This window comes from Pseudovibrio sp. FO-BEG1, assembly GCF_000236645.1.
Lineage (GTDB): Bacteria > Pseudomonadota > Alphaproteobacteria > Rhizobiales > Stappiaceae > Pseudovibrio.
The window spans coordinates 5,166,173-5,281,515 of record NC_016642.1 but is presented as its reverse complement, the minus strand read 5'-3'; the positions used below and the strand labels follow the sequence as shown (position 1 = coordinate 5,281,515).

Sequence of the window (115,343 nt, the reverse complement as noted above, 5' to 3'; positions counted from 1 at the left end):
GAGTTTCATAAAGGACTTCAGGATACTCATGAAAATCACGGCGCCATGCTGTGATTTCATCGTGCATTTCCGCAAGACGATTGATGGTTGGCATTGGAGCGCTCCCTAAAAACTTCGGATTCTTATTGAGATTAGAAAATGAACCTCACTTTGGCCTAGTGCAGTGAAATATTGCAAGAGCAAATCACTCGCAAAAGGGTCAGTTGAGTAAAATTAAATGAACTGCGATTGAGGCTCCTTAACTAACCCGAAGACACCTTAATCACGCTAAGCTATAGCTGACGTCAGGTCACATATTGCACCAGTTTTAACAGCAGTCGTAGCGAGGCAGTATGGCGATCTATCGGAGTGTTTTTCGCAATGTCACAGAAGAGAAACAGCAATGGATGTTTCTCAATAAAGCCCACCGATATGTCAGCCTGTTGCCCGCTCGATCTGAGTTCGAAACGGTTCCCTATGATTTTCGTCGCAGCATTTCGATCAATCTCCTTGTGAATGAGGGGCTCTACGGAACGTCGCTGAGGTACAACTCGTTGCGGGACAGCTGGAGCTTGTGGCCGTTGACGAGTGACTTTTCGCTTCAGGTAGATAAGCGAACTGTGATTGTTGAATGTGCTTTGACGTCTCCTTACCAGACCGGTGCCAATGTCACGTCGCTGGCTCAGTTTTATGAGGAAGTGAGCCGGCCTAATCGGTAGGGCCTGGTGCTCTTACTGTTTCAGGCATGCGGGAGAGAGTGGCGGTAAGAGAGGAGATCAGCTCACTTTGTGACTTCATGTCGGCTTTGCTTGTTAGTCCCGCGATGTGGTTGCGGGCGGTGTTGTAGCTCATGTTGAGAGTGTTTGCGGTTTCCTTCAGAGAGAAGCCTCGGATCAGCATTTGCGCGATGTCTGCCTCGCGGTTGGTTGCACCCCAGATTTTCTGAATAAGCGCCTCCTTTGAAACTGGATGGTCGGTTGGATCGAGGATGACTGCGAGAACCGGGCTCCAGTTCTTCAGGAAGGGCTCTACGTCGTTGGTGTCTTGTTCCAGCACTGTCAGGGGAACGTAGGAGATCAGTGGTTGGGTTGGGGTTTCACATCCCAGAGGGAAGGGACCAACCGGGACTTTTTGAGTTCTGCATTGGAGGAGGAGGTTCTCCAGATTATTGGTGTACATCCGATGGTTGGTTGCGAGGTTGTTGCTTCTGTCGGCGTAAAGGAACCGGCTTTTCTGCAGTAGTGAACGGCCTTTCTGGTTGCTGAGGGCTATGTGGAAGCCATGATCCAGAATGAAGGCGGCGGAGGGGATTTGCTCCAGCCAGAATGTGTGTTGGTCTACGTTTCTCTTCTGGGCTTCCAGTTTAAGAAACAGAGAGAAGGCGTTTTGATAGTGCGGCTGAATTCGTTCCAGCAGATTGCAGAGTTCTTCGTCCTCTGTGCCCTGAAAGCGGGCGGGCATGGTGACTGCTGCGAGTGCAACGTCAGAGCCTTGTCTGTGCAGGTGGAACCCGCGTGAGCGGTTGAGGTTGTCCCGGCCTTTGAGGACGTTGTTGTAAAATTCGTTCTGCTCCAGCTGTTGTTGGGTCAGGAAGCGCTCTGAGTAGACTAGCTGATCAGAACTAACGGATTGAAGCAGTTTGGGAAAAGGATTGAACTGGATAAATTCAGCAATGAGCTCGTTGTAGGCACTGTCTACGTTGAGAGCCGAGAAGTGATAGTAGTTGTTTTGTGTGAGGCATTGGACCTGGAACGTGACGGGCAAATCCGGGTATTTCTCGGCGATTGGTGCCAGAATATCGTCTAGGCCCTTACCGGTGACAACGGTTGAGTACATCCGGTTGATGAGCAGTTGTTGCAGATCTTCCATGACAACACAGTGGCTATTATCGACAATGGAATGTTAATTCTACTTTTAATTAAATTCAATTATTCGGTGTATTAGATTTTGGGAGTATACCCCTGATCATACAAACGCGTAGACGGAGGTCTTCTTGGTCTCGTTATCTTCCAGCTCTCGTTGAACCGGAATTTCGTAGGTTTGAAGGTGTTTAAGCCGTGAGGTAGGAAAGTAAGAGCGTTGCGGGTCTCCAACCAGAACCGGGATTGGTTCTGCTCTCTGGTTTGCATCTAACCAACTTAGCACCTTTGATGTCATATCCGGGTCGTAGAAGACATCACCGCAGCAGATCAGGTCATACCCATCCAGCTTGCTTTCAAGCAGGTCTTCTGCTGTGACTTTAATTGTGACATGGTTTTGTGCTGCGTTGATAAGTGCAGCATCGAAAGCAAAGGCGTCGATGTCCGCTGCAACTGCAGAGGCTGCTCCGGCTTTCATCGCGGCAATGGCAACAAGGCCAGAGCCGCTGGCAAAGTCTAGGATGCGCTTGCCCTGGACCACTTCTGGGTTGTCGAGAATGTACCGTGCTAGCGCTTGTCCGCCTGCCCATGCGAAAGCCCAGAAAGGGGAGGGGACACCAAGTTCTTCAAGCTCTTCTTCTCCCATACGCCAAAGGTCGACGCTTTCGTCTGCGAGGTGAAGGGAGATGGACGGCGCATGGGGAACAGGGTGAATGCGTGTCTGTTCCAGAATGAACTTGCGCCGATCCGTGATTGTCATTGTGAGATCAGACCTCGGACGGGTCCATGCCTGCCATTTCCAGAACCACAGCCCACTCTTCCGGCTTTACCGGCTGAACGGAGAGGCGCATGGAGGTTACGAGAGCCATGTCGGACAGACGCTCTTCGGCTTTTACCTGCGCGAGTGTGACGGTCTGTGGGAGGTCTTTGACGGCTTTGATATCCACGCATTCCCAGCGTGGGTCATCGGTTGTGGAATCCGGGTGAGCCAGTGCGCACACCTCAACGATGCCGACAACTTCTTTGCCGATGTTGGAGTGATAGAAGAAGCCGCGGTCGCCGATCTTCATATCGCGCATGAAGTTGCGGGCCTGATAGTTGCGTACGCCGTCCCACTCTTCGCCTTCTTCGCCCTTGGCTTTCTGTTGATCCCAGGACCACTTGTTAGGTTCGGATTTGAACAGCCAGTATTGCAACGCTTCCTCCATATAAACAGATTGTATGTTCTGATCAGAATGATCGGTCATACATTAAATGGAGCACCCGCCGTGATTTGAAAGGCCGATGCTCCAGTTTAGATATGTTGTAAAACGCAGCTTACAGCAAATTTACATATCTGGGTTTTTTAATACCCAGTTCCATGGGCGGATCTCAACAGATTCAAACAGACCTGCGAGTGAGTATGGATCTTCGTTTGCGACAGCCAGAGCTTCGTCGCGGTTTGCTGCTTCGATGATTACGAGCGAACCGGTTGGGGATACCAGATCATCACACATGAACGGGCCAGCACCTTTCAGGCGATCGCCGAGACCACTGAGGAAGTCGAGGTGCGCTTCGCGGGTCTTCTGACGAAGGTCTTCAGAATGTGCCTTGTCTGTGCAGATGAGAGCGTACAGCATATTGGATACTCCAGTAGCGGGATTTCAACCCAACCTTTTAATTCCTGATTTTCAACCAGGCAAATCCTACTTTAAAGGGATTCTACTAGGGGTGGGTCTCTCGTTTGAGTGGACGCGTCATTAAGTCGCTTAATGCTTGTGCGACGTCAATTTTACCCGCAACGATTTGTGAAACCGTCTTGGCAATAGGCATATCAACGCCGTGTTCTGCTGCCAAAGCAACTGCGATATTGGCTGAGTGAGCACCTTCTGCCAGTTTCTGGCCCGGTGCGACAAGCTCTTCAGGTGTTCTGCCTTGTCCAATCTTCAAACCGAAGGCGAAGTTACGGGATTGGGTGGAGGAACAGGTGAGCACCAGATCGCCCAGACCAGACAGGCCGGTGAGGGTTTCGCTCTTCGCATTCAATGCCATGCCGAGGCGGGTTAGTTCAGCAAAGCCGCGGGCTGTCAGGGCTGCCTGAGCGCTGGCGCCAAGGCCGTAGCCCACTGCAGCGCCACATGCGATGGCGAGAACGTTCTTCAATGCGCCACCGATTTGCACGCCGATAAGATCATCGGTTGCGTATGGGCGGAAGCTGTTTGAGGCAAGTGCTGCGGAAAGCTGATCGGCAACAGCGCCGTCTTCAGCTGCAATCGTGACGGCTGTTGGCAAGCCCTTTGCCACGTCATGCGCAAAGCTTGGGCCGGACAGGGCTGCCGGGATTGCGTCTGGCGCCACAGATTTGATAACTTCGGAAAGTAGTTGGCCTGTCGATTGCTCGATGCCTTTTGCGCAGAGCACGATTGGGGTTGCTGGTTTCAGAAACGGCTTGATTGCTTCTGTCATTGCCCGGGTTGTCTGTGCTGGGGTGACGAGCAGAAGGGCATCGGCATCGCTGACTGCGTGTTTCAGGATGCCGGTTGCCGTGATTTGCTCAGTCCATTCAATGCCAGGCAGATACTTCGGGTTTTGCTTGTTGGCGTTGATGGCGGCGATGGTTTCTGCATCGCGGGCCCATAAGGTGACTTCACGACCGGCTCTTGCCGCTGCCAAAGCAAGCGCGGTTCCCCAAGATCCTCCGCCAATTACAGCGATCTTGTTTAGAGCAGTGGTCATGTTGTTTTCCTTATTGGGTGATGTTCAGTCGTTCACACAGTTGGCCAAGAGGGATATCGAACCCTCCATGCATTGTTAGCTTGGACTTAGTTTCGTTGTCTGCCAAATCAACCCAGAAGAAGCGAAAGAGGATAGGATCTCCACCGTCATTTGGGCTCATTTCGTAATGATCCCAAGTCTGCTTTGCTTTTTCCTGAACTTTGAGATGGAAAAATTTGCGGCGGTGAAGTTCCGGGCCCGTGGTCAGGGCATCATCATAAAGGAAGTCATGACCGTCGAACTGCTCAAGAGCGCCAGAGATGTCGAGGCCGGTTTCTTCCTCAAACTCGCGTTTGGCCGCGTGCAGGTAGCTCTCGCCCGGGTCCAGCGTACCGCCGGGCACCTGAAGTGTTCCAGCGATGTTGGTTTCCGGCTCATCAAAAACGAGAAGGTGGGTGCCGCATGTCATGTAGACGTAAGCTTTGTGCCGAGGCTGCAATGTCGTCTCCGTCAAGAATCAAGCAAATCGATGCTATTGAAGTTGGGCGGATGTTATTTGCAGGAGTTTGTCTCAGGCAAGGCATGAGACGAGTTTGCACATAATAAGCACGAATAGCACCGCTCGGACTTTTCCGGCAGTGTTGAAGCTGGAGTTCCCGATAATCGGGATGAGCAAGGCGGCAGGCAATACCTGCGCTGTTTGTTAGATATGTTTCTTCGGCATTGGCTACTCGCCTTGCCCGGGCGTTTTTGTAGGAGGCTAAGGCCAAGCTCCAAAAGACGCTTGGAAGACCTGAGGCTGTTGGAAAGCCTCAGTTCTCAGTGTTGGCGCCCAAAGGTTTGACCGGACATCCGCTATCCCTCAACACTGTTGGTGAAAGGGGAACCTCCACGAACCTGCTGCGAAATACGTTACCTTCCGCAGTAGCTCCGACCAGCCCACACCAGACTGAGGGACGTTCCCCCAACTGCCCGTATGCATGAGCTTGATGTTGAGTATGCAGGTGTTTGAGGCGAGGGGGATAAGTTTTGTGATGCAGTCTGCTGCCCACTCCGGTGTCATCCCGGCCATCGAGCCGGGATCCATAGCCCCTTGACTTGCTGATTAACTCAGGCCTTAGCCAATCTCTGATACTGGGGTTATGGGTCCCGGGTCTACGCTTCGCTTCGCCCGGGATGACGGCGTGCGTGCGCTTTACGCAATCGCACACGCAGCACTAAACGCGACAGGAAGAAAGCAGTGCAGAGGTTAAACCTTTGCACCCTTGCGGCCGAAGCCGACGACACTTTCGGAGAGTTTGTCGAGTGGCCAGCGTGGGCGAGGGGCTTCGTTCATGTCGTCGCCCTTGCCGTTTTGCTCCAGAATGGACGGGTCTTCGGCGACTAGTTTTCTCAGGCGCTCTGCTCCAGCCCATGCAATCATAGCTGCGTTGTCCGTGCACAGTTTGTGCGGTGGGGCGATCAATTCTGCACTATGTTCTGCAGCAACCTCGTTCAGACGAATCCTAATTGCTTCGTTTGCCGCAACGCCGCCCGCGATAACCATCTTAGGTGGTGTGTCCGGATAGCGCTCTTTGAACATTTCGAAGGCTCTGGCACTGCGTTTCCCGACAACATCGGCGACTGCTTCCTGAAAGGAGGCGCACAGGTTGTTGACGGTTTGCTCGCTGACTGGCTCTTCTTTGAGTGCTGCGGTGCGGACGGCTGTTTTCAGGCCGGCGAATGACATGTCGAGGCCGGGACGGTCCAAAAGTGGGCGCGGCAGCTTGTAGACAGTAGGATCACCAAGTTTTGCAGCTTTTTCTACAGCCGGGCCACCCGGATACGGCAGGCCGAGAAGTTTGGCTGTTTTGTCGAATGCTTCGCCGATTGCATCATCGATGGTTGTGCCCAACCGCTCGTATTCCCCAAGTGCTTTTACTAGGAGGTACTGCGTGTGGCCACCGGAGACGAGGAGCAGGAGGAATGGAAACTCCACCTGATCCGTCATGCGGGCGGTGAGGGCGTGACCTTCCAAATGGTTCACTGCAATCAATGGCTTATCGATTGCCATGGCAATGGATTTTGCTGTCATCAGGCCTACGATGACACCGCCAATAAGGCCGGGGCCAGCGGTTGCGGCAACTGCGGAGAGATCAGAGTACTTCACATTTGCTGTTTTCATCGCCTGATCTACGATACCATCCAGCAACTGAATGTGGGCGCGCGCCGCAATCTCTGGTACAACACCGCCGAACGGTGTGTGCTCATCGATTTGGGAATGCACCACGTTGGACAAAATTACGCATTTGCCATCTTGATCAATCTCAAGGACAGCAGCGGCAGTTTCGTCACAACTCGTCTCTATGCCGAGGATGGTCAGCACGTTTGGTCTCCTTTGGCCGCTTGGTTTTTGTCGTTCTCTCATGCGATAAGCATGGTTGATTTCGCGGGCCGATGATTTTATGTCGCTCATCTAACATGAGCCCCTAGCATTGGGAATGTGATCCTTGCAAACAAAACCTATAAGAATTGGTACACGTGGAAGCGCTCTGGCACTGGCCCAGGCGCATGAAACACGCGCTCGTCTCGCGAAGGCACACGGGTTTACCGATGATGACTTCGAGATTGTTGTTATAAAAACAACGGGAGACCAAATTCAAGATAGGCCTCTTTCCGAAGCAGGCGGTAAAGGCTTGTTCACCAAGGAAATCGAGGAAGCTTTGCTGGATAAGTCGATTGATCTGGCAGTTCATTCTTCCAAAGATATGCCGACGGTTCTGCCGGATGGTCTGGGCATGACCGCTTATCTTCCACGTGAAGATGTGCGCGATGCTTTCATTTCTCCGAAGGTTGAGAAACTGACAGATCTTCCACAGGGTGCTGTGGTTGGGTCTTCCAGTTTGCGCCGTCAGGCACAGATCAAGCGGCTGCGTCCTGATCTGGATGTTGTGATGTACCGCGGTAACCTGCAGACCCGTTTGCGCAAGCTGGACGAGGGTGTGGTTGACGCAACCTTCCTCGCTTACGCTGGTCTGCGTCGTCTGGGACAGGGCGATCTGGTGACCTCTCTGATGGATCTGGAGCACTTCCTTCCAGCTGTTGGTCAGGGTGCGATTGGCATTGAGGCGCGTCTTGGTGATGAAGAGACTGCGCGCGTTCTGGCGCCTATCCATCATGCTGAGACCGAGAGCCGTCTGTTGCTGGAGCGTGCTTATCTGGCTGAAATGGATGGTTCCTGCCGGACACCGATTGCTGGTCTCTCCCATGTGGAAGGTGATCGCATAAAGTTCCGCGGTGAGGTGATCAAGCCGGATGGCAGCCAGACACATACTGTGGAAGGCGAAGGCCCGGTAAGCGATGCGGAAGAAATCGGCCGCGAGCTTGGCAAAGAGCTGAAAGCGAAATCTGGTCCGAACTTTCTGGAGCTCTAATGAAGATACTCGTGACCCGACCTCAGCCACAGGCAGATAAAACTGCGCAGAAGCTGGTTGCTATGGGACACGAGGTGATTGTTGAGCCAATGCTGAGTTTCCAGCCGCTGACCGTTAATGGGGATGTGGCTGGGGACGCCAAAGCGATTGCTGTGACCAGTGCGAAAGCGGTTGAAGCTCTTGTCTTCAACGATCTGGTCGACAAACTACAGCACCTTCCTCTTTATTCTGTGGGTGAGGCGACCGCCAAAGCTGCAGAAGCCTCAGGTTTCCAAAAGATCGTATGTGCGGACGGGGATGTTGATTCCCTTGGCAGGCTGATTGCTGAGCGCAATCAAGACGGCCCCGTGTTTTATCCAGCGGCAGTTGACCGCAGTGGAGACCTTGCCGGGCAACTGGAGCAACAGGGCATTGCCTGCCGTATGGTGGAGGTCTACCAAATGGCTGCTGCGACTGGCTTTTCTGGAAAAACCCGTGAGTTGATGGAGGCTGGGAAACTGGATTGTGCGTTGTTTTATTCTCCGCGAACAATTCAAATTTTTCTCAGTATTTCAAATCTTGAAAAAACCACAGTGTTTCTTAACTCTATGAAAGCATTATGTGTTTCTAAGCGGGTTGCAGAGCAGGCAAGCTCGTTTGGCGAGGTTTTTACGGCTAAAACGCCAAGTGAGGATGGTTTGTTTGAACTTCTCTCAGGTTCAATAAGTTGAGAGGATGTGATTTGCACTTCTCTGGGCCCTATGGAGAAGTCGTAGTTTGTTGAGCAAGGTGCTAATTCTCCCTGATAGCAGTTTGCTAAAGGGATGCTTATGTTAAGGAAGAGGCGTCTGCGGATGCCTTATCGAGATTGCGTGCGTAATTAAATTGGCGCGGCTGGAAACTGCTTGAAACGCGCCATTCTAGGAGGTTTTGATGGCTGCTGATGACAAAAAGGGTGGGGCGTCCACCGGGGCAGGCTCTGGTGGTGGAACATCATCACGGAAATCTCCGCTCTCCAGTGGATCCCGGAAGCCTGTAACGATCGATCTGCCTGCAAAAGACGTTTCCAAGACTGACAAGCCTGCCGCGAGCGCTGGCGCAACTGCCAAGGCTGCTGCGAGTAAGGCAACTTCTTCTAAGCCGGGCGCTGTGCCGCCAACCGGCAAACAACAATCACAAACTGCTGCGAAGACTGAAAAAACTGAAGTGACTAAAGCTGCGGAAGCAAAGCCTGCAACAGGCGCAAAACCAGCTGCTGGCGCTAAGTCTTCTACCTCAACAGCCAAGCCGACCGCTGCTGCAAGCGCGAAAACTGCGGCTGACGAGAAGAAAACAGCAGCTGATGAAAAGAAAGCTGCTGATACTGCCAGCACTGCGAAGACGCCAGCTGGCAAGACAACAGCTGCGAGCAAAGCGACAACTGCCAGCAAGACCTCAACCTCTGCTGCTGCAAAAGAGCCTGCTAAAGCAAAAGACGACAAGGCGGGTTCTGGCGGAAAAGACACGCCTCCGCCGCCACCTCCATCTGGCAAAGGCCCAGGTGGCCCTGCTGACAAGCCTCCGCATCCGCCAAAACAGGGTGCCGGGTTTGGCGCAATGCTGGCCGCTGGTGTGATCGGTGCGCTTATTGTGGCGGGTGCCGGTTTCGGTCTGCATCAGGCTGGCATGTTGCAAATGGTCGGCGCAGGTTCCAGCCAGAATGCAACTGAAGTTCAGGCCATGCTGGAGAGTTCCAAGAACCGCTACTCCCAGCTGAAGGAAGAGATCGCAGCTCTGCGTGACCATGCGACCGGCAGCTACGCGGCGAAAGACACCATTGAGAAGCTGACTGCTCAGCTGGATGCGATCCAGAAAGAGACCAGCGCAAAGCTGAATGATGCCACAACCGGTGTAACACAGCGTGTGCAGGAACAAATCTCCACGCTGGGTGCTGAGATCAAAGAACTCAACGAGTTCATCTCCAACGGTGCTGCTGGTGATGGTGCTGCTGTTGCAAGCCTGAAGAAGACACAGGATCAGCTGGCGAAGCAGGTTGCTGATCTGACAACTGCCTCGCAAAAGAATGCTGAGCAGGTGCTGAAAGGCGTGCAGGGCAGCCTGACCGACCTACAAAAGCAGTTTCAGGCTTTGAAAGAAGCACCGACACAGCTGAAGGATCTGGGTTCACAGTTGGCTGTGACTGGCTCCAAGGTGGATGAAGCTCTGGCGCAGATTGGCAAGCTGACGGCGGAACAGAAGGTTCTGGAAGGCAAGATTGAAGCGCTGACACAGTCCACTGCTGAAACAACCAAGCAGATGACCGCTCGTGTTGATCGTCTGGAGAAGGCGCTCGGCACTGCGAGTGCGCAGGAACGTGCTGCGCGGGCTATTGCGATTGCTTCTCTGAGGAACGCGGTTGATTCTGGTGGCAGCTATGAGGCTGAGTTAGCTGCAGTAGAAGCTGTGCTGCCAAATGATGCTGCTGAGTTGGCGTCGTTGAAGGCAAGTGCTGCAACGGGCATTCCTTCTTCCGCTGCTTTGATTGCCGGTTTCGGGCAGGTTGCTCGTGATATGAGTGCTGTGTCGCTGACTAGCGAGAATGATGATGTGGTTGATCGCCTGTTCTCCAGCGCCAAGTCACTTGTTTCCGTTCGTACGCCAAATGACAGCGAGGGCACAAGCTCCAGCGCAGTGCTTGGCACAATGGAAGCTCGCGTGACGGCTGGTGATCTGGCTGGTGCGATCAAGGCTTATGATGCGTTGCCAGAGCCGATGCAAAAGGTTGGTGCCGCGTGGGCTGAGCAGGTGAAAGCCCGATTGACCGCAGATGAATTGGTGAAGAAAATCACCGCTCAAGTTTTGAAGTCGCTTGTTTCTGAAAACAAGTAGTATCGGAAAGGAGCGAAGGACATGGTCCGCGTTCTCATCTTTTTCGCGTTTGTATTTCTGCTGGCCCTTGGTGGCGCCTGGATGGCTGATCGTCCGGGTGTGGTTACACTTGAGTGGCAAGGCTACGTTGTTCAGGCAAGTTTGCTGACAACCGTTGTTGCCTTTGGTGCCTCGATTGTTGCTTCGATTGTGGTCTGGGGTTTCTTCCGTTTGATCTGGAAGTCACCAACGCTGGTTTCTCACTTCATGCAGCGTCGCCGTAAGGACAAGGGTTATGATGCTTTGTCTCAAGGCCTGATGGCGCTTGGTTCCGGCGATACCCTTCATGCCCGCAAGTTTGGCCTGAAGGCGGATAAGCTGCTGGATGGTGATGAACCTGCAGCCCGCTTGCTCCTTGCGCAGGCGTCTCAACTGGATGGTGATCATGCAGAAAGCCGTCGCCGGTTTGAGGCGATGCTGGAAGATGATCGCTCGATGGCTGTTGGTCTGCATGGCCTTTACATTGAAGCTGAGCGTGAAAGCGAACCGGCTGCTGCCCGTCACTTTGCTGAGGAAGCCTTTAATCTGGTTCCGGGTCTGCGTTGGGCAGGCAATGCTGTGCTTGGGTATCAGGCCGTTTCCGGCGATTGGGAAGAAGCCATTGCAACGCTTGAGCGCAACTATGCTGCTCGCATGCTGGATAAGAAAACCCTTCGTCGCCAGAAAGCTGTGCTGCTGACCGCGCGTGCGCTGGAGCTGGAGAATGAAAACCCGGATCGCGCCCGTACACTGGCTGTTGAAGCGCATGGTCTTGCGCCATCCCTGGTACCGGCTGCGATTGTTGCTGCGCGTCTTCGGACCCGTGCCGGCGAAATCCGCAAAGCAAGTAAGATCCTTGAAGCGACCTGGAAACTCAGCCCGCATCCGGACCTTGCTGAAGCTTATGCCCACGTTCGCCCAGGTGATTCCGTTACGGATCGATTGAGCCGTGTGAGAACATTGGCAAGCATGCGTGCTTACTCCTCTGAAGGGGCAATTGCGATTGCAGTTGCTGCGATTGAGGCGAAGAAGTTTGACGAAGCGCGTGAGCAGCTCAAACGCGTTCTGCGCTCAGAGCCAACACAGCGTGCCTTCCTGCTGATGGCAGATCTTGAAGAGCGTGAGCATGGTGATCAGGGCCGCATTCGCGAGTGGCTGTCCCGTGCGGTGCGTGCGCCTCACGACAAGGTCTGGATTGCGGATGGTGTTGTTTCTGCAAACTGGGCACCGGTTTCTCCAAAGACTGGCCGTGTGGATGCCTATGAATGGGCGACACCGGAAAACACGATGGATCAGGACCAGACAATCGAAGTCATCGATGACAAGTTGTTTGAGCCACCAGAGCTGGCCGCTCCCGTGCAAGTGCTGGATGAGCCGGTAAAAGCTGACATTGTTGTGCCGAAGCCTCAGGAAGCTGAGACACCAGCTGCGCCGAAGGAAGAGCCAGTGTCTGCTCCTGCTCCAGTAGAAAAAGCAAAGGCAGAGGCGACTACAGCACCGGTTGTGACGGAAACGGCCAAGGAAGAAACGCCTGTTGCAGCAGAAGCACCTGCGGAGACAAAACCGGAGGAAACCGCGCAGGCTGAAGAGCCTCGGGCAACTGTTGTGCCTGTCGAATCTTCCAGCTGGGCGCCGACGAAAGCTAATGAAAAGGCTGAGGCAAAGGCTGATGAACCTGCCAAGACTGAGCAGGAGGCTGATGCCAAAACGGATGAGAAGGCTGAAAAGAAAGACGAGAAGCTGGTTGAGTTTCCGCTTTCACACCTGCCGGATGATCCGGGGCCTGAGCCTGATGATGAAGATCCGAAAGCGCCGAAAGATCAAAGTTTTAGGTTCTTCCGCTAGCACTATTGCTTTCGCAGAAGTGAGTGTTTGAGGCAGTTGCTCCTGCGAATGCAGATAGATGGTGGATGCCTGTTCCGCCATTGCAAATCAAACTTGCATCTGATCGGGAGCTTGGGTATCAAGCTTCCACTTTCCGGCACACTCCTCGTGCCACCTGGAATGCCGCTGTAGCTCAGTTGGTAGAGCACGTCATTCGTAATGATGGGGTCGTAGGTTCGAGTCCTATCAGCGGCACCACTCATTCTCTGATACTTCATAATCCCCCAAAAACTTGCTAGTTTGGCTTTGTCATGTGGCCTACTCGTCGTAGGTTCTGATTTGTGTTTTTTGGTCCTTTAGTCGAACCTTTAAGCGCATTGATTTCATTTGCACATATGGAGGCCATCGGGGTTTCGTGGGAGCGGGCTGCTGGTGGTGTGGAGTACCGGAAGTGATTGTCGATCACCTGAATAAGTTGCGCGCGTGGTTGTTTGAAGATGCGTTACCGCTTTGGCTGAAAGCTGGCGAAGATGCTGTGAATGGCGGATTTGCGGAAACCATCACGTTGGATTGCCAGGGCAGCGCAGATAACAGACGTGGTCGCGTCAACCCGCGCATGGTGTTCGTGTATTGCGAAGCTGGTCGTCTGGGCTGGAATGGCCCGTGGATGGATGTGGCGCTGCGCACGCAAGCTTATGTGGAGCGGGTCTACGGGACTTCTGAAGGGTACATTGGTGCGCTGGCTACGCCGGATGGTGAGCTGCTGGACACGTCCTTTGATCTTTACAATCAAGCCTTTGCGCTGCTTGCACTTTCCAGCATTGCTGATGTGAACGCTGAAAAGCGTGAGGAAGCCTGTGCCAAGGCAGATGCCCTGCTGAAGGTTTTGAAAGGACGCTTTAAGCATCCGGTGGCAGGTTTTCAGGAGGCGGAGCCTGCGCGTGCGCCGCTGGGTGCCAACCCGCATATGCATCTGTTTGAAATGTGCCTTGAGTGGGAGCGCTCCGAGAATCTGAGCGTCGAGCAAAAGGCTGTGTGGTCAGCTCTGGCAGATGAGTTGGGTGAGCTGTGCCTCAAGTTCTTCGTTTGTGAGAAGACGGGTGGCTTGCGCGAGTTCTTTGCGCTGGATTGGTCACCGATGCCAGGAGATGAGGGCAGGGCACTTGAGCCGGGCCACCACTTTGAATGGGCATGGCTGCTGAGCCGCTGGAACAAGCTGCGCGGTGATGACCGTGCCAAGGCTGCTGCTGCGCGCCTCTTTGAGATTGCAGAGGTTCATGGAGTTGATCGTGAACGCGGTGTTGCGCTGATGGGCATCAATGATGACTTCTCCGTGCGTGACCCGTTGGCACGTCTGTGGTCTCAGGCCGAATGGCTCAAGGGATCTATCGCCATGCTGGAAAGCACGCCGGAGAGCGAGTGGCCTCGGTATCGCCAATCCATGTTGGATGCTTTGGCGGCGCTGGAGCTGTTCTTTGAAGATGTTCCGACAGGTCTCTGGAAAGACAAGTTTTTGCCGGATGGTACCTTTGTGAAAGAAGCGGCCCCGGCAAGCTCACTGTACCACATCATCTCGGCCATTTCAGAGCTGGACCGGTTCTGTAAAACCGAGGTTGGACAGAAAGTGGTTGCGCTTGAGAGCGTTAAGTAGCGGTTCCTGCAGGATACACTGGGAGAATTATGATGGTTAAATGGGGTGTTCTATCAACTGCACGGATTGGCCGCGAAAAGGTTATTCCAGCCCTGCAGAAAGCCAAGGGTGTTGAAGTTGCGGCGATTGCCTCGCGCAATGAAGAGAACGCGAAGAAGGTCGCTGCTGAACTGGGCATTGAGAAGGCCTATGGCTCCTATGAAGCGCTGCTGGCTGATCCAGACATCGATGTGATCTACAATCCGTTGCCGAACCACATGCATGTGCCGATGACCATTGAGGCTGTGAAGGCTGGTAAGCATGTGCTTTGTGAGAAGCCGATTGCTCTGGATGCTGATGAAGCGCGGCTTCTGCTTGAGATGCCTGATGATCGCTTTGTTATGGAAGCGTTTATGGTGCGTGCGCATCCGCAGTGGCAGCGTGCGCTGGAGATTGTGGAGTCGGGTGAGCTTGGCAAGCTGCAGAGCATTCAGGCGTTCTTTGGCTACAGCAATCAGGACCCACAAAACATCCGAAACAAGGCAGAGCTTGGTGGTGGTGGCCTGATGGACATCGGATGCTATCCGATTGTGGCATCTCGTTACTTCTTCAATGCCGAGCCTGAGCGGGTTGTGAGCCTGATTGATCGTGACCGGAATTTTGGCACGGACCGTTTGACCTCAGTGATGATGGACTTTGGTGAAGGGCGTCAGGCGCAGTTTACGGTGTCCACGCAGTCTGCTCCGTATCAGCGTATCAATCTGGTGGGCACTGCTAAGCGTCTGGAAATTCTCATTCCGTTTAACGCGCCAGCGGGTGAAGAGACCATTCTGCGTCTCGATTCCGGCAGTGTGCTGGGCGATGGTGCGATTGAGGTGGAGCGTGTTCCTGCCTGTGATCAGTACACTTTGCAGGGTGAGTTGTTCTCTCGCGTGGTTCGAGGCGAGGAAGAGCTGCCTTATGGCGTTGGTGATGCGATCCAGAACATGGAAATCATTGATGCGATTGTGCGTTCTGAGCGCAATGACAGCTGGGAGACCGTTGGGTCTCCCAGCTGAGTGTCTTGTGGGCGTTAAACTTTAACGCCGTTGATGGAATACAGGTTGTCGCGATTGAGTGTGTTGAGATCGCGACGGCCACACAGGGCCATGGTGGTATCCAGCTCTTTCTGGAGAATTTCCAGTGACTGTGTCACGCCCTGCTTTCCGCCTGCACCGAGGCCGTAGAGGAACGGTCTGCCGATGTAAGTGCCTTTTGCACCCAGGCAGATGGCCTTGAGCACATCCTGACCGGAGCGAATGCCGCCATCGATGTGGATTTCCACCTTATCGCCAACCTCGTCCACGATTTCCGGCAGGATCTCGATGGAAGATGGTGCCCCGTCGAGCTGACGTCCGCCGTGGTTGGAGACGATGATCGCGTCACAGCCGGAGTCGACTGCGTGACGGGCATCTTCCTTGTCCAGAATGCCTTTCAGGATCAGCGGGCCGCCCCACTGTTTCTTGATCCACTCAATGTCATCCCAGCTCAAACGCGGATCAAACTGCTCTGCTGTCCATGAGGACAGGGAGGAAAGATCGCCAACGCCCTTCGCGTGGCCGACAATGTTACCAAAGGTGCGGTTCTGGGTAGTGAGCATTTTCATGCACCACATCGGGCGGGTTGCCATCTGCCAGACGTGCTTTGGCGTGAACTTTGGCGGGGCAGACAGACCGTTGCGCAGGTCTTTGTGACGCTGGCCGAGGATCTGCAGATCAAAGGTGAGGACCAGTGCGGAACAGCCTGCGTTCTTTGCGCGGTCGATCAGCGAGTTGATGAAGTCCCGATCTTTCATCACATAGAGCTGGAACCAGAACGGCTTGGTGGTTTTGGCTGCGACCGCTTCAATCGAGCAGATGCTCATGGTTGAAAGGGTGAACGGTACGCCGAACTCTTCTGCTGCCTGAGCTGCGAGGATCTCGCCATCGGCATGCTGCATTCCGGTGAGGCCGGTTGGTGCAAGCGCGACCGGCATAGAGACATCCTGCCCGATCATTTTGGTGGCGAGCGTGCGGTTGGTCATGTCGACCGCGATGCGCTGGCGCAGCTTGATCTTGGCGAAGTCGCTTTCGTTCGCCTGATAGGTGCTCTCGGTCCACGAACCGGAGTCTGCATAGTCGAAGAACATCTTCGGAACGCGTCTACGTGCACGTTCTTTGAGGTCGCTGATTTCAAGAATTGGTGCCATGTACGGGCCTCCCCCCGAAACATTAGTTTTTATGTATAGAGGGATTGCACGTATCGGTGATATGTCAATATTACATGTATACGACTTAGGTCTACCAGTATTGGAAAATGCATTATTCGCATTCATCTATGAATGCCCCAAGTACTCTGAAATATCTTTGAAGTGCCCAAGATGACTAAAGCGTAATGGGTAAATAACTATCTGAATTTGCTTGTTTTGTTTGTCCGGACAAACGTTATGCGCGTGTCCGGACACGATTTCGTCTTGCCCTGACAGCAATTGTGTTGTGAAACCGAAATATATCTCCAAAAGCTGTAATTGCACCCGCTTTTGGTGCTAGGAGAACGGTTATGGCTAAGAAAACTGAGACGATTGAAGTCCGAATGTCACCGGATCTGAAGCTGGAACTTTCCGAGCTGAGCAAGCAACGAGAGCAGCCGATGAGCCAGGTCATTCGTCAGTTGATTGAGCAAGAACTCTCCAGTGCCGAGGCACAGGTTAATCCAACTGGAGATACGATCATGCCCGTAAAATTGAAGTCGCAACTGGTGAAGTGGGGCGGTAGTGGCGCTGCAGTGCTGGCGCTTGCCTTGATGTGGAACGTGGGGGTTCAAAGCACCGCTTCAGCAGATGCAGGTATTCGCGTTACATTTGCTGCGATGGACCAGAATGAAGATGGTGTCATCTCCCGCAAGGAGTTTGAACGCTTCACGTCTCTGGATGCTTTGGAGCTTGTCGATCAGGAGCTTTCAGAGGAAGAGATGAAGCTTCTTACCTCTGAAGAGATGGATCCGCTTCCTGAGGCTTGCAAAGCTGATTTTGAGCAGTTTGAGGCTGACGAAGCAAAGGCATTGTTGGATGAGTTTGCCGAAATGGATCAGGACAAGAATGGTTCCGTCGATTTTGGTGAGCTTCGACATCTTGTGAAGTTGCAACAGCGTGAGTTGTTTCTTGAGCTGGACCGGAACGTGGATGGTTATCTGACGAAGCCTGAGCTGGTGGATTTTCAGGGCACTGTTGATCCGGCAATCAGTGCCGATTGCGCAAAAGCATTGCTGGAGCAAGAGGAAGCACAGGCTGACAAGCAAGAGCTGCGCTATGTGATGGCTCATTTTGATGAGAACAATGACAAGAAGATCAGTCTGGATGAGTTTTTGAACAATCAGAATGACAGCTTCTTCTGATTGGGCGCAGTCGCCTTGGTGGGAAGCGGATTGCCTGCTTCCCATATGGCCTGCTTATGGTGCCGGATCCTACCGGTCCTCGTTCAACTTACTTCTTTTGCCGACTGATCCAGGCCATCCAATTGTAAAACCAGTTGCGAAGGTTATCTCCGCACCGTTTGAGCACATTGGATATATAATTCATGGCTTACCCTCCATGTGCAGTTATTTCTGCTCTGATGGTGGGCTCAATTCGCTAAATGCGGATGAAGGAACTGCTTCAAGATTTAAGTTTGGATGGTGACCCCGAGTGGATTCGAACCACTGACCTGCCGCTTAGGAGGCGGCTGCTCTATCCAGCTGAGCTACGGGGCCACTGAGTGTCATCTTGAGATGAGGCAGCGAGTTTTCAAATATCATGAAAACCAAAGCTATGCGAGACAGATTGCTTCTCTGTGAACAGGCTAAAGCAGGCTGCGTTTAAGCTGAACCGCTTGATCTGCTTTAGCTTTTGTTTTGCGTACCTCTGAAAACCGGGATCCACTTTTCAGAGATACGCTTTAGGCCCCAGTTCTGACTGGAGAATTCTCTAAGCGCATACCTCACTAACTTCTTTCCTGCGGGTTCTGAGGGGCGTTTGGGCAGGGTTGGCCTGATATTATTACCACATGCGTTATGGGGGTGCTGTGTGGTGAGATGGTTTCTGTCAGTTTTATACGGGGTTCTAATTGGCATTGGATCAAGTGCAGCGGGGCCATGTGATGAAGCTGAGGTGTCAGAGCAGGGCTTGCCGACGGTTTTGGTGGATGACGCGCTTGCGAGCCCTTTGAAGTTTGCTGCAAGTGATGGCGCGTTTTATTATCTCTCTGATTTGACTTTTCCTGAGGCCCCTCATGCTCCCGGGCAGGAGCTTTCAGGTGGTCGACAAGTTTTTGTAAAAGCATTGGTTGCGCAGAAAGATCGGTGGGGGCGTTTGCCTGCGATTCTGCTTGATCGTGAATTGAGTGATTTGTCAGGCAAGCTGGTTGAAGGCGGATTGGCCATTGTTAAGCCACAATTAAGAGCTTTCAATTGCTTGAAATTCCTTATTAATTTGGAGAGTGAAGCTCGCCGGAAAAATGTTGGATTATGGGTCGTTAAAAATGTAATTAATGACTATAAGTCAATAAGCTACGAGCATATTGGTCTTTATGGACTTGTGGAAGCCAGCGTGATTTCTGTCGGGCAAACGCGATCCAAAACATACTTGAATTTTGGTGAGCGCTGGACAGAGGATTTAACCGGGATTATTCAAAGGGGAAAGCTGGCGGATTTTTCCGAGTTCGGGCATGATCTTTCAGTGATGAAAGGCAAGAGAGTTCGCCTCAGGGGCGTCTTGCAACTGAACCAAGGACCACAGATAGAGCTTAAGCACCCAGCGCAGTTGGAGCTTCTGGACTAGGGCAAAAGCCGGAAACGCGAATGACTTTGAGTAGTGCATTGTCTGGAATACGGACAAGCCTGAGAATTTTAACGGTATCTGCAGTGACCGCAGCACTTGTTGCGTGTCAGCTGACCGGCTCTGCCAATCAAAGCGCTCAAAAACCCGGTAGCTTGCGTAGTGGTCCTGGGAGCGATGTTGGTGCACGTGAGCATCCGCGTGTCGTGGCGACCTATGGCGGTGTTTACAAAGACGGCAAGGCGGAAACTGCGATTGCCCGCGTTGTTGGTGGTCTTGTTGCCGCTTCGGAAGATCCTGAAGCGCATTACCGTGTTACCCTTCTCAACAGTCCTGCTGTGAATGCTTTTGCGCTTCCGGGCGGGTATCTCTATGTCACGCGTGGTCTGCTTGCGCTTGCCAATGACACATCGGAGCTGGCTGCTGTTCTGGCGCATGAGATGGCGCACGTAACAGCTCGGCATGCGATCAAGCGTCAGCGTCAGGCTGAGGAAGCTGAGTTTGTCACTAAGGTGATGACGAATATCGGCAAGGATCAACGGACGATTGATGCAGCCGTGAAAGAGAAGCAGGTGCAGTTCGCCCGCTTTTCTCAGGAACAAGAGCTTGAAGCGGATGATGTGGGTGTGAGAACGCTTGCTGGCGCTGGGTATGATCCTTATGCAGCCGCGCGTTTCCTTAACACCATGGGGCAGTTTGCTCGCTATCAGCAGCTTGGTGGTGAAACCAGTTCGGCTCCAGACTTTCTTTCATCTCACCCGAATACGCCTGATCGCATTCAGCGTGCTGTGCGCAGTGCGCGGCAGATTGGGGCACCAGGGATTGGTTTGAATGGCCGCGAGGCGTATCTGACCAGTCTGGATGGCATGCTGTTTGGTGACGATCCGCTGGAAGGCTATGTGAGAGGGCGTCAGTTCCTTCACAAGGGTCTTGGCATCTCCTTTAGCGTGCCGAAGGGTTTTGTACTTGAGAACTCCGCAGAGGCGGTTCTGGCGAGCAATAACTCCGGCACTGCAATGCGTTTTGATGGTGCTGATCTGACAGGCTACGCCAGCTTAACTGACTATATGTTATCTGGCTGGATCAATGGTCTGATCGACAACAGCGTTCGTCCGACCACGATTAATGGTCTGCCAGCTGTGATTGGTTCTGCAATTACAGATGGTTGGTCGTTCCGCATTGGTGTGGTTCGTATTGGCTTAACTGGATATCGGTTCATCTTTGCTAATCGTTCGCCGACCGCTGTATTTACTAGGGATTTTGAGAAGTCTCTCGGTAGTTTCCGTCAGCTAAGCCCTACAGAGCAAGCGCGCCTTAACCCGCTTCGAGTTAAGATTATTCAGGCTAAGGGTGGTGAGACGGCTCGTAAGCTTGCTGTTGGCATGAGCGGCGTGGAGCCATCCCGCCGGTTGGAGTTGTTCACGATCCTCAATCAGGTGAAAGCGAACCAGCGCTTCAAGCCGGGTGAGCTGATGAAGGTTATCACCGATTAAGGCTGATTGGCTTCGTGTCCCTGAGACGGAGCCATCGCATCTTTCAGTTTCTGCATGGCACGTGACTCGATCTGACGGACGCGTTCTTTTGAGACACCCAGTTTCTTGCCAAGTGCTTCCAGCGTCACGCCATCTTCTCTGAGCTTGCGATCTCTTATTACGCGTTGCTCGCGTGGGGGCAGTGTTTTGATGGCGTCGAAGAGGCGACGTTCGGCGCGTTCACTGTCCAGATGCACTTCTACGATCTCATCGGGTAGAGGCTCATCTGCTGCGAGCGTGTCCTGGAGCTGAAGGTTTGTTTCGCTGCCTTTGAGCGTTGCATTCAAAGATGTATCCGAACGGCCTAATCTGGAAGACATCATCTTGATATCTCGCATGTTCGCGCCGGTTTGGTTTGAGATCTGCTGATGAAGCTGGTCTTCGCTGAGCTCAGGATGTTTGCTTGCTAGCTCTGCGCGCATGCGCTTAAAGCCAAAGAACAGCATTTTCTGGCGCGAGGATGTACCGCCGCGGACGATGGATTGATTGCGGAGGACGTAATCCTGAATGAAGGACTTGATCCACCAGCTTGCGTAAGTGGAGAAGCGCACATCCTTGGATAGCTTGAATCTGTTGGCTGCTTCCATCAGTCCGATGTGGCCTTCTTGGATGAGATCAGAAAGTGGGACGCCATAGGATTTGAAGCGCAAGGCTTGGGCTATCACCAGACGGGAGTGGGACAAGGATAGTTTGTCCAGCGCGCGGTGATCGCGTTTTGTGATCCAGCCTTCAAGAAGCTTGTATTCTTCTTCTTTTGACAGATATGGGGCTTTTCTTGCCAGGCGAGCAAGGGGCCCGAGACTTTGGTCTCTTTCATATTGAGCCATGTACGCCTCCTCAGTTTGCTCTGAGATACGGCGCGAAAACTCTTTTGGATCTATGCAGATAAAAAGAAAGCCCCGCTACCAGCAGGGCTTCTTTAATCAAGTAAGTTGGGAAAGGCTGATTACGCAGCCTCTTCCTGACCTCCGTCTTCACCAGCAGCAGGTGCAGCTTTTGCAGCACGACCTGGGGCGGTGGAAAGAACACCTTCGATCTGACGAATTGCTTCAGTGTCAGTCTGCTTCTGCACCGCAGCGATTTCGCGAGCCATACGATCGAGCGCAGCTTCATAGAGCTGGCGTTCGGAGTAGGACTGCTCTGGTTGTGCGTCAGAACGATAGAGATCGCGAACAACTTCAGCGGTTGAAACAAGATCGCCGGAATTGATCTTCGCTTCGTATTCCTGTGCGCGGCGGCTCCACATGGTGCGCTTCACACGAGGTTTGCCTGCAATGGTTTCAAGAGATTTTTTAACGGTGGATGCATCAGAAAGCTTACGCATTCCAACAGAAGCAATTTTTGCTACTGGAACGCGGAGTGTCATCTTATCCTGTTCGAATTCAATTACGAGAAGTTCAAGAGAGTATCCAGCTACGGTCTGCTCTTCAATCGCAGTAATCAATCCAACACCGTGAGATGGATAAATGATGTGCTCGCCTGTTTTAAACCCCTGACGCTGCGCGGTCTTTTTTGCGGGTGTGGCCATACGCTATACTTCTCCTGCGCAGTGGTGGCTTGCTGTCCGGGAGACGCAAACAACCTAGATGCAGCGAGATCGCTACATCTTTCTCTGTAGAAAAACGTGAAAAGTCCAATGTATGCGGAAAGCTACCTCTCGCACTAATTGGTTTCGCGTTCAAATGTGATCAGTCGAATTCTCTGTTTTGGCTACTTCGGCGAATGCTGGCATAAATTATTGTGCGCACTTCAATGGAACTGCGACCATAAAAAAACCTCCGAGTGGGGAGGGTGCAACCAGACTGCCAAATGACTGTAAAAAACTGTATAGCACATTATCCACGGATTTCCAACCTCTCTCAAGCAAGAGAGGATTTAAGACATCCGCGGATAATGTTTGGCAATTAATAAATGTTTGGAAGCTCTAGGCTTTTACGAGCTTAATCGCCCGTACCTGGCTTCTCGGAGAAGTATTTTTCCAGTTTTTCTTTTACGCCGTCAAATTCAGCTGCTTCTGGGAGCTGATCTTTCTTAACGGTCAGATTCGGCCACTTCTCTGCGTACTCAGCATTGAGCTCGACCCACTTTTCCAATCCAGGCTCCGTGTCTGGGAGAATTGCGTCGGCAGGACATTCCGGTTCACATACACCGCAGTCGATACATTCGTCCGGATGAATGACGAGCATGTTCTCGCCTTCGTAAAAGCAATCGACCGGGCAAACTTCAACACAGTCGGTGTATTTGCATTTGATGCAATTGTCTGTGACGACGTATGTCATCGCAATCCTCTTAGTCTCTGGCGCTGCATATTTGTCTGAAGACAAATGGCACGGGCTCTCGCGGCCCTGACGATTTTTTCGTCCATTAAACTTTGTGCTCTTTGCTACCGGTTTTCATTGGGTAGTGCAAGCGCTGTCATAGGCGAAGAGATTGCAATATTGGGGCAAAATTTACCAAAAGTGGCCACTAAAAAGGATCGATTTCGTTGAAGCCCCGAATCCGGGCGATTTGGCGGCGATCTTTTTTCGTTGGACGTCCCGCACCGGCTTCGCGTTGTGCGACTGGAGCCTGTGTTTCTTTGGGAGGTGGCGGCGGTGACATGTCCTCATAAAGCGTCTGCGCTTCAGGGGCTGGACCGCGGCGGGTGCCAAGTTTCAAAACCTTAAGGATCAAAAGGCGCCGCGGCATTGTGATGGTCAGTACATCGCCGGGCTTTACAGCTGCTTTGGCTGCTGAAACTTTCTCTTTGTTCAGTCTTACGTGTCCGGACACTGCCAGTTTTTGAGCCAGCGTCCGGGACTTTGTTATGCGGGCGTACCAGAGCCACTTGTCAATGCGGATTGAGCCTTGTGGTTCTGGTGTTGCCATCTGCGGTATCCCGAAGGTGCGACTATTTGTCGCCCTTTTCCAAGTTCTGTTTCAGGGACATCAGCGCTGCGAATGGAGAATCCGGATCCATTGGCTTGTCTTTGCGTGGAGCAGACTTTGCCTGATGGCCACGGTTCTGATCCTTGTTAAAGCCACGGCCTTTGCCGCCCGGCTTACCAGGATTGCGACGCTGCTGATTGTTGCCGCCACCACGACGCTCGCCACCGCCACGACGTTCATTGCCACCGCGTGCATTGCGCTGCTGACGATCGTTGTTGCTGCGACGACCACCGAAACGACCTGGGCGCCAGATTTCAACGGTAACCGTTTCCATCTCTTGCTCGCCTGTCGCTTCTTCAGAAGCTTCTGCCGGAGCAGCTTCTTCTGCTGGTGCTTCAGTTACTTCCGCAGCTGCTGGAGCTTCGGCTTCTTCAGCAGGTGCTTCTGGTTTCTTGGTAACAGGGCGCTGTTCTTCGCGAGTTTCCAGACGGTAGCCGAGAGACTTCAGGATGTTGGAGAAGTCTTCGCCTGCACAGCCGAGCAGGGAGGTCATGGAAACGGTAACGGTGAATGCGCCACCTTCTACCAATGCGCCTTCTGGTGGCTCAACGCCTTCTTCCAGAGGCTTCCAGGCAACCAGCGGACGGATGATGTCTGCCAGACGCTCCAGAATGTCGACGCGAACAGCGCGTGGACCACAAACGCGGAAGCCAACGACACGGTACAGTGCCTGCTCGATTTCCGGATCTACTGGAACGGAGGTGCGGCCAGATGCAGAGAGCTGTGGCAGCTCTGTCAGGCCTTTGATTTCGCCTTTGCCTTCTTTCAGCGCCCAGAGCTGAGCAAGCAGCTGGCTTGGTGCTGGCTTAAGAAGTGCAGGGACGTAAATGTGATATGCACCGAAGCGAACGCCGAGTTTGCGGAGCGAACCACGCATCTGCTGATCAAGCTGACGAATGTCATCAGCGATCTCCTGACGCTCAAGAATGCCGAGGCCTTCGGTCAGGCGGAATGCTACGCCGCGAGCGATGCCTTCAACTTCTTCAGCCTGTTCCAGGTCGAAGAGAGGCTTCAGGAGAGTTTCGATGTGGGTCTTGATCCATAGATCAAGGCGCTCCTGCACCATGTCGCGTGCAGGTCCTGTCAATTGCTCATCAGCAAGAATGATCAGGGATGGGCGCAGGGTCTGTTCACCAGCCGTCAGGCGGGCGATAGATTCACCCTGCCATCTTAATGTGCCGTCTGCGGAGAGGATGAACTCTTCGTTAGGCGCGCGAGACAACCGTTCTGCACGGTTTTCAATCTCACTAGCTAGTGCTTTTTGGGCCGCAGCACGGACAGCTTTTTCTTCCTGTCCTTCTGCCGTTGCATCCGGAGCAAACCGGAAGCCATGAAGCTGGCCAATGTGCTGTCCTTCTACAAGGACATCTCCGGTTGCGGTGATCTCCGCTTCGAGCATTTTGTTCTCTCTCAGACGTCGCATCAATACGCTGGTTCGCCGATCCACAAACCGCTGTGTAAGCCGTTCGTGAAGGGCATCTGATAATCGATCTTCTATGCCGCGCGTCACGCCCTGCCAGTGAGCAGGATCATTCAGCCAATCGGCACGGTTTGCCACAAAGGTCCACGTACGGATATGAGCTATCCGGTTCGCCAGTGTGTCGATATCCCCATCCGTCCTGTCCGCCAGTTTGATCTGACTATTGAACCAATCATCCGGAATGGCTCCGTCCTGGATCAGATGGGTATATATCCCTGTTACGAGATCTGCATGGTTTGCCGGAGCTATCTTGCGATAGTCTGGAACCTGACAGGTATCCCACAGTAATGAAACTCTCTCCTGCGTGGTCGCAAGGGAAAGAATGTCCCTGTCACGATTAGCAAGTTCGAGAACACCGATATCCTCCGCCGGAGGGGCTTTGGTCAAGCCCTCTTCTCGCGGAGAATGCTCCAAACTGCGCAAAAGTGCGCGAATCGAGGAAAAATCGAGGTTTGGGTTGCGCCATTGCAGCACTTTTAATGGCTCGAACTCGTGAGATTCGAGTTGATGGACCAGTTCCTCATCAAAACCAGGGACTCGCCCAGTTACACCAAAAGTACCATCTCTGAGGTGTCGGCCTGCGCGTCCGGCGATCTGTCCGGTCTCAGCTGGGGTGAGCTGACGGTACTGATAGCCATCAAATTTGCGATGTCCGGCGAACGCGATGTGGTCCACGTCAAGGTTCAGACCCATGCCTACAGCGTCGGTGGCGATGAGCCAATCAACGTCGCCGTTCTGGAACAGGTCGACCTGTGCGTTGCGCGTTCTTGGAGAAAGAGAGCCGAGCACGACAGCAGCACCACCGCGTTGACGGCGAATGAGTTCTGCGATGGCGTACACTTCATCAGAGGAGAATGCGACAATCGCAGAGCGGCGTGGGAGGCGTGTGATCTTCTTGGAGCCAGCGTAAGTCAGAATGGACATACGTGGACGGGTGATCACATTAATACCCGGCATCAGCTTTTCGAGCAGCGGGCGAATGGTGGAAGAACCGAGCAGGAGCGTTTCTTCTCTGCCGCGCAGGTTCAGGATGCGATCTGTAAAGACGTGGCCGCGCTCAAGGTCGCCTGCCAGCTGCACTTCATCAATAGCGACGAAGTCTACATCCAGATCCTTTGGCATGGCTTCTACAGTAGAGACCCAGAAGCGTGGGGTCTTTGGGATGATCTTTTCTTCGCCAGTAATAAGGGCGACGAGATCAGGTCCCTTCTTCTCTACAAGGCGGCCGTAGACTTCTCTTGCCAGCAAACGAAGGGGCAGGCCGATCAGGCCGGATGAGTATGCGCTCATCCGTTCGATCGCCAAATGGGTCTTACCCGTGTTCGTTGGCCCCAAAATCGCAGTGACAGACCGTGATCTTGTTGTTCGGTGCAACGTGTTCTTGTTCATCTAGAAGTGCAATTCCGTAGTCTATGGCCAAACGTATCTCGGCACTCAATTCTTTGGCTGGGATACTGAAAATGCCCGTGCGGTGCCTCACCCAATGAAGTGGCATTTATATGGCAGAGAAAAGCGCTGTAAAGCTCTGGAATGAATAAAGACGAAAAATGCTGATGATGAGCACTGGAATGAAGTTTCAGTTTCATACCGGTATAAAAGGGCTTTTTGTGTATACGTTATCGACACTCTGCGGTTTTCGCTGAATAAGATGCATGACTATAACGTGCACTATATGCCGTTTTGGGGAGGTTACATCGTGTTAAATGGTTACAAGAAGCCAGCTGTTACGCGGATTATGTGTAACACATTCGCAGTTGTTACTAGCTAAATTTCTGAGTAACTCTCTTGTTTTAGCTGAAAATTTGCCATTTGGTAATGCCCCCGGACATGCTGCGGATGAGTGCTGCAGGGGGGATGTTGCCACTTCTGTTTTAACCAATGGGTTTCTCCGGGGTGGAGTTATCCCCGCTTTCCCCTCAGGCATATCGTTAAGTTTTTTGCATCTATGCAGAATGAAAAGAAACGGAGAATCCAACTGAGAAAAGTCTCAAAAGGTTGGAATATTTTTCCTATATTACATACGCATCCGTATTGATGTTCGGACAATCTAAGGTTAACGAATTGTTAACCTGCTCCTAACAATAGCTTTTTCCTAAGAAATAAGAATTCTCGTTTTAAGTCTAAAGTTTTCCCGTCGGCACTTTTCGAAAAAGACATAGTGCAATTTAACAATGTCAATATATATGGCCGTATTTCTATTGGGAGAGAAGTTAAATTGAATAGATTTCTTTCCCAATATGAAAACAATGAGCCTCGAATAGAAGATGGGTGATAGATACACCTTCTATATTGAGTGGATATTGCGTAGAGTAAGGTTGTTGGAGGCATAATATGTAGGGGTGTATAAAATGAATCCGTTGACTGCTGCACTTGAATTTGTTGAATCTATTAATAATGAAGAGACACCTGATGGTGTTTCTAAGCGTATTGCTGAACTTGGCCAATCTTTCGGCTTTACAAGTTTTTGTCTCGCTGCGATCCCCGAAGCCGGCGCATCTTTTGATGGGTCAATTATGTTGAGTGGTTGGCGCCCTGAGTGGCAACAACGTTATCTCGACCGTGATTATGTACAAAATGATCCGATTGTCGCGAAAGCGCGCACTGCTAGTCGTCCATTCCTATGGTCCAGTGTTGCACGTGATCGCAATTTGACAGCAGCTGCACAGCAAGTCCTTTCCGAAGCACGTGATTACGGAATGTATGATGGTGTTTGTGTGCCGGTGCATGGCCTTCAGGGCTATCAGGGCATGCTTATCTTTGGTGGACCTGAGGTGCGTTTGAATGAACGCGAAATCAGTGTTCTTCATCTGGTTGGTATTTATGCAAGTAATAAGGTGCGTGAGCTTGTTGGTGCGAACACCAACCGTCCTCGCCATCGCCTTACTCCTCGCGAGCTTGAGTGTCTGAAGTGGTCCGCTGCAGGCAAGACAAGTTGGGAGATCAGCCAGATTCTGAATATCTCACAGCATACTGCAGATTGGTACCTGGCTTCGGCTGCCAGAAAGCTGCATGCTGCGAACAGAACACACGCGGTGGCTGAAGGTTTCCGCCTGGGTCTTATTCGTTAAGCTATAACGACACCTACACATGCACTCGGCAGGGTTCGCTATGCGAAGCCTGCTGTTTGCACTTGTGCGGATGAGTATAATTTGCCTCCTTTAGTCGTAAAAGTAGAAAAATTTGCATGAGATATATTAGTGAAGTCAAAATTTAGGGTATTTGTGTATATATTTTTACGTGTTTAGTTTTTCTCAATTGTACGATAAACTCCTTAGAATTTCCCCGTTTTCTTAATGTTTTATGACCCGTTAAATATAGTAATGGCTCAAGTGACTATAAATTAATCTTTCCATAGAGGGATTTGCTCGACTATAAAGCCCCAAAATACATAGAGACTGGGGGACCTACTTTGGCTATTCAACGAATATTGGTTGCTAACCGCTCAGAAATTGCAATTCGAGTTTTTCGAGCTGCAAACGAACTTGGTCTCCAAACGGTTGCTGTATTTGCTGAAGAAGACAAGTTGGCTTTACATCGCTTTAAGGCAGATGAAGCTTATCAGGTAGGTAAAGGCCTGGGCCCGATTGAGGCTTACTTGTCTATCGACGAAATTATCCGCGTTGCAAAAGAACAGCGCGTTGATGCAATTCACCCTGGTTATGGTTTCCTTTCTGAGAGCCCGGAGTTTGCTGAGGCTTGTGCAGAGAACGGCATTATCTTTATTGGCCCTTCTCCTGAAACCATGCGCCGCTTGGGTAACAAAGTTTCTGCACGCGAGCTGGCGATTAAAGCTGGCGTACCGGTGATGCCTGCAACTGATCCACTTCCAGATGACATGGAAGAAGTGAAGCGCCTTGCGCTGGAAATCGGTTATCCGGTGATGCTCAAAGCATCTTGGGGCGGTGGCGGTCGCGGTATGCGCGTGATCAAAGACGAGGAAACGCTGGAACGCGAAGTTGTTGAAGCTAAGCGTGAAGCACGTGCTGCCTTTGGTAAGGACGAAGTGTACCTCGAAAAACTGGTTGAGCGTGCCCGTCACGTTGAAGTGCAGATCCTTGGTGATCAGCATGGCAACCTTGTGCATCTGTTTGAACGTGATTGTTCCATTCAGCGCCGCCACCAGAAAGTGGTTGAGCGCGCTCCGGCTCCTTATCTTGATGAAGAGAAGCGCCGTGAGCTTTGCGAGTATGGTCTGAAGATCGGCCGTGAAGTTGGCTATTGTGGTGCCGGTACTGTTGAGTTCCTGATGGATGCTGATACCGGCAAGGTTTACTTCATTGAAGTGAACCCGCGTATTCAGGTGGAACACACGGTTACTGAAGAAGTGACCGGCATCGACATCGTTCGTGCGCAGATCCGTATTGCTGAAGGTGGTCGCATTGGTGATGAGAACGTCACCGGTGTTCCTGAGCAGGCTGGTATTGAGCTGAATGGTCATGCGCTCCAGTGTCGTATCACCACCGAAGATCCAGAGCATAACTTTATTCCGGATTACGGACGTATCAGCGCTTATCGTGGTGCGACCGGCTTTGGTGTTCGCTTGGATGGTGGCACTGCGTATGCAGGCGCTGTGATCACCCGCTTCTACGATCCGCTGCTTGAAAAAGTCACTGCGTGGGCGCCGACACCTGAAGAAGTTTGTGCGCGTATGGATCGTGCTCTGCGCGAATTCCGTATTCGTGGTGTTGCGACAAACCTGATCTTCCTTGAGCGGATCATTGGTCATCCGTCATTCAAGGATAACTCTTATACGACCCGCTTCATTGATAATACGCCCGAGCTATTTGAGAACATCAAGACAGCTGACCGCGCAACGAAGCTGTTGAACTACATCGCTGATGTGACTGTGAACGGGCACCCGGAAACCAAGGGCCGTCCAACGCCACCAGCAGATGCACCGTCCCCTGTCGCGCCGAAGTTCAAACTGCCAGTTATGGATGGCACGCGTCAGAAGCTGGAAGAGCTTGGCCCGAAAGACTTTGCCAAGTGGGTAAAAGCACAGCCGCAAGTGTTGGTGACTGACACCACTATGCGTGATGCGCACCAGTCTTTGCTTGCTACACGCATGCGTACATATGATCTGGTGCAGGTTGCTGACAGCTATGCGCAGGGTCTGCCTGAGCTGTTCTCTCTGGAGTGCTGGGGTGGCGCGACCTTTGATGTGTCCATGCGCTTCCTGACTGAAGATCCATGGGAGCGTCTGCGCCTTGTTCGTGAGAAAGCGCCAAACCTGCTGATGCAGATGTTGCTGCGTGGCTCCAACGGCGTGGGGTATGCGAACTATCCGGATAACGTGGTGCAGCACTTTGTTCGCCAAGCTGCTGAAGCTGGTGTGGATGTGTTCCGCGTGTTTGACTGTCTCAACTGGGTTGAGAACATGCGCGTGTCTCTGGATGCGGTTCAGGAGCAGGGCAAGCTGTGTGAAGCAGCGCTTTGTTACACTGGCGACATTCTGAACAGTACGCGTCCGAAGTATGATCTGAAGTACTACGTCAATCTGGCGAAAGAACTTGAAGCGGCTGGTGCGCATATTCTTGGTATTAAGGATATGGGCGGCGTGCTGAAGCCTCAGGCCGCTAAGGTACTGATCAAAGCGCTGAAAGATGAGATCGAAATTCCGATCCACTTCCACACGCATGACACTTCCGGTATCGCAGCCTCAACTGTTCTGGCAGCTGTAGAAAGCGGTGCTGACATTGTCGATCTGGCGATGGATTCCCTGTCCGGCCTGACTTCTCAGCCATGCATGGGCTCTGTTGTTGAAGCGCTGAAGGGTACTTCTCGCGACAGCGGTCTGGATACTGACCGTATTCAGCAGATCTCCTTCTACTGGGAAGCTGTTCGTACTCAGTACCGTGCATTCGAGAGTGATCTGCGCTTTGGTGCTTCTGAAGTTTACCTGCACGAGATGCCAGGTGGTCAGTTCACCAACCTGAAAGAACAGGCTCGTTCGCTTGGTCTTGAAATGCGCTGGCACGAAGTTGCGAAGGCTTATGCTGACGTGAACATGATGTTTGGTGACATTGTGAAGGTTACGCCAAGTTCCAAGGTTGTTGGTGACATGGCGGTGATGATGGTGTCTCAGGGCATCACACCTGAAGATGTGATTGATCCGAACAAAGAAGTTTCCTTCCCAGAATCTGTCGTCAACATGATGCATGGTGATCTTGGCATTCCTCCTGGAGGTTGGCCTGCTGACTTGCAGAAGAAGGTTCTGAAAGGTCAGGAACCGATCACAGTTCGTCCGGGTTCTCTGCTGGAAGCTGAGGACATGGATGCTAAGCGTGAAGAGCTCTCCGGCATTCTGGGCCGCAAAGGTTCTGAGCAAGAACTCTCTTCCATGCTCATGTACCCGAAGGTTTATACCGAGTTCACCAAAGCGCAGGACAAGTACGGTCCAACCAGCGTGCTGCCAACTCCAACCTACTTCTACGGTCTGGATGTTGGTGATGAGATCATGGCTGAGCTGGAGCCGGGCAAGACGATGGTTATCTCCTGTCTTGCCATCGGTGAAACTGATGAGCACGGCGAAAAGCGTGTGTTCTTTGAACTGAACGGTCAGCCACGCAACATCCGTATCATCGACCGTACGCATAGTGCAGCTAACACACCTGCACGCCGTAAGGCAGATGATGACAATGAGCTTCAGATTGGTTCACCTGTGCCGGGCGTTATCTCAACGCTGGCTGTGAAGGCGGGGCAGACCGTGAAGGCAGGTGATCTGTTGGTCTCCATTGAAGCGATGAAGATGGAAACATCTGTGCATGCGGAACGTGACGGTGAGATCAGTGAAGTTTGTGTAGCACCTGGCGATCAGCTTGATGCGAAGGACCTGATTGTTACCTTTAAGAGATAGTGCCTGAACAGCACTGATTGATTGAGATTAACCAGCAATGCGTTTGGTGCATGAGCACTATGCATTGCTGGCTTTTTCATTTCTAGGTTTTAATTATCTAATTATATCAGTCGTTTAATTGATTTTTGAAGCTACGTTTTACGTTAGGTATTGCTACGTTCCGTAGTAGTGCGGTTGTTCCGGTTTCGGCCCTTCTGTATTCAGCGCTCCAACTAATTCGAGAGTGTGTTTCCCAATTTCTGTTCTGCAGGAGCTGTCTTCCTAATGGGTCAGAGTTGGGTTTTTTATTGAGGGTGCGACCGTGCAAACTAAAACAGGAAACCCAGCAGTTATCGGCCTTGCTGGATTTGGTATGACGACCTTTGTTTTGCAGATGGTGAACATTGGCCTGCTGGACAACATGGGTCCGGTTCTTTGGCTAGGCGTTTTTGTTGGTGGCCTTGCGCAGTTGGTTGCAGGTTTCCAGACAGGTAAAACCGGCAACAACTTCGGCTATAGTGCTTTCACCATTTACGGTGCATTCTGGCTGGCGTTTGCTGGTATTCTTGTTGGCAACAAGCTGGGCTTCTACACCTCATCCCACACTGATATTGGCTTCTTCCTGCTGCCATTCACCATCTACACCGGCATCATGTTCTATGCCGCGCTGCATGTTCATACTGCAGAAGCTTCCATCTTCGGTAGCCTGCTGCTTGGCTTCATTCTGCTGGTTCTGGGGCACTTTGGTCCTGCATTCTTCAACGTGATTGCTGGTTATGTGCTGATCCTGTGCTCCTTCTGTGCATGGTACGTGATGGCGCACATCATCTACAAAGATGTTTGTGGTCGCGATGTTCTGCCAGTTGGTTCTCCAGTGTTGCAGCCGGGTGAGAAAGTTTCTGCAGCTGAGGCTGTTGCTGCTGAGTAAGCTGCGTCCAAACCAATGAAAAAAGGCCCGGCAATGACCGGGCCTTTTTGTTATTTGCCTGTGTGGGATGACCAACTGCTGGCTGGTTCGGATGCGTACCCGATCCAGTTATCCATGAAGGCTTCCAACCAGTGCAGAACCGCTGGGTCATACACGAAGCGCTCGCGGAAATGTTCGCCGCGTTTTTTTGCTCCCGGAAGTACCAGACGGTGAGCAGCGCGTGTGGTCCAGCGGTTCATCATGGCGTAGGTCAGTTCCGGATGAAACTGAATGCCGAATGCATTCTCGCCAACGCGAATGGCCTGATTTTCGTAGGTCGGGCTGGAGGCTAACAGTTCTGCGCCTGTAGGAAGAGAGAAGCCTTCGCGGTGCCATTGGTAGACCTGTTTGGGCCATTCCATGAGGTCGGCGCCAGACTCGGTAGCTTCCAGCGGATAATAGCCAATCTCAACCAGACCATCGTCATGACCGGTGACCTTGCCACCAAGGTTTTTGGAGAGCATTTGCGCTCCAAGGCAGATGCCGAGGAATGGCTTGTTTTCCTTAAGCGGAACGCTGATCCAGTCGATTTCCTGTTTCACGAAGTCATCGCCGTCATTGGCGCTCATCGGGCCGCCGAAGATGATGGAGCCTGCGTGATCTGCCAGAGTTTCGGGCATAGGATCACCGAACCGTGGGCGGCGGATGTCCAGCTCAAATCCACGTTTGATCAACTGCTGCCCGACACGACCGGGGTTGGATGTTTCCTGATGCAGTACGACCAGAACTTTGGCCGGGTGCTGTTTATTCCGCTCTAACATTTCAAACTAAAACCTTCAGGTAGAGGAGGGGCTACTACCACTCTGTCGCTGAGCTACTTTCTGCTTAAGCTGCATGCGGTCTCTGGAGGAGACGCCAAGGAGCTCTGCAACGCGCCAAATTGTGTTGTCTTCAAATTCATGGACGGACCCATCTGCGAAGACCATCTCCCAGAGAGCTTCGATTACTTTCAGGCGTTGTTCCGGTTCCAGCTTGCGCTTGAGAACGGAGGTAAAGCCGTAAAGATCGACCGCTTCTTCGTCGCGCACTTTGGCGAGCTCCATGAGCTCTTTCGTGTCTTCCTCGTTCAACTCATATTGTTGCTGCAAGACGCGTTTCAACTGGTCCAGTTCCTGCTGCTCAATCTCGCCATCAACGGCGATGATGTGGAACATGAGTGCTGCGACCGCCAGCCGTTCATCATCTTCAGAAAAGCGTCCAGCTTCCTCCTGCTCGTTTGACAGGTCTTTGAAGAATTTTTTCAGGGCGTCCAGCATTCATGTGCTCCGTGCAACTATTGGTTTTCTTGCACTTTTAAATAGTGCTTTTCTGAGGTGCTTAAAGATGATTCAGGTCCGAATGAAATACTATTGATACGCAAAAACAATTACAAATGCCAAAGAAAAGGACCGAAATACGCCAATTTGAAGCCACGTGATACTGCGACAATTGGGAGCAAATATGATAGGACTCTCTGGTTCAGAATACGTAGTTCTTTTGTTCTGGCCCTTGAAAGGCTTTAACTAATCATAATTTAGACGTTTTCTACGGGCTTTTTGCCCTGTATTTGTTGAGTACAAGCTGCTTACATGAGAGTCCTTTTCCGGGCCTCACGAAATCGTCCACTAGGATACTGAGACTAAATGAAACGCTCTCTTCTTATCTTTGGAGCTCTTGCCGCTCTTGTGGTTTGTGGTCTGGTGCTTGCACCGCTGCTCGTTCCACAAAAACAGCTGAAAGCCCAAATTGCAGAAACGTTCGAGACAGCGACCGGGTGGAAGCTGCGTCTTGATGGGCGGACGAGTGTGGATCTGCTGCCGACGCTGGCCATCGAGATTGAGAATGTTGGTGTTGCCGGTGTTGCACGAGCTGACGGGATTGAGTTCGCGCGGGTTGAGAAAGCCCGTTTTGAGCTGAACTCTCTGCGTTTGCTGACCGGCGGCAACATCATCCGCAACATTGAACTTGTTGAGCCGACCTGGACTTTGGAGTTTGATCAGAAGGGTGGCGCTTCCTGGCAGCCGCAGCTGGCAAACGGCAAGGAAGGGGAAGCCTCGTTGGTTGCTGCCAACATTGCGGGCCGCGTGGCCTCCTTCATGCAGCAACTGGATCTGGATACTGTCGGTATTCAACGTGGTGTCGTTTCCTACAGTGAGCCTGATCAGGCGGCTCCGCTGGTGTTTTCTGATATTGACCTGACACTGAACTTTGAGAGCGGCGGTGATGCACTGACGGCAGAAGGTGCGTTTGTTCAAGGTGATGAACAGTATGCTGTTGGTGGTCGTGTTGGCTCTGTTACTGCGCTGAGTGAAGCGCGGGCGACCTCTGTTGAGGTGCATCTTGTCGGACCAGCGCAAGAGAAGATTGGCTTTAATGGTCAGCTTGCGTTTGGTGCGCGGCCTGTCGGAACGCTTCAGGTTTCTGTTGAACTGCCGGATCTTGCTGCTGTTGTGGCCCAGCATGAGGCGAAACTTCCCGAAGCTGTCGGGAGTGCTGCGCTTACGACTGAGCTTCAGTTCCGTCAGCGTGGTGTCCGCACTAAAGATCTTTCAATAACTGCTGGCTCGGTTGGTTTTGGCGGTGATGTTGCGCTGAACTATCTGGAAGACGGCTATGAGCTGAAAGGGCAGGTTGGCGGTCAGTCTTTGAACTTTGAGCAACTGCTGCGTTTGGCTGGAATCGATGTTCCTGCTTCCGGTTTTGCCAATGTGGATGCCTCCTTCTATGGCGTTGGCCAATCTTATGATGAGCTGGTTGCTGCACTGGAAGTTGATGGCGGTGCTATTCTGCGCAAAGGGCGTGTTTCAGAAATTCAACTGCCGAAGCTGCTGGCAGTTGATGGGCGTGATGAAGCTCTGGACGATATGGATCTGACCTTTGTGTTTTCTGGTCTGTCCAAGCCGCTTGAGCTGAAAGGCACTGCGCGTTGGAATGGTGAGCCGATTGTTTTGCAGGGCGGATTGCGCTCTGATGCGAACGTTGATCTGGCCTTTTCCAGTGAGATGTTTTCTGGCAGCCTGACTGGTCCATACTCTCTGCGTGATGGATTTGGCGGTATCTTTGCATTCCAAACTGATGACTTTAACAATTTTGCGCGTTGGTATGGGCGCCCGTTGCCACGGTATCTGCGCGGACAGAAGCTTGTGCTCTCTGGCCAGTTTGATGCGGATGCAAATGGTGTTGCGTTCCAGAATGCGCAGTTCCAGTTGGATGACACAAGCCTTCAAGGTAATGGACGGTTGGATACTGGTGAAGTTCCAAAGCTGAGCGGCCAACTGGAAGTGGCGCATGCCTCCTTCGACAAGATGTTCTCTCGTCATGATGCCAAGAATGCAAAGGGAGAAGGGGATTATGACTTCTCTGTTTTGCGCAGCTTTGATCTGGACCTTGGGCTAACCATTCAAGACCTGAAGCTGGGTGCTTTGCGTGGACAGAATGCTGAATTGAGAGCCGCGCTTTCAGAAGGTCGGTTGGCTTTGGATGTGAAGCGAGTTGGTCTTTACAAAGGTGAAGGGGCTGGCAAGCTACTGCTGAATGGTGCGACTGTGAAGCCAGGTATTTCTGCTGAGTTCTCGCTAAAAGGTATCAACGCAGCTCCGTTCCTTGCTTCTCTCGGAGATATGCCTCGTGTGGATGGCAATCTTTATGCTGAGATGGACGTAAACACCTCTGGTAAGACGCCGACCGATCTTTGGGTCAATATGGGCGGTGCGCTGAGCTTCCAGCTTGGTAACGGCATGCTGCATGAGCTGGATGTTGATCGCTTGGTTGCCTCTGTTGGCAACAAAGGCATCACCGGCTGGCCGTTTGCTGAGGCGGATCAGACTGAGTTCTCCAGCTGGGGTGCTGATGTTATCTTTGAACAAGGCACTGCAGAGTTTCAGGCTTTGACCTTGCAGAGTAAAACGGCTCTGGTGGAAGGTCGTGGCGCGATCAACATCAAAGATGGTGAGGTTCTCTGGTACTTGCAGCCAAGTATGCTGGACCAGTCCAAACTGGATGGCGAGGGGACTGCAACCACTCAGACTGCTGATATGGCGCCATTGAAGATCCGCGGCTCTATCAGTCTGCCGAGCTTTGAAACTGTCGATATTCAGGAGTATGCGAGTGCGTCCTTCGGGGATGTGAAGCAGACCCAGAAGCTCTCTGAGAAGCTGGCGCAGGATCTGGAGACAGCCAAGACGGTTGAGGAAGCTCAGCGTTTGCGAGCAGCTGCTGCTAAGGATGCGCTGACAGCATCTTCTGAAAGTGCTGAAGCCACACCTGAGCCGACTGTGCTTGCAAAGCCTGCTGCTGAAGAAGGCACTGTGAATACGGCTTCTATTGGTGATGGGGATTTGCCTCCGCTTGCTGAAGGGGCTGTTGCCAACACTGACACTTCCAAAATCCTCATGCCTGTCGCGAAGCCGGGTGAAGCACCCGTATCAACACCAGCTGCTGTCGCAGAGGCACCGAAGAAGTCACGCGTTATCGCTGCTCCAAAGCGCGATCTGAAGCGACGTGATGTGGTGCCTCGTGGGCCGGGCAATGTGAACGTGGAAGCGGTTGCTGAAGGAACGGCGGATACGGATGCAACGCTGACTTCATTAGAGGAAGCGTTTGGTATGCCTGCTGGTTTCCTGTCTGACTGATTAAGGTTCAATCAGAATTAAAAAAGCCCGGAGCGGTGAATGCTCCGGGCTTTTCTGTTGTTAGATGAAGTCGATCTCGTTGCTGAGTGGCATTTGCCTGATGCGTTTGCCGGTTGCTGCAAAAATCGCATTTGCCAGAGCTGGTGTCGAAGGTGGTGTTCCCGGTTCACCTGCTCCCCCCATACGTGGAGAGTTCTCCAGCAGCTCGATGGTGATCTTCGGTGCTTGATACATGCGCATGGCGTCATAGGTGTCGAAGTTGGCTTGCTCCACCTGTCCGTCTGCCCATGTGATTTCCTGACCCAGCGCCTGACTGAGGCCGAAGTTGATGCCGGACATGATTTGGTCTTTGAACATGCCGGGATCAAGAACGATGCCCGGATCTGCAGCTGCCCAAACTTCCTCGATGGTGACGGTGTTATCTGTGACGTCGACCTGAACCACTTGTGCTGTCCATGTGCCAAAGGAGAGAACATGGGCAATGCCACGTCCTTTGCCAGCTGACAGCGGAGTGCCCCATCCAGACATCTCTGCAACGCGTTTCAGCACTTCACGGGCTGGCAGGAACTCGTCGCTGGTCAGATGGGCAAGGCGGAACTCAAGCGGGTCTTTGCCTGCTTTGTGGGCTGCCTCGTCCATGAAGCTTTCATGGAAGAAGCCGTTGATGGAGTTGCCGACTGAACGCCAGAATCCAAGTGGAACCTGAAGGTCGGCCACATGGGCCTGACACCGGATGTTTTCGACATCCAGAGGCTGATTGAATGCACCATCAAGCACTGTGTTATCCGGGCCAGCTGGACTGATGCCCGGGAAGATCCTAGGCATCACGCTTTGGATGATGGATGGGGAGGCCACATGCATATCCATGGTCTTCAAGGTGCCATCTGGTGTGACCTGACCTTTGAACTCACCAATTGCCATTGGGCGATACGTGTCATGCTGCGTGTCTTCTTCTCGTGTCCAGGTGACTTTGACTGGATGCGGAGCAGTAGCTTCTGCGATCACTGCGGCATAGAGAGCGAAGTCGACTTCCAGACGGCGTCCAAAACCACCGCCGAGACGTGTTGTGGTGACGTCTATATCTGCGCTGTCCATATCGAAGTGACTGGAGACCACAGACTGGATCAGGCCGGGAGCCTGCGTACCGGTCCAGACACGGATTGTGCTTCCGTCATGCTGAGCGGTTGCATTCATTGGCTCCATGGTGGCGTGGGCGAGGAATGGGACACGGTATTGAACTGATACGGCTTCACTTTCCGGGATGGAGGTGAAGACTTCTGCGTCAGATCCTGTGCCGCCGAGCTCAAATGTAGCTTCCTGTGTCAGAGCGTTTTCAAGGACGGACCACATTTGATCCGTGTTCTGAAGAGAAAGCGGATCGTCCCACTCGACTTCGAGTGCCTCTGCGCCTTTGAAGGCTGCCCATGTGTTGGCCGCAATAATGCCGAGACCTTCGCCTGCGATGGTTTTGATCTCGACCACGTCTTTTACGCCAGGAATGGCGAGGGCTTCAGTTTTATCATAGCTCTTGATGCTGACGCCCTTGCGTGGGGCCATTTTGACGGTGCCGTAGAGCATATCCGGCAGTTGGACGTCGATGCCGAAGATACGGCCACCGGTGACTTTTTCTTTCAGCTCGACACGTTTCTGCGATTTGCCGAGGATCTTCCAGTCTTTGGCTTTCGACAGCTTCATCTCACTTGGTGGCGAGATAACTGCTGCTTTGCGGGCCAGTTCGCCATATGTGACGGATTTGCCGGAGGCTTTATCCGTGATGGTTCCGTCTGCGAGTGTCAGGTTCTCTTCAGAGGTGCCAAAGTGTTCAGCTGCGGCTTTGAGTAAGACGTACTTTGCTGCGTATCCGGCTTCGCGCATCTTTACGAAAGCATCGGTCATGGAAGAGGAGCCGCCGGTCATGTTCAGACCAAGGAACTTGGCGACGATCTTCATGGAGCCGCGGGCCATCTCTGCCAGCACGCTTTCATCATAGAACGGGAATGGTGCGGACTCTTCCAGCATAGAGGAGTTGTAGTAGGCCGGGCTGGATGGACCGTGTTCTACAACGACCTGTTCCAGTGGAACTTCCAGCTCTTCTGCGACCAAAGCTGCGAGGGTTGTGTGGACGCCCTGACCCATTTCAGCGCGAGGGGCGATGATGGTGATGGTGTTGTCTGCATCTACCATCACATAGGGATTGAAGGGTGTCTCACCTTCGGCCTTCTTTGCGTCCAGCGGGTTAGCGTAGGGCTTCTGGTAGAAGTAGTAGCCCACTGCAAGGCCACCGGCGGCTGCAACGCCAAGGCCGAGAAAGGCGCGGCGGGTGTATTTTCCCAATCGGCTCATCTTCAAGCTCCCAGCGTTTGAGCTGCGTCTTTGATCGCGGCTTTGATTTTTGGATAGGTGCCACAGCGACACAGGTTGGTCATGGCATCACTGATGTCTTCATCAGATGGGTCTGGGTTCTCTTCCAGCAGAGCAACCGCAGCCATGATCTGGCCGGACTGGCAATAGCCGCATTGTGGCACGGAGTGTTTCATCCAGGCCTGCTGAACGGCGTGGAGCTCATCTCCCTGAGAGATGCCTTCAATGGTGGTGATTTCACCTTCCACTTCGCCTACTGGCTGGGAACAGGAACGAACAGCTTCTCCGTTAATGAGAACTGTGCAAGCCCCACAGGCGGCGACACCACATCCGAACTTGGGACCTTTGATGTCCATGATGTCCCGAAGCGCCCACAGGAGTGGCATTTCCGGATCGGCTTCAATCTCTTGTTTTTGACCATTCACGGTCAGAGGAATTTTCGGGTACATTTGTTTGGCGATCCCGTATATTTAAAGTTAGGAGACTTTCGTTCTCTTAACTTATGATCTAACGGAAGTTTGTCAATGCACATTGCCAAGATTAATTGACATGCATTGGAAGGGGACATATCACCACTTTATGACCAACCAGAGTTTTCAGCGCGCCAGATCCGCCGAAGCAAAGGCGCAGCGCCATAATGATCTTATTCGTGCCGCGACCTGTGTTCTTGAGCAGGACGGTGTAGATGGACTGACCCTGCAGGCGATTGCCAGCCGCGCGGGCATTGTGAAGTCCAACATCTATCGGTACTTCGAAACGCGGGAAGCCATTCTGGTGGAATTGCTGCTGCGCGATTTCGTGGAGCTGATCGAAGATATGGAAACGAAGGTTTCTGGTGAGATGGCGCCTGCAGATATGGCGCAGCTTCTTTCTGAGATGTTTGCATCCCGTCAGCGTCTGTGTGAGCTGATGAGCGAAATTGCGCCGACAATGGAAAAGAACATCTCCATTGATTGCATTCGCAACTTCAAGCGGGCTTTGCTGGCTGAAGCCAGTCGGGCAACTTCTGTTTTGCAGAAAGGTTTGCCATGGCTGAATGCTGAGGAAGCAATGGCCGTGTTCTTCAGCATTCATGTGTTTGTTGCCGGGCTATGGCCTGTGACCAATCCTCCGCCAGCTCTGGTTACACTCTACGAAGAGCCGGAGTTTGCGCCGCTCAAGTATGAGTTTGCACCGGCGTTGTTTGGTATGATCACCGCTCACCTTCTTGGTCTGGAAGCATCCAAAAAGCTCAGCGCATAAATGCTGCGATTGCTTGTTCCAACTGGTCGATGCCGACCTGAGGATCGTTGGTGTTCTGAATTTCCACCAGATGCGGCAGCTCGGGCAGGGACAAGTCTGCACGTCTTAAGCGTTGCTCGATGTCTTCTGCGGTTTCGCGGCCTCTCATTGATAACCGCTGGGCCAGCACGTGGATCGGTGCCGTGATGTGCACGACCAGCAGTTTCTCGTATTTCTCGACTGCTTCCGCCAGTGCTTTGCGGGATCCGTTGGCGATGGCTATACCGCCTTTGGTGATGTGGTTATCGACGCATTCAGGTAGCGCGTAGGTTAATCCATGGGCGGGCCAGGATAAGGCGACGCGGCCCTGATCAATGAGCTGAGACATCTCCTCATTGCAGATGGCTTCATGTGGCTCTGATCCTGCATCTGCCGGGCGGGTGATCAAGCGGCGAGCAAACATGATGTTTGCGTCTCCTTCACATCGATCTCTATAGCCGTAGATGAGCGTGTCTTTGCCTGCGCCACTTGGGCCGACGACTATCACCAGGGCGCCGGGACCAAGTTTGTCTGCTTGCTTGCTGGTTTTGTCCAGAACTGTCACGACAGATCCATCTCCTGATTGCCTGCGTTAAGCGACGCGGTAGCCTTCGCGCCAGACACCGCGCACGATTGGCACGTCACCGACCATACGCACCTGAACCAGATCAGCTCGGCGGCCAACTTCCAGTGCCCCGCGATCACTAAGGCCAACGGCTTCTGCCGGGATCTTCGTGACTTTCTGGAGAGCGTCTGGCAGTGAGATGCTTTCGATTTGCTGGGCAAGCAGGAAAGAGGCCTGCAGGAGGGAGACTGGGACGTAGTCTGAAGACAGAACATCCAAATAACCAGCTTCAGCCAGCTCGCGAGCTGAGATGTTGCCGGAGTGGGATTTGCCACGCACGACGTTTGGTGCGCCCATGAGCACGGCCATGCCAGCTTCGTGAGAAGCTTTGGCTGCTTCCAATGTGGTTGGGAACTCAGCCACGTTGATGCCGAACTGAACAGCTTCTTCCACGTGGGCGAGGGTAGCATCGTCATGGCTTGCCAGCATTATGCCTGCTGCTTTGGCCCGTTCCGCGATGGCGCTGCGGTTTTTGTCGGAGTTGCGTTCAGCACGTGCTTTCATTTGCTGCATGAACTCCTGCAGCCGCTCCTCTGAGAAACCTTTTTTGGTTTTGTAGTAGAGCTCGAATTGTTCCAGTGAGGTGAACTGGCGTTGTCCTGGTGTGTGATCCATCAAGGAAGCGAGGCGCACGCGTGGGTCGTCGTTGAACAGGTCGAAGCCTTCCACGCAGTTGTCTGCGGAGACTTCGCAGCGCAGGTGGATGTAGTGATCTGCGCGCAGACGACCTTCCTGCTGGCCGATCTCGATGGCATCCGCCATGGCGCGCATGTCTTTTGCGGTCAAGTCTGCATCATCTTCCATGCCAACGCGCAGAGCATCGAACACGGTTGTGATGCCAGAGCAGGCGATCTGAGCGTCGTGGGCTTGTACTGCTGACACCGCATTCCAGGTGACGCCTGGGCGTGGTTTGTAGTGGTTTTCGAGGTGGTCAGTATGCAGCTCAACAAGGCCGGGTATGAGGTAATCGCCTTCACAATCCAACGCATGGGAAACGTTGCCGCTGCTTAAATCGCTGATTTTGCCTTTGTCGACCGCCAACGTGCCTTCCACCACCTGATCTGGCAGGATCAGCTTTGCGTTGGTGAAGGTCATTGGTGTGTGTGGCTCGACCATTGTTGATGTCTGGTGTGGCGCTTCGCCGACTAATACATCGCTCATGCTGATTGTCCTTCCAATGGTCTGATTTCAATGACTTGAAATGGCGCTCCGGCCTCTGGTTCAACACAGAGGGCGAGGTGCGAAATGGAGATTGGCTGATGAATGACAGGCTTGAAGTGGTCTTCTGCGGCAGCTTTGAGAGCTTTGCGCTCCGTCTCGTCTTCAAGCCGTTTTGACAGGGTCATGTGAAAATGGAAATGCTCGAAAATATAGGGGTAGCCCCATTCCAGCATATAGGCATCCTGCTGTGGTGTCAGGTTGGCCTTACGGCGGCGTTCGATGTCCTTGTCGCTTAATGGTGCGCGTAGGTGATCGAACTCTTTGATGCATTGTGCTGCCAGCCCATTGAGTTGCTCTGATGGCTGGGTTGGTGTCAGTGCCAGAAACTGGCCTAGGATATTGGGTGCTAATCCTTCAATGGTGAAGGCCGGTGTTTGGCTGGCAAAAGCGGAAAACGCTGCTTTTATATCCTCCAAGGACTTTCCAGTTGCCAGATGAAAGGGTGGTTTCATGGTGGCATGAAAGCCGTAGCGACGTGCGCCCTCAGTGATTGAATACAGGCGTTCTTCATTCAGCGCATCGAGCTGTGGTTGCTCAAGAGTGTCGTTTGAGAAGGCTGATCGCCCGAGCCACTGACTGCCCAGTTCTGTAAGTTTGGCTGACTGCGGGTGGGTGAAGTAGATTGAGTAACGCATATCCAGAATATCCTTGGGCTTCGAGTTACCGGGCAAACAGTGTCAGTCCTATGACACGTCAGGCCGGTTCGAAGTGATCCAGAAACCTTTCCACAGTCATTGATTGAAACAGCGGGAGACGCTCGAAAATATCGTCTTCGTGCCAGTTCCACCATTTGAGTTTGATGAGGCGGTCTGCTGCTTCTTGAGAGAACCGCCTTTTGATTGGTTTGGCAGGGACACCGCCCACGATTGTGTAGGGTTCAACATCCTTTGCCACCACAGCACCAGCTGCGAGGATTGCTCCGTCCCCGACGGTTACTCCGGGCAGGACTGTTACGCCGTGCCCGATCCAGACATCATTGCCGATGGTGACGCGTGCTGCTCTCCGAGCAGCAAAGAACGTGTGGTCCCGTTCTTTGTCTTCCCGGTAGTACTCCGGTGTGTAGGTGAAGCGATGTTGGGAAACCCGCTCCATGGGGTGATTGGGAGGACCAAGACGAACATTGGATGCAATGGCCGTGAACTTGCCGATTGTGGTGTCCGCAACCGTCGAGTTCGGGCCAATGTAGGAGTAGTCGCCGATCTCACAATATTCCAGATAAGTTGGGCCAAGCACTTCGCATTGCTTGCCAACCTGAGCCTCTCTTTGGGTGACGGTTGACTCGATGACCGTCTCCGCAATTTTGGGGGGCTTTACCATGGAGCGGGTTTCCCTTTTCTGCATACCTGTTGCAGGCATGCGTTAAGCAGCTGTGGCGAACGAGGTGACGTCGATGATCCGGTCAGCAATGGCATCGCGCACATCATGGTCATGCAGGATGCCTACCATTGCCACACCTTGTTGCTTCTTCTCTTCCACCAGTTCCACCACCACAGCTCTGTTGGCTGCATCGAGGGAAGCTGTTGGTTCGTCGAGAAGCAGGATTGGGTAGTGCGCGATGAACCCGCGGGCGATGTTGACGCGTTGCTGCTCGCCGCCTGAGAATGTGGCTGGAGGCAGCTGCCACAGGCGTTCTGGTACGTTGAGGCGGGAGAGCAGTTTGCCCGCCCGCTCAAATGCTTCGTCTTCCGCAACACCTTGCGCCATCAAAGGCTCAGCAACCAGTGTGAGGGCAGGTACACGTGGGATGGCTCGCAGAAACTGAGAGACATATCCGATTGTGGTTTCGCGCAGACGGATGATGCGGCGCGGAGTTGCATCTGCCACGTTTACGATCTCATCGCCGTCCGTGATCAGGATCTGGCCTTTCTGGCAGCGGTAGTTGGCGTAGATCATCTTAAGGATCGAGCTTTTGCCTGATCCGGATGGTCCGCCCAGCACAACGCATTCTCCAGCAGACACTGAGAAGTTGACGCCGGAGACAACCGGGATTTCCAAGCCGCCTTGCAGATGCATTTTGAAGGACTTGGCAAGGTCTGAAACGAGTACTTTCGTTTTGGGTGTGTTTGACATCGTCTTGTCCTTAAGGCTGCAGAATGGAGGAGACGAGGAGCTGGGTGTAGCTCTCTTGCGGGTCGTCCAGCACCTGATCTGTCAGGCCGCTTTCGATCACGTGGCCGTGGCGCATCACCAGAATACGGTGTGAGAGCAGACGGGCTACTGCCAGATCGTGGGTTACGATGATCACGGAGAGGCCGAGGTCTGCCACAAGACCGCGCAGAAGATCCAGCAAGCGGGCCTGTACGGAAACATCGAGACCGCCTGTTGGTTCATCCATGAACACAAGGCGCGGGCCAGTCACAAGGTTACGCGCGATCTGCAGACGCTGGCGCATGCCGCCAGAGAAGGCGCGTGGATCATCGTCGATGCGGTCTTCTGCGATCTCTACACGGCCAAGCCAATCAGTTGCGGTGTCACGAATGTTTCCGTAGTGACGCGCGCCGACTGCCATAAGGCGTTCACCGACGTTTGCCCCTGCTGAGACTGTCATGCGCAGGCCATCTGCCGGGTGTTGGTGGACGAAGCCCCAGTCAGTGCGCATGAGCATACGGCGCTCTGCTTCGCTCATCTCATAGAGATTACGCATCTGGCCCATGCGGTTGCGGTAGTTTACCGAGCCGGAGGTTGGGGTGAGGCGCGTTGCAAGGCAATTGAGCAGCGTTGTTTTGCCCGAGCCACTCTCACCCACGATGGCAAGCACCTCACCCGGATAGAGGTCGAAGCTGACATCCTTGCAGCCAATGCGACCGCCATAGAGTTTTGTCGTGTTGCTGACCTGAAGCAGCGGAAGGTCTTCAGTGCTTTGAATAGGCAGAGACATTAGTCGTTTCCTTCTGCTTCCAGCGGGTTGGTTCCCAGGTGACCACCATGGCCTGCTTCACGGCGGTCCTCACAGAAGTCACTGTCGGAGCACACGAACATGCGGTTTCCGTCATCATCCAGAATGACCTCATCCAGATAGACGCCTTCTGCTCCACAAATGGCGCAGGGTTGTTCGAACTTGGTGACTTCAAAGGGATGATCTTCAAAGTCGAGGCTCACCACCTTGGTGTGTGGCGGGATGGCGTAGATGCGCTTTTCGCGGCCAGCTCCAAACAACTGGAGCGCTTCCATCTGGTCCATCTTCGGGTTGTCGAACTTCGGCGTCGGGGACGGGTCCATCACATAGCGATCCTGCACCATGACCGGATAGGCGTAGGCCGTTGCGATGTGACCGAACTTGGCGATGTCTTCGTAAAGCTTCACATGCATGAGGCCGTACTCTTCCAACGCATGCATTTTGCGGGTTTCGGTTTCGCGAGGCTCCAGAAAGCGGAGGGGTTCTGGGATTGGGACCTGATAGACCAGCACCTGATCCTTGGTCAGCGTGTCTTCTGGGATACGGTGACGCGTCTGGATGATGCTGGCGTTTTTGGTCTTGGTGGTCGTCTCCACGCCTGTGGTCTCAACGAAGAAGTTGCGCAGGGCGACAGCGTTGGTGGTGTCATCGGAACCCTGATCGATCATCTTCAGGCAATCGTCTTTGCCGATGACTGCCGCAGTGACCTGCACGCCGCCGGTGCCCCAGCCGTATGGCATTGGCATTTCGCGGGCGGCGAAGGGGACCTGATAACCAGGGATCGCAATGCCTTTGAGGATTGCGCGGCGGATCATGCGTTTGGTTTGCTCATCCAGATAAGCGAAGTTGTAGTGCTCGCCGGATATGCCTTGTGTCTCAACGTGCTCGGTCATTGTGCTGCCTCCGCAACGAGTTCCTGTTCAGCTGCTTCGCGCTTTTCCTGCCATTCCTTGCGAACCTTGCGGATCAACTCCAGCTCTGACTGGAAGTCCACGTAGTGCGGTAGCTTGAGGTGCTCGACAAAGCCGGTGGCCTGAACGTTGTCTGAGTGAGAGAGAACGAACTCCTGATCCTGTGTTGGGGAGTCGATCTCTTCGCCTAGTTCCTCAGCGCGTAGCGCGCGGTCCACCAGAGCCATGGCCATGACTTTGCGTTCGCCCTGACCCGGCACCAGACCATACCCACGGGTGAACTGCGGAGGTGCGGAAGCTGAGCCTTTGAACTGGTTGATCATCTGACATTCGGTGACTGTCATGGTGCCTAGCGGTACTTCGAAACCGAGTTCTTCCATGAAGAAGTCAACCTCGACTTCTCCCAGGCGGATTTCGCCTGCGAATGGGTGAGTTCTGCCAAAACCGCGCTGGGTGGAGTAGCCTAGAGCCAGCAAGAAGCCTTCGTCTCCGCGGGCGAGGTTCTGCAAGCGCAGTTCACGATCAGCCGGGAAAGTGAGTGGTTCGCGAGTGATGTCGCCAACCGGTGCATCTGGTGCGCGTGGCTCGTCTTCTTCAATCAGACCTTCGTCATTGAGAAGATCGGTGACACGAGGAACGACCTCTTCCTTCTTGAACTCCTGAGTTTCTGGTTCTGGTGCTTCACCATCTGCGGCTAGTTTGAAATCGAGCAGGCGCTGGGTGTAGTCGAAGGTTGGGCCAAGCAGCTGTCCACCCGGCAGATCCTTGTAAGTCGCGGAAATGCGACGGCGGATCAGCATCTTTGCCGTGTCGATCGGTTTGGAGTAGCCGAAGCGTGGCAGGGTAGTTCTGTAGGCGCGCATCAGGAAGGCGGCTTCGATAAGATCGCCGCGGGATTGCTTGATGCCCAGGGCTGCTAGTTCAGCGTCGTACAGTGAGCCTTCTGCCATCACACGGGAGACGGAGAGGTAGAGCTGCTCGGAGATTTGCTTGAGGCTCAGGGACGGGATGCTGGTATCGCCACGACGATCCCGGGCCATGAGCTTGTGGGCGTTTCGGATAGCTTTTTCGCCACCTTTCACAGCAACATACATAGGTTAAGCCTCCAAGCCGGTGATTTTTGTAGAGCGTGGCAGGCCTGCGACCTGATTGGCTCCGGCGAAGATGACGTCGATGCCGAGCGGATAAAGCGTGCTGTTGTCTTGCATCTGCTGCCAGAAGGTTGCTGGTGTAGGCGTGATACTGAACTGCTTCTCGGTTTTGATGCCCGGGCCTTTGAGGGTGACGCCGGTATCTTCGGTCAGTTCGTCGACCATCAGGATGATTGTTGTTGAGCGGTCCGGATACTCAGCGGTTCCTGCGGAGAAGCTTGCGATGGCTGGTAAGAGCTTAGTGTTTGAAACCAATGCGAATGCTGCATCTGCAGGGCTTTCAACAAAGGGAGCAGCTGTGTGGAAGCGGATGTAGTTTTTGACGCCTTCATCCGCTGCAAGCGCAGGGTCCAGCCATAAAGGTGTATCGTAATCGCAGAGCGTCAGCACCAGTGCAGTTGCTGCGACGGACAATGGTGCTGGAGGCGTGAGTGTCAGATCATCCAGTTGCTGCACTGTGCCTGGCTGTGCCAATGCGTTCATGGTGGAACGGAAGATGGACTGGGCGTTGTGGACTGGATCTGCAAAGCCGGGAGCGGGTGCTTTTGCGAAAATTGAAGTTGCGGTTTGCGTGCTCATGTCATTCTCCCCGTACCATGGTGAAGAAGTCCACTTTGGTGGCGGCGACTTCAGCGCGTGTTTCGTTTTCAGCTTGCTCTTGAGCATCTGCCAATGGCTGAAGAACTTTCGCTTCAATCAACTCGCGGTTTTCGGGCTGTTGCCAGAGGGCATCGACCAGTGCGGCTTGCAGAACCTTTTGCTTGTCCCGGCCAAGGGCCTGACCAAAACCGGTGGTGCCGTCTTCAAGGGCTATGACACAGCGGGTGACGGTTGCTTCGCACATATTGAAGGGAGCTCCGGTGCCACCAGCGCGGCCACGGACCATCACCAATCCGATTTCTGCTGGACGGATAACGGTGTAGCTCGGCTCCAGACCGAGCCTGTTCCAGACTTCAGCAAGATCTTGCGCTGAGGCCTTGGCCAGAATGCCCATAGCATTCTGCCTAGCTGCAATTTCGGGTGAATGCTCTTTGAGCGAACTTGCCGTCATTTCAGCCCCTTTGACTTTCAGGAACACGCTGGTTCTCTGACATTGTGTGGTGACGCTTTGATCAGGAGGTTGGTCTGCGCGTCTGAATTTGGTTGCTAAGCTAGAACGAGTGTTGTCTAGTTGTATAGACAAATATTTTGCTCGCCAACTGAGTAGTGTTGTTTCATGACGAAGACATGACGAATCCGATGAAATTTGATTTTTCTCCGATTGAGCGACGTGCCGGCGTTGCAATGTGGAAGCAGATTGCAGAAGTGCTGCGCACTGAGCTTTCGCGTGCTGAGGTTTCTGAAGGCGAGAAAATTCCTACAGAACAAGAGCTTGCCCAAAGTTTTGAGGTGAACCGACATACGGTTCGGCGGGCAATTTCCACGCTGATTGAAGAAGGTTTTCTGCGTTCAGATCAGGGGCGGGGCACCTTTGTCGCCCGGGCTCCGCTGGTTTATCCCATTGGTCCGCGCACGCGTTTTTCGGAGAATTTGTCGGGTCAGGCGCAAGAGGTTTATGGGGATATCTTCCGCACAACAGAGGTGGTGGCAGATGCTTACACCGCTGAATTGCTGGAGGTAGACCTCGGCACGGCGCTGTTTAAATGCGAGTCTGTGAGTTATGCGGATGGAACGCCAATCATCGCAGGAACACGCTGGTTTGAGGTGTCTTGCTTCCCAAACCTACCTGCAGATTTGCGGGAGACCAACTCAATCACGAAGATCATGGAGAAGTATGGTTTCGGCGATTACCGGCGCAAAGAAACGCGGATTACTGCGGCTCTTTGTAGTGCGCACAATGCGGAGCTGCTGAAGATTTCTGAAGGATCGCCTGTGCTTGTGATGGAATCCATCAATGTGAATGCGAGCGGTGCACCTATACAAATCGGTCGGGCTTATGTGGCAGCTGACAGGATGCATCTGACTGTCAGAAACGATTGAGCTTGGATCAGAGCCAGTATTTTGGAGCTTCTACTGCTGCATTCCAGCGTTCCTGTGCTTCCAGCCAAGCGTTGTCGGCGCGGGCCTGATGCCAGCCAGCGACGAAACCGATGACCGTTGAGACTTCGTTGTTTTGTAAGGATTGCGGAAGCTTCATCGCGACGAGACGGTCTGCCATGGCTACATCATTCAGGTAGCCGAAGGTATTTTGTAGCCGCTTCAGGCACTTAAGGAATATGCGCAAATCTTCTGGCTCGTAGAGTGAGCGAAAGAACTCAACAGTATAACGCATTTTTTTGAGTGCTTTACGCAGATCATGACGTTGCTCAATCGTAAGGTCCTGCAGGTTCTCAGCCCGCTTTTCGCAGGCCCGCCAGCGTTTGGAGAGGGCGTTTTGTGCAAATGTCTGGATTGGTAGATCGAGTTTTCTGGTGTCTGTCAGGCCCAGATTTTCTTTCCATGCCGGGCTGTGAGAGAGTTCCCCCAGCTGTAGCAGGAAGCTGTTCAGCTGCGGATTTATCAGGTCTTGCCTCAGTTCAACCTGTGCTTCCACATGGGCCAGTTTGATGGCTTCGAAGAGCGGTTCGACGGAGTGGGTGTCTGGTAATAAAGGAATGACGGGTGTGATGATGTCTTCCACCAGCACATCGATATCCCTTTGATTTCCTGCCGTTGTTGCCAATTGCTTTGCGGAGGCATCGAGGTCAGCGATGATTTCGTTGTTTGGTAAGGCTGCCTTGTAGATGTTGAAGGCGCTTCTTAAACGGCGAAGACCAACGCGCAGTTGGTGCGGGCCTTCGGAGATGTCTTGCTGCAGAACGCAGGAGCGGTTGGCGACGATCTGATTAAGACATTCGCCAAGGATTTTCTGGAGGGCGGATCCTGCGCTTTCCTCTGGTTCTAGCTCGATGTAATTGGAATGCTGTGCTTCTGAGGGGAGCTCAGGTGGTTGACCACTTGCCAGCCGGTAGCCAATTCCTGCTTTGTTGCTGTTGGAAAACAGAATTGGTCGATCTTTCATAAGAGCCCCAGCCAGTTTGTACAGGCTTTCGACCGGACCTTCCATGAGCTCCAGTTCCACTTCGTGGATGGGATGCTCATCTGTCTTCGTTCTGGCAATGCCGCTGTCGAAAGCGACTTCGATCTTCGCACCAGCTTTGTCGGTATAGTATGTCAGCGTGCGCGAAATGGCGGTTTCAAAAAGGATGCCCCAGTCCTTATCTTCCAGCAAAGACAAGAGCTTCTGGCGAACTTCCTCATCTGTGATCGCACCAAAGTCTGGCTCAATCCCGCCAATGGGTAGCTCAAGCTCAATCCGTTTGGAGAGCCCGGACTGCATGCCGCCGCCTTGCTTGATGGTTTGCAGCCAGTTGGTGCCGTTGTGGCGGGTTCTGAGGGAAATGCGGGCTTTTTTGAGCGTGTGGTCTGGCGTGTCGTAATAGACTGAACGGAGCTTTTTAGTCGACTGTTCGCTGACAGCAAAGCCTTTGGGTGGCTTGGCTTTGATCAGCTGCGCCAGTGTTGCTTCATCGACGGAAAGTTTGAGCTCAATCTCGTGCATGATCGCAGGACCACCTTAAGCACAGCGTGCGATGTGGAAGCGTGTTCCATCCCACTCTTGTTGATTTTACGTAGTAAACATCTCGCGAACGCAACCCGGTGTAAAGGGTGCAAAACGTCTATGGGAATTTATCAAAGATATAATCCCCATTTGGCAACGGTATTATGAAATGTGCTCTATGAATGCCCGTTGGTGCGTTACGCGGGTGTCAGCGGATCCTGCTGGAACAGATAGGCATCAAAGGCCGGATCGTCCACGTCTGATAGTTCCATGAGGCGCTTCTTGACGTTCTCAAGGTGTTGCCACATCGCTTGTTTTGCGGCCTGCGGATCGCGGCGTTGAAGGGCGTCCAGAATGTCCTGATGGTCGTTCAGCCATTCTTCGCGATAGGTGTTGTCGAAGATGCGTTCGTGCAGTTTGTCCCACATTTTGGAGCGGGTGCGCTGCTGCCAGAGGTTTCTGACCATATCGACCAAAACGGAGTTCTGAGTAGCTTCTGCGATCAGAAGGTGGAATTCTTCGTCTGCTTCGTAGCCACCGGAGCCTTTGGCAAGGTCTTCGCGTTCCCGTTCCAGAGCATCGCGCATGCGCAGGATGTCGGCTTTGGTAACCATGGATGCGGCGAAGGCCGCGATGTTGCTTTCCATCAGCTGGCGCGCCTGTAGCAGTTCGAACGGGCCGATGTCTTCCAGATTGGATGTGGGAGTAACCTGATCTGTATCCGGTAGGCGAACGACATAAGTGCCTGAACCTTTGCGCACATCGATCAAGCCTTCAATCTCGAGCATGATCATAGCTTCGCGCAGGAGCGAGCGACTGACGTTCATTTCTTCAGCAATCTGGCGTTCGGGACGCAGGCGATCACCGACCTTGAACGTTCCGTTGCTCAGTTCTTTGCGCAAGACTTCAGCTACTTCCTGATAGCGGCGGCGCTGACCATCCATTTCGCTTGTTCTCCCATGCCTGCGCGGTTGGCGTATTTTTAATGATTGCTGTACGCTTAAGATACTAAATAAAGCAGATTTGCAAGCGAGACAAAAGGCCAGAGATCTGCGTTGTTACTCTGGCCTTTCGCATTCTTGTAGAGGGCTTACTGGGTCAACGCTTTGATGCGTGTGATCAGGGAGCCAACTCTTTCAGATTTTTCTGCCGCTTCTGCATGCATTGGCAAAACGGCTTCAATGAATGGCGCTTTATCCACCTCAACGAACTTCACGCCCAGCTCAGATTTTGCCTGCTCAATGTGCTTCTTGGTCATATCATTCCACTGGGCACGGTGGAAGTGCATGGATGACTTGGCGGCGTCACGAATAGCCGTTTGTTCGTCCGCGCTTAGCGTGTTCCAGATGGTTGTTGAGATCACCACGATAGATGGGATCATGGTGTGGCCGTCATCGGAATAGACCTTGGAGACTTCGCCGTGACGTGCAGTTGTCAGCGCGAGTGGATTATTCTCTGCACCATCAACCACGCCCTGTTGGAGCGCGCTGTACAGTTCGCCCCAGGCAATTGGGGTTGGGCTGCCGCCGAGCAGCTCCACCATGCGGATTGCGGATGGGGATGGCTGAACGCGGATCTTCATGCCTTTGAGATCGGCTGGTGAGTTGATGGCCTTGTTGGCATAGAAGGAGCGGGCGCCCTCCACGTAAAAAGTCAGGCCGATGAAGCCTTTGTCTTTGGAAGCGGCTAGGATGTCGTCGCCGATTGGGCCGCTGAGCACGTCGAAATAGTGGTTCTCGTCAACGAAGATGTAAGGCAGGTTCAGTGCGGAATAAGACTCTTCAAAGGCTTCCAATTCGCTGGCGTTGGTTTTGGCCATGGCGAGGGTGCCTTCCTGCACTAACTCCATGGATTCCCTTTGAGTTCCCAAAGCGCCGTTGCCGTAGATGCGGATTTTGAGTGAGCCGTTGGTGGCTTCCGCAACTTTGTCTGCCATGTGCTGCATGGAAATGTGCAGAGGATGCTCTGGCCCCTGATTGTGGCTGAGTTTCAATGTCTTCGCGTAGGCGAATGAAGTTGTTGCAAGTAGAGCAGCGCACAGAACTGTCGCTTTGGCAATCTTTCTCGTAAACATATGCTTCCCCCCTGATTATCGCAGCGAATGTATTCGTGAGATGAAACTAAGGAATGCTGAGGCTGCGATATGTAATGGAAAGAATTGGACGGATTCGGGGAGTTGTCAAACCATTTTATATATTGGTTGACCTTATGTGAGTGCGTTTAGTTTTCCGTCTAAGGTGAATTTATATATTTAATCAGGCCAGTAGTGAGAGGAAAATATTTGGCTATGTAATCGAGTTGTTTTGATTGGTCTGAATTCTTCTAGGGAATGCGTAGATTGGTCAACCGGAGCAGGCTCTATAGAAAAACAGCCCCAGAAGTTGTCTTCATGGGGCTGTGATTGCTGATATCAGTTCATGTTCTTTGGCTTCCATCGCCGCAGCAGCATGGCGTTAGTGACGACAGATACTGAACTCATGGCCATGGCTGCGCCTGCGATGACCGGGGAGAGTAACCCGAGTGCTGCCAGCGGAATGCCGATGATGTTGTAGATGAAGGCCCAGAACAGGTTCTGTCTGATTTTTCTGAGGGTTGCTTTGGAGATGTCGAGCGCTGCCGGGATCATCTTCGGCTCAGAGCGCATGAGAGTAACTCCTGCGGTCTCCAACGCAACATCGGCACCAGAACCCATGGCTATGCCTAGATCAGCAGCAGCCAGAGCAGGGGCATCGTTGATGCCATCGCCAACCATAGCTACATGATAGCCTTGTTCTTTCAGATCGTTGACGACTTCGTTCTTGCCTTCTGGCTGAACGCGGGCCTGGAACTCGTCTACGCCGACTTGATCAGCGATGTTTTTGGCGGCGAGTTCGGTGTCGCCGGTGATCATGACTGTGCGAATGCCTTGATTTTTAAGGGATTCTACAGCTTCCCGAGCGGAGTCTCTAGCCTGATCTACGAAGGCGAGGACGCCAATGGCGCGGTCGCCGAGGGCGACTGTGACGGCGGTCTTGCCGGCGGATTCATAAGTCTTTACAAGGCCATCGCCCATCATTGAGGGGGCTACGTTGAGGTCTTTCATCAAGGCTGCGTTGCCGATGGAGACTTGCTGGCCGGTGAGCTCTGCGATCAGGCCTTTGCCAGGGATAGCTTTGATGGACCGTGGGCGGGTGAGCTTGAGGTTGCGCTCTTCTGCAGCGCGGATAAGTGCGCTGGCGAGTGGGTGTTCACTGCCCAGCTGGATGCTGGCGGCGATGGTCAGCAGGCGATCGTCGTTGCGGTCAAAGGCCTGTGCATCCGTCAGAACTGGCTTGCCAACTGTGAGTGTGCCGGTTTTGTCGAAGAGGATGGTGTCGACTTTGTGTGCCCGTTCCAGCGCTTCGATATCGCGGATAAGTATGCCTGCTTTCGCTGCTGCGCCAGTGCCCGCAACCAGAGCTGTCGGGGTAGCAAGTCCCAGTGCACAAGGGCAGGCGATGACGAGGACAGCAACGGAGGCGCCGACGGCTGTTGTGACATCGCCGGAGTAGACCATCCAACCAGCGAAGGTTGCCAGTGCGATCAGGACGATAACGGGGACAAAAATAGCGGCGACTTTGTCGACTAACTTCTGCAGAGGTGCCTTGGAGGCCTGTGCGCCTTCAACAAGGCGGATAATCTGGGCTAAGCGGGTTGATTCACCAAGGGCTGTGGTGCGCACAAAGATTGCACCGGAACCGTTGATTGTTCCACCGGTTACCTGATCGCCTGTGTTTTTGTGCACGGGCAGGCTCTCGCCGGTGAGCATAGATTCATCCAGCTCGCTTTCGCCGTCTTCAATCAGGCCATCGGTTGGAACACGCTCACCCGGTTTGACAACAATGTAATCACCCAGGCGCAGATCAGAGATGCTGACGGGGATAATCTTGTCGCCAACGATTTTGTTGGCGGTTGTCGGGCGCAGGGCAATCAGAGAACGGACAGCAGCGGATGTTGAGCGTTTTGCTCTGATTTCCAGATACTTACCCATCAGGATCAGGGTGAGGATGACAGCGGAGGCCTCGAAATAAAGGTCGGCAGCCTCAGCCTGAGATGCGAAGAAGACGTTGTATACGCTGTAAAGATACGCGGCGGATGTGCCCAGAGAAACGAGGACATCCATGTTTGCGCCGCCATGGCGCAGGGCTGCGAATGCACCCTTATAGAATCGCGCACCGACGAAAATTTGGATTGGCGTTGCTAATGCAAACTGCAGTACGCCAGAGAGCTCAAACTGCACCCCAAATGCCATCAAAACCATTGGAATCACTAGAGGAATTGCCAGAAGCGTTGATAGCGCGAAAAGTTGAAAGGTTTTGCGTTCTTCTGCGTCGCTATGTGCTTCGCGCTCTTCAAAAGCCTTTTGTGCTGCCTCGGCTTCATCCCGGCGCTCTTTGGCCTCAAAACCAGCTGTGGTGACCACATCAACCAGATCGTTTGCAGCGATCTGTGGCAGGTGGTCGACCTCTGCCATTTCCAGCGCGAAGTTGACGGTGGCGTTGACCACACCTTCAGTCGCTTTCAATGTCTTTTCCAAGCGGGAGGCGCAACCTGCGCACGTCATTCCGGTGATGTCGAGTTTGACGGTTTGGGCTGCGGAGGCTGAGGGTGTGTTCATCAGAGCTATCTTCGGTTGCCGAGTTCAGACCATCAGGACTTATTACCATTGGTGATGGTGGGTCAAGAGGTTGTAGAGCGGGTGAATACGCAAGCTCCCCTATGTGATGTAGAGCTGCTGTGATCGTGATCAAAGCTGCGATCACGCTTTGATCAAATTTGCAGAGAACACATAGGGTTTGAGGCTCTTTGCGGTGTTTTGGCCGTGTTGTGTTGAAACGTGGTGCTGTGGATAGTCACGTTATGGGAAGTGGTTGAAACTACGCGGTGAGCAGGGAGGTGATCTGGTTGATCTCTTCCGGTGGGTTTGGCAGGCTGGCGCATTCCAGGATGAGGGACTTTCCGGTTGGGTGCCACCCGGTGAAGGGGGCTTTGAGATCACCCTTTTGCAAAGACGGTTCGATGAGGGCTTTGTGACCCATCAGAACGCCAGCACCGTTTTTGGCTTCTTCCAATGCGATGGCATAGAGGGAGTAACTCGGGCCTTGGTTTAAGCCTTTGAGTTTTGGTGCGTTTGCATTTGCCCAGAGTTGCCAGTCTTCGGCCCAGATTGCGTCATGCAGGAGTGTGGTTTGCTCCAGATCTTCCGATGTTTGCAGCAAGCTTGCTGTTGAGGGGGCACAGACCGGAGTGATGAAGTCTTCTGCGATGATCCGTTCCTGAGCTGTACCTTTGGGTTTGCCGATGAAGATGGAGAGGTCGTAGATCTCACGGTCCAGATTGGGCGGTGTTTCCAGTGCGATGACGGAGATGTTGGTGTCTGGTAGGGCGGCGCGGATCTTCGGCAGGCGTGGAGAGAGCCAGAGTTGAGCGACACTTGGCAGGGCGGCTATGTGAATAGTTTTGCGGCTGGTTTTGGCTCTCAGCTGTCTGACGGCATTGCCCAACTCATCAAAAGCCTTTGAGAAATGTGGGGCGATCTCCTGTCCCAGCTCCGTCAGGTGAACGCCTTGGGAGCGACGCTCGAACAGGTCTGCGCCGACCCATTCTTCCAGTGCCTTGATGTGCTGAGAGACGGCGCCGGGTGTGACGCTCAGCTCTTCTGCTGCGTTGGCAAAGCCGCCAAGACGGGCCGCTGCTTCGAAAGCGCGGAGGGCGTTGAGGGGCGGGCCTTTGGGCCGGGTTGGAGAAACTGACATCACTTAGCCTTAGTTTTTCTAGGCCAATAATTACATATTCTGGTTTGCGCTCTCAAGCATCCTGTCCGCACACTGCTCTTAGCAATTGGGAGGTTGTGATGGTTTTAGCGAAACGAAATTGGGTTCCGGCTGACTGTGAAGCACTGGTGCAGGAGGTTGCGCAGCGTACGCAAACGCAGAGTTCTGTGGCTTTGCTGGACAGACTGGATACGCTGACTGCTCAGAACAGGGAGATCCATGAGGAGCAGTGCTTCAACCTGAACCCGGCGACCAATGTGATGAACCCACGCGCGGAATCGTTTCTGGCTTCTGGCATTGGCTCTCGCCCTTCGCTCGGTTACCCCGGTGACAAGTACGAGATGGGGCTGGAAGCCATCGAAGAGATTGAGGTGATTGCCGCTGAGCTGAGTGCGGAAGTGTTTGATGCACAGTATGCTGAGATCCGCGTTCCTTCTGGGGCCATCGCCAATCTTTATGGGTTCATGGCCACTTGCCAGCCGGGAGATACGATCATCGCACCACCAGCTTCCATCGGTGGGCATGTGACCCATCACATTGCAGGCTGTGCGGGCCTTTATGGGTTGCTCACTGTGCCAGCTCCGGTGAATGCGGATGGCTACACCATTGATGTGGATGGGCTTCGTGAACTTGTCAAAGCGGAAAAGCCTAAGCTGATCACAGTTGGGTCCAGCCTCAACCTCTTCGAGCATCCTGTACGCGCTGTTCGTGAGATTGCCGATGAGGTGGGCGCGAAGGTGATGTTTGATGCGGCCCATCAGTGCGGGATTATTGCAGGTAAGGCCTGGGCGAACCCACTGGAAGAGGGGGCGCACTTCATGACCATGAGCACCTACAAAAGCCTTGGCGGGCCTGCAGGTGGTCTGATTGTTTCCAACGATGCTGAGCTGATTGAGCGGATGGATGCCATTGCGTTTCCCGGTATGACGGCCAACTTTGATGCAGCGAAGTCTGCTGCTTTGGCTGTGACCATGCTGGATTGGAAAGAGTATGGGCAGGCTTATGCTGCCGAGATGATCGCTGTCTCTAAGGCTCTGGCTCAGGCATTAGATGCGGAAGGTATTCCGGTCTTTGCCAAGGCCCAGGGCTTTACGCAGTCGCACCAGTTTGCGGTTGAAGCTGCTGAGTTTGGTGGCGGGCAGGCTGCTTCCAAAAAGCTTCGCAAGGCTGGCTTCCTTGCTTGTGGCATCGGATTGCCGATTGCTGAGGTGGACGGCGATATGAACGGGCTGCGCATTGGCACCCCTGAACTGGTGCGCTGGGGTGTTGGTGTGGAACATGCTGCTGAGATGGCCTGCCTGATTGCGGCAGCGCTGCGTTCTGACCAGCCAGAACAGTATCTTGCAGAGGTTTCTGCTTGGCGTCAGCGGTTTGACAAGCTGTGTTACGTGATGGCTGGAGAACCTGTTTCAGCATAACCACTGCTTTGCAGAGAGCGTGTCCGCCAGCAGGTCGAAGACCAGGCGGATGCGCTTTGAGGTGTGTAGCTCGCGGTGTGTTGCCAGCCAGAAGGGCACATTGAACGGCTCGAAGCTTGGCAGCACCTGTTCCATCTCTGGAAACTTATCTGCGATCTCTCGGATCATGACGATAATGCCGAGATCGTTTCTCGCCAGTTCCCACCCCACCAGACCGCTGGCGGTGGTTTGCTTGAAGTTGTGCTCGCTTAGCGGCAGGTCTGTTTCGCTGAAATGCTTGAGGAACAGATCTGGCCGATCAAAGGCGATGAACTCGTGGGTTGCCATGTCGCTGGTGGACTGAGGGCGGCCTTTGCGGTCCAGATAGTTTTTGCTGGCGTAAAAGTGCGCCGTTGTTTCCCTAACGAGCCGTGCGGTGAGGTCTGGCTGTTCCGGCCTAACATGGCGAATGGCAATGTCGGCTTCGCGCAGCTGAAGGTCGCTGACAGCGTTGGTGGCGACGATCTCAATATGGATGCCGGGTGCGATCTCTCTCAGTTTCTTCAGGATTGGTGGGAGGATATAGGCCGAAGCCGTGTCACTGGCACTGATGCAGACGGTACCATCGATTTCCTGCGATTGGCCTGAAGCCGTCAAGGAGATGCGGTTGGCAGCCTCGCCCATGGACTTCACGTGTTCCAGCAGTTCCATGCCTGCCTGCGTAAGGGAGAGCGAGCGGCCAGCGCGTTCAAACAGGGTTACGCCAAGGGCTTCCTCCAGCGCTGTGACCTGCCTGCCCAATGTGGGCTGGGTGAGGCCCAAAGCCCTTGCTGCAGCCGAGAGGGAGCCTTCCTCCGCAGTGACGAGAAAAGCGCGGGCCTGGTTCCAATCAAAAGAGACGCTCTGCCAATTCATGCATATTTGTATACCTCAGCTGCGAATTTTGGCAATTTTTTTTGAGAATATGCATGGATACACTGCAGGAAATGGAGGGTTTTCTATGCAGGATTCCGCAGGATTTTGGGACAAACAGGCGCCGGGGTATGTGGCGCGTCCTATGAAAGACGTTGCTTCCTATGAGAAGGCAATGGACCGTGTTCGCTCTTATCTCACCCCTGAGCAAGAGGTGCTGGAGCTGGGGTGTGGCAGTGGTTCAACCGCGATGCTTTTGGCCAAGCATGTCAAGCACATGACTGCCAGCGATATTTCCGGAAAGATGATCGAGTTTGGGCAGGAAAAGGCCTGGAACGATGGCATTGAGAATATCAGCTTTGTGCATACTCCCGCTGGCAGCAGTGTGTTTGAGGGCAAGAGCTATGATGTGGTGATGGCCTTTAATGTGGTCCATCTGATCAAAGGGCCTGCCAGTGTTCTCAAGCAGGTGCACCGGATGTTGAAGCCGGATGGGTTGTTTATCACCAAAACGCCGTGCGTGGGTGACTGTCCGTTTTACTGGCGGTGGTTGATCAACGTGATGCGTCTTGTTGGTTACGCGCCCTATGTGAACTACCTGAAGCAGGTGCAGCTGGAGCGGATGATTGAGCAGTCGGGTTTCAAGATAGTTGAAACCGGAAACTATCCATCTTCGCCTATGGGCCGCTTTATTGTGGCGCGGAAGGTTCAGGCTGCTTAGAGGTCGACCTGCGCATAGAGGCCGTGGTGGTCTGAGCCGTAGTAAGGGCGGAGAAATGTTTGGCCGCCCTTTGGTGCGAGCACATGGTCAATACGCATGGCGTAGGTGCCTTTGAACAGGAAGCTGGCTTTGAACGGGCCAGCCATCTGTGTGTTCGTTACCTCAGTGTACTGGCCCATAATATGGGACCACGGCACCATATTGAAATCACCCGCCACGAGTTTGAGGCCCTTTAGCTCAGACAGGATTGGGATGATCTGTCCTGCCTGATTTTCCTGATAAAATGGCCAAGGCCAGTGCTGGTGGATGGAAACGACCCAGAGCGGACCTTCCTTGCTTTGGATATGCAGGGCAGCGATACCCAGGCCGATCTCACAGCGGAAGGAATCTGTAGCGAGAGGTAGGCGGGAGAGCACGGCCACAGCGCCGACGGCCGTGAACGGGCAGACGATGTGGTAGGGGTAGTTTTCCTTCAGCGCATTGATCAGCGGCAGGTGTCTTTTATGGACCTCCTGCATGGTGATGACGTCTGGTTTCAGCATCAGGATATCTTCCAGCACATCAACGCGGTCGCCGGGGCGGAAGCTCAGGTTCTTCTGGTAGACGGTGAGGTCATAGCTGTTTGGAACGCTTTCTCCCTGATACGCCCATAAAACCGTTGCGCTGCTGAAGATGGCGATGATGACGCCGGTGATCATCATGGTGGGCTGACGATAGCAAAACAGGGTGAGGACCGCGAGCAGGACCGCCAATGGCAGCCGGAACACTGACAAGCTATCGCCTAGCGGATGGATCATGCCCAAAAAGGACATGAGGAGTAAGGTGATTACTCCGATTATGGAAAGGCGCATAAACATGACAGGTTTTCGTCTGTGAAAGAAACAAGATGCGAACCTGCTATGTGTAAGCCTAACTTTGGCGAATATGTGACAGCGCAATCATTTGGTGGAAACGTTGGGTTTTTGGGAGATTTCTGGTTTTGAGAGATGGAGTGTCGTGAGCAAGTAGATGAGGTCGTTCAGGGCTTCCGTATCTGGGATGTTTGAGGGCATAAGGCGAATGCAATTGCTGAGCTGGGGGATGGGAGCGTAACTTATGCAAGGGATTCCAGCGTTCTGAAGATGAGCTGTATAGGCATCAGCTTGGCCCTCAGGTGTTTCGATAATCAGGAAATCCGTTTCGCTGGGTAGACAGGTAAACGAAGTGTGCTGCTCTATGCTACTTCTCATATGATTTCGCCACTGACAGCGGGAGCTGATGTGCTTTGCAAGGATTTCGTGGTTCTCAATTAGTGCTTTTCCTGCAGCAATGCTGAGTGGTGAGATGGTGGTTCCGCCTTTTAGTATCTTGAGGCAGTCTATGACTTCGCTGTTGCCCATAGCATAGCCAAAGCTGGTTGCAGCGAACGCATTTTTGGCCATGCTTCGTAGGATGACTAGATTTTCGTGGGTGTTGAGTAGACGGCAAATCCCGTGAGGATCATTGGCGTGCAGATGGTAAACTTCATCAATGACTAAAAGGCCGTTTGTGTTGCTGGCTAACGCATCGATGAACTCCAGCGGGGTGGCTCTGGAGATGGGATTGTTTGGCGTACTTAGCAGGGTGATAGCGGGTTCATGCTCCCGCTGCATTCGCAATGCATCTTCTAAATCCCAGTGTCCGCCTTGGGTGATGCCGAATTTATGGGACTTGATGCGCAGCTTCTCGAACGTGATGTCGTAGAGAAAATAATCAAACTGCGGAGTAAGAACTGATGTGTCCTTCGCAAATGCCAGTAACAGCTCTTCAACGAAAGAAATGACACTGCTACCCAGCAAAACACCACAGTTTTCGGGAAGGTGGTTTAGTCGGCTGATGGCCGCTTCCAATTCTGTGGCTGCCTTGATGTTGTAATTGGCAAGATTCAACGCTTTGATTTCTTGCTCAATACAAGCATCGATCTGCTGGAGCTCTTCAGGGCGAGCTTCCACACTCTCAAGCTGAGGGCTTCGGTGAGCAATGAACTTGTCCAGATGGAAAAGTGTTCTTTGATGTTGCGCTGCCTGGCAGAAATTAGAGAGTGAGAAGGGCACAATATGGGTGTCCTGTGATGGAAATGAATTGAGGGGCTGGGGTGATTATTCAAAGACTGGTGGCGGAACCTGTGGCCGATGGTGGAGGTAATGCCCAAAAATCTCGTCGCAATCTTTGAAGTACTTTTCAGTAAAGAGGATGTGTGTGTGCCAAACGATGTCTACAGCTTTGGACGGCCAAGCGCGGGCGTCGTTTGCACGGCCCTCTTTGGTTTCAATGTTCAACTCTAGTGTATCGATAAGGAAGTCCCGATATTGGTCGATTGCTATGCGAGCTTCTTTTGATGGCCATTCGTAACCACCAGTTTCAACTGAGCCCACGAGCTGATTGAAGACACACTCAAGGTCCAAGGCGGCAATTTTCTGACGGCCTACGGTGTTGGAAGTACGTTCGGCTGGATACCAATCCATCTTTGTTACTCTTTTTTGGAGATGGAGTTAAGGTTTGAGCGGTAAGAGCGCGTCGCGAGTAAAGTGCGGCGCGCTCAGTTTTTCTAGTCTTTGTCGTCTTCTTTGACGTCAGGTTTGTTTTCAGCTTTGCTGAATGGCAAGCCTCCGAAAAAGAAACAAGCTGCTTTTTGGTTTGGTGTAACGGATTTATGGGTGAAAGGGTTTTGAGCTGCTGCATGCAGTTTGTTAAGGTCTTTCATGAACGTCTCCAGTTTTAGCCTACTAGGATTTATCTGTGGCATCGTGAATGGTGATATGTCCGCGACAGGTCCCATCAGAGAACACGCCAACAACTGGGCTTTCGCCGCTCAAACCTGATGCGAACATTGTTACTTCGACGGGAGCTTTGTCTTCGCTATCTGGAAAAACGATTTCATAGCTGTTGGTGACTGTGAAGATGCCTTCTCCAACAGTTCCGTCAGTTTCAGTAATGAGAATGTCATGACCTTTTTCTGATTCAACCTGCTGATGGCCATCATCATTTTTGCCCTTATGGACAGCAGAGTATCCGTCGGAGTAACGGGTTTTACAGGTGCCATCATCAGGCTGACCGTTCACCAGTGACAGTTCAGAAAACTCAACGGTGGTTTTCCCTGTTGCATCATGATTGTCAGCAAAGACTGGATAGATCGCGAGGGCTAGGATGCCTAAGCCTGCGATGGAAGCAGTTGTTTTTTTCATATTTGAGCCTGCTCTGATCGAAGTGGGTTCGCATTTGTAGCTTTTGTATCCTTGCGGATGAGCAGAGCTTAGGGATGGCAGTCTTAATGAAAATGCTAGATGTTGGGAGGAAGTGTATCCTAGGGTAATGCAAGCTGAAGTGGCTGCCTGAGACTTTAAACGCTATTGAGTTAGAGGCAGCTGGATTGCGTTAACTTGTCTGGCATGCAGGCAAAAGAAAAGGGCCCGTGAGGGCCCTTTTCTGATGATTGGAAGTTGGTTGGCGTCAGGCCAGTTCTTCTTCTAGGTTCTGGCGGGACAGGCCTTCCATGCTTGGCATCAGGGAGAGGAGCTCCTTGGTGTAAGCGTGTTGCGGGTTGTCGAAGAGGTCTTCGGTGTCCGCGACTTCCAGAAGCTGGCCATGGCGCATAACGCCGGTGCGGTTACACATCTGCCGGATGACGGCGAGGTCGTGGCTGATGAACAGCATGGTGAGGCCCAGCTCGTCCTGAAGATCCTTCAGCAGGTTGAGGATCTGTGCCTGAATGGACACGTCCAGCGCAGAGGTCGGCTCGTCACACACCAGGAAGCGTGGGCGGGTCGCCAGTGCGCGGGCAATGGAGATACGCTGACGCTGACCGCCGGAGAACTCGTGCGGGAACTTGGCTGCCGCTGCAACACCAAGGCCGACGTGTTCCAGAAGGTCATCAACGATCTGGTTTACTTCGCTGTTGGTGCTGGCCAGTTTGTGGAACTTGATTGGTTCCGCAACAATGTCACGTACACGCATACGGGAGTTCAGGGACGAGAACGGATCCTGGAAGATCATCTGCATCTGACGACGCATTGTCAGAACCTGCTTCTTGTCCTTCAGGCTGGTCAGTTCCTGCCCGGCGAAGTGGGCGGTGCCACCTGCTGGATGGTACAAGCCAGTGATGACGCGGGCCATGGTCGATTTACCGGAACCACTTTCGCCCACGAGGCCAAAGGTTTCACCTGCGTGGATGTCAAAGCTGACTTTATCCAGAGCGGTGAAATACTGCCTGTTCTTAGAAATCCATGCGTCCTTGGTCAGAAACTTCATGGTGATGTCTTTTACATCCAGCAGTGGACCATCGACAGACTTGTAGTCACGTGCCTTGCCCAGCCAATGGGTGGCAATGTCGATCTGCTTGAATGGCTTTGCAGAGCCTTCAATGTAATCCACCTGCGGGAAGCGATGCACTTTCACGTCCGGACGCGGCACAGCAGCGATCAGGCTCTGGGTGTATGGATGCTTTGGAGCGCCCAATACCTGCTTGGACTCGCCATACTCAACCAGATCACCACGATACATAACCGCAACGTGGTCGGTAAGGTCTGCGATCACGCCCATGTCGTGGGTGATGACGACCATCGCCACGTTTTTCTCTTCGCAGAGACGTTTCATCAGCTTCAGGATCTGCGCCTGAATGGATACGTCCAGAGCGGTTGTCGGTTCATCAGCGATGACAACTTCCGGGTCTGCGCAGAGAGCAAGTGCGATCACAACGCGCTGACGCATACCACCAGAGAACTGGTGCGGGTACTGCGAGATACGCTCTTGCGGGTTTGGAATGCCGACCTGATCCAGCAGATCCACCGCGCGGGCACGTGCTTCTTCTTTGGAAAGGGGCAGGTGCAGGCGGATGGTTTCGACCAGCTGGAACTCGATGGTCTGAAGTGGATCCAGCGAGGTCAACGGATCCTGGAAGATCATGCCGATGCGCTTACCGCGCAGCTTACGCATGCTTTCCGGATCAAGATTGTCGATGCGCTGACCATCGAGGTGGATTTCACCTTCTGCAATGCGGCCCGGATGTTCCAGCAAGCCAATGGTGGCGTTACCCACGGTGGACTTACCAGCGCCACTCTCGCCCACAACGCCGAGGATTTTACCGGCGTCTACGGAGAGATTGACATTGCGGGACGCCGTGAAGACGTCTTTGCGGCTCGGAAACTGAACTGTGAGGCCGCGAATATCTAAGATGCTCATGGACTCTCTCCCTAGCGCAGTTTCGGGTTCAGTGCGTCGCGGAGCCAATCGCCCAGCAGGTTCACTGCCAGAACAAGGATCGCGAGCGCCAGACCTGGGAAGATCGCAATCCACCACTCGCCTGAGAACAGGAAGTCGTTACCGATGCGGATCAACGTGCCCAGAGATGGCTGTGTTGATGGAACACCAACGCCGAGGAAGGAGAGAGTTGCTTCTGTGATGATTGCCAGAGCCAGGTTGATGGTTGCAATAACCAGAACCGGGCCAAGCACGTTTGGCAGCACATGACGGATCATGATGATCCATGCTGGAATGCCGATCACGCGGGCGGCCTGAACGTATTCCTTGTTCTTTTCAACCAGCGTGGAGCCGCGCACTGTACGTGCGTACTGCACCCAGAAGGACAGACCGATGGAGAAGGTGAGAATCCAGATTGCCCAGGTTTCACGGTCGATGTTGCCGAAGATACCGTTTGCGATACCGTCAATGAGCAGCGCCAGCAGGATTGCCGGGAAGGTGAGCTGAACTTCTGCGATACGCATGATGATCGCATCTGTGCGGCCACCAACATAGCCGGAAATCAGGCCCAGAGAAATGCCGAGCACAGCTGCGAACGCAACGGACAGGAAGCCCACTGCCAGAGAAATGCGCATGCCGTACAGGATGCCGGAGAGCAGGTCGCGGCCCTGATCGTCTGTGCCGAGCAGGTAGCGCGGGTCGGACCATTCCATGCCGATTGGCGGGATGCGCGCGTCCAGAATGCTGATCTGCGCCAGATCGAACGGGTTGAACGGTGCCACGATTGGTGCAAACAGAGCGGCCAGCATCAGACCCAGCGTTGTGATTGCCGCCAGAACGGTCACCTTGGAGCTGAGGAAGCTGTGCAGCAAGTCGCTGTCCAGAAAACGAGCTAATGCGGAGCGGGAGGCTTCTGAAGCCTCGCTGCCGGAAACGGTTGGTGTGTTATCTGTCATGATTGTTGTCCTTACCGTTTCTTATGCGCGGCCGCGTTCGGTGCGCAGGCGTGGGTCAATCACAACGTAGAGAATGTCTACGATGAGGTTGATGACCACGAAGATGAAAGCGGTGAGCAGCAGGTAAGCTGCCATGATCGGAATATCCACGTTCTGCACGGCTTGCAGGAACAGGATGCCCATACCAGGCCACTGGAACACGGTCTCGGTGATAATCGCGAAGGCGATGATGGAGCCGAGCTGCAGGCCGGTGATGGTGATAACAGGCACCATCGTGTTTTTGAGTGCGTGGATGTAATAGACGGACCGGTTCGGCAGGCCGCGTGCGCGGGCGAACTTGATGTGGTCGGTGCGCAGAACTTCCAGCATCTCAGCGCGGATCAGGCGCATGATGAGGGTCATCTGATAAAGACCAAGTGTGATAGCAGGCAGGATGATTGCCTTGATACCACTGATGGTCAGGAAGCCTGTATCCCAGAACGAGCCGAGCTCGGTGACTTCGCCACGACCGAAGCTTGGCAGCCACTGCAAGGTGACTGAGAACAGGAAGATAAACAGAATGCCGATAAAGAATGTTGGCAGGGAGATACCTACGAGAGACACCGACAGGAACATCTTCGAGAGCCATGAATCGCGGTTCAGACCGGTGTAAACGCCCATTGGAATGCCGAGTGCCAGTGCGAAAACTGCAGAAGCAAAGGACAGTTCCAGAGTTGCAGGCAGACGGCGACCGATCAGGTCTGCCACAGGCTGCTTGAACTGGTAGGAGTTACCGAAGTCGAACTGGATCGCACCCATGACATAGCGGAAAAACTGAACGAGAACAGGGTCATTCAGGCCGAGGCTTTGGCGCAGGGCTTCACGTTGCTCTGGGGTGGTCTCAATGCCCACCATCTGGTTTACAGGATCTCCAACGAAGCGGAAAAGCAGGAAGGAGATTAAGGCTACGACAAACATGACCACGAGAGCCATGGCGATACGCCGGGAGATAAAGCCAAACATGGTGTTTTATAGTTGTTCCTGAGAATAGAGGTGCCCGGCGCCGAGGGCGCCGGGCTATTATCTTTTTTTGGCTAAGCGTTAAACTTAGTTCTTCACTACATATTTGAAGTGGAACTCGTTATCCGCGCGCTGCTTCAGAGTAACCTTGTCGGAAACACCCCAAGCCAGACCCTGCTGGTGCAGAGGAATGTGAGATACTTCGTCGTTCAGGATTGTGTAAGCTTCTGAAATCAGAGCGTTACGCTTCTCTTCGTCGTTTTCGGAGAGAACCTTCTTGGTCAGCTCGTCAATTTTCGGGTTACAGTAACCACCCAGGTTGAATGGGCCGCCAGCGCCTTTGTCGTCACGACAGTTGTTCAGGTTCAACAGAATGTTGTAGCTGTCGAAGGAACCTGGGGTCCAGCCGAGCATGTAGAAGGAGGTGTCGTAACCGCCGGACGCGAGAACCTTCGCGAAGTACTTCGCTTTAGGCTGTGCGTTCAGGTTCACTTTGATGCCGACGCGTGCGAGGAATGCTGCAGTTGCCTGACAGATTGCTTCGTCGTTCACGTAACGATCGTTCGGGCAGTCCATGGAAACTTCAAAGCCGTCACCGTAGCCAGCTTCTTCAAGAAGCTTCTTGGATGCTGCTGGATCGTATGGGTAACGAGAGAAGTCGCCGGAGTTTGCGAACAGGAATGGTGAGATCATCAGAGCTGCTGGCTCGGACAGACCACGCATGATTTTCGCTTTGATCGCATCAACGTCAATTGCCTGATAGAACGCCTTACGAACGCGAACGTCCTTGAATGGGTTCTTGCCTTTGATGTTGGAGTGGAGCAGCTCGTCACGCTTCTGGTCGAAACCGAGGAAGATGGTGCGCAGCTCAGGACCGGTCAGAGCAGTGGTGCCTGCATTGCCGTCTACACGCTTGATGTCCTGTACCGGGATCGGGAACGCCATGTCCAGCTCGCCAGAGAGAAGAGCTGCAACGCGGGTTGCGTCAGATCCGATTGGAGTGAACTCAACGCCAGTCAGATTGTGTACTTTGTTGTCCCACCAACCGTCGTTTACGGTGAAAGTGGTTTTAACGCCTGGCTCGTGCGTTGCGATCTTGAACGGGCCGGTGCCGTTTGTGTTCAAAGATGCGTAGTTTGGATTGGTGTCAGAAGCAGAAGTTACCTTTACAGCGTTGTTTGCTTCAGTCCATTCCTTATCCATGATGTACCAAGTGGACCACTCGGAGTGCAGGATTGGGTTTACGCCTGGCAGTATGAAGTCAACGGTGTAGTCATCGACCTTAACAACCTTCACGTCTTTCGCGATGCGGGTTGTCATGTCGGAGCCTTCAGCGCGTACACGGTCTGCAGAGAAGACCACGTCGTCAGCTGTGAAGTCGTTACCGTTGTGGAACTTTACGCCTTTGCGCAGGTGGAAGCGCCAGCGGGTTGGCTCAAGAACTTCCCAGCTTTCAGCAAGAGCTGGTTCAATCTTAAGGTCTGCGGAACGGCGCACGAGGCCTTCATATACGTTGCCGTGCATGCCGAGTGTAAAGGTTTCGTTCAGGCTGTATGGGTCCAGCTGGTTGTATGTTCCCTGAAACGCGAACTTAAACGTTTCTGCATTTGCCTGAGTTCCGGCAGCAAGCGTCATAGCCAATGCAGCGGATGCAATCTTTAAACGCATTCTATTTTTACTCCCCTTGTCCCCCTCATGCAGATAATTAAGTGTTCTGCAGGGGCCCCTCTGGTTTCGCCGTCCACTTATTAGGCGGATTCTGGCGTCTTAGTGATATTACCCATATGAATGAATGCGTCTAGGGGGCATTGCGTAGTTGAAACGAGGAAATAATGTGGGAGCAGCGCAATTTCATAGCGTATTCAGGCGCTAAGGGATGTATTTCTTGCGGTTTAATGCGTATCAGTTGAGAGACACTCCAACGTTAAGATGAGTATATTTCATCTAATGATGAGGAAATGAAGGGTTCTGATCTTGTTGATTATGTATGGTATTCGCAATTGCGACAGTGTTCGCAAGGCTCGTAAACTTCTGGATGAATCAAAAGTCGACTACACTTTTCACGATTACAAAAAAGATGGTGCAGATGAAAATGCACTGAACGAGGCCTGCGAGAGATTCGGGTGGGAGTCCGTTCTTAACAAACGCGGTACCACATGGCGCAAACTGGATGATGAAACCAAGGCGGGCGTGAGTGATCAGGCTTCTGCTATCGCGTTGATGATGCAAGAAACTTCATTAATTAAAAGGCCACTTATTACTGGCGGAAAGCAGCTTATGCTTGGTTTTGATGCGGCTTTGTGGGGTGAAATTATGGAAAAAGGAGAGCTGTAAAAGCTCTCCTTTTTTGGACGGAAAAGTTCCAGGGTTGGGATCCTTTGGGCTTTGCCATCCTTCCAATGGTATGAGGCGCTGGCAATCACGAAATCTGAAGCGTGGTTGCCAACCCGAAATCTTTTATCTGACGAAGTTTTCTCGAAGCTGACCGCGACACTGAGTAAAAATGCTGCGAGAATTCTTCCGCCCCTGCCTCAAGCTCTTCACAGCTCATGTTTTTTGGTTGGTAGACGGCGTGGGCGCCATCGTATTCCCCCCAGTTGTCAGAGAGTAATCTGTCTTCCTGTTCCAGCTGTTTGTAGAAGCGTGAACCAGGGAACGGAATGGCAATGGCTGGGGCTGTAATATCGACCCCTATCTCATGGTAGAACTTGGCGGTTTCGATGAAAATTTCTGGTGTATGTTCGTCAAAGCCAAAAATTGCTGTGGTGTCGACAATAATACCATGTGCATGAATGTTAGAAATTTGAGATTTTAAGTTTTCAGGTTTCACAAAACCCTTTCCGGCACGCTTAAGAGCTGCTTTGGATGGAGTTTCTATTCCAATCAGCAAGTACTTCGCACCAGAGCGGGCAGCTGCTTCGAGAAGTTCTGGGTCATCTGCTATGCGAATAGTGGTCTCACCAGCCCATCTAATCTTGAGCGGTTCTAACGCTTTGAACAGCTCCAGAGCGTAGTCGCGATCCTCGGTTAGGTGGTCGGCGTGAAGCTCCACCCAATCCGTTTCCATTTCAGAAATCTCATTAATAATGTCTGGAATAGGCCGGTAGCGGGTTTTTCCAAGCATGCCGGGGATGAGGCAGAAGCTGCAATTGTGTTTGCAACCACGGCTCACCAGTACGGACCACTCCCAATTGTACTGTTCTGCCGTGATGAGGTGGCGTGGGTACGGGTTGAGTTTGGACATGTCGGCATAGGTGCCGGTGTACCTTGGTTTGAGGTCGCGGTTCTGGGCGTCCTGTAGCAGCTCATCCCAGACGTTTTCGCATTCACCTGTCATCACTGCATCTGCGTATTCGCTGGCTTCATCCGGCATGAAGGTGGCGTGGAGGCCGCCGATCACAACCTGACTGCCTTTTTCCGAGAAAGCTGAGGCGAGCTCGTAGCCTCGGTTGGCATCAGGGGTTGCGAAGAAAAGCACCACGAGGTCGGCGGTCACCTTGCGGGGGTCGACCATCCTGATGGTTTCGTCATGCATCTCCAGCTGAAAATGGCGGGGGGTTGCTGCCGCAGCTGAGAAGATGGACTGAGGCGGGCCTCCACGCGCTTTCTTGTAATCTTTAAAGTAGCTCGGTGCAGATGCTTTGATGAGACAGATCTTCATTGCCAACCTCATGTGTTTGTTTTGAGTAAGCTGTCATAAATGACAATTTATGGCAAGAGGAATTTTTACGAGGTATTACCGCGTTGAAATTGCGTGATTAATTCAGGCTCTGGTTAGTTCTTACCGAAAGATGAAACATCAAATCTTTGCACATCGCGCAGGAGTTTGATGAACTCCTGCGAGGCGTGTGTGAGGGAGGCATGACCTTTCTCCGCTGTGGCGAGGGCCGCGTTGCCGAGGGCACCGGTCTTATTCAGATCCTCGCTCATCCAGCCATATTGATGGCGACCATGGGCTCGTAGGTAAGCATCGTTGTTGATGTGGTCGGTTTGTGTGGAGGTGAAGTCTGTTGCCCGATCCATGCGCACCAGATCTGGGCGCAGAGCCAGCATGATGGATGTTTCGATGTCGCCGCCATGAATGCCGTAGGTGAACTCTTCCTCGGAGAAGAGACCTTCCGGTTGGCCGAAGCGGAGCCAGCTGGATTCCACGGCGAGCATGTTGTGTTTGAGGCGCAGGTCGCGGGTGATGATGTCCATCAGCGGTGAGTTGCCGCCGTGGGAGTTGGCTATCACCAGTTTACGGATGCCTGCTCTGGCAACACATTCCCCAATCTCAATCCATGCTTTGACAGCAGTTTCCCATGTGAGGCTGAGTGTGCCCGGGAATGAGTGATGCTCGTCTGACTTGCCGACGGCCTGAACGGGCAGGAATGTGACCGGCAGATCATCTGGCAGCAGCTCAACCGTGCGAGCGACTTGCCCTTCCGCGATGCAGGTGTCCGTGTAGACCGGCAGGTGAGGGCCATGCTGCTCAATCGCTGCAATCGGCAATACCGCGATCCACTCGCTGGTGTCACTCTCAGAGAAGTCAGTCGTTGTCATCTCATACCAAAAACGGCGGGGCAGGGCGCTCATACTCTTATCCGGTGCTTGTTGTCTTGCGCGCAGAGTAACGCGTCGGAGCGCGGACGTCATGGGCGAAGGCATGGGATGCTCTGGTTTTTCAGAGGTAGTGGGTAGGGAGGCGTTTACTCTGGTGATCGGCTGTTGGGGCGAATGGCTCACGCGGGGAGCCGGGCTCCGTCCTTCTTGGTGGCTAACAATAAGAAGGAGAAGCCGAATATGTTTTCCAGAAAGACACGAAAAGGACTGCTCGGCGGCGTTGCACTGGCGCTGGCTGGGCTGATGGCTGGTGAGGCTGGGGCTGCGGGCGGTATACTTATGACGCAAGCATATTGTAATAGTTTTACCAATCCGCGTGATGTGATTTGGGCGCAATTACAGTCTGATCAAAACAATAATCAGGAGTATGAGAATGTCTTTTACATGCGGAGAGATGGAACGATAGTTCGGGTGAAAGGACAGGATGACTTTCAAAACCTGGATACGCTTTTTATTACGTCTCATGGCAGCTGTGGTGCGGTTGGGGGCATCGGCAACACAGCATTTGCCCAGAATATAAGAAAGGAGCAGAATGATCAAAGCGAGCTCAAAAATGTTCTGACAGTTTCTTGTCAAGCAGGTAGCAGAACGAATAATGGCAATGGGCCGAGTCTTCTTTCAGAATTGCAGAAGCACTTGAAACTTGACGATACCGCAGTAATTTCGGGTTGGGCCGGAAACGTTGCTTTAGTTGGTGGCGGTGGAGTTTTAAAAGATACACGGTACACGGATAAACGGAGGCTGCTGGATCAAAACCTTGCTGCTGCCTCCGGGTTTACATTGAGTGCTATTAATGCTCGTTGGGCACACCAAAGTGTCAATTTGGAATTATTGGCAGGAAAACAATTCGCAAACATATTTAAGACCCATTGCGAAAATGTTTTGAGTGTTCTTGAGCTGACAGGGATGCAAATGCTAGATGCTCAGGAGAGAGAGGCGATGTTTACGAAATTTAATGATAAGTTGCGTGAAACATTTCTGCCCGTGAACGCAAATGACAATCCGATAAGATCTTTTGCATATCGACCGAGCTTATTCGAAAGTGGAGGAGATTATAAGATCTTGTGTGGTCCTGGAACACTAGATAGGAAACAATGCCCGTAATCTTACGTTTAACAAGATAAGCAAGTGCTAAAGATGCCTCTCCCCCTCCTATCCCTAAACAACATCACCAAGACCTTTGATAACGGCACCACTGCTATCGATAGGTTTGATCTGGATGTGAAGGCGGGGGAGTTTTTGAGTATTCTGGGGCCGTCAGGGTGTGGGAAGTCTACTATTCTGCGGCTCATTTCCGGGCTAGAGGAGCCAAGCTCAGGTGAGATTGTTCGGTCTGGACAGGGTGAGGTTGGGTTTGTGTTTCAGGAACCGACCTTACTGCCGTGGGCGAATACCTTTGAGAATGTCTATTGGCCGCTGAAGGTGAAGGGTGTTTCCAAGCGTGATGCGAAGGATCGCGTGGAAGAAGCGCTGGAGATGGTTGGGCTTTCCAGTTTTGCGACGCATATGCCCTCTGAGCTTTCTGGCGGCATGAAGATGCGGGTTTCCATTGCGCGGGCTCTTGTGACCAAGCCGAAGCTGTTGCTGATGGATGAACCGTTTGCGGCACTGGATGAGATTACCCGTAACAAGCTGAATGACGATCTGCTTGAGCTGAAATCCACCCATGACTGGACCATTTTGTTTGTGACGCACTCTGTTTATGAGAGCGTGTTTCTGTCTTCCCGCATTGTGGTGATGGCCGCTGGGCCGGGGCGGATTACTCATGATATGACGCTGGATGCATCTTATCCACGCTCGCTGAACTACCGCATGGAATCACAGTACGCGGCGTATTGCCGTGAAGCGGTGGATGCTTTGGAACAGGCCATGGGGCACCGGATAAAAGTATCCGCGTAACCTCAAAAATCCCACTGAGTAGAACTTAAAGAGCTTATTCGCCTAAGAAATCTCATTAGGTCACTAAATAATTATCGAACTGTCATCTGAGTTATATATTCGGCGGCTATCACTGCTGTACGGCGCCTTTTTTCGGGCGTTTTACGTTGATCGGGACAGCAGCGAGATTAGCCAGACCATGGGTTTCAATTTCAAAAAGAGCACGACTTTTCGTCTTGCTCAGGCCGCGAAAGCGCAGCGTGCGCGTTCTGGGGCACACTTATCGCGCATTGGATTGCATCCGGGGCAGGAAGCGGTTCTGAAGGTTTTGAGCGAGACAGATGGCAAGACCATGAGCCAGCTGGCTCTGGCGCTTGGTGTACAGCCACCGACTGTTACGAAGATGGTGACACGTCTGACGGCGCAGGGGCTTGTGTTTCGTCGGATCTCTGAGACTGATGGCCGGCTTGCGCGGGTGTTTTTGAGTGAAGAAGGCCGTGAGCGGATTTTGCAGGTCGACCGTGCATGGAAGCGTCTTGAGAAAGAAGCGCTGGCTGGCATGGATGACAAGGACCGCAAGAAGCTGCGTCGTTTGTTGCGTCAGGTTGAGAAGAACCTTTCTGCCAGCTTTGAAGATGATCCGGATCTGGAAGATGAGCTGGAGAATGAAGACAAAACTGCTGAAGCGCAGGCAGAAAAGAAAGTAGAGCTGGAAGCGGCTGATTGAGCTGACGGCTTCAGGCCTGCGCATTGAACACAGGCCTTTATATTTTATAGATTTAGAGCATGCCTGCGTTCATTTGCATTCACGCCCCATACTCCAACTTCTTTATTTTGAGCGAATTCTTGTCGTTTGATTGAACTCAATCAAACAGAACGCGCTCTAAGCGTCCTGGCAGAGAAACAGCAGGTCTGTATCTGGTGTTTCCAATCCGAACTGGGTGAGCAGAGTTGTTATCTGCCCCCGGTGGTGGGTTTGGTGGTTGAAGAAATGCAGCACCAGATCGCCGAAGTTCTTCGTCGCTGGTATGCCCTTCATGTTGGCATATGAAAGAGCCTCATCTGCCTCAGATGGGGTGATGTCCCCTGCAAATTCTTCAATGATTTTATCCAGGCTCTGACGTGCTGCTTTCAGCTCTTCCCAGTTTTCAAAAGGGATGGAGGTGAGCGCTGTTGGGACTGGAAATGACTCTAGTTTCTGCAGGCTTTTGTAGCTTGGGGAATGCTGGGCGAAGCGGCGTAACCACGTCAGGTCTCCCACCACGATATGGTTGAAGGTTGCAAAGATGGATTGGAAAAATGCGCCGCGATCTTCCTTCAGCTGCTCCTCGCTGAGTTGCTCCGCACATGTGTAGAGCCGGGTGTTCATCCAGGTGTTGTATTGGGCGAGCAATTTGAAGTCGGAATACATATTCTGAAACCTGCCAATGCGATTATGAGTTATCGGCAAATATATCAGGATGTCTGATGGGTTTAACAAGTGACCGAAACTTGAGAATTCATAATGAATTCTCTTTGTTGGCAGTCTGGAGTATTGCTATTTGCTAATGTTGCTGTGCATAAGTGCTTAAGAATACAAAACGGATCCGGCTGGATATGCGAGGACATCAGCATTGAGCGGCACTGGTAAACCATTGAGATTAGGCGATCTTGCTGAGAAACTGGGTGTTTCGACGGCTACAGTTTCCTTGGCTCTGAGAGATTCTCCTTTAATCGCCAAAGCCACTAAAGCGCGGGTGAAAGCCTATGCTGAGGAAGTGGGTTATATCTATAACCGCTCGGCAGCATCTTTGCGGACATCTCAATCCAACATGATTGGGGTGGCGGTTCACGATATTCTCAATCCTTACTTTGCTGAGGTGTTTCGTGGGCTGGAAGAAACGCTGGCGCAGCACAACAAGACCATCCTGATCTGTAATCACCGCGATATTGTGGAGCGCCAGAAGCACTTCACGGACACGCTGCTGCAGCATCGCGTAGATGGGCTTATTCTTTGCGCTTCTGTTGGCACCACGGAGAAGGACATCAACTCAATCGTACGACAGGGTGTGCCGGTGACGTTGGTGTGCCGGGATGTGGCTGGTGCGGATGCACCTTGTGTTCGCGGGGATGACTTTCTTGGGTCTTATCGCATTACGAAGCATCTGATTGAGCAGGGACATACGCAGATCGCTATGGTTGGCGGTCGGCGTGGTAGTTCTGCTGGCCGGGACAGAAACCGTGGTTGGCGCTCTGCTTTGGAAGATGCGGGCATCAATGCGGATGACCAGATGGATATTCCGGAGCTGATGACGCAGGATGATGGCCGGTCTGTTGCCAGGCAGATTGTTGAGGCAGACCCGAAGCCAACGGCTGTGGTGTGTTTCAATGACCTTGTGGCGCTGGGCGTGATGAGTGCTGTGCGGCGACTCGGTGTGGAACCGGGGCCGGAGCTGGCGATTGTTGGCTATGATGACACTGACGGCACCGAAAATCGTACACCCGCTTTGACCACTGTGGACAATGGCGCGAGCACCATTGGCGTAAAGGCTGCAGAGCTCATGCTTTCGCAGATGAAAGGCGAAAAGCTCAACAGCGAGTTGATGTTAATCGAGCCAAAGCTGCGCATTCGCGAGAGTGCTCCACCTCCGGGTGAGCGCCTTGTTTCCGTGGATGGGTTGTGAGCGAATCCTGAGTAACTGACCTTTGAAATGGTGTGGTGGCTGCGTGATCGTGAAACTGCCGCATTGAAACTCTATGTTTACTATGCCGCGCTTATCTAAGCGGCATCTTGTATTGCGTTTCGGAGTTTCACCATGATCAGTTTCCGCGGTAGTGTTGAAGATCATAAAGACCTGAAGATGTTCGGCTTTTTTACGCTGGCCATGACTTGTATGGTGCTGCTCGTCGGCTAATCAATCAAACGACTCATCTGTTTTGATTAAGGAACGCTCTGGAATGAGCGCTCCCTTTGTTGGCTTAGTGTTTAGCCGATATTTCTGATGTTCAAGTTGCCGCCCTGAATGCGGATGATGTGCTTGCCGTCGCCTGTATCATTGCTGACAGGAGGCTGGTTGTTATTGCGTTGCCTGATCAGGTCGCGCAGGCGGTTGTAGCCATTTGTAAGCGCTCCGCCGGTATTTCTCCATTCATCCGTTGCCCCGAATAAAATGGCTTCGTCGAAGTTGGCAGAGTTTTCTTGCAGGCGCAGGCTGTCGATGTAAGCGAAGACTGTGTCTGCATCTGCAGCGTTGAAGATCTGCAGATTGGCTGGCGCAACATATGGGATTTGCTGGCCGTACATGACGAGATGAGCAGACATGAAGCGATTGCCAACGCGGACGGCGACGCCGATGCAAGAGTTCAATGTCGTTGTGATTGCATAATCGAGCAGGCCGGTTGGGGTGGCAAACTCCTGCTCAGCCAATGCCTGGGGGTTACAGGCCTGGTTCATAACGTACGCCATTTCGTCTTCCTTGTTTGTTGTTGCTTTGAATGCGGGAAGGGCCGCTGACCTTAGAAGACGAAGAGGCGGGCGATTTGTGAAGCAAATCACCTAAAGCGGATGTGCTTTGCACTTCATGTAAATAATAACTAGTATATAATTTGATTTATTTTAGATTGTATCTGTACTTCACAAGTAATGCGTGTATTTGTTTTTGTGTTAAATCCATGAATAATTTATGTTTTTAGAGCTGTTATCTCTCGCTTAATTTCTTGTTAACCTTGAGTTAACTGATTGCGCCCAGAATCTGAACATAAACAGATCCTGGAGGCTGTTCGCATGCATGGGATTTTGAGAAAAACAGTAGTAATGGCTGGCGCAACCCTGGCGTTTGCTGGCTTAGGCGTCCTTTCCAGTCAGGCCAGCGTGATTTCCGGCCACTGGTCTATTTCTGATGCGTTGTCATCCAAAACCTGTTCTGCGCAACTGGAGACTGAGCCAGCTGCGAGCGGGTATGGCAATGCATTCAAGACAACCAATTGTCAGGGGCTTTATGCGCCAATCTCCAAAGCCACGGCGTGGCAGTGGAGCTATGAAGAAGGTTTGTCTCTTCTGGATGCCGAAGGGCAGGTGGTGCTCCAGTTCGATATTGACGAACTGGATGGTTTGACCTCCGTTGGTCCGTCCTCGCTGTTCCTCATCATGCAGCCAGTGCATCATGACAGCAAAGCTTCCGACCTTTCCGAGCTGATCGAAAAAGCCATCGTAGTAACAGCACAGCGCTAAAGTCTAGCTCTTGCGGGTGCTTAGAAAGTCGGCCACGCGGTCTAATGCGCGGCTGTTGTTTTCCTCTGAGTTGGCGTAGGAGAAGCGTAGATAGCCTTCTCCCAAGACGCCGAAATCCGGTCCGCCGATGAGAGCAACGCCTGCCTTCTCCAACAGAGCTGATGCCAGAGGTTTGGCTTGCCAGCCAGTTTCCTTGATGTTTGGGAAAGCGTAGAAGGCGCCTTTGGGTGTTTTGCAGGAGATGCCGGGGAGGGCGTTGAGGCCTTCCACCACCAGTTTGCGCCTGCTGTCGAAGGCTTGCATCATCTGATCAACCGCATCCTGTGGCCCTTCAATTGCGGCGATGCCAGCGTATTGGCTGGGTGTGTTGACGCAGGACCAGCAGTTCACCGCTAGTTTGCGGGCTTTGTCGATAAGTGATGATGGCCAGACGGAATAGCCCATGCGCCAACCGGTCATCGCCCATGTTTTGGACCAGCCGTTGAGTAGGATGAGCTGGTCTTTCAGCTGCTCAAACTCCAGCAAGGATGTGTGTTTGAGCCCGTCATAGGTCATGCGGGAATAGACCTCATCTGAAAGCACCGGCAGATTTGAGTGGTTCTCCAGGCCTTTGACCAGTTTCTCAATCTCTGAACGTGGTGTAACGCCGCCTGTTGGGTTGGCTGGTGAGTTGAGGATGAGAAGGGCCGTGCGTTTATTGATGAGGTTCAGCGTTTCCTCGGCTGAGAAGGCGAAGTCGTTTTCCTCTCGGATTGGCACCGGGATGGGTGTGGCGCCCGTGAACTCGATCATGGAACGATAGATCGGGAAGCCGGGATCCGGGTAGAGGATCTCTTTGCCGGGTTCACCAAACATTAGGATGGCCATGAACATGGTGACCTTGCCGCCGGGGACGACCATGATGTTGTCAGGAGAGACGCTTGTGCCTGTTTCCGCATGAAGGCTTGAGGCGATGGTTTCGCGTAGCGGGAGAATACCTGTGGCGCCGGTGTAGCCGTGGTGTCCGTCGCGCAGGGCTTTGACGGCTGCTTCCACGATGTGTTCCGGAGTTTGGAAATCAGGCTGACCGATGCCGAGATTGATGATGTCGCGGCCTTGCTGGGTAAGCTCAGTTGCGCGTGCCAAAACGGCGAATGCGTTTTCATCTCCGATGCGGTCAAACGCTTCTACGGTTTTCAGCATGATGGTCGGCCTCCCAGTCCCCCAAAACAATCGGCTGGATGGTAGGGGATGGAAGCGATTGAATGCAAACAGAAAATAGTAGAGTGGGGTGAGCCACTTGCGATTGCTTGTGCCCGCTTCGGTCATTGATGTTGGCTTCTTGCTTCTGTCAAATAACGGGCCTAGGATCTCCATGTATTTTGATTGGAGATTTTTATGAGTAGCCTTCGTGTGCCTGAGGCAATCAGGTCTATGGGTGTTTTCCAGTTTGTGACAAGAAGCCCGGCGCGCACATTTGTGACAATGGCGATCCTGATTTCGATTTATCTGCTTTTCTTCTCACCCCTGCTGAACAGCAGCATGCCGATTGCGATCAGCGTTGTGGTGTTTTTCATCGTCTTCTGCATTGTTTTCCTGCTTGTTCTGGAGCTTCGATACAAGCTGGGGCTGTGATCTCCATCGAGAGGTATTAGCCAATTCCTGGGGGACAGGAACCCGGATATTAAACAATCAGCAGCTAGGGTCTTTTGCTGGCAGATCAACTGTCTATATTGAGGGCACGAAATTATCGTGCCAGCTGATTGCGAGCGCACGCCCATCCAAGGAGACGTAAATGTCCGAGGCTGCTGATAGCCGTATTCCTGTTACCGTGCTGACCGGGTATCTGGGCGCAGGTAAAACCACCTTGCTGAACCGTATTCTGAGCGAAAACCACGGCACGCGCTATGCTGTGATCGTCAATGAGTTTGGTGAAATCGGTATCGACAATGACCTTCTCGTTGAGTCCGACGAGGAAGTCTATGAAATGAACAACGGCTGCATCTGCTGTACCGTTCGTGGCGATCTGATCCGTACCGTTGAAAACCTGATGAAGCGCAAAGGTGCGTTCGACGCGATTATCGTTGAGACCACTGGCGTGGCTGACCCAGCCCCTGTGGCGCAGACGTTCTTCATGGATGATGATGTGCGTGAAGCGGCGAAGCTGGATGCAGTGGTTGCTGTTGTTGATGCCCGCCACGTTCAGCAGCGCCTGAAAGACACCAAGGAAGCTGAAGACCAGATCGCGTTTTCTGACGTGATTTTGCTGAACAAGACCGACCTTGTTTCTGCTGAGGAACTTGTTGGTGTTGAAGCGGCGATCCGCAAGATCAATCCATATGCGAAGATCCATCACACAGAGCGTTGCCAGATTGAGATCGGTGATGTTCTGGATCGTGGCGCTTTCGAGCTGGACCGTATTCTGGATCTGGACCCTGAGTTCCTGAAGAAAGCCGAGCACGCGCATGATCATGAGTGTGGTCCGGATTGTGATCACGATCATCACCATCACGGGCATGACCACGGCCACGCGCATGATCACGACCACGCACATGATCACGATCATCCTGACCATGAATGTGGTCCGGACTGCGATCATGATCATGAAGACACGCACTCCGTAAAGTCCTTCTCCTTCACTGCAGGTGATCTGGAGCCGAAGGTGTTCTTCGACTGGATCAATCAGGTGACCCAGATTCAAGGTCCGAACATCCTGCGTATGAAGGGTATTCTGGCCTTTAAAGATGACCCGCAGCGTTATGTGGTGCAGGGCATTCATATGATCGTGGAAGGCAACCATCAGCGTGACTGGAAAGACGATGAGAAGCGTGAGAGCCGGATCGTGTTTATCGGTCGTGAGCTGGATGGTGCAGCGCTGAAGACTGCGTTTGAAGCTTGTGTTGCGGAGTAAGTTCTGGTGCCTGTAACTGCTCCTCTTGATACCGACGGTTTTGTTGTTTCGGCAACCTTCCTCGGAGACGTAGCAGCCTTTGCCAGTGGTGAAGGTTCTGTCTTTTTTGCTGGTGGTCCTGAAACGCAAACACCGGTTCACAAAAACGGTTTGCTCTGTGCAACGCCTTCACTGGATGGCAAGTCTCTGATCACCGGTGGTGGTGATGGGAAGATCTGCAAGGTCAGTGCTGATGGCAGTGTTGAAGAGCTTGCTGAACAACCTCGCAAGTGGATCGACATTATTGCTGCAGGTCCGCAAGACAGTGTGGCGTTTGCCTCTGGCCGTACGGCTTGGGTTCGCCTGAAGACAGGTGAGATCAAAGAGTTTCAGCTGCCACGTGCGTTTGCAGGTTTGGCTTTTGCGCCAAAGGGTATGCGCCTTGCAGCGTCCCGTTATGACGGTGTGACGCTGTTTTGGGTGAATGCTGCTGGTGATCCGCAGGAGCTGAGCTGGAAGGGTGCACATGGTCATGTGACTTACTCTCCAGATGGCAAATACCTTGTGACCACCATGCAGGAGAACGCTCTGCATGGGTGGCGTCTGGCCGACAGTCAGGACATGCGGATGACGGGCTATCCGGCCAAGGTGAAGTCTGTGAGCTGGTCTGCAAAGGGTAAGTATCTAGCGACATCCGGTGCGCAGGCTGCGATCCTGTGGCCATTCATGGGTAAGTCTGGCCCAATGGGGCAGGCGCCTCTGGAGCTGGGCGTGCGTGGCGACAGTATGGTGACGACCGTTTGCTGCCATCCGCAGGAAGAGATGCTGGCGATTGGTTATCAGGATGGCATGGTGATGGCTGTGCGGTTCTCTGATAATGCCGAGGTTCTGCTGCGCCGTCCGGGTGCTGGTCCTGTTTCTGCGCTTGCGTGGGATAAGAAGGGCGATCGTCTGGCGTTTGGTACAGAAGAAGGTGCTGCTGGAGTGATCACTCTGCTGGATTAATTTGGGTGTGGGAGGTTTGCGATGATGTTTGCAAGAGTTCTGACGCTTGGCGTTGCGCTTGTAAGCGGCACTGTGACCTCTCAGCTTCCTGAGTTTGCTCAGCAATACCGACAGCGCATGGGCGGTGCCATTGATGCGCTGGAGGAAGTGAAAGCTGACTTTGTAGCAGATGCATCTGCCACCAACCGGAGCATTTCTGAGGCTCTGGCTCATATGGCGCAGAGTGCAGATGAGTTTGTGCAGTTGCGCGGGACGAGCATTGAGCGGTCTCTGGATCGGCTTGAGGCGTTGAAAGACCAGCAACTGGCGATGGCGACCGCCGCTGCATTTGAGCGTGTCTGGATCTTCATGAAGGAACCCGACACCAAACTTTCCAAAGCAACCTGGGAAGACTTTGAGCCCGCCGTGCCGGTGACCGTTGAAGGCGGTGTGTTGGCCGGGCTTGGCTTTGCTGCGGGTTTGTTTATGTTGCGTCTGGCTGGACTTGGTGGGCGTGTTCGCCGCCGCCGAAAGCGCCGTGAAAAGCAGCAGGCCGAGGCTCGTTCGCTTTGATTTTGCGTGTCGCTGTCCGCAAACTGGTTTTGCGTTCCAGAGATATGCTGTGAGAGGTTTGACCGATGGATTCCATCACACGAATTAGATGTTTTTTGCAGGTGGTCGAAAGCGGTGGCTTTTCAGCAGCGGCGCGAGACATGGGGCGCTCCAAAGCCCTGATCTCCAAATATGTGAGTGAGCTGGAAGATGAGCTGGGCGTGCGCTTGCTCAATAGAACCACACGCCAAATTTCTCTGACACAGGTTGGGGAAGCCTACTTCCGCGAAGCAGGTGAGTTGTTGCAGCGCTTTGATGATCTGAAGGACGCTGTGCAGCAGGATCACCGGGAGGTGCGCGGCAGGTTGCGGTTGAGTGCGCCACGGTCTTTTTCTGAAGCGACGCTGGGCAGAGTGCTGGCTTCCTTCCTGCAGGAACATCCGCGGGTTGAGCTGGATATTGAGATGGAAGATCGCTTCGTTGACATTGTCGAGGAAGGGTATGACGTTGCTATCCGCGTGGCCGAACTTGAAGATTCCAGCCTGATTGCCCGCAAGATCCGTGATGTGCGTGTGGTGGTTTGTGCGTCTCCCGCTTACTGGGAAGCGCATGGGATGCCTGAGAAACCGGGTGATCTGGCCAACATGCCGTGCATCATTGATACCAACTATAAGCACAAGACCAACTGGATGTTCCTTGAGAACGGTGAGCGGTTTTCCGTTCCTGTCAAAGGCCCCATGCATGTGAACAGTGCGAAGACTGCCGTTGCTGCTGCTTTGGCTGGTCTGGGCGTTGTCCGGTTGCCGATCTTTTATGTGCTGGAAGAATTGATGTCAGGTCAGTTGATACCGGCATTAGAAGATTGCGAAGTGCCGGGGCCTGCAATGTATGCGGTTTACCCGCATCGCCGCCATCTTTCGGCGAAAGTGCGTGCGTTTGTTGACTACATGGTCAACTGGCATAAACAACTGGAGCAGCACGGTGACTGCCCCAAGATGCTTGATGGGCCTGTTCCTAAAGAGGGCTAAAGCAGCTTAGCCGCTTTAGCTTTTGTTCCTGCGTATCTTTATCCGAAATCCGGTGCCCACTTTTCGGCGATACACTCCAGATAGCCCTCAGACTTAAGCCGGGTTGTGGTGGTGCTGGAAGCGCTCTTCTGCCAACTCATCTGCGATGATGTTGGTTGGGCGTTTCTCTGCGTCTGCTCTCTCGAAGATCTGACTAAGCGTGTTGCCGATGGCCAACGTTTTCTGGCGGACGATTGTATCGGATGCGCCAGGCTCTCCCAATGCAACGGAGATCACGCCGCCTGCGTTGATGGCGTAGTCCGGTGCGTAGAGGATGCCACGCTTCATGAGAGCTGCGCCGTCTTCCGGGGTTTCCAGCTGGTTGTTTGCGGCGCCTGCGACGACAGCTGCTTTCAGCTGAGGAATGGTACCTGCGTTCAAGCCACCGCCCAGAGCACATGGAGCAAAGATATCCGCTTCTACGAGGTGTGCGTCATCTGGAGACACGCTGGAAGCGCCGAGTTCTTCAATTGCGCGCTGGACTGCCGGGTCGTAGATGTCTGAGACGATAAGGCGTGCACCTGCTTCATGGAGCTGGCGGGCAACGTCGTACCCAACATGACCGAGGCCTTTGAGGGATACGGTGAGGCCGGTGAGATCTTCAGAACCAAACTTGTGCTTGGCAGCGGCTTTGATGCCGACGAAGGTGCCGAGCGCGGTGTAAGGAGACGGGTCTCCGAAGCCGGTTGCCTCTGTACCGCGTGCAAACTGGGTCTGGCTGCCGATGATTTCCATATCGTCAGAGCTGATGCCCACATCTTCCGCGGTGATGTAGCTGCCGGAAAGGCGGTTGATGTGTCTGCCGAACGCTCTGAGAAGCTCAGGCGTCTTATCTGTACGCGGGTTCGCGATGATGACTGACTTTCCTCCTCCCAAAGCAAGGTCAGCCAACGCGTTTTTGTAGGTCATGCCTTTGGAAAGGCGGAGAACATCAGTCAGTGCTTCATTTGCGCTTGCATAGTTCCACATGCGGCAGCCGCCCAGACCAGGACCGCGATTGGTGTTGTGAACCGCGATAATTGCTTTCAGCCCTGTTTCGTTGTCTGTTGCAAATACGATTTGCTCGTGGCCAGCGAACTCTGGATGATCCAATGGGGTCATGTAGGTATCGATCGTTATTTTATTATGCAATGGCACGTTCATTCAGCCCTCCCAAACGAAATTGAACAAGAAGCGTTGCGGGGATATTGGTTTATTCTTAAAGCAATATCCGGTTTATTTCGTAGGTGATGAGCATCAAATTCGGAAGAATTATCCGAATGGTTCTAAATTGCGGGAAAATCGTATCTCAGGATCTTCAATAATTGGGTCTTGAATTTGCCGTTATTTTATTACACTTGTCGTGTCGGGTTCTCATATATTGTTAAGGCGCCATGTCTGATAAGCTTCTACGGTTTTTGACCGCATTTTGCATGCTGTTGGTATTTCTGTTGCCTTCTCAACAGGTTGCCGCTCATCCGCACATGTTTGTGCAAGCGCGTGCCGAACTGGTTTTCGATGATGACGGGTATTTGACTCATATTCGGCACAAGTGGCTGTTCGATGATCTGTACACGGCTTATGCGGTGCAGGGGCTGGATGCGAACCAGAATGGATTTTTCGAAAAAGACGAGTTGGCGGAACTGGCCAAGATCAATATTCAGGGTCTGGGCGAATACGGCTTCTTCACCTTTGGTGATGACAGTCAAACGGAGATCGACTTCTCCGAGCCGTTTGAACCTTCCATGAAAATGATCAAGGTAGCTTTTGACGATTACTGGCTGATCAGTGATGAAGACAAAGCGGCGATCGCTGAAGATATTGCCAGTGGGCGCAGTCAGCCAGATACCAGTCCTGTTTCGTTGGTCGAGCTGAGCTTTACGCTTCCTTTGAAAAAGAAGGTCAAAGCGGATAAGCCGATTACGCTCGATGTGTATGACCCGACCTACTACATCGATTTTAAATGGCCTAAGTCTGGTCTGGCTGTGACACTGAGCAATGCTCCAGGCAAATGTTCTGTTGAGCTGGTGCATCCGCCTGAACTGGATGGTCAGATTGCTGCACAGTTAGCGACTATTGGTGCCGACCAGAGAAACGTGCCTGAGGAGCTGCAGAGCTACACGCAGGCGCTGGTCAATCAGGTGATTGTATCCTGTGATGGCGCAGCTGTGGCTGCTGCCTCTGACGGCGGCAACACCAAGTTTATCTCCGAGGTCACCCCTGAACCGGCTGAAAGCGCGCCAGAGACGGCTGCGGACGCTGTTGCTGCGTTGGCGCAGGGCGGTGAGCCAATGGCTCTGTCGACTGCTTCTGAGCGTCTGAGCGCTGATGAGGCGGCTGCGGACGTGCGTGGTCCTGATATGAACATCTTCCAGCAGGGTATGGCGACCATCACACGGCTTCAGAATGAGTTCTATCTGAAGCTGACAAGCGCGCTCAGAAACTTCCGCAGCAATCCATCTGCTGGCTGGCTGCTGATGCTGATCAGCTTTGCGTATGGTGTGTTCCATGCAGCAGGACCGGGTCACGGTAAGGCGGTTATCTCCTCTTATGTGATTGCGGATGAGCAGACCCTGAAGAAAGGGATCGCTCTGTCCTTCGCTTCTGCCTTTGCGCAGGCTGTAACTGCGATTGCTCTGGTTGGCGGGGCAGGGGTGCTGTTGCATCTGACGAGCACGGCGATCAACTCAACAGCGCGCTGGTTTGAGCTGGGGTCTTATGTGCTGGTCTTCCTGCTTGGTCTCTACCTTGTCTGGCAGCGTGTTCTGAAGCCTTGGTTTGGCAAGAAGCCGGCTTCCAGTTGTGGGCACTCGCATGATCACGACCACAGCCATCACCACCATGAGCACGACCATGCGCACGAAGGTCAGGGAGAGGTTTGCTCCAGTTGCGGGCACGCGCATGCGCCGGATCCGAAACTGGTCCAAAACTCAACAATGACGCTGACCAGTATCTGGTCCATTATTCTGGCTGTTGGGCTACGTCCATGTACCGGAGCTCTGATCGTGCTGGCCTTTGCCTTCTCGCAAGGCATGATCTGGGCTGGTGTGGCTTCTACGCTCGTGATGGCTCTGGGAACGGGGATTACCGTTTCCATCTTGGCCAGCCTTGCGGTGCTTTCCCGTGATGTTGCTCTGCGCATCTGGGGGGCTGATAGTCAGGCTGGTACGGTCATCCTGCGTGGCTTTGAAGTGGTTGGTGCACTGACCATTCTGCTGATGGGAACGCTGATGCTGATTGCTGGTCTCAATGGTGGCGCAACGGCAGGTCTGTTCTAGAATAAGGCGATTTTTGGAAGAATCGCTCTCGAAATGTCCTTGAAAACTGGTTCGAGGCAATTTCGTAGCGAAGATTTCGAAGAAATTCGCGCTATCGTTAATGCGCGAAGGTGTGAATTTTTACACCTTCGCGGTCTACCCAAATCTCACTCTCCGATCCGCTGGTGTTTCTTAGCTGTCTTTGTTCCACAAAAAGAGGCTGAGTTGAGCCTGATTCCGTGGTTTTGACGTGTGGTGAAGAGTTTGGGTGGTTCAGTGTAGATTTTACGCATTCTAAAGATTAGTTTCATCTAAATTATTGTATTTTAAAGCATCTGCTGGCTGGCTTGCAAAAATGCCCAGAAAAACTGCAGGAAATTCACTGTTGAGAATTAGGTCAAGTCCACTGACTTATTAACATTGAAATAAAAGGCTATGAATTTCGAATTACGAGGTCGATTATTAGTCCTTTAGGGCGGGATTTCCTAAAAATGTTTCGATAGTTACGTTGCGGTTGGTTTCGGTTGAAAACGTATTGATGAGGTGCGCTCAGTTGATCCAAGAATAATTAATTTGTCCAATACGATGCAGATTTCCTTGTATTTTCACGTAGTTTTAGGGTTATAAGAAGCTGGTCATGTTGTCGCAGAGATCTCAGAGGACGAGTTTCGTTTCTGCGGAGGCATAAAGAGATTTGATTTAAGAAGCTCTTGGGAGGAGTTTTTATGGACCGCCGTAGTTTTCTGAAAAATGCTGGTTTGGCAGGCGCAACCGCTGGCGCAGCTACTCTTGCAGCTCCTGCGCTCGCATCTGGCAAGCGCGAACTGAAAATGGTCACCACCTGGCCAAAGAACTTCCCGGGTCTTGGTACCGGCGCACAGCGCATCGCTGACCGCATCACTGCTGCAAGTGAAGGTCAGCTGACTGTTAAGCTGTTTGCTGCTGGTGAACTCGTTCCTGCATTTGAGAGCTTCGATGCTGTTTCCAACGGTACAGCTGACATGTACCACGCTGCTGACTACTACTGGCTCGGCAAGCACAAAGCATTCGGCTTCTTCACCACAGTTCCAATGGGTATGACTGCAGCTGAGCTGGAAGCATGGATGCACTTCGGTGGCGGTCAGGAGCTCTGGGATGAGCTGGCTGGTCAGTTCAACGTTAAGTCCTTCCTGGCAGGTAACACCGGTCTTCAGGCTGGTGGCTGGTTCAACAAAGAGATCAACTCTCTTGAAGACCTCAAAGGCCTGAAAATGCGTATGCCTGGTCTGGGTGGTGAAGTTCTTCGCCGTCTTGGTGCATCTGCTGTTGCACTGCCTGGTTCCGAAATCTTCCCAGCACTGCAGTCTGGCGCGATCGACGCGACCGAGTGGGTTGGTGCATGGAACGACATGGCATTCGGCTTCTACAAAGTTGCTAAGTACTACTACACCAAAGGCTTCCATGAGCCAGGTGCTGGTCTGTCCTTCGGAATGAACAAAGGTGTTTGGGAAAGCTTCACACCTGGTCAGCAGGAGCTGATCCGTTCTGCATGTATGGCAGAGAACAACTACATGTTCGCTGAGTACAACCACAACAACGGTGCTGCTCTGGAAACTCTCCTGACAAAGCACAACGTTCAGGTTCGTGACTTCTCTGACGACGTGTTCGATGCAATCGGCCGTAAAGCTGAAGAAGTTGTTGCGGAAGTGGCTGAGACAGATGACATCTCCAAGCGCATCTACGAAAGCTACGTTAAGTCTCGTAAGGAAACCTCTGCATGGTCCAGCCTTGCTGAGCGTAACTACCTGACTGCTCGCGATCGTATCCTGGGCTAATTTTTCTTAATGCTGCACGAGCTCTCCGCAATCCTTGCGGGGAGCTTTTCTTTCAAAAATTCTATCCTGGCCTTTGGGGCCCAATAATAATCCTAGAGGCTTGGTTTAGACCAAGACGAAGAGGCGGGCATGCGCGCCCTAATGAACCTGATTACCTCAGTCAATGGCGGCATCGGCAAGACCTGCGCCTGGCTGTCTCTGGGCATTGTGCTTGTCCAGTTTACAGTGGTGGTGATGAGATACGTTTTTGGTATCGGCTCCATCTGGATGCAAGAATCCATCACCTACATGCACGGTTTCCTATTCATGTTGGCTGCTGCTTATACGCTTAGCGTTGATGGGCATGTGCGCGTTGATATCTTCTATCGAGATGCTCGCCCACGCATCAAAGCAGTGATTGATCTGATCGGTTCGGTCTTCTTCCTGCTGCCGATGTGTGCAGTGATTGTCTACTGGTCATGGGGTTATGTGGCCAGCTCGTGGGCAATCTGGGAAGGCTCTCAGGAAGCCTCCGGTATTCAGGGGCGTTATCTTCTGAAGAGTGCGATCATCGCCTTTGCCGTTCTCGTCTCCCTACAGGGTGTTGCCATTATTATTCGAAGTGTTCTTGCCCTTGGCGGTGACAAGAAGGCACTCGACTCATTCCGTCAGATTCAGGAGTAAACGGAGATGGATGGATTTCTTCATACTCTTGATATTTTGATGTTTGCGGTTGCCTGTATCTGTTTGCTTGCGGGCTTTCCTGTTGCATTTACGCTTGCTGGTGTTGCACTTATCTTCGCTCTGATCGCGTCGTTCTTTGGCGGTAGCGTGACACTTGGTGCGATCCCAAGCCGTATTTTCGGCACCATGTCCAACGAGACCCTGATTGCGGTTCCACTCTTCATCTTCATGGGTGTGATGCTGGAGCGCTCCAAGGTGGCTGAAGAGCTGCTGGAGACTATGGGTCGTCTGTTTGGTCGTATGCCGGGTGGTCTGGGCATCTCCGTGACAATCGTGGGTGCGTTGCTTGCAGCTTCTACCGGTATCGTGGGCGCGACTGTTGTGACCATGGGTCTGCTTTCCCTGCCGACAATGCTGCGTAACGGCTATAGCCCACGCATTGCGTGTGGTTCGATTGCGGCTTCCGGTACTCTGGGACAGATCATTCCACCATCTATCGTGCTTGTGTTCCTGGCTGATCAGCTGTCCAACGGCTATCAGATCGCACAGCGTGAGATGGGCAACTTTGCTCCAGAACCATTCTCTGTTGGTGATCTGTTCGCGGGTGCGCTTATTCCTGGCATGGTGTTGGTTGGTCTGTATCTCTGCTACCAGCTGTTTGTTGCGTTTACGCAGCCGCATAAGTCTCCACCAATGCGTGATGATGGAACTGACGGACCAACTCTCAGTCAGGTTCTTCATGCGCTTGTTCCGCCAATTGCGCTTATTATTGCGGTGCTTGGCTCAATTCTGGCTGGTATTGCAACCCCAACTGAAGCAGCTGCTGTGGGTGCTGTTGGTGCATTGTTGCTGGCTGGTTATCGCATGAACGAAGAGAAGCCTTGGCCGGTTTATCTGGCTGTGCTGTCTTTGATCGTGATGCTGGGTCTGACAAGCTTCATGGATCTGCGCGTTGCGCGTAACGAGATCCCAACTGGCGATATGGTTGGTATCTGGGTTGCGAACGCTGCCTGCGCGATTCTTGCTTATGGCCTGTTGGTCTCGCTTTACCGCGTGATGGCCAAGAAGGTTCTGGTTCCAGTGATGCAGTCCACCACACAGATTACCTGTATGGTGTTCGTGATCCTGATCGGTGCAACCTTCTTCTCCCTGATCTTCCGTGATCTGGGTGGTGAAGAGCTGGTGAAGGAAGCGCTGACCGGTCTGCCGGGTGGTGCGCTGGGCGCGATTATCGCCGTTATGCTGGTGATGTTTGTCCTCGGCTTCTTCCTGGACTTCCTGGAAATCGTGTTCGTTGTGGTTCCACTCGTTGCGCCAATTCTGCTGCAGCTTGAGATGCCTAACGGTGAACCGATGCACCCTGCATGGCTGGGTGTGATGATGGCTGTGAACCTGCAGACATCGTTCCTGACGCCGCCGTTCGGCTTTGCGCTCTTCTATCTGCGTGGTGTGGCTCCACCGTCCGTGAAGACCACGGATATCTACTTCGGTATCATCCCGTTTGTGCTCATCCAGATCCTGATGCTGGTGATCCTGTGGTACCTGCCAGAACTTGCAACCTGGCTGCCTAAAGTTATCTACGGCTGATAGTAGTAATAGATTAGTATATGTAAGGGGCGCGAGTATTCGCGCCCCTTTTTTGTTGCAGTGCGGATAACCAAAAGTAGTGATTCTTTTTTGACTTAGCCCAATGTTCTACAAAAAGGAATTGAAACTTAATCGAAAGTATTGGCTATTGATTTACCTAGTGTATTTCGCTTATGCGTGACCAATATATTGCATGTATACCTTAGTATAGATATTTTCTAATGTAACTCGTTGAAATATCACAGTTTTGCATTGCACAAGTGCCGCAGGTTGCAATGCGCAACGAATAAAACTAATTAAAAAAGTTTTCGTATCTTGCTAAGACTTAGCTCAGGGAGGAACTCGCAGGTGGAGGACTTGCGAGGCGGGGCTATTAGTCTTTCGTATTTCCTCAGAGTAAACAGGCAGACCAAAGGCACGAGAGAGTGGCCTTTGGCGAGAGGTGATTCAAAGATGCAGGTGCCTCCGTCAGCGGGTATGGATACATTTCCGCAGTTGCTTATTCGGAATGCGCGGGATTGGGGGGATCGCCCCGCGTATCGCGAGAAGGACCTCGGGATCTGGCAGAGCTGGACCTGGCTTGAAGTCCTTGAGGAAGTTCGCAAGCTCTCACTGGGGTTGAAAAGCCTTGGATGTAAAGAGGGCGACAAAGTTGCGGTGATTGGTTCAAACCGTCCGCACCTTTATTGGGTCTTTGCAGCAGTGCAGGCTCTGGGTGGTATTCCGATCCCGGTCTATGCTGACTCTGTGGCAGAAGAGATCGCTTACGTTCTTGGCCACGCAGAAGTTCGCTTTGCAGTTGCTGAGGATCAGGAGCAGGTTGATAAGCTGCTCGAAATGTCTGAGAAGCTGCCGCTGCTTGAGCATATCATTTACGAAGACCCTAAGGGCCTTCGCGATTATGATCACTCACGTCTTCATCGTTATCTGACTGTTCAGGAAGCTGGGCAGGCATTGCTCGACAATGATGAAAAGCTTGCTGATGACTGGTTTGAAGCAGTCAAAGCCGGGAAAAGCGAAGACGTTGCAGTGATCCTTTACACCTCTGGTACGACTGGACGTCCAAAAGGGGTGATGCTGACCTTCAACAATCTGGTTGTTGCTGTTCAGAATGCGAACAAGTTCGATAATCTGGATGAGAACGCTGACACGGTTGCGTACCTGCCGATGGCATGGGTTGGTGACCATGTGTTCTCCTATGCTCAGTGTCTTACCGCCGGGTATTGCGTAAATTGTCCGGAAGGCCCTGAGACGGTTTCAATCGACCGTAAGGAAATTGCTCCAACTTACATGTTTGCGCCACCGCGCGTGTTTGAAGGGATGCTGACGCACATCACTGTTCGCATGGAAGATGCGGGCAAGATGAAGAAGAAGCTGTTTGACTACTTCCTCGATTATGCGAACAAGGTTGGTGAGCGCATCCTGAACGGAGAAAAGGTTTCTCTGTTTGAGCGTATGAAGTATGCGATCGGTGAGTTCTGCGTTTATGGCCCGCTGAAGAACGAGATGGGCTTTTCTCGCGTTCGTGTGGCTTATACCGCGGGTGAAGCGATTGGTCCTGAGATCTTCAAGTTCTACCGCTCAATTGGCCTGAACCTGAAACAGCTTTACGGACAGACAGAATCTTCCGTGTTCATCACCTCTCAGCCTGATGGTCAGATTTACGCTGATACTGTTGGTGTTCCCATGCCGGATGTTGAGGTGAAGATCGCTGAGAGCGGTGAGGTTATGTACCGTTCGCCGGGTGCGTTCCTTGGTTATTACAAGAACGAGGATGCAACGAAGGATACCAAGACCGAGGATGGTTGGGTTCACACAGGTGATGCCGGCATGTTCCTTGAGAATGGTCACCTGAAGATCATTGACCGTGCGAAGGACGTGGGCAAGCTGAATGACGGCTCCATGTTTGCGCCGAAGTACATTGAGAACAAGCTGAAGTTCTTCCCGAACATCAAAGAGGCTGTGACCTTTGGAAATGAGCGTGACTACGTTTGTGCCTTCGTGAACATTGATCTTGTTGCCGTTGGTAACTGGGCGGAGCGTAACAACATTGCTTATGCGTCCTATCAGGAACTGGCTGCGCATCCTGATGTCTACAAGACGATCCAAAGTCACGTTGATCAGGTGAACAAGGATCTTTCCGAAGAGCCAATGATGGCCGGTGCTCAGATCAAACGCTTCCTGGTTCTGCATAAAGAGCTGGATCCGGATGATGGTGAACTGACGCGTACCCAAAAGGTTCGCCGTAACTTCGTTGCTGACCGTTATGCGCCGCTGATTGAAGCATTCTATGCCGGTGAGACCTCCAAACATGTGGTGACTGAAGTGACCTTCGAAGACGGTCGTCAGGGTTCGATCGAAGCCACCGTCGAGATCCGTGACATGGAAACTTATAATAGTAAGGCAATGTCCGCGATTGGGGAGGCGGCAGAATGACTGTAATGGATCCAACGCTCGAAGAGGTCAAAAGAAGGGCCGAGGAGCGCGAGGTTCTGCTGGATCTTGAGAACGTTTCTCTCTCCTTTGGCGGTGTTAAAGCAATCACGAATATCTCCTTCAACATCAAGAAGGGGGAAATCCGCGCGATCATTGGTCCTAACGGAGCTGGTAAGACGTCCATGCTCAACGTGATCAATGGTTTTTATCAGCCACAGGAAGGTGTGATCACCTTCAACGGCGAAAAGCGTAAGTCCATGAAACCGCACCTTGCGGTTAGTCAGGGCATCGCTCGAACTTTTCAGAACGTTGCTTTGTTTAAAGGCATGTCCACGCTGGATAACATCATGGCTGGTCGTGCAACGCGGATGAAGCAGAATATGTTCTGGCAGATGCTCTACTGGGGGCCTGCTCAGAGGGAAGAGATCGAGCACCGCAAGAAGGTCGAGGAGATCATCGACTTCCTTGAAATCCAGCATATCCGTCGCACTCCTGTGGGCACGCTTCCATACGGCTTGCAGAAGCGTGTTGAGCTTGCTCGTGCGTTGGCGATGGAGCCTGAACTGCTGCTGCTTGATGAGCCGATGGCAGGGATGAACCTGGAAGAGAAAGAGGACATGAGCCGTTTCATTCTGGATGTGAATGATCAGCTCGGCACCACGATTGCTCTGATTGAGCATGACATGGGTGTTGTTATGGACCTTTCCGATCGTGTTGTTGTTCTGGACTATGGCCGCAAGATTGCTGATGGCGTGCCAGATGAAGTGCAGAGCAACCAGGAAGTTATTGATGCCTATCTTGGCGTGTCACACTAGGGGGCTCTCGTGGAAACGCTTTACACTGTTTTAATCGACCCGTTTGTTCAGATGGTCGAAGTCCCGGACTTCTTTCTACAGGTGCTGTGGGAAGGCCTTGTTTCTGGCGTACTTTACTCTCTGATTGCACTTGGCTTTGTGCTTATCTTTAAGTCCTCGCGCATCTTCAACTTTGCGCAGGGCATCATGGTTGTGTTTGCGGCGCTGTCGCTTGTCGGCCTGCATACCTTCCTGGTTCCGTTCGTGGGTAACGAGTTTGTTGCTGCGGCAATCGCGATGCCGCTCACACTGGGCATCATGTATGCTTTGGCGATGGGCGTTGAGCGTATGGTGTTGCGTCCACTTGTTGGTCAGCCAGACATCATCCTGTTCATGGCAACCATTGGTATCACCATGTTCCTCATCGGCTTTGGTGAGTTCGTGTTCGGTGGTGAGAACAAGGTGATGATCACTGAAGCGCTTGGTATTCCTACCGGTGCTATCGAGTTTGAACCGTTTGGCGGCTTCCTGCTTTTGGAAGAGAAAGACGTGTTCGCGGTTGTCATGGCGATTGTGCTGGTTATCAGCCTGCTGGTGTTCCTGAACAAGTCTGCCATGGGTCGTGCGATCCGTGCGCTGGGTGATGATCACACAGCTGCTCTGTCCGTGGGTATTTCCCTGAGCACGATCTGGGTTCTGGTCTGGTTCATTGCCGGTGTGATTGCACTTGCGACTGGTATCGTCTGGGGGGCTCGTGCAGGCGTATCCTTCGCTCTGGAAGTGATCGCCTACAAAGCGCTGCCCGTGTTGATGCTTGGTGGGCTGGAGTCCGTCTCCGGTGCGATTATCGGCGGTATTGCCATCGGCCTTCTGGAAAAAGTCTTTGAAATCTATTGGGGTCAGCCTCTGTTTGGTGGCAACACCGAAACCTGGTTCGCCTTCATCTTTGCTTTGATTGTTCTGCTGTTCCGTCCTCAAGGGCTGTTCGGTGAGAAGATCATCGAGCGCGTGTAAGGGGACCTGGCATGTTTTACAGAACTTCTGGTCAGTTCAAGACGACTTACGAAAGCGATCAGGCGCTCTTCCCAATCAAGCAGGATATGATCCTGCTGGTTGTGATCCTTGCCACCATGTATGTGATCTTTCCGATGTTCGCATCGGAGTTCACCTACAAAGCTCTGCTGGTGCCGGTGCTGATTTACTCCCTTGCTTCGCTTGGGCTGAATATTCTGACGGGTTACGCGGGACAATTGTCTCTGGGTACTGCGGGCTTCATGGGTGTGGGTGCTTATGCTTGCTACAAGATCACTACGATCTTCCCTGAAATGAACATTGTGATTGCTCTGTTCCTTTCCGGCTTCTTCTCGGCAGCGGTTGGTGTGGCGTTTGGTTTGCCGTCGCTGCGTATTAAGGGCTTCTACCTTGCGATTGCGACGCTTGCTTCGCAGTTCTTCCTGGTGTGGCTCTTTGAGAAGTGGGCATGGCTTTACAACTACAACGCATCGGGTGCGATTGAAGTGCGCACCATGGACATCTTCGGTCTTGTTGTGACTGGTCCGAATGCGTCACCGATGGTTCAGTACTACTTCGTTCTTGGCATTGTCTCCGTCGTGACTTTTGCGATGATCAACCTGACACGTGGCCGTTATGGCCGTACGTGGAAGGCGGTTCGCGATATGGATATTGCTGCGGAACTGGTGGGCATCAACCTGATGCGTGCTAAGCTTTCTGCCTTTGCAGTGAGTTCTTATATCGTCGGTATTGCCGGTGCGCTGATGGTGTTCTTCTGGAAGGGTGCTGCTGAGCCGAACCTCTTTGACATTCCTATGAGTTTCCAGATCGTCTTTATCGCGATCATCGGTGGTCTTGGCAGTGTGATGGGTAACTTCCTGGGTGCGATCCTGATTGTGGCGCTGCCGGTTGTGCTGAACCTGTTGCCTGAAATTCTCGGAATTAGCATCGGGTCTGCCACCATGGAACACGTCAACGTAATGGTGGTTGGTTCTCTCATTATCATGTTCTTGATTGTCGAGCCTCACGGTCTTGCGCGGTTCTGGGCGCTTATTCGTGAAAAGCTCATCATTTGGCCATTCCCTCACTAATTAAGAACTGCGGGAGCAGCTGGGGAATAGAGGAAATGGTCCGCGGCGGGAGCCGCAAACGCGGAGGAAAATATGAAACACTTTACGAATTTCGGTAAGGCTGTTGCAGCTGGTGCCCTTGCAGTTGCTATGAGCACTGCTGCAATGGCAGCAGACGGCCTTAACTTTCCTAACCTGACATACCGTACTGGCCCATTTGCGGGCACTGGTACTCCGATCATGAACGGTCAGCGTGATTACATGCTCATGCTGAACGAGCGTGACGGTGGTATCGGCGGTGTGCCAATCGATTACATCGAGTGTGAAACCGGCTACAACACCAACAAAGGCGTTGAGTGCTACGAGAAGACAAAGGGAGATGCTCTCGTAACTCAGCCATGGTCAACCGGTATCACCCTGCAGGTTATGCCACGCACCAACGTTGACCGTATTCCAATTCTGGCACCGGGCTATGGTTTCTCGCCAATGTCAGACGGTAATACATTTGCTTGGGCGTTTAACCCACCAGTGTCTTACTGGGACGGCGCGTACATGATCCTCGACTACATTGCTGGTGGTGACATGTCTTCGCTGAAGGGTAAGAAGATTGTTCTTCTTCACCTTGACCACCCGTTTGGTAAAGAGCCAATTCCGCTTCTGGAAAAGCTTGCAGAAATGCATGACTTCAAACTAGTTCCGATCCCTGTTGGTCTGAAAGAAATGCAGAACCAGTCTGCTCAGTGGCTTCAGATCCGTCGTGAGCGTCCAGACAACGTCGTTATGTGGGGTTGGGGTGCTATGAACGCCGGTGCGATCACCGAAGCGGTTAAGACCCGTTACCCAATGGAAAACTTCATCGGTATCTGGTGGTCCGGCTCTGATGCTGACCTGCAGAACGTTGGCGCAAAAGCGAAGGGCTACAAGTCTGTAAGCTTCAACGCTCCAGGCAACTTCCCAGTGCTTGACGACATCCGTACGCACGTTGTTTCCAAAGGCAACTCAGAGATCAAATCTGAAGCTGACATGGACACCATCTTCTATCAGCGCGGTATCATCATCTCCATGATCCTGGCTGAAGCAGCAAAAACTGCTCAGGACCACTTTGGTGAGAAGAACATCAATGCTGAACAGCTGCGTTGGGGTCTTGAGAACCTGGACATCACTGAAGCTCGCCTTGAAGAGCTGGGTATGAAGGGCATGACTCCACCACTGAAGATGGCTTGTGACAACCACACTGGTCACTCTGGTGCATGGATGCTTGAGTGGAACGGCGAAGAGTTCGTACAGGCAAGTGACCTGCTGACTCCAAACCGTGAGCTGATCAAGCCGCTTGAGCTGGAAAAAGCTGCTGACTACGCGAAGAACAACGCTCCATGGCCAGGTCGTGGCGACCTCGCTTGTAACTAAGCATTGTTTGTTTTGGTCGGGCGCATTGGTGCCCGGCCAACTCTACCCAAGTCAAATAATCGGAATGTTCGCAGGCTAAGGCTGATCTCATGAACGCAATTGCAGAACAGACATCAAATTCCAAGGCACCAGCCGCTAACCTGCAGGTTGCCGAAGACATTTTGTCTATTAACAACATCGAAGTCATCTACGACCACGTGGTGCTGGTTCTCAAAGGGGTGTCTTTGACCGTGCCTAGAGGTGGTATTGTTGCTCTGCTGGGTGCGAACGGTGCCGGTAAGACAACAACCCTGAAAGCTATTTCCAACCTGCTGCAAGCAGAGCGTGGAGAAGTGACAAAGGGCAATATTGAATTTCAAGGAAAGCAGGTTCAGGCGCTCTCTCCGAACGAACTGGTGCGCCGCGGATGTATTCAGGTGATGGAAGGCCGTCGTTGTTTTGGCCACCTGTCCATTGAAGATAACCTGATGACCGGTGCTTACACCCGTACAGATGGCAATGCTGAGATCAAGCGCGATCTGGAAATGGTGTATGACTATTTTCCGCGTTTGCGTGAGCGCCGTGCGTCTCAGGCAGGGTACACCTCAGGTGGTGAGCAGCAGATGTGTGCGGTGGGCCGTGCCTTGATGAGCCGCCCTGACATGATCCTGCTGGATGAGCCAAGCATGGGTCTTGCACCGCAGCTGCAGGAAGAAATCTTCGAGATCGTGAAGAAGCTGAACAAGAACGAAGGTGTTTCGTTCCTGCTGGCTGAACAGAACACCAACGTTGCGCTGAAGTATGCGACCTACGGGTACATCATGGAAGCAGGCCGTATCGTGCTGGATGGTGACGCTGAATCTCTGCGTGAAAACGAAGACGTGAAAGAGTTCTATCTTGGTGTTGGCGGTGAGGGACGTAAGTCGTTCCGTGATGGCAAGCACTATAAGCGTCGTAAGCGCTGGTTGGCATAATCTGCGCCAATTGAGAGAATAACCCCAAAAAGATGGGGGTGAACTGTCACAGGAAGTCAATGTATCTGGTTTTGAATAATCTGCATGCTGCTTATTGCTGCAAAAGGTATTTTGGAGGACCACATGCATTTTCTTTCTAAGGTTATTGTCGGGGCTGCGCTTTTGGGCGTGGCCTCAGTTGTGCCGGCTTCCTCTCAAGTGAAACTGGATGGTTATTTCCTCGCTGAAGAAGCCTGTCCGGCGTTCAAGTCTTTCCGGAAGCAGACCAATCCAGGCAGCGTTCATGTGGAACGGATGCGGGCTTATGAGCTGCTTGGAAAGAACAAAGCGCAGGCTTCGCATTACTTTATCCGTATGAATGGCGTGAACCCGGCTGAGCGCTGGGTGGATGTTTCCTGCGGTCTTCATCTGGTTGAGGCTGAGGGCAGTGGGCAGACGGCTGGCAATGGTTCCGGTGGGTCGGCTGGATCAAAGGTGGTTCGCCCTGCGGTGAAGGGGCCATCGGCTGATGCGGAGTTTTTGCTGGCAGCAAGCTGGCAACCGGCGTTTTGCCAAACTCACCAAGAGATCCCCGAGTGTTCTTCTCAAGTGGAAGGACGGTTTGATGCGAGCCACTTTGCTTTACATGGTTTGTGGCCTCAGCCGCGTGGGAACTTCTGGTGCGGTGTGACACGTGCAGAAAAACGTCTTGCTGAAGAGCGCTCCACACGCGGGCAGCTGCCTCCTGTTGAGTTGGAAGACGCAACACGGGAAGAGCTGGACAAGGTGATGCCGGGCGCTCAATCCCATCTGGATCGTTATGAGTGGGTGAAGCACGGTACTTGTTACAGTGACAGCGCTGAAGAGTATTACGCGGAATCTCTTGATCTTATGGAGCAATTGAACGGCTCAGCTGTCCGTGATCTGTTTGCTTCCAATATTGGTGAGGTTCTGACGACTGCGCAGGTTCGTGCGGCGTTTGATGAGTCTTTTGGGGCCGGTGCGGGGAACCGCGTTGAGGTGCGTTGTAAGGGTGGTTTGATCACTGAGCTCTTTATCAATCTGAAGGGCCAGATTGAGCCGGATACCCCGATGAGTGAGTTACTGCTGGCGCCCAAGCCAGTGCAATCTGATTGTCAGGGCCGGGTTGATCCTGTCGGATTCAACTGAGGCCTCTATTTGTATGATTTGTAGGAGGCATTGCCTTCTGCCCAAGAGACGTTTGAGGCCATGGGAGGGCTTCTATGGGAAACGAATATTTTGATGAGTTGGAAATCCGTTCGCCAGAGGAGCGTGAAGCTGATCTGATGGCGCGTCTGCCGGGCCAGATCGCTATGGCGAAGGCTGAAGCTTCTGGTTGGGCAAAGCATCTGGCTGATATCGATCCAGCCGAGATCAAAAGCCGGGAAGCTCTGGCCAAGTTGCCTGTGTTGCGGAAGTCAGACCTGCTTGCAGCACAAGCAGAAGAGCCTCCGCTGGGTGGTTTTGCTGCAGGTGATTTCTCTACCTACAAACGTATCTTCATGTCTCCAGGCCCAATCTGGGAGCCGCAGGGGCCTGAAGCTGATCCTTGGAAGTCTGCGCGTGCATTCCATGCGACGGGTATTCGTCCGGGTGACATCGTGCACAACGCGCTGTCCTATCACATGACACCGGGTGGTTTCATTCTGGATCAAGGCGCGCGCGCTTATGGCTGTGTGGTCTTCCCAGCAGGTATTGGCAACACAGACATGCAGGTTTTTGCGATCTCCAGCCTACGTCCGACGGCTTATGCCGGTACGCCGGATTATCTGAAGGTCATTCTGGATCGTGCTGCTGAGATGGGGGCTGATGTCAGCTCCATCACCCGCGGTCTTGTTTCCGGTGGAGCGCTCTATCCGAGCTTGCGTGAGGAATACGCCAATCGCGGTGTGAAGGTTCTGCAGGCCTATGCAACAGCTGATCTGGGTATCGTGGCTTACGAGAGTGAAGCCATGGAAGGTATGATTGCCAACGAAGATTTCATCATCGAAATCGTTCGTCCAGGGACTGGTGAGCCTGTTGCTCCGGGTGAGGTTGGCGAGTTGGTGGTGACCACATTCTCACCGACCTATCCGCTCATTCGCTTTGCTACAGGTGACCTTTCTGCTGTGATGCCGGGTATCTCACCTTGTGGCCGTACCAACATGCGCCTGAAGGGCTGGATGGGCCGTGCTGACCAGCGCACCAAGGTGAAGGGCATGTTTGTTGACCCTGCCCAGATCGAACGTCTGCGCAAACAGGCGGGTGATGATATTGGTCGTGCTCGCCTTTCCGTTGTTCGTCAGGGTGAGCAGGATCACATGATCCTGAAGGTGGAGACAGAAGCGGCAAGCGATGACTTTATCGCTGCGCTGAAGAAGTCCCTGAAAGAACACACTGGCCTGAATGGTGATGTGGAACTGGTGGCGCCAGACACACTGCCGAACGATGGTAAGGTGATCTCTGATGAGCGTGAAGTGACCGCATAAACGCCGTTGGACCTAATCGATTTTTGAGGTGCCAGCCTGCACATGTAGGCTGGCATTTTTCTATTCTGGGTAGTTTCACCGTATTATTCAGAAAATCGGAGGGTTTGACCTTGGCGCGGGCAGCGGGAAACTCTATTTAGCAAAGGGATTGGATCTGATGCGCATAGGGGTCTCATGAACCAGAGCACAAGCGGCAACGCCACAACGCCGGGAAATCACCCTCCGGTCTCATTCGGGAAAGTGGGTGTTCTTCTCGTAAATCTCGGGACACCTGACGGGACCGATTATTGGTCCATGCGCCGCTATCTGGCGGAGTTTCTCTCAGACCGACGGGTTATCGAATGGTCACGCTTCCTGTGGCTGCCAATTCTCCACGGTATCGTGTTGAGTAAGCGCCCGCAGAAGTCCGGTGCAGCTTACAAAGAGATCTGGAACAACGAGCTTGATGAGAGCCCGCTGCGTACCATCACACGAAGCCAGTCAGACAAGCTGACTGAGGTTCTTGCTGATCTGGGTGAGAACGTGGTTGTTGACTGGGCGATGCGTTATGGCAATCCATCCATCGCGAGCCGTCTTGATGCGCTGAAGGCAAAAGGGTGCGATCGTATCCTCGTCTTCCCACTGTATCCGCAGTACTCGGCCTCTACGACAGCGACTGTGAATGATGAAGTGTTCCGCGCCTTGTTGAAGATGCGCTGGCAGCCGACCATTCGCATTGTGCCGCCGTATCATGATGATGAGACCTACATCGACTCACTGGCGACTTCGATCAAGAACAAGCTGAGTGAGCTGGATGAAGAGCCGGAAGTGGTTCTGGCGTCCTTCCACGGTATTCCGCAGAGCTATTTCGATAAGGGCGATCCTTATCACTGCCATTGTCAGAAAACGACCCGCCTGATGCGTGAAAAGCTGGGTTGGGATGACAAGAAGCTACAGATCACGTTCCAGTCCCGTTTCGGTCCAGAAGAGTGGCTGCAGCCTTATACTGATAAGACTGTCGAGAAGCTGGCAAAAGAAGGTGTGAAGCGGATTGCCGTTTTGAATCCGGGCTTTGTGGCGGACTGTCTTGAGACGCTGGAAGAGATCGCAGGTGAAGCCGCGGAGATCTTTGAGGAGCATGGCGGGGAGCAGTTTACGCATATCCCATGCCTCAACGATGCACCGGAAGGTATGTCTGTGCTGGAGAACGTGGTGCGCCGCGAGCTTCAGGGCTGGATCTAGAAATTTAAGTTTTAGTTTACTATGTGAAGAAGAGCACTCGTTTCTTTTGGGAAGCGGTGCTCTTTGGCATTTATTTGAGCAGTTTTCTCTGGTCTTAATGGGACAAAGCTAGGATAGTTTAGGCAAATTACTCCAAAGGACTAATAGATATGGATATTTTGACAGGTAGTTCGATTACCGTCCTCATACTGGTCGCTGTGATCATTTTTGTTGTATTTGCTGGCGCGAAAATGGTCCCTCAGGGTTACAACTACACCGTTGAGCGCTTTGGTAAGTACCGGAAAACATTGCATCCGGGGCTGAACATCATCATCCCGTTTATTGATCAGGTCGGTCACCGGGTGAACATGATGGAGCAGGTGCTTGAAGTTCCGGCTCAGGAAGTCATCACCAAAGACAACGCTACTGTTACTGGCAACGGTGTGGCCTTCTATCAGGTCCTGAACGCGTCTCAGGCCTCCTATGAAGTGCAGGGTCTTCAGAACGCTATCTTGAACCTGACCATGACCAATATTCGTAGCGTCATGGGTTCCATGGTGCTCGATGAGTTGCTTTCTAATCGTGATGAGATCAACTCCCGATTGCTTCGCGTGGTTGATGCGGCCTGTGAGCCTTGGGGCGTGAAAATCACTCGTATTGAAATCAAAGACATCAATCCACCGGATGATCTGGTCGATGCGATGGCACGTCAGATGAAAGCGGAACGTGAGAAGCGCGCGGCTATTCTGGAAGCTGAAGGTGACCGTCAGTCTGAAATTGCGAAGGCAGAAGGTGTCAAGCAGTCCCTGATTCTGGAAGCGGAAGGTCGTAAAGAAGCTGCATTTAGAGATGCTGAAGCACGTGAGCGTATGGCGGCGGCTGAAGCAAAAGCGACCGAGGTTGTTTCCAAGGCGATTGCTGAAGGTGATATGGGTGCGATCAACTACTTTGTTGCCAACAAGTATGTTGAAGCGTTTGGTGAGCTTGCTAAATCTCCAAACCAGAAAACACTCATTCTGCCAATGGAAGCGACTGGCATGATTGGCAGCCTTGCTGGCATTGCTGAGATTGGTAAGGAAGCGCTGAAAGAGTCGCAGCAGCGCAGCTCCAGCCGTATCCCAAATACAGGTAGTTCAGAGGGATAATCATCATGCTTATTGAGCTGTTCCAAAACAGTATTGAACCCTGGGTCTGGTTTGCGTCCGGGCTGGTTCTTATAGGGCTGGAGTTGGCTGTGCCGGGCTCTTTCTTGATCTGGTTTGGGGCAGCGGCTCTCGTTGTTGGAGCTGTTGTCGCGTACTTTGATATCGACTGGCGCTGGCAGCTGGTGCTGTGGGGTGTGCTTTCCCTCGGCTTCCTTCTCGTTGGACGACGTCTGACCTCGAGAAACAACGATGGCGAGGGAGATCCTTATCTCAATAAGAGAGGTAGCCGGTATCAGGGGCGTGTGTTCGTGTTGAAGAAGGCACTGGCCCACGGCAAGGGTACGCTTGAAATTGGCGATTCTGTTTGGCGTGTGAACGGTCCGGATCTACCAGCAGGTGCGCATGTGAAGGTTGTTGGCCAGGAAGGCACAACACTGATCGTGGAAGCTGCACCTGAAAGTGATGCAGCCTGATCCTTACTGATATGGATTGAAGTCTGGTGGCAGCGGAGGTTCTTCTGCCATCAGCAAAATAGAGATGCGGCGGTTCGCTGCAAGATACGGGTCATTCGGGAAGAGAGGCTCCGTATCAGCTTTTCCCACCACAGAATGAATATTGTTGGACGGCAGGCCGTATTCGGAAAGAATCTGGCGGGCGGTGTTGGCACGATCTGCAGAAAGCTCCCAACCGGTTTCACTCGGCGAGGTGATCAGCTGCCCCGTGGTGGTATGGCCTGTGATGCGAACGCGGTTTGGCAGTTTGGCCAGAACCGGTGCCATCTTGGCCAGCAGGCGGCGGGTGATCTCATAGGGATACTTGGACCCCTCCGGATACATGGAGCGACCTTCCTGATCGACAATCAGGATGTTGAGACCTTCGTCAGTCTCTTCAAGGATGATGTTGTTTGAGATCTCGGTGATCTCTGGCATTTCCTGAAATGCCTGGCGCAGGGAAACCGCAGCCGTTGCAAACTGACGTGGCTTTTCGATATCAGCTTTCTTGGTGGTGTGGGTGTTTGCTTCCGGGCCTTGCTTGCGTTTTTCAGGGTGGCTTTCGGTTGCAAAGTCGGCGTCGGTGATCTGCTTTTCGTAGGTGATGTCTTTCATGAAGTCGCGCAGCGGCACGCCTTCAATTTCCAGAACGCCAGCGCGTTTCGTCACCTGTTTGATACCGAATGCATCTTTGATGGAACCAGCAACAACCTGAAGCTTCTGTTTGTCCTGCACTGAGAACGAGATGATCAGAACGAAGAAACACACGAGCAGGGACATCAAGTCCGCAAAGGTCACCATCCATCCCGGAGCGCCTGCGGGTGCTTGTTTTTTTCTGCCTGCCATGGTGTTTCCCCCTTACCGGAGTGCTTATGCCGCTGCTTCGATCATGTCGCTGCGACCCTTTTCAGGGATGTAAGCCAGCAGCATTTCGCGGATGAGGGATGGGCTCTTGCTCTCACGGATCTGGAGCACGCCATCAATCACGAGGGTCTGATTGAGCTCTTCCTGCTCAAACTTGGAATCAAGTTTGTCAGCAACTGGAATACACACCACGTTTGCGATGAGAGAGCCGTAAAGCGTCGTCAGAAGTGCAATCGCCATGGACGGGCCGATGGTCGATGGATCATCCATGGTCGCAAGCATCTGCACAAGACCGACAAGCGTTCCGATCATGCCGAAGGCCGGGGCGGAATCACCGAGTGCACGATACACGCGCGCGCCTTCGTTCAGGCGGGTCAGGTAGAGGTCGCGTTCCTTTTCCATGGAATCGCGAATGAGGTTGTAGTCGTAGCCATCAGCTACATACTGCATGCCTTTTGCGAGGGTTGGCTCTTCAATCTCAACGTTTTCGAGACCGAGCGGGCCTTCCTTACGAGCGGTTTCTGCGAGATGAGCGATGTTTTCAACCAGCTCGCGTGGCTCGATTTTCTTATGGGTGAAGGCGAGTTTTGCGCCCATACCAAAGGCACTCAGCAATCCATTTAAGGGAAACCTGACAAGCGTGGCTGCAAGTCCGCCACCGACAACGATCAGAATGGAAGGAAGGTCAACGAACTGGCTGAAGCTTCCGCCCAGAAAAATAGCTATCAGCACGGTTACACAAGCAGCAATAACGCCGATGATCGTGGCTAGATCCATTTAGCTTACCCGAATGCACGCCTTTGATGAGGCAATTTAACTAGTAATAATTTGGGGTATTATGGCTAACCAAATCCTAATAAATGGGAAAAATCCGTTTGGGCAGAATAACGGATGTATTTTGGTGAGGGACGTCGGGAATCAAAAATGCCCGCAGATGAGGTCATCCCGGGCATTTGTCCGTTTTATTTGTGCGAGCGTTTAGGCTGCGCCGATCTTCAGAAGATCCAGTGTACGGATGATTCCAACCGGCTTGCCATCTTCCACGATGAACAGTGAGCTGATTTTCAGAGAGTTCATCATCTCAAGAGCGGAAGGTGCCAGCAGAGTTTCCTCGATGGTCTTCGGATTATGGGTCATCACCTCTTCGACGGCCTTTTCGAGGAAGTCCGGGCTGATGTGGCGGCGCAAATCACCATCGGTGATGATGCCGATTAGCTTGCCAGTAGTATCTGTAACCCCAAGAACACCAAAGCCCTTTTGTGTCATCAGGACGAGAGCTTCTTTCATAAGCATGCCAGACTGGGCTACAGGCAAATGATCGCCGGTATGCATGATGTCTTTTACATGCATCAAGCTAGCACCAAGTTTGCCACCCGGGTGATAGACCTTAAAGTCTTGAGCCGTGAAGCCTTTTGCTTCCAGAAGAGCGATTGCTAATGCGTCACCTAATGCCAGCTGAATCAAGGTGCTGGAAGTTGGTGCCAGGCCGTGTGGGCAGGCTTCCGGAACTTGTGGCAGGGTCAGGCAGATGTCAGAGGAAGATCCAAGCGCGCTGGATGCGTTGCGTGTTAGTGCAATCAGGGGCACCTTAAAGCGGCGCGTAAAGCCCAAAAGGCTTGCAAGCTCTTGAGTCTCGCCAGACCAGGATAATGCAATCACAACATCGTCTTCGGTGATCATGCCCAGATCACCGTGGCTAGCTTCGCTTGCGTGTACGAAGAAGGCTGGCGTGCCGGTGGATGCGAGTGTTGCTGCCAGTTTTGTGCCAATGATGCCGCTCTTGCCGATGCCGGACACAATAACGCGGCCTTTGGAATGAGCGATGGTTTCTACCGCTTTGGTGAAGGGTTCTGCCAAACCGTTCGCTAGGCTCGCCTGAAGCGCGTCAAGCGCTGCAACTTCAGTTTCGATTGTCCGTGTCGCAGACTGGATCCACTCTTCTGCCGGGCGCAGTGGACGGTCTTCATGCGTTAGAAAAGATGGCATATGCATTGGGCATTACTTCTTAGCTTGGCTCTGATGAGCACTATGACGCTTTTGCAGCAAGATTCCTGCACTAGATAAGAGTGCATTGTGAACACTCTGGGGCAAGACTTGGTTTACCCTCTAGCAAATTTAAATTGAGAAAACAATCAAGGGTAGAGCGTCCCGTAGCAAGGAAACGTTAACCATGTTCGGCGAGTGTGGGGCTGGTTGAATTTCCTTCATTAGAAGGTGGATTGCTGGAATATTTTATGCGGTTGCGCCCTGAGGTTTTGAGAGCTCTTCGAGCCAGGTCTTATCTGACCTGTGTTTTGATGCTGGGCGCTTTTTCTCTCCAAGATGCTGCTGCTCAAACCAGCAATTTTGAGTTCCGCGAAAGCCTATCCTTTGAAGATGATCCGAGTTCTGGTTTTGAGCTCTCTTCTGAAACTGATGCCCAACCGTTTGAGCAGGAAGTTGAAGAAGGGCTTCAACGGCCAGGTGCGCGCCCTCCTGTGCCGACCATTGGGCAGCAGTTGACCGGAACAAGCCGGAGCAGTCGGGCGCCAAAGTTTTCTGAAAGAGTGGAAGCTGTTTCGCGTTTGTCACGTCCTGTCGGTGGGGGCGGGGTTGATGATGAAGGGGTCTTTGATGGAGAAACCGTTCAGGATCGGCCTGTTGGCATCCAACTGGGTTCTTTACGCTTAACGCCTTCCTTTGATGCTGGTTTGGGTTGGACCGACAATGCCGAGCAGGCAAATGGCGGTACGCCTGACGGGTTCTATGAGGTTGATGCTGCTGTTGGTGTGGTTTCTGATTGGGAGCGCCATGAGCTTGGTTTGGAACTGCGCGGCAGCCTGCGGGCTTTCTTCAATGAACCTGACAACAACCAGCCTGTCGTCACCGGACGAGGCAATGTTCGGCTGGACCTGGGAGATCTGACAGTCGCTGATGTTGAGGGGGTTTACTCCTTCTCTCGCGAAGAGCGGTCTTCTGCTGAAAACGAAGCGACAACCGGGCGAACCAATTCTGTTCAGGAAATCGGCGGGCGGTTTTCCTTAAACCGGCAGGTTTCTGTTGTGCAGTTGCGTGGAGGCATTGGCGTTGACCGGACGGTTTATGGCGGGCAGATGAGCAGCTCGCAGCCACGCGATAACACGGTGTTTGATGCAACACTCCGCACTTCGTTTGATAATGGCGCGACTTTTGAACCGTATCTGGAAGGTGGCTTTCTGGTTCGGAAATACGATGAAGATTGCAGTGGTGATCCATCCTGCTTTGACAGGACTTCGCGTGGATACTTTGCCAAGGTCGGTATGAGTATTGACCGCGGGCCGAAGCTGCGTGGCGAGTTTGGTGTTGGGTATCGGGCCGAGTATCTGGATGATGATCGTCTGGATGCACTGCAGGGCTTCATTTTTGATGGAGCCTTTGTATGGTCCCCGACACGCCGTGATACCGTGACTGTCAGCGGCGCGACCAGCTTTGCTGGCACGAATATCAGCGGGGCATCGGGTTCCATCCTCTATGCGGGGGATGTGCGGTATGCGCATCAGTTCACGCAGGATCTGGTTGGAGATGTTCAGCTTGGCTACACCTACAGAACGTATCAAGGGGTGGATATTGTTGAGCAGGAAGGAACCGGGTCATTCGGTTTAGTGTGGGCGTTCTCCAAGGATGCGGCGCTGCTTTCCCGCTATACATTCCGCGCGTTTGAGAGTTCCACTGCTGGTAGCAATTACACCAGCAGCCTCATAGAAGCGGGCCTTCGGATGAGACGCTGATTTTATGCGTTATTTAGAGTGCGTTAATTTTTGGCGGACGCATCTAGTAAGAATTGACAAGCTTAAAAAGGGGTTTTGATTAAAAACGGCCTTTTTTTTACCATGGTTGACAGTCATGGCAGTAATGCCTCCGAGGGCTAAGCAAAAAGACTGCGCGGCATGCGCTCAATAAACTCCCAATCGGGTGACTGGAGAAAGCTTCATGCGATTTTCTTCTTTGCCAGCTGTCCTGTGCGCTGGGTTTCTACTTTTCAGTAGCTCCTACGGCTTTGCTCAAGGGAGTGATTTTCAAAAATGGATTGCAGGCTTCAAGCGGACTGTGGTTGCGCAGGGCGTGAGCCCTCAGCTCTATGATCGTGTGTTTAAGGGCATGACCCCTGATCCGCGGATCAAGAAGAGTGCTGAGAACCAGCCTGAGTTTACCCGTGCAATCTGGCAGTATCTGGATAGCGCGGTCTCGCAGGATCGGGTGCTGCATGGCCGCCGTATGGTTGATGAGTGGGCTGGCTGGCTGGACAAGATCGAGAGCAAGTACGGCGTGAACCGCCATGTGGTGCTGGCGATCTGGGGCATGGAGAGCTCTTACGGGCGTATTCTCGACAACAAAGCGATCGTTCGGTCTACGCCGCGGGCATTGGCGACACTGGCCTACAATGGTGGGCGCCGTGGAAAGTATGCACGCAAGCAGTTGGTTGCGGCGCTGAAGATTTTGCAGAACGGCGATGTTTCTCCGCAGCAGATGCAGGGCTCCTGGGCTGGTGCGATGGGGCATACGCAGTTTATCCCGACCACTTACCAAGCCTATGCGGTTGATATTACTGGTGATGGTAAGCGCGATATCTGGAACAGTATTCCTGATGCGTTGGCATCGACAGCGGCTTATCTCAACAAGATGGGCTGGCAGTCAGGTCAGACCTGGGGCTATGAAGTCACCTTGCCGAAGAACTTCAATTATCGCCTGAGCAACCAGCGCAAGCAGCAGTCGCTTGCCAGCTGGAGCAAGCTGGGTGTGAAGCGGGCGAGTGGTTCGGACTTCCCTCGTGGTGGAGACATGGCACGGCTTTATACGCCTGCTGGGGCAAATGGCCCTGCGTTTCTGCTGCTCAAGAATTTTTACGTGATCAAGCGCTACAACAACTCCAATGCCTACGCGCTTGGTGTTGGGCACCTTTCTGATCGTTTGCTGGGACTTTCCGGTTTTGTTGCGGAATGGCCGCGTGGGGATCGCCCCCTGACATTCAGTGAGAAGAAAGCACTACAGAAGCGCCTGAGTGAAATGGGTTATAAGCCGGGTGCTGTTGACGGTAAGATTGGCCAGAGGACTCGTCAGGCGATTCAGGCTTATCAAAAAGCGTCAGGACTTGTTCCAGATGGTCACGATTCAATAAAGCTTCTTAATAGGTTGCAAGGTAGAACATAATCGGGTTTCCTAATTGCAGGAAACCAATGGTGGTGGTTGGTTCCTGCTGGAGACTCGCGGATATGCAACGATCCTTTTTGTCACTTGTGTTTGTAGCGCTGGTAAGCCTTTGCTTTGTCAGCGTTTCTGTTGTGCCTGTAGACGTTGCAGCTCAGATGCGCAGCAACAGTGCAAACGCGCCTAAGAAGGGCAACAAGTCGTTTTTCGGCTGGTTGTTCGGTGGGAGTAATAAGCGGATTGAGCAGGCGAACCCCTCCAAGAAGAAGCGCCGCAGAAGCAGTACCCGTAAAAATCGTAGTGGTGGCGTTGCTGTCGTGAACGCGCCGAAGATCGTCGAGAAAGAGAAAAGCAAGGACGCAAAAGTCCTGCTGGTTGTTGGTGACGATCTGGCGATGGGGCTGGCGGACGGTCTGAAGGCGGTTTATGCCGAGACACCCTCTATCAAAGTGAAGAAGCTGGTTTATCCTCAAACAGGGCTTGTGGCGGTCAAAAAGCCGGATTGGCCGGAAGATGTGGCTGCTTCGCTGAAGAATGAGGATGTTGGCCTCGTTGTTGTTGCCCTTGGTGCACGTGACAATCGGAATATCAGCGTTGTCGAGCAAGGGGTGATTGATGGTCAGCCCGCGACTTATGCCGAGGAACTGCAGTTTCAGGGTGAGGAGTGGAAGAAGGAATATCGCTTCCGGACCGCGTCTCTGGTTGCGGCTATTCGCAATGAGCAGTTGCCGCTGATCTGGGTTGGCCTTGCGCCTGCCGAGGAATACCTGACGAGTGCGAACTTCAGTTATCTGAATGACTTGTTCAAAGAGCAAGTGGAGCCGGCAGGTGGTATCTTCGTTGATATCTGGGCCGCTTTTCAGGATGACAATGGCGAGTACACCACACATGGCCCGGATGTGACCGGTAAGAGCAGGCGTTTGCGCTCGAAAGACGGTGTGTACTTCACATGGGCTGGATACCGGAAAGTGGCCTACTTTGTTGAGCGTGAGATTGCGCGCATCTTTGGTAGTGCGACGGCCTTCATCTTTGAAGGTGTGAAAGATGATCCTAACTTCATTGTTCTGACAGGTCGTTTAACCTCTCCTGAAACCAAGCTGATCGGGCCGGATGACAAGGGCGGTAAAGCAGCGGCAGGGAGTGATCTGTTCAAGCTGACTGTATCTGGTGAAGCTCTGCCAGAAGTTTCCGGCCGGGCTGATGATACGCGCTGGACCGGATTTTAATATCTGAAGTATTTTTTAGCGTGTAAGCGGTGAATATTAGCAGTCACTCAAGAAGATCTGTAAAAAATTAAATTTTATCGCTGTTTTTTCGAAAATACATGCAATTCACACCCTGCTGGTAGTGTTCTGTTTACATACATGGGTAACATTACTCACATTCAACTTATGGGTGAAGTGGGGCTTTTGATGGTTACCCAACCGCATGTTTTTAAGTTGTCGATGGTGGCGAAGTTTGTGCTGGTCGTGTTTATGGCCATGACAATCATGTCGCTCGGCACGCTATTTTCCTTCGTTACGATTTATAACGCGCTGACGTCTGCGTTGGGGGACGAGACGTTGAGATCTCAGCTTATGTCTGATCATGGGCAGAGTGCGCTGGAAACGCTGCTTGTCGACAATCTGATGTTCATCGTGATGGTCTGTGCGCCTGTTGGTGCGCTGTTCTTTGTTGTTGCGGTTGTGATTGCGCGGGGGATGCGAACGAATATGGCTGCGCTGCAAGGCGGGCTGGATGCGTTGGCAGATGGCGCTCTGGATACAGAGATCAAAGGCACAGAACGGGGTGATGAAATCGGCGCAATTGCGCGCTCCATTGCTCAGTTCCGGGTTGCGCTGAAAAAGAAAGCTGAGGCGGATGCTGCTGCGAAGATGCAGCAGGAGCTGGAACTTGCGGATGCGCGCAAGGAAGCTTTGGCAAGCGTTGCGCGTGAGTTTGAAGCCTCTGTTGGTCATGTGGTTCATGATTTGCTGGATATCAGTCAGGCTGTTGAGACGCGCTCCAGAGAGTTAGATGCGAGTGTTCAGGGGGCTCATAGCGCCATGGCTTCGTCCAGCGACGTGGCGCAGACCACGCAGACCTCGGTTGAAGTGCTGGTGGAAGCTGCAGAAGGCGTTTCGCACTCCTCCGGTATGATTGGTGACAACACCACTCAGGCTGCTCAGTTTGCGCAGGATGCTGCGGAGCATGCACACAAGACCAACGAGATTGTGGGACGCCTTGCGGAGAGCGGTAAAGCGATTGGCGAAGTGATTGAGTTGATCGACCAGATTGCCAATCAGACCAACCTTCTGGCTCTTAACGCGACCATTGAAGCGGCGCGGGCAGGGGAGGCTGGCCGTGGTTTTGCCGTCGTGGCAAGTGAGGTGAAGAACCTTGCGGGACAGACTTCGAAAGCAACCGAAGAGATTTCAACTCAGGTTGAATCAGTGCAGAAGGTGGCTGAGCAGGCGGTGACGGCTATTCGCTCCATTGGAGAGACCATTGAGCGGATCAACTCCCTCTCGACTGGCATCAATGAGGCGGTGAGTGAGCAGAGGCAGGCAACGGATGATATCTCCCGCAACCTGAACAGTGCCCACCAGAATGTTTCTCAGGTCGCCTCAAACATGCAGGATCTGGACAGCGAGTTCCAGGGCACCAAAGATGCCTCGAACGATCTGCATCAAGCCGCTGGCAAACTCGGCCTTCTCTCCGAAAACCTACGCTCCGAAGTTGCCAGCTTCCTTGAAAACGTGAAGGCTGCTTAAAACTCTTTGAGCAGCCTTTGGGAGATGTGAGGGAGCGATGCGTGTTGTGCTGAAGAGGGGGGAGCGGATGGTTCCGGCTCTCGTGGCGATGCAGAGATCTTGAAAGGCATGTAATAGCTGCTTTTTGACGCTTAAGCCTAACATCTGACTTCGCCTAGTTCCGTCATGGGGGATGCTGCTTGCATAAAGGATATTCTGAGGGCCTTATCGGGTCACTCTATATGTGATCTGCTGACATTGAAGCGATACGAGGTCTCAAATTATAGGTAGATTGTGATCTCCACCTACCAGATGGCGACGGAGGTATATTTGGGAAATGGTGAGACGTAATCAGCAATGTCCGTGTGGTAGTGGAAAACGATACAAGCATTGTCATGGCAACTTAGCTGATCTTTCCAGCAACCCAAATTTTGTGAACTATATTCAGCGAAGACGCCGGGAAGTTGAAGCGGATAATGTACAGCGTCAAAACCAGCAAGGCTTAGGTCGGCCGATCATCGCGGTGCAACATAAAGACCACCAAATTGTTGCAGTCAAAAATGAGTTACATTTTTCGAAGAGTTGGAAGACATTTCCAGATTTTTTATCCGACTACATAAAGAAAACTATTGGGTCGGAATGGGGAAATGCAGAGCTTGCCAAGCCGGAAAATGAACGGCACCAGATCATTAAGTGGTATCAGAGTTATTGCCTCTATCAGCAGAAGGCAGGCATAGCTAACGGCAATATTCATAGTACAGAAGTGACTGGGCTGGTCATTTGCTATCTTGGATTGGCATACAATCTGTATCTCTTGTAACACAATGTGGAACTCCAGGCTAAAATGATTACTCGGCTCAAAGACCAGTCGAATTTTCAAGGTGCATTTTACGAACTGTTTGTTGCCGGTGCTCTCATCAGGGCTGGATATGAACTAATACTTGAAGATGAGGATGATCGCCGCTCCAAACACTGCGAGTTTGCTGCAATCAATAGGTCAAGCGGCAAGCGATACTCTGTTGAAGCCAAAATGCGAGTAGTCAATGGACTGTTGGGAAAAACTGAGGTGGATGGAGGAAGCGACCAAAAACCGCTTAGAAACCTCTTCAAGCATTTACATGAGGCGTTAAGCAAACCATCCGAAGCAGAGCGGCTTGTGTTTATTGATATAAATGCTCCGACGGAACCACAGGCCAATGACGAGAACCGCCCAAAAATCATAGATGCTGCGTCACGGAAGATTGTTCACTACGAAGGGAATCAACAAGCTCCAGACGAGCGAGCTTATGTCTTTATTACTAACATCGCAGTACATCGACACCTAGATCAGCACCCAGTCTTCGTTGTTGCTCCTATCGGTTTTAGAATCCCCGATTTTAATCGGCCTGGTAAGTATAGCTTCACGGAGAAATACAGGGCTGACCAGAAACATAAAGAAGTTTTCGATATTGCAGATGCCCTCGGAGATAGTGGAAAATTCCCTGCGACGTTCGACGGCTCACTTCCATCAGAGAGCTTTGAAGGTGAGCCAGCCCGACTGAAGGTTGGCCAGACTTACAATTTTGCCGATGCGGCGCCCGGTGGTTTGGTTGGCACTGTTCAATCGGCTGTCGTTAGTGAAAGCAGTAAAACTATCCATGTAGTCGTGAGTGCATCAGATGGGAAAAGCTACATTCTAGCTGAGCAGATGAGTGATGCTGCCTTTGTTGACTATATTGCGAACAGGGATACGTACTTTGGTGAACTGCGGCAGGTCAACAATCCTTCAAAAACTCCCTATGAGTTCTTTTGTCGAATGATGGAGATTTATGCCGACTATGATCGTAGACAACTTGCTACCCAACTAAGTATGGAACCAGATGACCCCCGCATCGCTAAAATGTCGGATCAAGAACTTCGAGAATACATCTGTGAAAAGATGGTTGCACATGTAGAAAGTCAGCATGAGTGAACTTGATGTAATGACTTCCATGTTAAACTCACGTAGCAATATACAGTCCTTAGGATTGCCAGAGTACCCATGAGTGACAGCTAAGGGCGCAAGCCATTCCTCACAATTTCGAGCGCTTTTGATGTGCTATTGGATAAGCAACTTTGCTTCTGTCTCTGGAGTGAGAGTGATTGCTGAAGCCCGGAGTGTTTGCAAAAAACTTATCCCCCTTGCTTGAAAGTGCCCTCATACTCATTGCATGCCCACGTGACGGGCTGCTGGCGGGCCGTCCGTCGGTGTGTCGTGGGCTGGGTGGGGCTTTTGTGAGGGGTAACGCATCTTGCAAAGGTCCGGTGGCACCGATTTTCAGGCGTGACTGCATGGTCTGAGAGGAAGGGCCCAAGCCTGAAGGGCATCACGCAGTGGCATTTGCTGGTCAGAGCAGTACATGTCAGGGGTAGAGGACCTGTTCGGATACGGAAACTTATCTGAGCAAAGCCACTAGTCTTCCGGGAAACCGGCTATCATGTCTTTCAGGATAAGAGGCGATGTTGGCCATACCAAAATGCCCGGGCAAGGCGCGTAGCCAATGCCGAAGACTCATATCTAACAAGTAGCGCAGGTGTTGCCTGCCGCCTTGCTCCTCCCGACTTTCGGGAGATTTAAGTTCCAACACTGCATGGGAGGCCATGTGGTGCTGTTGGTGCTTGTAAAGGCACGTCAGAGTGTACGAACATGCTGCTATCAAAAAGCCCCGGGAAGCGGGGCTTTCCGGGGCTTTGTTGTTTACTTCTTCGCCAAGATCAGCGTGGC

The 115,343-nt window shown here is 52.6% G+C and carries 103 protein-coding genes and 2 tRNA genes (2 of these 105 running past the window's edge); 51 read left to right on the top strand and 54 right to left on the bottom strand.

Annotation, left to right across the window (positions count from 1 at the left end; all coding sequences use genetic code 11):
- Positions 1–94, bottom strand: partial view of a M20 aminoacylase family protein gene (locus PSE_RS23770; protein WP_014287108.1) — the start only. The gene continues 1,079 nt to the left of window position 1, outside the view; only the first 94 of its 1,173 coding nucleotides appear in the window; its start codon is at positions 92–94; its stop codon lies off the left edge, out of view.
- Positions 95–332: 238 nt separating this feature from the next.
- On the opposite strand from PSE_RS23770, the gene PSE_RS23765 reads away from it, so the two are divergent.
- Positions 333–698, top strand: a complete 366-nt coding sequence (locus PSE_RS23765; RefSeq protein ID WP_014287107.1) for a hypothetical protein — start codon at positions 333–335, stop codon at positions 696–698.
- Here PSE_RS23765 and PSE_RS23760 read toward each other — a convergent pair.
- The 7 genes from PSE_RS23760 to tsaD form a co-directional block, all read right to left on the bottom strand.
- Positions 688–1,848 carry a helix-turn-helix transcriptional regulator gene (locus PSE_RS23760; RefSeq protein WP_014287106.1) on the bottom strand — a complete coding sequence of 387 codons (1,161 nt, stop codon included), beginning with the start codon at positions 1,846–1,848 and terminating at the stop codon, positions 688–690. The two genes, PSE_RS23765 and PSE_RS23760, sit on opposite strands and share 11 nt — an antisense overlap.
- Positions 1,849–1,944: 96 nt before the next feature.
- A complete protein-coding gene (locus tag PSE_RS23755) occupies positions 1,945–2,598 on the bottom strand; it encodes a methyltransferase (protein ID WP_014287105.1) in 654 nt (217 codons plus the stop codon).
- A 7-nt stretch (positions 2,599–2,605) separates the two neighbouring features.
- A complete protein-coding gene (locus PSE_RS23750) occupies positions 2,606–3,034 on the bottom strand; it encodes an EVE domain-containing protein (protein WP_008551363.1) in 429 nt (142 codons plus the stop codon).
- 132 nt (positions 3,035–3,166) lie between these two features.
- Positions 3,167–3,457: a YciI family protein gene (locus PSE_RS23745; RefSeq protein ID WP_014287103.1), complete on the bottom strand. Its 291-nt coding sequence runs from the start codon at positions 3,455–3,457 to the stop codon at positions 3,167–3,169.
- An 85-nt stretch (positions 3,458–3,542) separates the two neighbouring features.
- Positions 3,543–4,553, bottom strand: a complete 1,011-nt coding sequence (locus tag PSE_RS23740) for an NAD(P)H-dependent glycerol-3-phosphate dehydrogenase (RefSeq protein ID WP_014287102.1) — start codon at positions 4,551–4,553, stop codon at positions 3,543–3,545.
- Between the two features lie 10 nt (positions 4,554–4,563).
- A complete protein-coding gene (locus PSE_RS23735; RefSeq protein WP_244421329.1) occupies positions 4,564–5,031 on the bottom strand; it encodes an NUDIX domain-containing protein in 468 nt (155 codons plus the stop codon).
- 750 nt (positions 5,032–5,781) lie between these two features.
- Positions 5,782–6,894, bottom strand: a complete 1,113-nt coding sequence (gene tsaD / locus PSE_RS23725; RefSeq protein WP_037037788.1) for a tRNA (adenosine(37)-N6)-threonylcarbamoyltransferase complex transferase subunit TsaD — start codon at positions 6,892–6,894, stop codon at positions 5,782–5,784.
- A 127-nt stretch (positions 6,895–7,021) separates the two neighbouring features.
- Between tsaD and hemC the strand changes: the two genes are divergently transcribed.
- From hemC to PSE_RS23690, 7 genes are all read left to right on the top strand, one after another.
- Positions 7,022–7,945, top strand: a complete 924-nt coding sequence (gene hemC / locus PSE_RS23720; protein ID WP_014287098.1) for a hydroxymethylbilane synthase — start codon at positions 7,022–7,024, stop codon at positions 7,943–7,945.
- A complete protein-coding gene (locus tag PSE_RS23715) occupies positions 7,945–8,655 on the top strand; it encodes a uroporphyrinogen-III synthase (protein ID WP_014287097.1) in 711 nt (236 codons plus the stop codon). Before hemC ends, PSE_RS23715 begins: the two co-directional genes overlap by 1 nt.
- A 202-nt stretch (positions 8,656–8,857) precedes the next feature.
- Positions 8,858–10,792 (top strand): mitofilin family membrane protein, encoded by a 1,935-nt coding sequence (locus PSE_RS23710; RefSeq protein ID WP_014287096.1) that lies wholly within the window; start codon positions 8,858–8,860, stop codon positions 10,790–10,792.
- A gap of 21 nt (positions 10,793–10,813) precedes the next feature.
- On the top strand, positions 10,814–12,655 hold the full coding sequence (locus PSE_RS23705) for a heme biosynthesis protein HemY (protein WP_014287095.1): 1,842 nt from the start codon (positions 10,814–10,816) through the stop codon (positions 12,653–12,655).
- A 161-nt stretch (positions 12,656–12,816) separates the two neighbouring features.
- Positions 12,817–12,892 (top strand) — tRNA-Thr (locus PSE_RS23700).
- A 193-nt stretch (positions 12,893–13,085) separates the two neighbouring features.
- Positions 13,086–14,285, top strand: coding sequence for an AGE family epimerase/isomerase (locus PSE_RS23695; protein ID WP_014287094.1), 1,200 nt, complete (start codon positions 13,086–13,088; stop codon positions 14,283–14,285).
- Between the two features lie 29 nt (positions 14,286–14,314).
- Entirely contained in the window at positions 14,315–15,322 is a 1,008-nt protein-coding gene (locus PSE_RS23690; RefSeq protein WP_014287093.1) for a Gfo/Idh/MocA family protein, read from the top strand.
- 14 nt (positions 15,323–15,336) lie between these two features.
- On the opposite strand, the gene PSE_RS23685 is transcribed toward PSE_RS23690, so the two are convergent.
- On the bottom strand, positions 15,337–16,491 hold the full coding sequence (locus tag PSE_RS23685; protein WP_008551533.1) for an alpha-hydroxy acid oxidase: 1,155 nt from the start codon (positions 16,489–16,491) through the stop codon (positions 15,337–15,339).
- Between the two features lie 350 nt (positions 16,492–16,841).
- On the opposite strand from PSE_RS23685, the gene PSE_RS23680 reads away from it, so the two are divergent.
- The gene (locus tag PSE_RS23680) at positions 16,842–17,675 is read left to right on the top strand and encodes an EF-hand domain-containing protein (protein ID WP_014287092.1); all 834 of its coding nucleotides are present in this window, start codon (positions 16,842–16,844) and stop codon (positions 17,673–17,675) included.
- A 277-nt stretch (positions 17,676–17,952) separates the two neighbouring features.
- Here the strand turns inward: PSE_RS23680 and PSE_RS23675 are convergent.
- A tRNA-Arg gene (locus PSE_RS23675) sits at positions 17,953–18,029 on the bottom strand.
- A 316-nt stretch (positions 18,030–18,345) separates the two neighbouring features.
- Here PSE_RS23675 and PSE_RS23670 point away from each other — a divergent pair.
- Entirely contained in the window at positions 18,346–19,095 is a 750-nt protein-coding gene (locus tag PSE_RS23670; protein WP_083841641.1) for a thermonuclease family protein, read from the top strand.
- A 20-nt stretch (positions 19,096–19,115) separates the two neighbouring features.
- Positions 19,116–20,585 (top strand): M48 family metalloprotease, encoded by a 1,470-nt coding sequence (locus tag PSE_RS23665; protein ID WP_037037720.1) that lies wholly within the window; start codon positions 19,116–19,118, stop codon positions 20,583–20,585.
- Here PSE_RS23665 and PSE_RS23660 read toward each other — a convergent pair.
- The 5 genes from PSE_RS23660 to PSE_RS23640 form a co-directional block, all read right to left on the bottom strand.
- Positions 20,582–21,451 carry an RNA polymerase factor sigma-32 gene (locus tag PSE_RS23660; protein WP_014287088.1) on the bottom strand — a complete coding sequence of 290 codons (870 nt, stop codon included), beginning with the start codon at positions 21,449–21,451 and terminating at the stop codon, positions 20,582–20,584. The genes PSE_RS23665 and PSE_RS23660 overlap by 4 nt on opposite strands.
- Positions 21,452–21,570: 119 nt before the next feature.
- Positions 21,571–22,152, bottom strand: coding sequence for a CarD family transcriptional regulator (locus tag PSE_RS23655; RefSeq protein WP_008551556.1), 582 nt, complete (start codon positions 22,150–22,152; stop codon positions 21,571–21,573).
- A gap of 412 nt (positions 22,153–22,564) precedes the next feature.
- Positions 22,565–22,903 (bottom strand): ferredoxin FdxA, encoded by a 339-nt coding sequence (fdxA, locus tag PSE_RS23650; RefSeq protein ID WP_008551659.1) that lies wholly within the window; start codon positions 22,901–22,903, stop codon positions 22,565–22,567.
- A gap of 187 nt (positions 22,904–23,090) precedes the next feature.
- Positions 23,091–23,492 (bottom strand): RNA-binding S4 domain-containing protein, encoded by a 402-nt coding sequence (locus PSE_RS23645; RefSeq protein WP_014287086.1) that lies wholly within the window; start codon positions 23,490–23,492, stop codon positions 23,091–23,093.
- A 22-nt stretch (positions 23,493–23,514) separates the two neighbouring features.
- The gene (locus PSE_RS23640) at positions 23,515–26,421 is read right to left on the bottom strand and encodes a helicase-related protein (protein ID WP_041768790.1); all 2,907 of its coding nucleotides are present in this window, start codon (positions 26,419–26,421) and stop codon (positions 23,515–23,517) included.
- Positions 26,422–27,380: 959 nt separating this feature from the next.
- Here PSE_RS23640 and PSE_RS23635 point away from each other — a divergent pair.
- The 3 genes from PSE_RS23635 to PSE_RS23625 all read left to right on the top strand — a co-directional run bounded on the left by PSE_RS23635 (position 27,381) and on the right by PSE_RS23625 (position 32,795).
- Positions 27,381–28,100, top strand: a complete 720-nt coding sequence (locus PSE_RS23635) for a LuxR family transcriptional regulator (protein WP_008551372.1) — start codon at positions 27,381–27,383, stop codon at positions 28,098–28,100.
- A gap of 341 nt (positions 28,101–28,441) precedes the next feature.
- Positions 28,442–31,888, top strand: a complete 3,447-nt coding sequence (pyc, locus tag PSE_RS23630; RefSeq protein WP_041768789.1) for a pyruvate carboxylase — start codon at positions 28,442–28,444, stop codon at positions 31,886–31,888.
- Positions 31,889–32,189: 301 nt separating this feature from the next.
- Positions 32,190–32,795: an acetate uptake transporter family protein gene (locus PSE_RS23625; RefSeq protein ID WP_014287083.1), complete on the top strand. Its 606-nt coding sequence runs from the start codon at positions 32,190–32,192 to the stop codon at positions 32,793–32,795.
- A gap of 50 nt (positions 32,796–32,845) precedes the next feature.
- On the opposite strand, the gene PSE_RS23620 is transcribed toward PSE_RS23625, so the two are convergent.
- Together PSE_RS23620 and PSE_RS23615 are read right to left on the bottom strand one after the other, a co-directional pair.
- Complete coding sequence (locus tag PSE_RS23620) at positions 32,846–33,595, bottom strand: glutamine amidotransferase (protein ID WP_014287082.1); 750 nt, start codon at positions 33,593–33,595, stop codon at positions 32,846–32,848.
- Positions 33,596–33,610: 15 nt separating this feature from the next.
- Positions 33,611–34,090, bottom strand: a complete 480-nt coding sequence (locus tag PSE_RS23615) for a TerB family tellurite resistance protein (RefSeq protein WP_008551624.1) — start codon at positions 34,088–34,090, stop codon at positions 33,611–33,613.
- Positions 34,091–34,456: 366 nt separating this feature from the next.
- Between PSE_RS23615 and PSE_RS23610 the strand changes: the two genes are divergently transcribed.
- Positions 34,457–37,444, top strand: a complete 2,988-nt coding sequence (locus PSE_RS23610; RefSeq protein ID WP_014287081.1) for an AsmA family protein — start codon at positions 34,457–34,459, stop codon at positions 37,442–37,444.
- A 60-nt stretch (positions 37,445–37,504) separates the two neighbouring features.
- Here the strand turns inward: PSE_RS23610 and PSE_RS23605 are convergent, their stop codons facing one another.
- Positions 37,505–39,787: a molybdopterin cofactor-binding domain-containing protein gene (locus tag PSE_RS23605; protein ID WP_014287080.1), complete on the bottom strand. Its 2,283-nt coding sequence runs from the start codon at positions 39,785–39,787 to the stop codon at positions 37,505–37,507.
- A 2-nt stretch (positions 39,788–39,789) separates the two neighbouring features.
- A complete protein-coding gene (locus tag PSE_RS23600; RefSeq protein ID WP_014287079.1) occupies positions 39,790–40,254 on the bottom strand; it encodes a (2Fe-2S)-binding protein in 465 nt (154 codons plus the stop codon).
- Between the two features lie 130 nt (positions 40,255–40,384).
- On the opposite strand from PSE_RS23600, the gene PSE_RS23595 reads away from it, so the two are divergent.
- Positions 40,385–41,047: a TetR/AcrR family transcriptional regulator gene (locus PSE_RS23595; RefSeq protein ID WP_008551353.1), complete on the top strand. Its 663-nt coding sequence runs from the start codon at positions 40,385–40,387 to the stop codon at positions 41,045–41,047.
- Here the strand turns inward: PSE_RS23595 and phnN are convergent.
- Genes phnN through phnG form a run of 10 tightly spaced genes read right to left on the bottom strand, consistent with a single transcriptional unit; the run spans position 41,037 to position 48,920 of the window.
- Positions 41,037–41,630 (bottom strand): phosphonate metabolism protein/1,5-bisphosphokinase (PRPP-forming) PhnN, encoded by a 594-nt coding sequence (gene phnN / locus PSE_RS23590; protein WP_014287078.1) that lies wholly within the window; start codon positions 41,628–41,630, stop codon positions 41,037–41,039. The genes PSE_RS23595 and phnN overlap by 11 nt on opposite strands.
- 27 nt (positions 41,631–41,657) lie before the next feature.
- Positions 41,658–42,806, bottom strand: a complete 1,149-nt coding sequence (locus PSE_RS23585) for an alpha-D-ribose 1-methylphosphonate 5-triphosphate diphosphatase (protein WP_014287077.1) — start codon at positions 42,804–42,806, stop codon at positions 41,658–41,660.
- A 41-nt stretch (positions 42,807–42,847) separates the two neighbouring features.
- Positions 42,848–43,546 carry a DUF1045 domain-containing protein gene (locus tag PSE_RS23580; protein WP_041768788.1) on the bottom strand — a complete coding sequence of 233 codons (699 nt, stop codon included), beginning with the start codon at positions 43,544–43,546 and terminating at the stop codon, positions 42,848–42,850.
- 58 nt (positions 43,547–43,604) lie between these two features.
- Positions 43,605–44,267, bottom strand: coding sequence for a DapH/DapD/GlmU-related protein (locus PSE_RS23575; RefSeq protein ID WP_014287075.1), 663 nt, complete (start codon positions 44,265–44,267; stop codon positions 43,605–43,607).
- A 3-nt stretch (positions 44,268–44,270) separates the two neighbouring features.
- Positions 44,271–44,981, bottom strand: a complete 711-nt coding sequence (gene phnL / locus PSE_RS23570) for a phosphonate C-P lyase system protein PhnL (protein WP_014287074.1) — start codon at positions 44,979–44,981, stop codon at positions 44,271–44,273.
- A gap of 10 nt (positions 44,982–44,991) precedes the next feature.
- Positions 44,992–45,789, bottom strand: a complete 798-nt coding sequence (gene phnK / locus PSE_RS23565) for a phosphonate C-P lyase system protein PhnK (protein ID WP_008551522.1) — start codon at positions 45,787–45,789, stop codon at positions 44,992–44,994.
- On the bottom strand, positions 45,789–46,700 hold the full coding sequence (locus tag PSE_RS23560) for an alpha-D-ribose 1-methylphosphonate 5-phosphate C-P-lyase PhnJ (RefSeq protein WP_014287073.1): 912 nt from the start codon (positions 46,698–46,700) through the stop codon (positions 45,789–45,791). The genes phnK and PSE_RS23560 overlap by 1 nt, the downstream gene beginning before the upstream one ends.
- Positions 46,697–47,812 (bottom strand): carbon-phosphorus lyase complex subunit PhnI, encoded by a 1,116-nt coding sequence (locus PSE_RS23555; RefSeq protein ID WP_014287072.1) that lies wholly within the window; start codon positions 47,810–47,812, stop codon positions 46,697–46,699. The genes PSE_RS23560 and PSE_RS23555 overlap by 4 nt, the downstream gene beginning before the upstream one ends.
- 3 nt (positions 47,813–47,815) lie before the next feature.
- On the bottom strand, positions 47,816–48,448 hold the full coding sequence (gene phnH / locus PSE_RS23550; protein WP_014287071.1) for a phosphonate C-P lyase system protein PhnH: 633 nt from the start codon (positions 48,446–48,448) through the stop codon (positions 47,816–47,818).
- Between the two features lies 1 nt (position 48,449).
- The gene (gene phnG / locus PSE_RS23545) at positions 48,450–48,920 is read right to left on the bottom strand and encodes a phosphonate C-P lyase system protein PhnG (protein WP_041769156.1); all 471 of its coding nucleotides are present in this window, start codon (positions 48,918–48,920) and stop codon (positions 48,450–48,452) included.
- A 188-nt stretch (positions 48,921–49,108) separates the two neighbouring features.
- On the opposite strand from phnG, the gene phnF reads away from it, so the two are divergent.
- Positions 49,109–49,849: a phosphonate metabolism transcriptional regulator PhnF gene (gene phnF, locus PSE_RS23540; protein ID WP_208998039.1), complete on the top strand. Its 741-nt coding sequence runs from the start codon at positions 49,109–49,111 to the stop codon at positions 49,847–49,849.
- A gap of 7 nt (positions 49,850–49,856) precedes the next feature.
- On the opposite strand, the gene PSE_RS23535 is transcribed toward phnF, so the two are convergent.
- The 5 genes from PSE_RS23535 to PSE_RS23515 all read right to left on the bottom strand — a co-directional run bounded on the left by PSE_RS23535 (position 49,857) and on the right by PSE_RS23515 (position 57,184).
- On the bottom strand, positions 49,857–51,410 hold the full coding sequence (locus tag PSE_RS23535; protein WP_014287068.1) for a CYTH and CHAD domain-containing protein: 1,554 nt from the start codon (positions 51,408–51,410) through the stop codon (positions 49,857–49,859).
- A 197-nt stretch (positions 51,411–51,607) separates the two neighbouring features.
- On the bottom strand, positions 51,608–52,354 hold the full coding sequence (locus PSE_RS23530; RefSeq protein WP_014287067.1) for an FCD domain-containing protein: 747 nt from the start codon (positions 52,352–52,354) through the stop codon (positions 51,608–51,610).
- Between the two features lie 146 nt (positions 52,355–52,500).
- Positions 52,501–53,484 carry a TRAP transporter substrate-binding protein gene (locus tag PSE_RS23525; RefSeq protein WP_008551428.1) on the bottom strand — a complete coding sequence of 328 codons (984 nt, stop codon included), beginning with the start codon at positions 53,482–53,484 and terminating at the stop codon, positions 52,501–52,503.
- 336 nt (positions 53,485–53,820) lie between these two features.
- Positions 53,821–56,046 (bottom strand): cation-translocating P-type ATPase, encoded by a 2,226-nt coding sequence (locus PSE_RS23520; RefSeq protein WP_014287066.1) that lies wholly within the window; start codon positions 56,044–56,046, stop codon positions 53,821–53,823.
- Between the two features lie 259 nt (positions 56,047–56,305).
- Entirely contained in the window at positions 56,306–57,184 is an 879-nt protein-coding gene (locus PSE_RS23515) for a LysR family transcriptional regulator (RefSeq protein WP_014287065.1), read from the bottom strand.
- Between the two features lie 98 nt (positions 57,185–57,282).
- Here PSE_RS23515 and glyA point away from each other — a divergent pair, with 98 nt between their 5' ends.
- Positions 57,283–58,620 carry a serine hydroxymethyltransferase gene (glyA, locus tag PSE_RS23510; protein ID WP_014287064.1) on the top strand — a complete coding sequence of 446 codons (1,338 nt, stop codon included), beginning with the start codon at positions 57,283–57,285 and terminating at the stop codon, positions 58,618–58,620.
- Here the strand turns inward: glyA and PSE_RS23505 are convergent.
- A complete protein-coding gene (locus tag PSE_RS23505; RefSeq protein ID WP_014287063.1) occupies positions 58,612–59,514 on the bottom strand; it encodes a LysR family transcriptional regulator in 903 nt (300 codons plus the stop codon). The genes glyA and PSE_RS23505 overlap by 9 nt on opposite strands.
- A gap of 85 nt (positions 59,515–59,599) precedes the next feature.
- Between PSE_RS23505 and PSE_RS23500 the strand changes: the two genes are divergently transcribed.
- Positions 59,600–60,232, top strand: a complete 633-nt coding sequence (locus tag PSE_RS23500) for a class I SAM-dependent methyltransferase (RefSeq protein WP_008551383.1) — start codon at positions 59,600–59,602, stop codon at positions 60,230–60,232.
- On the opposite strand, the gene PSE_RS23495 is transcribed toward PSE_RS23500, so the two are convergent.
- The 9 genes from PSE_RS23495 to PSE_RS23460 all read right to left on the bottom strand — a co-directional run bounded on the left by PSE_RS23495 (position 60,229) and on the right by PSE_RS23460 (position 69,069).
- A complete protein-coding gene (locus tag PSE_RS23495) occupies positions 60,229–61,089 on the bottom strand; it encodes an endonuclease/exonuclease/phosphatase family protein (RefSeq protein WP_014287062.1) in 861 nt (286 codons plus the stop codon). The two genes, PSE_RS23500 and PSE_RS23495, sit on opposite strands and share 4 nt — an antisense overlap.
- An 81-nt stretch (positions 61,090–61,170) precedes the next feature.
- Positions 61,171–62,304: an aminotransferase class I/II-fold pyridoxal phosphate-dependent enzyme gene (locus PSE_RS23490; protein WP_014287061.1), complete on the bottom strand. Its 1,134-nt coding sequence runs from the start codon at positions 62,302–62,304 to the stop codon at positions 61,171–61,173.
- Between the two features lie 45 nt (positions 62,305–62,349).
- Positions 62,350–62,715: a hypothetical protein gene (locus PSE_RS26795; RefSeq protein ID WP_051125962.1), complete on the bottom strand. Its 366-nt coding sequence runs from the start codon at positions 62,713–62,715 to the stop codon at positions 62,350–62,352.
- Between the two features lie 83 nt (positions 62,716–62,798).
- Positions 62,799–62,954 (bottom strand): hypothetical protein, encoded by a 156-nt coding sequence (locus tag PSE_RS27335; protein WP_014287059.1) that lies wholly within the window; start codon positions 62,952–62,954, stop codon positions 62,799–62,801.
- A gap of 22 nt (positions 62,955–62,976) precedes the next feature.
- Entirely contained in the window at positions 62,977–63,435 is a 459-nt protein-coding gene (locus PSE_RS23480; protein WP_014287058.1) for a hypothetical protein, read from the bottom strand.
- A gap of 265 nt (positions 63,436–63,700) precedes the next feature.
- Complete coding sequence (locus PSE_RS23475; RefSeq protein WP_008551515.1) at positions 63,701–65,428, bottom strand: ABC transporter ATP-binding protein; 1,728 nt, start codon at positions 65,426–65,428, stop codon at positions 63,701–63,703.
- An 11-nt stretch (positions 65,429–65,439) separates the two neighbouring features.
- The gene (locus tag PSE_RS23470) at positions 65,440–66,402 is read right to left on the bottom strand and encodes an ABC transporter permease (RefSeq protein WP_008551641.1); all 963 of its coding nucleotides are present in this window, start codon (positions 66,400–66,402) and stop codon (positions 65,440–65,442) included.
- Between the two features lie 21 nt (positions 66,403–66,423).
- Positions 66,424–67,404, bottom strand: coding sequence for an ABC transporter permease (locus PSE_RS23465; protein ID WP_014287057.1), 981 nt, complete (start codon positions 67,402–67,404; stop codon positions 66,424–66,426).
- Positions 67,405–67,488: 84 nt separating this feature from the next.
- Entirely contained in the window at positions 67,489–69,069 is a 1,581-nt protein-coding gene (locus PSE_RS23460; protein WP_014287056.1) for an ABC transporter substrate-binding protein, read from the bottom strand.
- A gap of 315 nt (positions 69,070–69,384) precedes the next feature.
- On the opposite strand from PSE_RS23460, the gene PSE_RS23455 reads away from it, so the two are divergent.
- Positions 69,385–69,735, top strand: coding sequence for an ArsC family reductase (locus tag PSE_RS23455; RefSeq protein WP_014287055.1), 351 nt, complete (start codon positions 69,385–69,387; stop codon positions 69,733–69,735).
- Positions 69,736–69,820: 85 nt separating this feature from the next.
- Here the strand turns inward: PSE_RS23455 and PSE_RS23450 are convergent, their stop codons facing one another.
- Together PSE_RS23450 and PSE_RS23445 are read right to left on the bottom strand one after the other, a co-directional pair.
- Entirely contained in the window at positions 69,821–71,062 is a 1,242-nt protein-coding gene (locus PSE_RS23450) for a B12-binding domain-containing radical SAM protein (RefSeq protein WP_014287054.1), read from the bottom strand.
- A gap of 113 nt (positions 71,063–71,175) precedes the next feature.
- Positions 71,176–71,979 carry a creatininase family protein gene (locus PSE_RS23445; protein ID WP_041768785.1) on the bottom strand — a complete coding sequence of 268 codons (804 nt, stop codon included), beginning with the start codon at positions 71,977–71,979 and terminating at the stop codon, positions 71,176–71,178.
- Positions 71,980–72,186: 207 nt separating this feature from the next.
- Between PSE_RS23445 and PSE_RS23440 the strand changes: the two genes are divergently transcribed.
- The 3 genes from PSE_RS23440 (at position 72,187) to PSE_RS23430 (ending at position 74,611) form a co-directional block, all read left to right on the top strand.
- Positions 72,187–73,110: a hypothetical protein gene (locus tag PSE_RS23440; RefSeq protein WP_148266191.1), complete on the top strand. Its 924-nt coding sequence runs from the start codon at positions 72,187–72,189 to the stop codon at positions 73,108–73,110.
- Between the two features lie 33 nt (positions 73,111–73,143).
- On the top strand, positions 73,144–73,905 hold the full coding sequence (locus PSE_RS23435; protein ID WP_014287051.1) for an ABC transporter ATP-binding protein: 762 nt from the start codon (positions 73,144–73,146) through the stop codon (positions 73,903–73,905).
- A 178-nt stretch (positions 73,906–74,083) separates the two neighbouring features.
- Positions 74,084–74,611 (top strand): MarR family winged helix-turn-helix transcriptional regulator, encoded by a 528-nt coding sequence (locus tag PSE_RS23430; RefSeq protein WP_008551675.1) that lies wholly within the window; start codon positions 74,084–74,086, stop codon positions 74,609–74,611.
- A gap of 156 nt (positions 74,612–74,767) precedes the next feature.
- Here PSE_RS23430 and PSE_RS23425 read toward each other — a convergent pair whose 3' ends face one another.
- Positions 74,768–75,295, bottom strand: a complete 528-nt coding sequence (locus PSE_RS23425; protein WP_014287050.1) for a DinB family protein — start codon at positions 75,293–75,295, stop codon at positions 74,768–74,770.
- A gap of 202 nt (positions 75,296–75,497) precedes the next feature.
- Here PSE_RS23425 and PSE_RS23420 point away from each other — a divergent pair, with 202 nt between their 5' ends.
- Positions 75,498–76,547, top strand: a complete 1,050-nt coding sequence (locus tag PSE_RS23420) for a LacI family DNA-binding transcriptional regulator (RefSeq protein ID WP_008551321.1) — start codon at positions 75,498–75,500, stop codon at positions 76,545–76,547.
- A gap of 302 nt (positions 76,548–76,849) precedes the next feature.
- Here PSE_RS23420 and PSE_RS23415 read toward each other — a convergent pair whose 3' ends face one another.
- On the bottom strand, positions 76,850–77,329 hold the full coding sequence (locus PSE_RS23415) for a hypothetical protein (RefSeq protein WP_208998037.1): 480 nt from the start codon (positions 77,327–77,329) through the stop codon (positions 76,850–76,852).
- 348 nt (positions 77,330–77,677) lie between these two features.
- On the opposite strand from PSE_RS23415, the gene PSE_RS23410 reads away from it, so the two are divergent.
- Positions 77,678–78,094: an AprI/Inh family metalloprotease inhibitor gene (locus PSE_RS23410; RefSeq protein ID WP_014287048.1), complete on the top strand. Its 417-nt coding sequence runs from the start codon at positions 77,678–77,680 to the stop codon at positions 78,092–78,094.
- Positions 78,095–78,097: 3 nt separating this feature from the next.
- Here the strand turns inward: PSE_RS23410 and PSE_RS23405 are convergent, their stop codons facing one another.
- On the bottom strand, positions 78,098–79,276 hold the full coding sequence (locus PSE_RS23405; RefSeq protein WP_041768784.1) for a pyridoxal phosphate-dependent aminotransferase: 1,179 nt from the start codon (positions 79,274–79,276) through the stop codon (positions 78,098–78,100).
- A 195-nt stretch (positions 79,277–79,471) separates the two neighbouring features.
- Here PSE_RS23405 and PSE_RS23400 point away from each other — a divergent pair, with 195 nt between their 5' ends.
- The 5 genes from PSE_RS23400 (at position 79,472) to PSE_RS23380 (ending at position 83,527) form a co-directional block, all read left to right on the top strand.
- Positions 79,472–79,708, top strand: a complete 237-nt coding sequence (locus tag PSE_RS23400) for a hypothetical protein (RefSeq protein WP_208998036.1) — start codon at positions 79,472–79,474, stop codon at positions 79,706–79,708.
- Between the two features lie 160 nt (positions 79,709–79,868).
- Entirely contained in the window at positions 79,869–80,984 is a 1,116-nt protein-coding gene (locus PSE_RS23395; protein WP_014287045.1) for a GTP-binding protein, read from the top strand.
- Positions 80,985–80,990: 6 nt separating this feature from the next.
- On the top strand, positions 80,991–81,968 hold the full coding sequence (locus PSE_RS23390) for a WD40 repeat domain-containing protein (protein ID WP_014287044.1): 978 nt from the start codon (positions 80,991–80,993) through the stop codon (positions 81,966–81,968).
- Positions 81,969–81,989: 21 nt separating this feature from the next.
- A complete protein-coding gene (locus PSE_RS23385) occupies positions 81,990–82,520 on the top strand; it encodes a DUF2937 family protein (RefSeq protein ID WP_014287043.1) in 531 nt (176 codons plus the stop codon).
- A 65-nt stretch (positions 82,521–82,585) separates the two neighbouring features.
- Positions 82,586–83,527, top strand: coding sequence for a LysR family transcriptional regulator (locus tag PSE_RS23380; protein ID WP_008551573.1), 942 nt, complete (start codon positions 82,586–82,588; stop codon positions 83,525–83,527).
- A gap of 93 nt (positions 83,528–83,620) precedes the next feature.
- Here PSE_RS23380 and PSE_RS23375 read toward each other — a convergent pair whose 3' ends face one another.
- Positions 83,621–84,709: a Glu/Leu/Phe/Val dehydrogenase gene (locus tag PSE_RS23375; protein WP_014287042.1), complete on the bottom strand. Its 1,089-nt coding sequence runs from the start codon at positions 84,707–84,709 to the stop codon at positions 83,621–83,623.
- A gap of 230 nt (positions 84,710–84,939) precedes the next feature.
- Between PSE_RS23375 and PSE_RS23370 the strand changes: the two genes are divergently transcribed.
- The 15 genes from PSE_RS23370 (at position 84,940) to PSE_RS23300 (ending at position 103,823) form a co-directional block, all read left to right on the top strand.
- The gene (locus PSE_RS23370; RefSeq protein ID WP_041768782.1) at positions 84,940–86,823 is read left to right on the top strand and encodes a DUF1007 family protein; all 1,884 of its coding nucleotides are present in this window, start codon (positions 84,940–84,942) and stop codon (positions 86,821–86,823) included.
- Between the two features lie 704 nt (positions 86,824–87,527).
- Entirely contained in the window at positions 87,528–88,616 is a 1,089-nt protein-coding gene (locus PSE_RS23365) for a TRAP transporter substrate-binding protein (protein ID WP_014287040.1), read from the top strand.
- Positions 88,617–88,745: 129 nt separating this feature from the next.
- Entirely contained in the window at positions 88,746–89,279 is a 534-nt protein-coding gene (locus PSE_RS23360) for a TRAP transporter small permease subunit (RefSeq protein WP_008551693.1), read from the top strand.
- A 6-nt stretch (positions 89,280–89,285) separates the two neighbouring features.
- A complete protein-coding gene (locus PSE_RS23355) occupies positions 89,286–90,866 on the top strand; it encodes a TRAP transporter large permease subunit (protein ID WP_014287038.1) in 1,581 nt (526 codons plus the stop codon).
- Between the two features lie 453 nt (positions 90,867–91,319).
- Positions 91,320–93,302 (top strand): long-chain fatty acid--CoA ligase, encoded by a 1,983-nt coding sequence (locus PSE_RS23350; protein WP_051125960.1) that lies wholly within the window; start codon positions 91,320–91,322, stop codon positions 93,300–93,302.
- 5 nt (positions 93,303–93,307) lie between these two features.
- Positions 93,308–94,117 (top strand): ABC transporter ATP-binding protein, encoded by an 810-nt coding sequence (locus tag PSE_RS23345; RefSeq protein WP_014287036.1) that lies wholly within the window; start codon positions 93,308–93,310, stop codon positions 94,115–94,117.
- 9 nt (positions 94,118–94,126) lie between these two features.
- Positions 94,127–95,110 carry a branched-chain amino acid ABC transporter permease gene (locus tag PSE_RS23340; RefSeq protein ID WP_014287035.1) on the top strand — a complete coding sequence of 328 codons (984 nt, stop codon included), beginning with the start codon at positions 94,127–94,129 and terminating at the stop codon, positions 95,108–95,110.
- 11 nt (positions 95,111–95,121) lie between these two features.
- A complete protein-coding gene (locus PSE_RS23335) occupies positions 95,122–96,198 on the top strand; it encodes a branched-chain amino acid ABC transporter permease (RefSeq protein ID WP_014287034.1) in 1,077 nt (358 codons plus the stop codon).
- Positions 96,199–96,270: 72 nt separating this feature from the next.
- Positions 96,271–97,584: an ABC transporter substrate-binding protein gene (locus PSE_RS23330; protein ID WP_014287033.1), complete on the top strand. Its 1,314-nt coding sequence runs from the start codon at positions 96,271–96,273 to the stop codon at positions 97,582–97,584.
- 89 nt (positions 97,585–97,673) lie between these two features.
- Positions 97,674–98,537: an ABC transporter ATP-binding protein gene (locus PSE_RS23325; RefSeq protein WP_014287032.1), complete on the top strand. Its 864-nt coding sequence runs from the start codon at positions 97,674–97,676 to the stop codon at positions 98,535–98,537.
- 123 nt (positions 98,538–98,660) lie between these two features.
- Positions 98,661–99,686: a ribonuclease T2 gene (locus PSE_RS23320; protein ID WP_208998035.1), complete on the top strand. Its 1,026-nt coding sequence runs from the start codon at positions 98,661–98,663 to the stop codon at positions 99,684–99,686.
- A 74-nt stretch (positions 99,687–99,760) separates the two neighbouring features.
- A complete protein-coding gene (locus PSE_RS23315; RefSeq protein WP_014287030.1) occupies positions 99,761–101,005 on the top strand; it encodes a phenylacetate--CoA ligase family protein in 1,245 nt (414 codons plus the stop codon).
- Positions 101,006–101,179: 174 nt separating this feature from the next.
- A complete protein-coding gene (hemH, locus tag PSE_RS23310) occupies positions 101,180–102,226 on the top strand; it encodes a ferrochelatase (RefSeq protein WP_041768781.1) in 1,047 nt (348 codons plus the stop codon).
- A 149-nt stretch (positions 102,227–102,375) separates the two neighbouring features.
- A complete protein-coding gene (locus PSE_RS23305) occupies positions 102,376–103,350 on the top strand; it encodes an SPFH domain-containing protein (RefSeq protein WP_083417390.1) in 975 nt (324 codons plus the stop codon).
- 5 nt (positions 103,351–103,355) lie between these two features.
- A complete protein-coding gene (locus tag PSE_RS23300; protein ID WP_014287027.1) occupies positions 103,356–103,823 on the top strand; it encodes an NfeD family protein in 468 nt (155 codons plus the stop codon).
- A 3-nt stretch (positions 103,824–103,826) separates the two neighbouring features.
- Here PSE_RS23300 and PSE_RS23295 read toward each other — a convergent pair whose 3' ends face one another.
- From PSE_RS23295 to PSE_RS23285, 3 genes are all read right to left on the bottom strand, one after another.
- Positions 103,827–104,687 carry a flagellar motor protein MotB gene (locus tag PSE_RS23295; protein ID WP_008551683.1) on the bottom strand — a complete coding sequence of 287 codons (861 nt, stop codon included), beginning with the start codon at positions 104,685–104,687 and terminating at the stop codon, positions 103,827–103,829.
- A 24-nt stretch (positions 104,688–104,711) separates the two neighbouring features.
- Complete coding sequence (locus tag PSE_RS23290) at positions 104,712–105,482, bottom strand: motility protein A (protein ID WP_008551696.1); 771 nt, start codon at positions 105,480–105,482, stop codon at positions 104,712–104,714.
- A 201-nt stretch (positions 105,483–105,683) separates the two neighbouring features.
- Positions 105,684–106,697, bottom strand: coding sequence for an SIS domain-containing protein (locus tag PSE_RS23285; protein WP_014287026.1), 1,014 nt, complete (start codon positions 106,695–106,697; stop codon positions 105,684–105,686).
- Between the two features lie 242 nt (positions 106,698–106,939).
- Here PSE_RS23285 and PSE_RS23280 point away from each other — a divergent pair, with 242 nt between their 5' ends.
- The 6 genes from PSE_RS23280 to PSE_RS23255 all read left to right on the top strand — a co-directional run bounded on the left by PSE_RS23280 (position 106,940) and on the right by PSE_RS23255 (position 114,551).
- Positions 106,940–108,451, top strand: a complete 1,512-nt coding sequence (locus PSE_RS23280) for an outer membrane beta-barrel protein (protein WP_208998033.1) — start codon at positions 106,940–106,942, stop codon at positions 108,449–108,451.
- 202 nt (positions 108,452–108,653) lie between these two features.
- Positions 108,654–109,871 carry a lytic murein transglycosylase gene (locus PSE_RS23275; protein ID WP_041768780.1) on the top strand — a complete coding sequence of 406 codons (1,218 nt, stop codon included), beginning with the start codon at positions 108,654–108,656 and terminating at the stop codon, positions 109,869–109,871.
- A 62-nt stretch (positions 109,872–109,933) separates the two neighbouring features.
- Positions 109,934–111,094: a DUF459 domain-containing protein gene (locus PSE_RS23270; protein ID WP_208998032.1), complete on the top strand. Its 1,161-nt coding sequence runs from the start codon at positions 109,934–109,936 to the stop codon at positions 111,092–111,094.
- Between the two features lie 186 nt (positions 111,095–111,280).
- Complete coding sequence (locus PSE_RS23265; RefSeq protein ID WP_208998031.1) at positions 111,281–112,621, top strand: methyl-accepting chemotaxis protein; 1,341 nt, start codon at positions 111,281–111,283, stop codon at positions 112,619–112,621.
- 316 nt (positions 112,622–112,937) lie between these two features.
- The gene (locus PSE_RS23260; RefSeq protein ID WP_041768779.1) at positions 112,938–113,420 is read left to right on the top strand and encodes an SEC-C metal-binding domain-containing protein; all 483 of its coding nucleotides are present in this window, start codon (positions 112,938–112,940) and stop codon (positions 113,418–113,420) included.
- Positions 113,421–113,444: 24 nt separating this feature from the next.
- Positions 113,445–114,551: a hypothetical protein gene (locus PSE_RS23255; RefSeq protein WP_014287021.1), complete on the top strand. Its 1,107-nt coding sequence runs from the start codon at positions 113,445–113,447 to the stop codon at positions 114,549–114,551.
- A 782-nt stretch (positions 114,552–115,333) separates the two neighbouring features.
- Here the strand turns inward: PSE_RS23255 and PSE_RS23250 are convergent.
- Positions 115,334–115,343, bottom strand: the 3' portion of a protein-coding gene (locus PSE_RS23250) for a glutamate synthase subunit beta (RefSeq protein WP_014287020.1). It continues 1,424 nt past the right edge of the window; 10 of the gene's 1,434 nt are visible here — the last part of the coding sequence; its start codon lies off the right edge, out of view; the stop codon is at positions 115,334–115,336.

What these genes read in the sequence shown, in the direction of transcription:
- PSE_RS23355 (WP_014287038.1), top strand. Translation starts at nt 89,286, where the DNA reads ATGGATGGATTTCTTCATACTCTTGATATTTTGATGTTTGCGGTTGCC.
- PSE_RS23610 (WP_014287081.1), top strand. Translation starts at nt 34,457, where the DNA reads ATGAAACGCTCTCTTCTTATCTTTGGAGCTCTTGCCGCTCTTGTGGTT.
- phnF (WP_208998039.1), top strand. Translation starts at nt 49,109, where the DNA reads ATGAAATTTGATTTTTCTCCGATTGAGCGACGTGCCGGCGTTGCAATG.
- PSE_RS23410 (WP_014287048.1), top strand. Translation starts at nt 77,678, where the DNA reads ATGGCTGGCGCAACCCTGGCGTTTGCTGGCTTAGGCGTCCTTTCCAGT.
- PSE_RS23455 (WP_014287055.1), top strand. Translation starts at nt 69,385, where the DNA reads ATGTATGGTATTCGCAATTGCGACAGTGTTCGCAAGGCTCGTAAACTT.
- PSE_RS23465 (WP_014287057.1), bottom strand. Translation starts at nt 67,404, where the DNA reads ATGTTTGGCTTTATCTCCCGGCGTATCGCCATGGCTCTCGTGGTCATG.
- PSE_RS23640 (WP_041768790.1), bottom strand. Translation starts at nt 26,421, where the DNA reads ATGAACAAGAACACGTTGCACCGAACAACAAGATCACGGTCTGTCACT.
- PSE_RS23585 (WP_014287077.1), bottom strand. Translation starts at nt 42,806, where the DNA reads ATGGTCGAGCCACACACACCAATGACCTTCACCAACGCAAAGCTGATC.
- PSE_RS23470 (WP_008551641.1), bottom strand. Translation starts at nt 66,402, where the DNA reads ATGACAGATAACACACCAACCGTTTCCGGCAGCGAGGCTTCAGAAGCC.
- PSE_RS23755 (WP_014287105.1), bottom strand. Translation starts at nt 2,598, where the DNA reads ATGACAATCACGGATCGGCGCAAGTTCATTCTGGAACAGACACGCATT.
- PSE_RS23605 (WP_014287080.1), bottom strand. Translation starts at nt 39,787, where the DNA reads ATGAGCCGATTGGGAAAATACACCCGCCGCGCCTTTCTCGGCCTTGGC.
- hemH (WP_041768781.1), top strand. Translation starts at nt 101,180, where the DNA reads ATGAACCAGAGCACAAGCGGCAACGCCACAACGCCGGGAAATCACCCT.
- PSE_RS23325 (WP_014287032.1), top strand. Translation starts at nt 97,674, where the DNA reads ATGAACGCAATTGCAGAACAGACATCAAATTCCAAGGCACCAGCCGCT.
- PSE_RS23515 (WP_014287065.1), bottom strand. Translation starts at nt 57,184, where the DNA reads ATGTCAGTTTCTCCAACCCGGCCCAAAGGCCCGCCCCTCAACGCCCTC.
- PSE_RS23335 (WP_014287034.1), top strand. Translation starts at nt 95,122, where the DNA reads ATGTTTTACAGAACTTCTGGTCAGTTCAAGACGACTTACGAAAGCGAT.
- PSE_RS23495 (WP_014287062.1), bottom strand. Translation starts at nt 61,089, where the DNA reads ATGTTTATGCGCCTTTCCATAATCGGAGTAATCACCTTACTCCTCATG.
- PSE_RS27335 (WP_014287059.1), bottom strand. Translation starts at nt 62,954, where the DNA reads ATGAAAGACCTTAACAAACTGCATGCAGCAGCTCAAAACCCTTTCACC.
- PSE_RS23300 (WP_014287027.1), top strand. Translation starts at nt 103,356, where the DNA reads ATGCTTATTGAGCTGTTCCAAAACAGTATTGAACCCTGGGTCTGGTTT.
- PSE_RS23375 (WP_014287042.1), bottom strand. Translation starts at nt 84,709, where the DNA reads ATGAACGTGCCATTGCATAATAAAATAACGATCGATACCTACATGACC.
- PSE_RS23315 (WP_014287030.1), top strand. Translation starts at nt 99,761, where the DNA reads ATGGGAAACGAATATTTTGATGAGTTGGAAATCCGTTCGCCAGAGGAG.
- PSE_RS23740 (WP_014287102.1), bottom strand. Translation starts at nt 4,553, where the DNA reads ATGACCACTGCTCTAAACAAGATCGCTGTAATTGGCGGAGGATCTTGG.
- PSE_RS23715 (WP_014287097.1), top strand. Translation starts at nt 7,945, where the DNA reads ATGAAGATACTCGTGACCCGACCTCAGCCACAGGCAGATAAAACTGCG.
- PSE_RS23450 (WP_014287054.1), bottom strand. Translation starts at nt 71,062, where the DNA reads ATGAAGATCTGTCTCATCAAAGCATCTGCACCGAGCTACTTTAAAGAT.
- PSE_RS23255 (WP_014287021.1), top strand. Translation starts at nt 113,445, where the DNA reads ATGATTACTCGGCTCAAAGACCAGTCGAATTTTCAAGGTGCATTTTAC.
- PSE_RS23405 (WP_041768784.1), bottom strand. Translation starts at nt 79,276, where the DNA reads ATGCTGAAAACCGTAGAAGCGTTTGACCGCATCGGAGATGAAAACGCA.
- PSE_RS23275 (WP_041768780.1), top strand. Translation starts at nt 108,654, where the DNA reads ATGCGATTTTCTTCTTTGCCAGCTGTCCTGTGCGCTGGGTTTCTACTT.
- PSE_RS23415 (WP_208998037.1), bottom strand. Translation starts at nt 77,329, where the DNA reads ATGGCGTACGTTATGAACCAGGCCTGTAACCCCCAGGCATTGGCTGAG.
- PSE_RS23765 (WP_014287107.1), top strand. Translation starts at nt 333, where the DNA reads ATGGCGATCTATCGGAGTGTTTTTCGCAATGTCACAGAAGAGAAACAG.
- PSE_RS23620 (WP_014287082.1), bottom strand. Translation starts at nt 33,595, where the DNA reads ATGTTAGAGCGGAATAAACAGCACCCGGCCAAAGTTCTGGTCGTACTG.
- PSE_RS23660 (WP_014287088.1), bottom strand. Translation starts at nt 21,451, where the DNA reads ATGGCTCAATATGAAAGAGACCAAAGTCTCGGGCCCCTTGCTCGCCTG.
- PSE_RS23690 (WP_014287093.1), top strand. Translation starts at nt 14,315, where the DNA reads ATGATGGTTAAATGGGGTGTTCTATCAACTGCACGGATTGGCCGCGAA.
- PSE_RS23290 (WP_008551696.1), bottom strand. Translation starts at nt 105,482, where the DNA reads ATGGATCTAGCCACGATCATCGGCGTTATTGCTGCTTGTGTAACCGTG.
- PSE_RS23555 (WP_014287072.1), bottom strand. Translation starts at nt 47,812, where the DNA reads ATGTATGTTGCTGTGAAAGGTGGCGAAAAAGCTATCCGAAACGCCCAC.
- PSE_RS23615 (WP_008551624.1), bottom strand. Translation starts at nt 34,090, where the DNA reads ATGCTGGACGCCCTGAAAAAATTCTTCAAAGACCTGTCAAACGAGCAG.
- PSE_RS23745 (WP_014287103.1), bottom strand. Translation starts at nt 3,457, where the DNA reads ATGCTGTACGCTCTCATCTGCACAGACAAGGCACATTCTGAAGACCTT.
- PSE_RS23260 (WP_041768779.1), top strand. Translation starts at nt 112,938, where the DNA reads ATGGTGAGACGTAATCAGCAATGTCCGTGTGGTAGTGGAAAACGATAC.
- PSE_RS23680 (WP_014287092.1), top strand. Translation starts at nt 16,842, where the DNA reads ATGGCTAAGAAAACTGAGACGATTGAAGTCCGAATGTCACCGGATCTG.
- PSE_RS23425 (WP_014287050.1), bottom strand. Translation starts at nt 75,295, where the DNA reads ATGTATTCCGACTTCAAATTGCTCGCCCAATACAACACCTGGATGAAC.
- glyA (WP_014287064.1), top strand. Translation starts at nt 57,283, where the DNA reads ATGGTTTTAGCGAAACGAAATTGGGTTCCGGCTGACTGTGAAGCACTG.
- phnH (WP_014287071.1), bottom strand. Translation starts at nt 48,448, where the DNA reads ATGAGCACGCAAACCGCAACTTCAATTTTCGCAAAAGCACCCGCTCCC.
- PSE_RS23430 (WP_008551675.1), top strand. Translation starts at nt 74,084, where the DNA reads ATGGGTTTCAATTTCAAAAAGAGCACGACTTTTCGTCTTGCTCAGGCC.
- PSE_RS23520 (WP_014287066.1), bottom strand. Translation starts at nt 56,046, where the DNA reads ATGAACACACCCTCAGCCTCCGCAGCCCAAACCGTCAAACTCGACATC.
- PSE_RS23320 (WP_208998035.1), top strand. Translation starts at nt 98,661, where the DNA reads ATGCATTTTCTTTCTAAGGTTATTGTCGGGGCTGCGCTTTTGGGCGTG.
- PSE_RS23530 (WP_014287067.1), bottom strand. Translation starts at nt 52,354, where the DNA reads ATGGATGGTCAGCGCCGCCGCTATCAGGAAGTAGCTGAAGTCTTGCGC.
- PSE_RS23440 (WP_148266191.1), top strand. Translation starts at nt 72,187, where the DNA reads ATGTTTTCCAGAAAGACACGAAAAGGACTGCTCGGCGGCGTTGCACTG.
- phnG (WP_041769156.1), bottom strand. Translation starts at nt 48,920, where the DNA reads ATGACGGCAAGTTCGCTCAAAGAGCATTCACCCGAAATTGCAGCTAGG.
- PSE_RS23480 (WP_014287058.1), bottom strand. Translation starts at nt 63,435, where the DNA reads ATGAAAAAAACAACTGCTTCCATCGCAGGCTTAGGCATCCTAGCCCTC.
- PSE_RS23295 (WP_008551683.1), bottom strand. Translation starts at nt 104,687, where the DNA reads ATGGCAGGCAGAAAAAAACAAGCACCCGCAGGCGCTCCGGGATGGATG.
- PSE_RS23305 (WP_083417390.1), top strand. Translation starts at nt 102,376, where the DNA reads ATGGATATTTTGACAGGTAGTTCGATTACCGTCCTCATACTGGTCGCT.
- PSE_RS23265 (WP_208998031.1), top strand. Translation starts at nt 111,281, where the DNA reads ATGGTTACCCAACCGCATGTTTTTAAGTTGTCGATGGTGGCGAAGTTT.
- fdxA (WP_008551659.1), bottom strand. Translation starts at nt 22,903, where the DNA reads ATGACATACGTCGTCACAGACAATTGCATCAAATGCAAATACACCGAC.
- PSE_RS23345 (WP_014287036.1), top strand. Translation starts at nt 93,308, where the DNA reads ATGGATCCAACGCTCGAAGAGGTCAAAAGAAGGGCCGAGGAGCGCGAG.
- PSE_RS23360 (WP_008551693.1), top strand. Translation starts at nt 88,746, where the DNA reads ATGCGCGCCCTAATGAACCTGATTACCTCAGTCAATGGCGGCATCGGC.
- PSE_RS23710 (WP_014287096.1), top strand. Translation starts at nt 8,858, where the DNA reads ATGGCTGCTGATGACAAAAAGGGTGGGGCGTCCACCGGGGCAGGCTCT.
- PSE_RS23395 (WP_014287045.1), top strand. Translation starts at nt 79,869, where the DNA reads ATGTCCGAGGCTGCTGATAGCCGTATTCCTGTTACCGTGCTGACCGGG.
- PSE_RS23535 (WP_014287068.1), bottom strand. Translation starts at nt 51,410, where the DNA reads ATGCACGAGATTGAGCTCAAACTTTCCGTCGATGAAGCAACACTGGCG.
- PSE_RS23665 (WP_037037720.1), top strand. Translation starts at nt 19,116, where the DNA reads ATGACTTTGAGTAGTGCATTGTCTGGAATACGGACAAGCCTGAGAATT.
- PSE_RS23280 (WP_208998033.1), top strand. Translation starts at nt 106,940, where the DNA reads ATGCGGTTGCGCCCTGAGGTTTTGAGAGCTCTTCGAGCCAGGTCTTAT.
- PSE_RS26795 (WP_051125962.1), bottom strand. Translation starts at nt 62,715, where the DNA reads ATGGATTGGTATCCAGCCGAACGTACTTCCAACACCGTAGGCCGTCAG.
- PSE_RS23595 (WP_008551353.1), top strand. Translation starts at nt 40,385, where the DNA reads ATGACCAACCAGAGTTTTCAGCGCGCCAGATCCGCCGAAGCAAAGGCG.
- PSE_RS23505 (WP_014287063.1), bottom strand. Translation starts at nt 59,514, where the DNA reads ATGAATTGGCAGAGCGTCTCTTTTGATTGGAACCAGGCCCGCGCTTTT.
- PSE_RS23580 (WP_041768788.1), bottom strand. Translation starts at nt 43,546, where the DNA reads ATGCGTTACTCAATCTACTTCACCCACCCGCAGTCAGCCAAACTTACA.
- PSE_RS23270 (WP_208998032.1), top strand. Translation starts at nt 109,934, where the DNA reads ATGCAACGATCCTTTTTGTCACTTGTGTTTGTAGCGCTGGTAAGCCTT.
- PSE_RS23445 (WP_041768785.1), bottom strand. Translation starts at nt 71,979, where the DNA reads ATGAGCGCCCTGCCCCGCCGTTTTTGGTATGAGATGACAACGACTGAC.
- PSE_RS23645 (WP_014287086.1), bottom strand. Translation starts at nt 23,492, where the DNA reads ATGGCAACACCAGAACCACAAGGCTCAATCCGCATTGACAAGTGGCTC.
- PSE_RS23435 (WP_014287051.1), top strand. Translation starts at nt 73,144, where the DNA reads ATGCCTCTCCCCCTCCTATCCCTAAACAACATCACCAAGACCTTTGAT.
- PSE_RS23705 (WP_014287095.1), top strand. Translation starts at nt 10,814, where the DNA reads ATGGTCCGCGTTCTCATCTTTTTCGCGTTTGTATTTCTGCTGGCCCTT.
- PSE_RS23655 (WP_008551556.1), bottom strand. Translation starts at nt 22,152, where the DNA reads ATGGCCACACCCGCAAAAAAGACCGCGCAGCGTCAGGGGTTTAAAACA.
- PSE_RS23500 (WP_008551383.1), top strand. Translation starts at nt 59,600, where the DNA reads ATGCAGGATTCCGCAGGATTTTGGGACAAACAGGCGCCGGGGTATGTG.
- PSE_RS23370 (WP_041768782.1), top strand. Translation starts at nt 84,940, where the DNA reads ATGTCTGATAAGCTTCTACGGTTTTTGACCGCATTTTGCATGCTGTTG.
- PSE_RS23600 (WP_014287079.1), bottom strand. Translation starts at nt 40,254, where the DNA reads ATGTACCCGAAAATTCCTCTGACCGTGAATGGTCAAAAACAAGAGATT.
- PSE_RS23525 (WP_008551428.1), bottom strand. Translation starts at nt 53,484, where the DNA reads ATGTTTACGAGAAAGATTGCCAAAGCGACAGTTCTGTGCGCTGCTCTA.
- PSE_RS23560 (WP_014287073.1), bottom strand. Translation starts at nt 46,700, where the DNA reads ATGACCGAGCACGTTGAGACACAAGGCATATCCGGCGAGCACTACAAC.
- PSE_RS23760 (WP_014287106.1), bottom strand. Translation starts at nt 1,848, where the DNA reads ATGGAAGATCTGCAACAACTGCTCATCAACCGGATGTACTCAACCGTT.
- PSE_RS23330 (WP_014287033.1), top strand. Translation starts at nt 96,271, where the DNA reads ATGAAACACTTTACGAATTTCGGTAAGGCTGTTGCAGCTGGTGCCCTT.
- PSE_RS23365 (WP_014287040.1), top strand. Translation starts at nt 87,528, where the DNA reads ATGGACCGCCGTAGTTTTCTGAAAAATGCTGGTTTGGCAGGCGCAACC.
- PSE_RS23575 (WP_014287075.1), bottom strand. Translation starts at nt 44,267, where the DNA reads ATGCCTGCAACAGGTATGCAGAAAAGGGAAACCCGCTCCATGGTAAAG.
- phnK (WP_008551522.1), bottom strand. Translation starts at nt 45,789, where the DNA reads ATGTCTCTGCCTATTCAAAGCACTGAAGACCTTCCGCTGCTTCAGGTC.
- PSE_RS23285 (WP_014287026.1), bottom strand. Translation starts at nt 106,697, where the DNA reads ATGCATATGCCATCTTTTCTAACGCATGAAGACCGTCCACTGCGCCCG.
- PSE_RS23350 (WP_051125960.1), top strand. Translation starts at nt 91,320, where the DNA reads ATGCAGGTGCCTCCGTCAGCGGGTATGGATACATTTCCGCAGTTGCTT.
- PSE_RS23385 (WP_014287043.1), top strand. Translation starts at nt 81,990, where the DNA reads ATGATGTTTGCAAGAGTTCTGACGCTTGGCGTTGCGCTTGTAAGCGGC.
- PSE_RS23380 (WP_008551573.1), top strand. Translation starts at nt 82,586, where the DNA reads ATGGATTCCATCACACGAATTAGATGTTTTTTGCAGGTGGTCGAAAGC.
- PSE_RS23400 (WP_208998036.1), top strand. Translation starts at nt 79,472, where the DNA reads ATGAGTAGCCTTCGTGTGCCTGAGGCAATCAGGTCTATGGGTGTTTTC.
- PSE_RS23685 (WP_008551533.1), bottom strand. Translation starts at nt 16,491, where the DNA reads ATGGCACCAATTCTTGAAATCAGCGACCTCAAAGAACGTGCACGTAGA.
- PSE_RS23460 (WP_014287056.1), bottom strand. Translation starts at nt 69,069, where the DNA reads ATGCGTTTAAAGATTGCATCCGCTGCATTGGCTATGACGCTTGCTGCC.
- phnL (WP_014287074.1), bottom strand. Translation starts at nt 44,981, where the DNA reads ATGTCAAACACACCCAAAACGAAAGTACTCGTTTCAGACCTTGCCAAG.
- PSE_RS23475 (WP_008551515.1), bottom strand. Translation starts at nt 65,428, where the DNA reads ATGAGCATCTTAGATATTCGCGGCCTCACAGTTCAGTTTCCGAGCCGC.
- PSE_RS23635 (WP_008551372.1), top strand. Translation starts at nt 27,381, where the DNA reads ATGAATCCGTTGACTGCTGCACTTGAATTTGTTGAATCTATTAATAAT.